This window comes from Pseudoalteromonas sp. Ld20, from assembly GCF_045064175.1.
Taxonomy (GTDB): Bacteria; Pseudomonadota; Gammaproteobacteria; order Enterobacterales; family Alteromonadaceae; genus Pseudoalteromonas; species Pseudoalteromonas neustonica.
This window is the reverse complement of sequence record NZ_JBISHB010000043.1, coordinates 1-115343: the sequence shown is the minus strand read 5'-3', so window position 1 is coordinate 115343 and position 115343 is coordinate 1. Positions and strand designations below refer to the sequence as shown.

The following is a 115343-nucleotide window of genomic DNA, read 5'->3' as shown; positions in this document are numbered from 1 at the left end:
AAGCTAAATGAAACACGCGAACTAAAAACCAATTATTTAGCTTTGCTGGTGGCATTAGCCTTCCCAGATCGCCTGGCTAAAAAGCGCGGCAATGGTTATTTACTTGCCAATGGTGCAGGTGCTGAGTTAAATACAGAGTACTGGCATAACGATGATTACCTTGCCATTGCTAATATGGGGGGCTATAAAGGCGGCCGCATTTTTTCCGGCATTGTGTTTACTCCCACAGAGATAGAGGATGATCTAGGGCACTTATTTAGTGAACAAACCCGCTGTGAATTTGATGAAAAAGCAGGACGTTTTATTCATCAAGATGAAGTGAAGCTAGGAGCAATAACTGTGTCGAGTCAGCCAAGTAAACACCGACTTGATAAAAGTGAGCGTGCAAAAGCGTGGTTAGCGTTATTTCACAAACAGGGTTTTGAATTATTTAATGAGCAAAATGACAGCGACCAGTTACTCACACGTATGTGTTTAGCCAGTCGTCTAATGCCTGAGCAGTTTCCTGAATTAACTAAGCAAGATCTAATCGATAACGCACAAGCATGGTTAAGTGTTTATCTTGAAGATATAAAAACGTTAGAGCAACTCAAAAAGTTTAATTACTTTAGCGCGTTGCAAAGTTGTTTTAATTGGCAGCAGCAAAGTGCATTAAATGATTTATTACCATTGAGAGTCACAGTGCCTAGTGGCTCAAATGTGCGGATTGAATATCAGCTTGATGGCCCCGCTAAACTCAGTGTACGTATGCAAGAGGTGTACGGTATGCTTAGCACACCGTTATTAGCACAAGGTAAGTTACCATTATTGATGGAGCTACTATCACCAGCAAGACGACCATTACAACTGACACAAAATCTCGCCAACTTTTGGCAAGGTAGCTATCGCGACGTGCAAAAAGAAATGAAAGGTCGTTATCCAAAGCATTTTTGGCCTGATGATCCAGCAACCAGTATTGCGACCAGTAAAGTAAAAAGTAAGATGTGAAGTCGTTGGTAGTTTACTTAAGATTAAACTAAATATTGGTCGAAAAGTCACCTTAGTTTAAGCTGAGGTGCTTTATCTCAGTGCTTGATAGCTAATCGCTATTTTTAACCTTCAAACAGCTGATTTATAATTAGCTCTCTAACTTTTGCTTTCTCTAGTGGTAGTGAAATAGAGGTAATTGAAAAGCCCTCAATAAAAGGGATAAGCAATGATACTAACTCTTTGCTTCTTTGCTCGTGAAAACCGAGAGAGATTAGAAGTGTAACGAGTTCATTACTGCATTGCTGATAGTAATTATCAAGACTAGCTTGTATTTTTTCTGAGCGACATGCAATAGCCCAAATTTCTCGAAACACTTCACACCAACCTTGAACATCGTCAAAAGAAAGCAAGTTAATCATATAGCTCTTTATAGCGTCAGGGTTATTTTCCACATTACTATCTTGGAGTGAGCTGCGAATATGGCTGAGGCAAATTTCGAGATATGAGTCAATAACACTACTAATTAAGCCGTCTCTATCACCAAAGTGGTACTGTACATTACTTAAAGTAACGCCACTTTGTTCAGCTACTTTCCTCAACGTTACACCGTGATTGCCACTTTGAGCGAGTATTTTTGTTGCGGTCTTTATAATTATTTCTTTATTTGATTTAATTTTCATCACTGCCCTTCTCTTAGTTGATTTCCATATCTTTTATTGTTTGCCCAGTTGCCATTCGACAAATCATAGCATAGCGCATCAAGTAGGTTTATCACCAAGCAATGTATTATTTAGATCGAGTAAGTAGAAAATCACCAGTGTTAAATTTTTGTTTGTTTATACCGTCGGATTGACAAGTTAGGTCGGTTGACCTAATGTGTTTACTGTTTGTTTCTCTATAAGGAAATTACAGTGGGAATTAAGTACGTTGTGATTATTGACGGTGGTAGTTCATGCACCGATTAGTATTGATTGCTGTATGCAGCGTAAGTAGCAGTAGCTACGCCAATTTGTATGTTCAACCTAATCTAACAAGTAGCTTTGGTTACAACATTGCAGAAAATTATGCTACAGAGCAAAGAATTGCGGTTGGGACAAAACTTGAATACAGCACTGAGCAGTTGAGTTTTACCTTTGATGGCAGGTTAGAGCATGACTTTGTCTACAGTGATAATGAGCGTTTTAGCATTGCAGCCGAAGATCAATATGGATCGCGAGCAATTATCGAAGAGGCGTATGTTTCAGGGGAATTAGGCCTGAGCTTTTGGTCATTTGGTTATCAAAAGGTAGTGTGGGGCGAAGCCGACGATTTACGTATTGTTGATGTTATTAATCCATTGGATTTTAAAAGCTTTATTTTGTTTGATATCGACGATTATCGCGTGGCTGTGCCAATGTTAAAAGTGGACTATGAGTACGATAACGGCGATACGTTAAACTTTATTACCACTATTGAACAACGTAGTAATGAATACCCAGCCTCGGGTGCAGAGTTTGGCAATAACTATTACCCAAATAGTGAAAGCAGTGAGTGGGGGAAGTACGAACTAGGTTTGCGTTATAACATGTTTGTTCATGACACAGATATCAGCTTGTACGCATTTCACGGTTACCAAGATGATCCCGTATTGAATGCAACGGCTAGTGAACGGCCTGACTATTCCTATGAAAAGTTTTCAATGCTAGGAACTAGTTTGAGCAAGCCAATAGATGCCTTCGTGCTTCGGACTGAGCTTGCCTACTTTGATAATTACACAGTTAATGATAGTGCGTTACAGCACAAAGACGTCAACAAGTTGGAAGCATTAGTGGGCTTGGATTATCGCTACAAAGATTGGACTACAACAGTTCAGTATACCAATCAATTGCTCAATGGTTGGCAACCCACGTATGTGATCCCAGAATCTGCACCAATTTACACAGCCTCAGCAGAGCGGGGTTTCTTTGCTAATCAAGTTTACTTACGCGCGGCATTAAGTTACGTCGATAACCAAGGTGGTGGGCTTTTATCCCAGCTAAAACTAACTTACAAGCCCAATCAATATTGGCTACTAAAGCTAAACCTCGATCTCATCGATGGTGAGCAAGCGAATTATTTAGGTGCACAGCAGCAGCGTGATCGCATTTGGCTTGCTGCAACATATTATTTTTAAGGAGAAAAAATGAAACTAACACATATTTTGGCCTCAGCTGGCATTTTGTTAAGTGTATTTGCAGATGCTTCGGTTAATGACGCAAATAACATTTTACAACAGGTGCGTGATCGCAATGACGGTAAAGATTACATGTCCACGGTGACTTTGAAAACGCTAAGCGATGATAGTCTGCTTAATCAGCGACAGTTTTATATGTTGCAAAAAGATATAGATCAAGACGAAGTAATGGTTTTGGCTATCAAAGCCCCCGCAGATGTGCGCGATATTAGTTTTTTGATGCGCAGCTTTGATGAAGGTACGGCGCAGGAAGACGAGCAGTGGATGTACCTTCCGGCATTTAGAAAAGTAAGACGTATTTCCGCGACGGATAAACGTGGCGCTTTTATGGGCAGCGAATATTCGTATTACGATTTAGATAAATTGCGCGTCACTGATTTTGACTCAAAAATTGTAAAAAGCGAAAGCGTAAATGACGTTGAGACACATGTCATTGAGCGTACTCCAAAATCACAAGATGTTATAAATAAGTCGGGATACTACAAGTTGGTAACTTGGGTTGATAAAGACAGAAAGTTAATTTTGAAACAGCAATACTTTGATGCAAAAGGTATTTTATTCAAACAACTGGACGTTGATAAAGTTGATAAAATTCAAGGGTTTTGGACGATTACGGCATCAACTATGACAAATTTTATTGAAAATAAAAAAAGCACTTTTTTGTTTCATGAGACGCTTTATAACCAAGGTATTGAAGATGCCATTTTCAGAAAGTCGAAACTTAAACGAGGCATAAAAGACAGCGATGTTGCAGAGTTAATTAAAATCTCTGAATTAGAATAAGGAATTGACATGTTAGAAAAATATCTAGATTTTGTGTTTAAGTACCCAAAATCAATATTAGCCTTGCTAGTACTTATTACAGCTTACTTTCTGGTTGCTTCTGCTAATTTGAGTGAAGATAACAACCCCTATTTTTTACCGCAGGATCACCCTGCTCGCAGTACAATTTTTGACTTAAGAGAGGAGTTTACGGGCACATACGACTCTGTAATGATCGCTCTGCACAATGATAATACAGTTTTCAATCAAGCTTCGATTAACGCTATTTTTGATCTATCACGCGCAGCTGAAAGAATGAACTACGTTGATCAAAGCGATGCGCAAATGCTTAAAGAGCTGCAATCTGCCTACCCAGAAAACCGTCAACTAATAACCAGTATTGATGTAATTTTGGCGGATGGCATGACCCCAAATGACGGTTTACTCGCGCGTGAACTTGTCAGTCAATCAGCTACTTGGCAATTGACAGACAAGCAGCAACGCAATTTACGAGTTTTTGCTGAACGCCTTGACCCCGTTAGAGAAATGGCGGGTTTGTCATCAACTGAAAATGTCTTTTTAGATGAACATGGTACTATGTTTGCGCAAGAAACAGTGAATCAGCGCAATCAAGATATCGAGTTTGTTAAAAATGCAGTCCAAGATAACGAGCTCATTGAGTATGGTCCAATTTCACCGGATGGAAAAGTTGCACTTATTGTTGTTGAGTTAAGTATTTTAGAAGATGATGCCATTGGCCAAGTGCGTGCATATGAGGCGTTTAAACAACTTATTAGTGATTACCAAGAGGCTCACCCTGAACTTAAAGATGATATTTATATCAGTGGAGTTCCGGTATTTTTTGCTGCACAAAAGCAAGTGATAGATCACGACTTTGCGACTCTACTGCCGATCGTTATTTTATTAATTACGGTAATTTTAGCGGTATTCTTTAAGACCATTTTAGGTGTTGTTATCCCCTTAATAAACGTTGTCATGTGTACAGTGTGGACAATGGGCATGATGGCCATTGTAAATGCGCCATTAGATGTGATCACTGCCATCCTGCCGGTATTTTTATTAACCATCTGCTTATCTGATGCGATACACGTTATGGCTGAGTATTACCATCAGAAGAAAATCAATAAATCTCGCTTAGTGGCTATTCGCAAAGCGATGATCTTAATGGTGTCCCCAGTTGTATTAACCACAATAACAACCTGCTTGACCTTTACAATGTCAACGTCATCCAGTATTGAAAGCTTGCGCAACTTTGGCTTGTTTATATCGTTTGGTATGTTTGTTGCGCTGATTATTTCTTTATTATTGATCCCAGCTTTACTCTCTCTTTTCCCGAACAAAGACATCATAGCGACACCACAAACAACACAAAGTAGTGATGATGTGAGTGAAAAATATTTTATTAGTCGCTTACTTGTGCGCACGTTAACACCTGTTATGGCTAATCGAAAAGTGTTCTCAGTGGTTTTTCTTGGGCTTTTTGCTGGCTCTTGCTTTTTGGCTTCGCAAGTGCGTGTTGATGATATGGGATCGGGTTACTTTCCAGAACAAAGTGATTTTAGGATCTCCGACGATTTTATAAATAATCACATTGCGGGTACCAGCCCTGGTTGGATCGAAGTGGATACAGGTATAAAAGGTGGTGCATTGACTCTTGAAGTTGCACATTTTATTGACCAATTAGAGCAACACATTCATCAGCACAGTACAGTGAATTACAGCTACTCTTTGGCGCGCTATGTAAGGCGTATTAATTACACATTGAATGACTTTGATCCTCAGTACAATCGTCTACCCAATGAAGTTGAGCGCTTTACTGAAATTGATGAAGATACAAAGCAAACTTATGAAGTTGAAATTGCCGGCAGTGATATCATCAGGCAGTCTATTTTAATGTTTGAAAATAGTGGCGGTTCTGATGTCACAAATGTACTAAACGAAGACTTTTCTAAAACCGTGTTGCTTTACACACTAGGAACAACGGTGGCAAATGACTATCAATCTTTCTTAGATCACACTTTACCATGGATTGAAAAAAACAAACCGGAAGGAGTGAAAATTACACACGCAGGTTCGCCAATCATATGGACTGCTGTGTTAGATGCGTTAGTGAAAAGTCAAACTGTGAGCGCTTCTATTGCATTAATAACAGTGTTGCTTGTCATGATCATATGGTTTAAATCGATTCGCTTAGGTTTAGCAGGCACTTTGCCTTTATTGTCTACAGTGATGATTTATTTTGCATTGATGGCGGTATTAAACATTGAGCTGAACATCGGGACGGCCATTATTTCATTTTTAGTACTTGGCATTGTTGATTACTCAGTGCATTACATCTTGAGGATCCAACATGAAATACAAAATGGTCACAGTATTAACCACGCCTTATTAAATGCAATGAGGGTAAGTGGTAGGGCGATTATTGCTAATGTCTTGGTGTTCAGTATTGGATTTATTGCTTTGTTGTTTTCTCAGCACAAAGCACTGATTGATCTTGGTACATTAGTGGGGTTATCACTGCTAATTAGCGGTATGGTTACGTTATTTGTCATTACTTTATTCGCACCTTGGTTTTTCAAGGGGGAGCTTAAAGCCAGTGAATCACAAAGCGCAGTCGGGATATTGACCCCTGAAAGTTAAAATATAAAGGACTATATGCTAGCCTAGATAAAATAATAAAGCCGTATCGGGTGATGCGGCTTTAGATTAAAGTGAGAAGAGGTAAAATACACTCTACTAAAGGTAAAATCCTGCATTTTGAGGTGGCTTAGGTATAACACCATCTCGTTTTCCTTATATACTCATACATTTTCTTTGATAGCTCTATAATAAAATTAACTATAATGCAGTACTTTATGATAAAAAAGATAAGTTAAATTAAATACTTATTTTTCATAAACAAGGAGTTATTTAATGCCACATTTTATTATCGATTGCTCGCAGAGTATCTTGGCCTATCATGATGAAGATACTATTAATGAGCAAATTTACCATACTGTAAACGCCTCGGGGTTGTTTGCTGAGCATGAAATTAAAGTCAGGGTAAACCCGTATAATCGTTATTTAGTGGGCAATAAACAGCACGAATTTATCCATGTTTTTGGCCATATAATGGAAGGTCGAACAACGGCTCAAAAAGCTGAATTATCAAAAGTGATAGTGACCAAACTTACTCAGATGTTCCCGCATATCGATAACATTGCGATGAATGTGAGTGACTTTGAAAAGGCCACTTATTGTAATAAAAATCAACTCGAAAGTAAGGGAGTATAATACGTGATCAAGCTCAGGTCATTTCAACCAAACGATGTCTTATTGCTTGTTAAGTATCTTAATAATTTACAAGTTACTCACTTTTTATCATCGAAAATACCTAGCCCATATACTGAAGAGGATGCGCGCTGGTGGATTGAAAAAGGCTGCATATTAAGTAACGCATGGGCGATTGAACTCGATGGGCAATGTGTTGGTTGCATAGGAGCAATGAAAGGAGAGTTTGAATATAGTAAATCAGCCGAAATAGGCTACTGGCTGGCTCAAGAATATTGGGGGCAAGGAGTTGTTACAACAGCTTTAGCGTTATTAATTGCACAACTACAAGCAACTGAGGTTGTGCGTTTGCATGCCGTTGTCTTTGAAAATAACTTACGTTCAGCAAAGGTGCTTGAAAAAAATGGTTTTTTGAAAGAGGGCTGCTTACATAAAGCTATATATAAAAATGATCGTTTTTATAATGCACTAATTTACGGCAAAGTTGTACAGTAATATATTTTAATTTAATGCGCTTATAATACATAATAAAAAGGAACTTTAAATGAGAAATCTCATCGCTATTTTATGTTTAATTACAGCTACGCTCTCTTGGGCGCAGGCACCTAAAGTTATCGATGTGTCAAAAGAAATTGAACCGACTACAAGCTGGTTAGAAGAGGTTGATAGTGGTAAGTATGCAGCTAGCTGGCAACAGGCGGGTGCGTTTTTTCAAGAAAATGTCCCCCAGACACTTTGGGTATCTAAGCTAGAGCAAGTTCGCAGGCCACTTGGCGCTGTTAAATCTCGTGAAGGCGTGAGCCGTCAAGTATTAACCTCCATACCACAATTACCAGATGGTGATTATGTGATTTTAGAGTTCCAAACTGATTTTGAAAATAAAGCACAATCCATTGAAACAGTGATGTTAAAAAAATCTGCGGAGCAATGGTCGGTAATTGGTTATTTTATTCAATAGAAAATACTTAATCTATTATTTAGATATTTATGATGGAAACAATCGCGAGCTGGGCTTAATTCTAGGGGAGGGGATAGAGTTAATCTACATACTAACAGCCTTACAAGCATATGCTTGTAAGGCCATAAATGCTTATTTTTTGCCGATTAACTCTTCGACAATTGCATTCATTTCAAGTGGCATTTGCGCCAAGATAGACTCATTGTCATTAGCTAGAACAAGATCTTTCTCGATATAAGAAACAACCTCTAGATCTTTAACGTTAATAATTCCTCCAAATGCAGTAACGCGTCTTACGCCAGGGACTGGAATACCACCGCTGCTATCTACGTGAAGAACAATTACATTTTCAAAAGAAAAGTTTTTATCATCAATAACACCAGAGCTCTTTAACGCTTTAGTTAGTTTATCCATTGAGTACTGTAAGTCGGTTGCGATTCTTTCACCATAGTAATTGATTTTGTAATCACCTTTATTTGCGCCTCTACGCATACTTTCGCCAAGTGTCCATGACAGATTGCCTACTACGCTATAAAGTTGCTGTGCAGAAATAACAGAAGCACCATACTTACCAGCTACACCAGCTGTAATAGCTAGACCAACCTCAGTATCATTTCCAGGTACGCCGTGTAGTGATACTGGGAAAATTAACGCTGGGTTATTGGTTGATATCGCGATAGGTAGTTCGTATTTATCATTTGTTTTTAGTTCAGTTGACATACAACCGGTTAAAACAAGAGTGGCAGAAAGAGTAACAGTAGTGAGTAGTTTTTTTAGATAAGCGGACATATTGGTTCCTTTAAATATTTATTTGCTTCCATGGGCGGCGATTATACAAATGAATTATTATTAGGCAATTATTAAGTTTTGAAAAAAGATTGCAAGGAATATATTATTCAGTAAATCACAATTAATTTTACCTGCGAGTGCTGCAAATTAGCCTGTTTAATTTATTTTATTGACTTAAAGGGGATAGGTTTTAAAGGTGAAAAAATTTCAAGTTAGTTGCTTTTGTGTTTGCTGTTATGTTATATTGTAACGTTTTGTTTGTAAGCTATTCTCAATATAAATGAAACTATTTTTAATTTTTAAATTTAATTATCAATTAGTTTAACGGAAACAGATTAGCAATAAGGGAAAAATACGACATATAGCTTTTACTAACTATTTATGTATTAACGTAGTAGAGCTTAAGTGAAGAAGTAAGGTGTTCCCCAAGTATGCGGTACTCGGTATTAGTCCTGAAACCAGAAGGTCTCAGGGCGGGAATCTGCGGTTTGCCGTAGGCTTCTCGGTACATGCCGAGCTTGCACAATAGCAGACGAACAGAAACCCTAACATAAAATTTATCGGCTCAGGGACTTAACTAAGTACCAACACCCTAGGGAACAAATTGAGTATATAAGACATAAGCCAATCCTTACACCCCAAATTCAAAATAATTGTACTGTTCGAAGGTTTTTTCAGCATTGGTAACTGACTATTTACTTTTCGGATTGCTTTTTGACCTCAATCATACAATTAATTGGAGTTGCTATTTATCGAGTGGTAGCATTAACTTAATTAGCCAAGTGAAGATGCCAGCATGAACGAATTACCAGATTACCAGCAAGCCCAATTACTATTGGAAAAAAACGAAATTTTTGTCACTCCTTCAGAAGCGCATGGCGTGATCAGTGGGTTATTAGCCTGTGGTTTGAGTATTGAAGCCAAAGAGTACCTAGGCTTATTAAGCGATGTGTTTAATGATGGTCAATCATTTAGCCATGATTTGAAAGAATTTTTTGCCGTTATTTATAAGCAAGTTGTAGAGAGCTTTAACGATGAAGAATTTCAATTTGATTTATTTTTACCAAGCGATGACGAAACTTTAGTCGATCAAGCCAATGGTCTAGTGTCTTGGGTTGCAGGATTTATGCTTGGTTTTGGCTTAAAGCAAAAAGACTATGGAAAATTATCAGCTGACGTAAAAGAAGTGATCAGTGATTTTAGCGAAATTACCCGCTTAGATACCATGTTTGACGAAACTGAAGAGGACAGCCAAGCATTGCACGAAGTGATTGAGTATGTGCGTGTATCTGCACTTTTATGCTTTGCAGAACTTGGCCAAGAGCCAGCGCCAAAAAGCACTAAAAAAACACTTCATTAAGTGACAATGTACCTTAACGTTAAGAAACACTAAAAGCAGGGTTTACAATGCCAACAGTTAGTATAGAAAAAGCAGAGTTTAAAGCACGCAGAGAGCGTTTACTGGCCATGATGGAGCCAAATAGCGTAGCAATTATTCCAGCGGCAAACGAAGTAACTCGAAGCAGAGATACTGAGTATGCGTTTCGCCAAGATAGTGACTTTTTCTATTTAACTGGTTTTAATGAACCCGATGCTGTGTTGGTACTGAGTCCAAGCAGTGAAACACCAAGTACGTTATTTTGTTTGAACAAAGATAAGTTGGCAGAAATTTGGCACGGCCGACGAATCGGTTTTGAAAAAGCCAAAAAAGATTATTTATTCGACCAAACATGTGCACTGAGTGAGCTAACTGAACAATTATTGAATTTGGTGAACGGCCAGCAGATTTTATTTTATGCACAAGGCACTTACCCGCAATTTGACGATAAAGTGTGGGAATTATTAAATACCCTACGTGGCGCACCTAAAAAAGGTTACAAAGCACCGCACACTATTAAAGATATTCGTGGTTTAGTGCACGAAATGCGATTATTTAAATCGCCAGCTGAAGTGCGCATTATGCGTGAGTCTTGTGAAATAAGTACACAAGGTCATATGCGTGCTATGCAATTTGCAAAGCCCGGTGCTACTGAGTATCAATTAGAAGCGGAGCTTCATCATCATTACGCAATGCATGGTGCACGCCATCCTGCGTACGGCACTATTGTAGGTGGTGGCGATAACGCTAACATATTGCATTACACCGCAAACAGCGATGTGCTAACCAATGGTGATCTAGTGCTGATTGATTCTGGTGCAGAACTACACGGTTACGCGGCGGATATTACTCGTACTTTCCCAATCAATGGCAAATTTAGTGAACCACAAGCCGCGCTTTATACTATTGTACTTGCTGCGCAAGAAGCGGCATTTACTGAAGTAAGACCCGGTGGTACGCTTTCAAAAGCAAATAAACTGGCTATGAAAGTACTTACGCAAGGTTTACTTGATTTAGGTATTCTGCAAGGCGATTTACAAGAGCTGTTAGACAATCAAGCATGCAAAGCATTTTATATGCATGGTCTAGGTCATTGGCTTGGTTTAGATGTACATGATGTAGGTGATTACAAAAAAGACGAAAAAGAACGCCCGTTTGAGCCTGGTATGGTATTGACTATAGAACCTGGGCTTTATATTAGTTTAGATGCTAAAGCACCTGAGCAATATAAAGGCATTGGCATTCGTATTGAAGATAATCTGTTAGTGACTGAGCAAGGTCATGAAAATCTGACAGCGAGTGCGCCCAAAAGTATCAGCGAAATTGAAGCCTTAATGAAAAAACAAGCAACTAATCGCTAGGAGCAGCGCGTGGCAGAGCAGTTTGATGTAGTTATTGTTGGTGGCGGTTTAGCGGGTGCCAGTTGTGCGTTAAGCTTGGCTAAACATGCGCCAAACCTCAGCATTGCCGTAGTTGAGGCTAATCAAATAAATGCTGACTATCACCCTAGTTTTGATGATCGTAGCATTGCGCTAGCCCAGCAATCTGTACAGTTTTTAAAGGGGTTGCAGGTGTTTGACCCCGATATTGGTTTTGCTACTGCGATTAAAAAAGTATCCGTATCGGATCGTGGGCATTTTGGAAAAACTCATATTAATTGTGATGAGTTTGCTCAACCTGCACTGGGTTATGTGGTTGAAGTTAATCCATTTGGCCGCTCACTTCATAATCAGCTCACCAATTCACACATTAAACTGTTTTGTCCTGACAGTATCGCGAGCTTAAACTACACAAGTGACAATGCACAGATCACCTTACAATCAGGCAATAGTTTAAATGCCAAGTTAGTGGTTGTTGCCGATGGAGCGCAGTCGCCAACGCGCGAATTAGCGAAGATAGACTTTGCAACCCAGCCATATTCGCAAGGGGCAATCATTGCCAATATCGAAGTGGCAGATGGCCACCATAATCATGCCTTTGAACGCTTTACTGAGCATGGGCCAATGGCATTATTACCCATGAGTAATAACCGTTATTCGCTAGTATGGTGTATGGATAAAACGGATATTGACGATCACCTAAAGCTAAGTGATGATGCTTTTATTAATGCTCTACAAAGTGCGTTTGGCTATCGTGGCGGGCTATTTAGTAAAGTGGGTATGCGTGCAAGTTACCCGTTAGTGTATGGCCGTGCAGAGTCTTTTAGTAGTCATCGAACAGTACTTATTGGCAATGCTGGGCATGCAATTCATCCTATTGCAGGACAAGGATTTAATTTAGGTTTGCGTGATGTACAGCTGTTATGTGAGCTAATAACAAGTGAATTAGTAAAAAGTGAATCAGCAATCGGCAGCTACGCATTTACACGTGAATATGCCAAGCAACGTAATCAAGATATTAATACCGTAATGACGCTAACGGATTCTTTAGTGCGGTTATTTTCAAACTCATCACGGGTACTGGCATTTGGCCGCAGCTGCGGTTTATTCTCCATGGATTTATGTTCCTCATTAAAAACCCCATTGGCAAAGCAATTAATGGGGCAAGTAAAACAAGGTAAACGACTATGAAGCAAGCACAAGTATGTGTTGTGGGCGGTGGCTGTGTAGGCTTAACGCTCGCATTAGGGTTAGCCAAAGCGAATATCAGCGTGGTCGTAATAGATGCTGCGTCAAAGCAGGTATTGCCTGGCGATGAATATGGTTTACGAGTAAGTGCATTAAGCCTTGCTAGCCAAGCGTTATTTGAATCCCTCAATGTATGGCCAGAAATTATAGCAAAGCGGGCGCGCGCTTATACCCATATGGATGTACGCGACCAAGACAGTTTTGGTAAAATTGCCTTTAACAGCGATGAGCTAGATTTACCTCATTTAGGCCATATAGTCGAAAACGATGTTATTCGTTATGCATTGATCAAAGAGCTAGAAAATCATAGCCAAGCAACTTTATTATTTGATACTCGTTACCAACAAATTCATCAAAGTGACAATGACGTATTTGTTACTTTAGATTCAGGGGAGCCGGTGATAGCCAAATTACTGGTGGCGGCTGATGGTGCAAATTCAGCAATTCGCAAACAGTTTAACTTGCCAATTACCTTTAAAGATTACGACCATAACGCTATTGTCGCGACGGTTAAAACCGCTGAGCCACATAACAATATGGCACGCCAAGTATTTTTACCAACAGGGCCATTAGCATTTTTACCATTGCCAGATGCCAACACTCATTCAATTGTATGGTCAACAAGTCCTGAGCACTGCCAAACGTTATTAGCAATGGATAACAACGATTTTAATAAAGCGATAATGGCCGCTTTAGATAGCCAATGTGGGTTATGTGAAGTGCAAAGTGAGCGTGCTGCGTTTCCATTAACAATGCGTTATGCGCAAACGTGGGTAGAAGGTAAAGTAGTGTTAATAGGCGATGCTGCCCACACCATTCACCCGTTAGCTGGGCTTGGTATGAATTTAGGCCTCAAAGATGCCGCTTACTTAATTGAGCTGCTAAGCCAACAACATAAAGAGTTTGCAAGTTCACGTACTCTGCGTGATTACGAACGTACCCGTAAACTCGACGCGCAAAAGCACATAGCCATGATGCAAGGCTTAAAAGAACTTTTTGAAGGCGCTAACCCGCTTAAAAAACTAGTGCGTGGAGTGGGTTTAAGCTTAGTTGATAACCTAGGCCCTATTAAGCACCTATTTGCAAAACAAGCGATAGGGAAGTAAGGGTAGTTTGCGAGAGTAAGGCTTTTGAGGGCAAGGTTAGTGGCTTTATACGAGTGACTTTTGCCTTAGGCGTTTTCTGTATTCACTCGGTGTTGCGCCTTTTAACATTAAAAAACGCCGATTAAAGTTTGAAATATTTTTAAATCCACATTGGTCGCTAATGGCGGTGATTGACCTGTTAGTGTTAATTAATTCTTTACACGCATGACCAATTCTCAATTGGTTAATAAACTCTGTTAATGTGCGTTCCATGCGTTTTTTAAAAAAACGATGAAAGTGGTTGGTGCTCATATGCGCCATAATAGCCAACTGCTCGGCGCACAATGTTTCAGTATAATGTCGGTAAATATAATCTATTACTTTATCAAATTTATCGTGCGCTTGATGGGTGTGCGTTGACACGCTAAAGGTTGAACTCGATAACATTCTTGCGCTGTGCTCTTTGCTCATTTCCCTTAATAATGCAAGCAACCCTAAATATTGTTCAAAAGGTTCGCTGGCTTCAATTTTTTCAAAGTATTGCTTAGCAATGACCGCTGTTCGCCTTGAAAATTTAAGCCCTCGTTGTGATGCAATCAATAGCGCTTCTAAAACAGCTAATTCAGGGTGGTTACTGACATGTTGGCTAAGCCATTTTTTTGGTATTTGTGCTACATGTACAATTTGCACACTGTTATCTGAGTTGGGGGATGATTGCCAAGTATGCGGTAAATCAGGGCCTAAAATGACTAAATCAAGATCATCATATGGTGCAATATAATCACCAATATGGCAAACGCCTTGGCTATTGAGCGTTAAACAGATCTCAAATTCAGGATGGTAGTGCCAGTTAAAAGGGATGTAATCTAAGCTGTACTTACAATATCGCCATGATGAGTTGTTGCTTGGGATGACCTTTTCACACATTGCCCGCATGACTTAATTCCTAGGGTTATTATTCTCGCTTCTATTTGAACAATTTATACTCTTAGGTGTGATACTTATCTATTCATAATTAGTATTAACCTATCGTTATGTTGTGTGATTTATGGTTTTTTAGCTCGATTTTTCAACATTCCTACAAATTATCCGATCGAAAAGTATCATAACTGGTGAGAATTGTACCTCTTAGTACGTGTTGTGCACGGTAGTCTAGTTTCGCTATCAAAAACAATAAATAGAGGGACTAGGAATGAAAAGCACAAACAACAAGGCACCATTAAAATTGTCAACATTGGCGATATGTATCTCAGCGTTATATATCACCCCGATGACATTTGCAGCAAATGAAACACAAGCAGAAAGTGACATTGAAACCATTGAAGTGCGTGGCATTCGCCGCTCACTTGAAGCATCAATGAACACTAAACGTTTTGCCGATGGTGTAGTTGATGCGATCACCGCAGAGGATATAGGTAAATTTCCGGATAAAAACATTGGTGATGCGCTGCAACGTATCTCGGGTGTCACGGTTGACCGCCAATACGGTGAAGTAAATGGTGTGACTATTCGAGGTACTGCACCAGAGCAATCAAGAGTACTGTTAAATGGGCAAACTGTTGCAAGTACCTCATGGTACGACTTAGGCCCAGCCACTCGTACTTTTAATATGGAGCTGTTATCAGCCGAGCAAGTATCGGGTGTTGCAGTGTATAAAACCCCTGAAGCAAACATCGAAGAAGGCGCTCTCGGTGGTACGGTTAATTTAACGACACGTAAGCCGCTTGATTTAGATTCTAATACGCTAATGGTATCAGCTGAGCTGGCACAAAGTTCATTGTATGATGAAACAGATCCTGGCGCATCAGTTCTGGCTAGCTGGAAAAATGATGACGAAAAATTTGGTATTTTAGCGGCGTATTCTTATGAGCAATTAACTTCTGGGCGTCATGTACTTGAGTCAATTGGTGGATATTACGAGTACTTTGCAGCAGATCAAGCAACAGGGCAAGATTCAACCGTTGGTGCATGGAGCTTAGGGTCGCAGGCATTTAAATCAGAGCGTGAACGTACCAGCGCACAATTAACAGCACAGTTTGCGCCAACTGATAACCTGGAGTTTGTACTTGATTATTTTCGCTTTGAATTTGATAACCCGCATGTAAACCATAATTTTTTAACAGTTGGCGCGCGTGGTGCGGGCTCTACCAACGTAACTAATAATGGATTAGGCGGTACTGAACGAGCAACTATTACACCTGCGTATGCCTCTATTATTTATAACCCAGTAGTACGCAATGCGGTTAATATGAAAGCGGATGTACTTAATTTATCAGGTAAGTATCAAGGTGACGGTTTTGAAGTAAGTGGTGTGATTGGTAAATCTACATCAGACGGCGGCACGCAATTTGGCGCATCATCTTGGTGGATCCCAGCTTCAGATGAAGGCGGTAAAATAGGCGATCCGGCATTTCCAAATGGCCAAAACAGCACAGATGGCGGTTTTACTTATGATGCTACTGGCCCATATCAAGTATGGTTAACATCCCTTGATGCTACAGATGCAAGCAAGTTTAAGCATGCACAAGAGGCTAATTTTGACACCACAGTACAAGAGCATAATGTAAGTTACGCACAGGCTGACCTTAAATTTGAACTCGATGGTGACACCTTTACCGCAATTAAAGCGGGTATCAAATTTAATAGCAGCGAATTTTCACGTGTAGCTTTTAATCGTAACCCAGATGAAGTGCTCGGTTTTGTTCCTGATGGTAATCTAGCAAATTGGAGTGATGGTGTATTATCTGGGCTACATTCTCAAAGTGCTGGACATACATTAAATGCGTATGCGTCACTTGATACAAATAAGTGGTGGGACTTTATTAGTGGTAAATACGCGGCAGGCGAGTTAACAGAAGTTGCCAACCTAGGGAATACGTTCTCGGTAGATGAAGACATTATCGCTATTTACGCTAAAGCCGATTTTAGCGGCGAAAACTATCGGGGTAATGTTGGCCTGCGTTATGTAGAAACAGAGCAAACCTCCAGAGGTTATGCAGGTGGTGCCGTTTATAACAAGACCGTTGATTATAGTAACCTGCTACCAAGTGTAAATTTTGCCTATGACTTATCGGATGAGATTATTTTACGTGCTGCTGCATCGCAAGTTATGTCGCGAGCAAACTACAGTGATTTAAAACCAGGCTTAGCAATTAACGCCAACTTTGGTAGTGCGACTGGCGGTAACCCAGATCTAAAACCATACGAAGCAAACCAAGCTGATATCGGGATTGAATATTACTTTACTGAAGCATCAATGGCCTCCGCTGGGTTTTTTACCAAACAAATTGACAACGTTGTCTTTTCAACTGAAGGCGTTGAGTTTGTTGATGGGTGTGGTGCAAGTGCGGATCTGTACGATAAATGCCGCGTTACTCGCCCACGTAGTAATGGCAAAGGCTCTGTAAATGGTCTTGAGTTACAACTACAGCATAGTTTTGATAATGGTTTTGGTGTAGTCACCAACTACACCTATGTAGACAGCGAAACAACTACACCAAGTGGCTCTAAAGAAATGGTGCCTGGGGTGTCTGAAAATAGCTTTAATGCATCACTTTTCTTTGAGAACGACATAATAAGTACCCGTTTAGCTTATAACTGGCGTAGTGAATGGATTGGTGTTGGTGCAGCGCAAGCGGTTAAGAATGATGATTATCAGCAACTTGATGCTTCTATTATTTGGCATGCGATGGAAAACTTAGATGTTAGTCTGGAAGGCGTAAACTTAACTAACGAAGTAGTGCAATCATACGATACTAACTTTGCTTTAACGCAAAATACCATCGAGTTTGGTTCACGTTATTACCTTGGCGTAAGTTATAAATTTTAATAAGGATAGGCCGCCGTTTGGCGGCCTTTAATATTTAACTTATGGCAATCATAAATAAATTAGTTATCTTAGGTGGTGGGAGCGCAGGATGGATGTGCGCTGCGTATTTATCTAAACAGCATCCAAAGCTGGATATTACGGTTGTTGAATCAAGTAAAATTGGCAGTATCGGTGTTGGTGAAGGTTCAACACCACACTTAAAAACGTTTATGGATACATTGGGGGTTAGTGAACAGCAATGGATGCCTCAGTGTGATGCAAGCTACAAAGCCGGAATTTATTTTAACAATTGGAATGGTGATGAACGCCGCTATTTTCACCCGTTTTATAGCCAAATGGATGAAAAAACGGCCGAGGTATATTGTGTAAATGCCAATGCCAGAAGGCGCGGCAATGGTGATTGGCAAGCACCTGATGATTACTTTTTAACAGGCCACATAGCAAAACACAATTTAAGCCCAAAAGTGCATACGCCAATGCTTAAAGAGCAAACCTATGGCTATCATTTTGATGCCACTAAACTTGCTGCTGTATTAAAAGCCTATGCGCAAGAAAAGGCTGTTAAACATATTGATGGTGAATTTAGCCAAGCGCAGTTAAGTGAGTGCGGCAATATTGTCGGTATTACGCTTATTGATGGTCGACAGGTTAACGGTGACTTTTTTATTGATGCTAGCGGCTTTAATGCATTATTAATTGAGCAAACCCTAAAAACCCCTTTTAACTCATTTGCGAATGAACTACTTAACGATAGCGCAGTCGCTGTAGCGACTCCTGTAACTACGGATGGCGTTATTTCATGTGCCACCCAATCAACAGCGTTAAGTGCTGGATGGTCTTGGCAAATTCCCCTCACCAGTCGCACTGGTAACGGCTATGTGTATAGCTCAAAACACATCACTGGCGAACAAGCCCAGTCTGAACTTGCAGATCAATTAAATATAGATGCACAAAATAGCGCTTTTCGGCATTTAAAAATGAAAGTGGGGTGTATGCAGTCAGCTTGGCAAAAAAATGTCATGGCGATTGGTTTGGCGCACAGTTTTATTGAGCCTATTGAAGCGACGTCTTTGATGGTGACTCAGCACAGTATTAAATTATTTAGCCAAGCATTAGTAAAGCTGCAAAACAACGAGCAACCATTAGCATTGACCGAGCACGTTAATCAGCAATTACATCAATTAGTGTACGGGATTAAAGATTATGTGGTGGCGCATTATGCAACCAGTCAGCGCACCAACAGCAGCTATTGGCTAGCTGCAACGCAATTAACGCATAGTTCCAACGCATTAAAATCATTATTAATCGCATGGCTTAATGGCGATGATTTTGACGTTTACTTATCAAAGCATGCTCAACAACAGGTTTATTTTAGGCCAAGTTGGTATTGCTTGCTCGGTGGTATGGATTTTAAAAGTGAGCGTTGTCAGCAGGTATTTGATCCCGCATCCACTGCAATAAATAATGCGGCAAAAGCATATTTAAATGAGTTGTGTGATCAGCACTGCGAACCACATGCAAAGCAACTGCATACGATGAAAAATCAATATAGCACATCGGCTAAAGTGGGTTGAAAAGTACCAATAAGCAGTAGAGCAGTGCCGCATGGTTTATTTTAAAGTGGCAGACTTAACCAATTAAGAGTGGTGATTAACTATTCCCTTGAATCATTTTGTTTGTATGCCCACGAACAGATTGTAATCACCACTCTTTTTATTTTATTTGTAGACTTTCAGGTAGCACAATTATGAAAAAAAATTATTTGATAGTATTAATGGTACTCAGTACTTTTTTTGTTATTTCATTTATAACGAACTTACTTGCGCCGATATTCCCGGCTTTGATCCAAAGTTACGATATTGGTTTAACCCTAGCTGGCTTTTTCTCGTTTGCATTTTTTATTGCCTATGGTGTGATGTCGATCCCAGCAGGTTTATTAGTGCAAAGCTTAGGTGAGAAAAAGGTGATGCTGATTGCATTCTCATTGGCACTATTTGGTAGTGTGCTATTTGTTAGCATGCCTGTTTTTGCAGTGGCAATGTTAGCGTTATTTTTAATTGGCACCGCCATGGCGCTGTTGCAGGTGGCCATTAACCCGCTACTAAGGGCAAGTGGTGGATCTAAACATTTCGCTGTGTTTTCGGTGGCGGCGCAGTTGATGTTTGGTGGCGCGGCAACGTTATCACCGCTGGTGTATAGCGCACTTGTTAAAGCTGATGTACACGCACAGGGTCAAAACTGGTTGTTGCAATTGGTGCCCGCAGATATGACGTGGCTAAGTATGTACGTATTATTTGCACTGTTATGCGTGGTGATGCTGGTGGTTATCAGTGTTGTTCCTATGAAAAAAAAGGCGCAAGCACAGAGTTCGCAACAAAACAGTATTAGACAAAGCCTGCAATTATTTAAAGATCCAACCGTAATTAAATTCTTCTTCGCTATTGTGGCTTATGTCGCACTTGAGCAAGGCGTGGCTAATTCAATTTCAGTATTTTTACAAACCTACCACCAACTTGATCCAAATACACAAGGAGCCCAAGTGGTGAGCCAATTTTGGTTATCACTGACATTAGGGTGTTTATTGGGAATTATATTGTTAAAACTCTTTGATGCTAAACATGTCCTACTGGCTTTTAGTGTTGGTGCAGTGATAAGTCTACTAACGGCATTATTTGCAGGGACTGCGTTGGTTTTATGGGCGTTTCCTGCGGTTGGATTTTTCTTATCAATTATGTGGTCAGTGATATTTTCGTTGGCATTAAACTCGGTTGCAAAAGGGCATGGCACGGTATCAGGAATTTTATGCACGGGGATTGTGGGTGGTGCGTTTGCATCGCCTATAGTCGGAGCGATGAGTGAGCTGACAGGTAGCTTGCAACTATCATTATTACTGTTACTTATACCACTTGGTTATATTTTAAGTGTGGGTATCTGGGCTAAGCCTCTTATTGCTAATCACACGTTTAAACGTAATTCACAAACAGCAACACTTGCTGAAAGTAACTAATTTAACTTGATGACAAAAGAGGCTGTAATGTCACAAACTTTATTATGTGTTGACCTAGGTGGCACGAAAGCACTAGTAGCAAAAGTAACCGCTAATGGTGTAATTGAAAAACGTTATTTTGACGTGGATGGCGCTGCAAGTAAGCAGCAAACAAACGATTTTTTATGCAGTATTATCAGTCAAGTTATTGATCAAACATGCATGGGTATAGTGATTGGCGTACCCAGTATGGTAGTGATGAAAACAGGCGAAGTAATTGAAACGGTTAATATCCCTAATTGGAAAAACGTACACCTAAAGCAATTGTTAAACACGCACTTTAAATTACCTGTGCTTGTTCATAACGATGCCAATTGTTTTGCTATGGGAGAATTTACCCAAGGTGACTTTAAATCAGATACGAATCTAATTGGAATTTGCTTAGGCACGGGCCTTGGCGCAGGGTTGGTGTTAAATGGTCAGCTATACACTGGCAAGCATTCCGCCGCTGGCGAGTTTGGTAGTTTTACTTATCAGCAAGGTATTATTGAGCACTTTACCTCAGGGCAGTTTTTTATTAATCAAGGTACAACGGGCAAACAAACTTACCAAGATGCCCTTGATGGTGATGCACATGCGCTGCAGTTATTCGATGAGTTTGGCATGCACTTAGCCAATGCAATAAGCCACGTAGTTCTGGCGTTTGACCCTGATGTTATTGTACTTGGTGGCTCAGTTGCTCAATCATCGGCTTTCTTTTTACCGAGTTTACATACCCAGCTAGCCAAGCTTGTTAATCCGGTTATTTTACAGTCGTTAGATATTCGTATCAGTGAACTGGGTGATGATGCGCCATTACTGGGCAGCCACGCTTTGTTCATGCACGAAATTACCAGCGTTCAGCCACTAGGAGCCAACTATGCGTAAATTTTTATTATTTATGGCTGGGGCATGCTCGGCCACAGTAATGGCTAAAGCACCAACACAAATTGAGCTAGATACGTTAGCGCAGCAGTTATCGGTAAGCTATGAACTACTATCGGCAAAGCCTGATGTGTGCCCAGCACCGCATCAATCGCAGTGTTACTTATCACGGTTAACATTGAGCGCTCCTTACGACGTAAAAAGTAATAGCTGGTCTGTTTATTTTAGTCAGTTAATGCCAATTTACAGCACTGACTCAGCGCAATTTAGCATTACTCATATTAATGGTGACTTACACCAAATAAAGCCCACAGCAGCGTTTACTGGCTTTAAAGCAAATACGCCAATCAGTATTGAGTTTTATACTCAAGAGTCGCAAATTACCCGCTCAGAGTTTATGCCTAACTACATGTTGGCAAGTAGTGGTTTAAAAAGTCGGGTTATTGATAGCACTAAGACCACCTTAGACCCTGATACAAAGCTTGAGTTGCAACCTTATTTAGCCCCATTTTTAACACTTGAACAATTACAAACGAGTAAAGATGATGCCACGGTGTGGATGGGGGCTGAGTATTTATATCAAAATGAAACAAAGCCTACATTAAGTAAAGCGCCGCTTAGTGTGATACCAAAACCGGCTGATTTAACTGTATTAACAGGGGACGTGGTCGATTTGAGTCAAGGTCTAAACTTACAATTAGATGATACCAATCAAGCGCAGTTAAGCGCGGCGCTCACGCGACTAACAAGCTTTGGTATCAAGCAACACAGCCAAGGTATAGCTACCACAATTAATTTTGATCTACCGGGTAATGTGCCCGAAGCCTATACCCTTAGTATGCAACATGATCAAATAGCGATCAGTGCAAGCAGCCTATCAGGCGTGTTTTATGCTCTACAGAGTATTGCTGGATTAGTGAGCCTTGAGAATTTAACCATACCCGCGCTCAAAATTACTGATGCACCACGCTACCCGTTTAGGGGCATGCATATTGATGTTGCACGTAATTTTCGCTCAAAAGCATTTATTTTAAACACCATAGAGCAAATGGCTGCTTATAAGCTAAATAAACTGCACTTACATTTAGCTGATGATGAAGGGTGGCGATTAGCGATTAAAGACTTGCCAGAGTTAACTGAAGTAGGCGCAACACGCTGTTTAGATTTAACCGAGCAAGCGTGTTTACTACCGCAACTAGGCGCGGGACTTAATAAGGGGGCTGCGGTGAATGGCTATTACAACCAAGCTGATTACATTGAAATATTAAAATATGCCCAAGCGCATTTTATTGAAGTGATCCCATCCCTTGATATGCCAGGGCATTCACGCGCTGCAATTATCGCGATGGAAGCGCGTTTTAATAGTTTAACAGCACAAGGAAAAAGCGCACAGGCACTCAAGTATCGTTTGGTGGAGCCTGCTGATAAAACTAACTACAACTCTATTCAGCACTATAACGATAACACGCTCAATGTGTGTTTAGACTCAACCTATCAATTTATAGATAAAGTACTTGATGAAGTAAACGCGCTGCATGTGCAAGCGGGGGTACCTTTTAAAACCTACCATATAGGTGCTGATGAAACCGCGGGTGCATGGGTTGATTCGCCAAGCTGCAAAGCACTTAAGCAACAACAACCAGAGTTACATTCATTTAATGGCTACTTTATTGAAAAAGTGAGTAGCCTAGTGGCTGGTAAAGGCTTAAAAGTAGCTGGTTGGAGTGACGGTATGAGTGATGTTGCACTTAAGAACATGCCCAAAACCGTGCAATCAAATGCATGGGCAACGCTCAGTGAAGAGGGTCATCAAGTTGCACACCGTCATGCTAACCAAGGTTGGGATGTGGTGCTATCAAGCCCAGACGTGACCTATTTTGATTTTCCTTACCAGTCACATCCGCAGGAGCCGGGCAATCACTGGGCAAGCCGCGCTATTGATAGCAAAAAAGTATTTGGGTTTATGCCTGATAATTTACCTGCACATGCTGAAATTTGGCAGTCAGTAAAATCACAGAACTACAGTGCTGATGACCGCCAGAGTATTCGCACTAAAGAATTTCATGGCCTACAAGGGCATTTGTGGTCAGAGTTATTGCGCAGTGACCGTCAGGCGGAATATATGCTTTATCCTCGACTGCTGGCGTTAGCTGAACGTGCTTGGCATAAAGCACCATGGGAACTTGAATATAAGACGCAGGGAGTTAAGTACGATCAAAATACAGGGCACTTTAAAACAGCATTAAAGCAGCAAAAAGAGGCTGATTGGCAACGTTTTGCAGCGTTAGTTGGCTTTAAAGAATTAGCTAAGTTGGAACAAGCAGGGCGCTTTTATCGTATTCCAAGTGTTGCTGCACGCGCCATTGATAATAACGTTGATGCATTTATTCCTTATCCAGGGCTTACAATTGAGTACCAAAACAGTGATGGGCAGTGGCTTAAGTATAAAGCCGATAGCAAGCCAGTATCAGCACAGCAGGTACGTGCAATATCAGTTAATGGTTTGCGTAAAGGACGAGCATTAGAGCTATAATTAACATGTTTGATGAGTGAATAAAAAGCCGTGCGAGTCTTAATCGTGCGGCTTTTTAGTTTTTTGGTTGGCCTAAAATGATAGCGCTGTCATTTTTGTTGGTGTATGATTAATTTTATGTAATAAAAATGGTTTTAGTATTGTATGCCTTGTTTTTTAAAGCTTTTACAGTGTAATACTAAAATAATTAATTAAAATAAACAGTTGAGATAAAATTATGGAAGCAACCGTCGAGTGTGACGCAAACACAAAACATAGTATTTGGCTGCCAATGACATTGGCCGGGTCAATGTTCTTTATTCTAGGGTGTATAACCTGGTTGAATGGCGCAATAACCCCGTTTTTACAACAAATGCTAGTGTTATCACCATTGCAAGCATCGTTTATTATTTCATCGTTTTATATTGCTGTAACAGTCGCAGGTATCCCATCTGCAATGCTTATAAAGCGTGTTGGCTATAAAAATGGTATGGCGATAGGGTGTGCGATAATGGCTGCTTCGGCGCTAATGTATATACCTGCCGCTAAAATGCAAATGATCGAAATATTCTTATTTGCACAGCTAATGATAGGTGTTGGCCAAACTATTTTACAAACCGCGATCAACCCGTATGTGGTTAAAATGGGCTCTGAGAAATCTGCTGCAGTACGTGTATGTATTATGGGCTTATTAAATAAGTTTGCTGGTGTAATTGTACCGGTACTTTTTGCAGCCGTAGTCGTAAGCGGCGTAGTTGCTGACGGTGAACAGTTATCACAAGCACAAAAAGATGCGATGGCGAATAGCTTGATCCTACCTTATATCGGTATTGCTGGTTTAATCTTTCTATTTGCATTATTTGCTAAGTTTGCACCATTACCAGATTTAGTATTCGAAGAATCTGAAGGTAACGGCAAAGGTGAAGTAAAAGAAGCGTTAAGCCACCCACACCTAGCGTTAGGCGTTATTGGTATTGCCTTATATGTAGCCGTTGAAGTTATCGCAGCAGATACTATTGGTTCATATGCACTACACTTAGGAATTGCTGATTACTCTGTTATGACTTCGTATACTATGGCGTGTATGTTAATTGGTTATGCTATTGGTATTGCACTTATTCCACGTTTTATGTCGCAGCAAAATGCACTTGTTATGTCAGGTATTGCCGGTATTGTGACTGTGCTTGCCGTAGTTATGGGCAGCAACGATTCGTTTATTATTGCTAACTTATTACTTGTACCATTTGGTGGCCCTGAGTTACCTGATCCATTGTTATGTATCGCATTACTAGGTTTTGCTAATGCAATGGTTTGGCCTGCAATTTGGCCGTTGGCACTTGCAGGGCTTGGCCGTTTAACGGGTACTGCGTCTGGTTTATTAATCATGGGTATTGCGGGTGGTGCATTAGGTCCATTACTTATAGGATTAGGTAACGTAGCCGGTCTTGGTTCTCAAGGTGCTTATATCGTGATGATCCCAAGCTATATCTTCATTTTATTTTATGCCCTAAAAGGCCATAAAATGAGAAGTTGGAAATAGTTAAGTTATCTAGCTGCAGGCTTGAATAAAGCTAGCGAGTTTGGTGATAAAGAGCGTGGTTTTATACCGCGCTTTTTTATGCCTTGAATTTGAGGTAGTGATCAAAATTGGCTAGATGCTTACGTGTAGTCTTGATGTAGGTTGGGCTTTAGCCTAAAAGGCGCTGAGGTTTGAAGTTACTAATAGGTTTAATCTACACGCTGTTTTTGCGATAAATCACGACCTACAAGTGGATCTGTGTTTAGTTGTTGGAGCGATGTAGGTTGGGCTTTAGCCCAAAATGCACTGAGGTTTGAAGTTACTAATAGGTTTAATCTACGCGCTGTTTTCGCGATAAATCAAGCCCTATAATTGGATCTGTGTTTAGTTGTTGGAGCGATGTAGGTTGGACTTTAGCCCAAAATGCACCGAGGTTTGAAGTTACTAATAGGTTTAATCTACGCGCTGTTTTCGCGATAAATCACGACCTACAAGTGGACCTGTGTTTAGTTGTTGGAGCGATGTAGGTTGGGCTTTAGCCCAAAATGCACCGAGGTTTGAAGTTACTAATAGGTTTAATCTACGCGCTGTTTTCGCGATAAATCACGACCTGCAAGTGGATCTGTGTTTAGTTGTTGGAGCGATGTAGGTTGGGCTTTAGCCCAAAATGCACTGAGGTTTGAAGTTACTAATAGGTTTAATCTACGCGCTGTTTTCGTGATAAATCATGACCTACAATTGGATCTGTGTTTAGTTGTTGGAGCGATGTAGGTTGGGCTTTAGCCCAAAATGCACTGAGGTTTGAAGTTACTAATAGGTTTAATCTACGCGCTGTTTTCGTGATAAATCACGACCTACAAGTGGATCTGTGTTTAGTTGTTGGAGCGATGTAGGTTGGGCTTTAGCCCAAAATGCACCGAGGTTTGAAGTTACTAATAGGTTTAATCTACGCGCTGTTTTCGCGATAAATCACGACCTACAAGTGGATCTGTGTTTAGTTGTTGGAGCGATGTAGGTTGGGCTTTAGCCCAAAATGCACTGAGGTTTGAAGTTACTAATAGGTTTAATCTACGCGCTGTTTTCGTGATAAATCACGACCTACAATTGGATCTGTGTTTAGTTGTTGGAGCGATGTAGGTTGGACTTTAGCCCAAAATGCACTGAGGTTTGAAGTTACTAATAGGCTTAATCTACGCGCTGTTTTCGCGATAAATCACGACCTACAAGTGGATCTGTGTTTAGTTGTTGGGGCTATGTAGGTTGGGCTTTAGCCCAAAGGCACTGAGGCTTGAGGTTACTAATAGGCTTAATCTACGCACCTTTTCATGTTCGTGATAAATTACGCCCTACGATTGGTTCGTCATTATCGTAATAAATAATAGTAACAAAAAAGCCGTGTTTGATTTATCAAACACGGCTTTTAATATTTTTAGCTGTTACGCTTAAAACGCGAAGCTATAACCCATTTGGATTGTACGTGGCTTACCAGGTTGGATGCCGCCGTTTGCGCGGTTAGAGATGTAAGTGTTATCAAACAAGTTATCAACCGTTAGGTATACTTTTTGATTGTCATCAATTAAGTATTTAGCGGCTAAATCCCACACTACACGGCTGTCGATTGCATTTAGGCCGTCAGCACTTAAATCAGCGTGCGCGTCAGATACATAACGTACTTGCGTATCAAATACGAAGCTTGAAAGCGCTGCGCCGAATGAAAGAGCAAGTTGATTTTCTGGAACGTAAGGCATTGCATCGCCTTTATTTACTTGACCCCAGATATCTGATGCAAAGTCATTTTTAAACTGTGAGTCAGTGTAAGTGTAAGTTAAACGTACTGGGAATGTTGCGCTGTCAGTTTCGAAAATACGACCTGCTGAGAACTCAAAACCAGATACTTCTACTTCACCGTAGTTATATTGGTCACCAATGTTCTCATCACTACAACCGATAGATGCAGTACAGTTACCGTGCATATTGCTGTAATCAGAGAAGAACGCAATGATTTCACCATCAAAACCAGCTACGTTATAACGGCCACCAAACTCGATGTTTAAGCTTTCTTCTTCTTCTTGGTCAGCATTACCAGGTGAAGCTGGTGCATAACCTTGCTGAATACCAGCAAGTAACGTTAGGCTATCGCTCACAGTATAAGTTGCACCAAGTGAAGGTACTAAGATCTGTGTATCGTTAGAGATATTTTTAGTTAAACCATTTTCACGTTTAGGGTCAGATTTAGACCACTCTTCACGAGTAATAGTGATGTCTTCATAACGAAGGCCTGCATTAATAACTAACGCATCGATTGTCCATTCATCTTGAATGAATAATGTCGTTGCTTCAGCGCTATCAAAGCGGTTGCTGTTTGAACCAGGCGCACCAGCACTTGTTAGTGTCATTGAAAGGTCTTGGTTAAGCGTGTATTTGTCTTCCCACTGGAAACGGTCCATTTCATCTTGATGATGACGTAAGCCTACAGTGATGTAGTGATCGCCTGCTGGAATGTGTAGTTCAGTTTGAATACCTTTTGCTTGGTAGTCACGGTTATTCGCTTTAACGCCAATACCTTCAATGCCTTCAGCTGTTGGTGCAGCTTCAAATTCACTGTACTGTGCTAAGTAGCTTTCGCTTACTTTGCTTGCTTTATACCAGTTACGATGAAAATCATTTAAGTAAGCTGTTGCTAAAAATTCATAGCCAGCACCAAAACGGTATGCATAGTTTAATTGGTATGCATTATGTTGCGTGTTCATTTGGTCTTTTTGCGACGCAGCATAACGACGATTTGGCGACGCTTGATAATCAGCCTCAGTTAAACCCATGTAAGTTTCGTCAGATTGCTCATCAGAGTACTTAATTTTCATTTCTAGGTTATGTGCGTCGTTTTCGCCAAATTTGTAACCAAATTTAAGTAATACGTCGTTCTTTTCAAAACCAGTGTTGTCGCTACCTACTGGTAATTCTTTAAAGCCATCAGCGCCATAGCTGAAAACTTCAATTAGGGCAGCGGCATTATTTTTTTCTTTACCGAAGTACGCATGGCCTTTATAAAAACCATCAGTACCAAGTTCTGCATTAACTAAACCAGTAGAACCTTCTGTTGGTAAGCTACGTGATACTAAGTTTAAAACACCGCCCGTAGTACGTGGGCCATATTTAACAGATGCTGCGCCTTTTAATACTTCAACTGATTGCATACGACCCATAGTAGGGAAATAGTAAGCTGATGGAGCAGAATAAGGAGCTGGAGCGGCTAGTACGCCATCTTCCATTACAGAAATTTTATCGTTACGGCCAGTACCTGTACCACGCATACCAATGTTAGGGCGCAGACCGTAGCCGTCTTCTTCTTGAACATATACACCAGGTACTGAGCTCAATACGCGTGAGATATCAGTGTACTCAAATTTTTGTAGCTCTTCATCACTGATAAAAGTAGCTGAACCTGGAATGTCGTTAATAGCTGCTTGTGAGCCAATTACGGTGATTTGTTCAAATGCTTGCTCTTTTTCAGTTACATCTTTAGCAATAGCACCTGCACTTAGTGATAAGGTAATTGCTGCAGCAAGAGTAGAAACAATAAACTGAGATTTCATTGAATATCCTGTATGTTTAATGGAAACAAAAATAATTTACTAATTTAAACACGGTAACAAATACGAATCAATGTCATTGCATATTATATTATGTCATTTTTTCGAATATAGGTGTTTAGTATTAATGTTTGAGGTCAATCAACACTTCAAAGTTGACACTAAAGTACCACTCGTGATTTTTCTTTGTTCAAACTACATGTTTAACGATTAAGTAGTTTTGTTTAAGTAAGCTTACTTAAGTAAAACAGTAAACCATCAGTTTTATATCACGCCTTTATCAATCAAATAACCTGCTAATAGATAAGATGAAAACTCTATTCAAAGGAGTTTATATGAAAATTATTTTAGCTATTTTTTTATGCCAGTTATGTAACATTACATATGCAAGTACCATTCAGTCGGGTTTAAAAGTACTGAGTATCAAATCAGCTCATTTATCTAAGCCAATCGAAGTTGAGATTTATATCCCCAATGGTTACGATGAAAAGAGAGTGACGCCTTATCCATTACTAGCAACTAGCGCTGGTGATAGCCGTATCGCTATGTTACAAAGCCAAATTGATTGGTTGAGCCATGTTGATTTTGGGCCTATGCCCAAGGTAATTATGGTGCGTATTCCTAATATTGAACGCTCAGATAAAGCGAATTACAGCGATGATGAGCTACTAGCGACAATTTTGCACACCGATGTTTACCCTTTATACCCAAACCACCTCAAGATGCGAGTTTCAGTTGGAATTAAAAGCGATTTAGGCAAGGCATTGATTGCAAGTAATAGTGGTTCTATTGTTAAAATCAATAACGCAGTATAAATCGCTTTTAAACCAACCCGTTGGGCTTTTCACAGCGACTTACTCTCATCGTTGTTCCTTCTTAAAAGGGGCGGCCATTCCTACAAAGTAACGCCTTGATATTAAGCCTCTGTGAAGCGCTGAATTCTGCATCTTGAGGTGGCTTGGGTATATACGCGTAAACTTTAATGTTGCATCTTTTACATTAATAGAAGGGTTTTCTACGGCTGCAAATAAGGCATTAGCATTATTTGCTAATTACCCGCAGCATTATCAAGGGGCGATAATCATAAGCCCCGCACTTGAGCTTGCTGATACAGCGTGGCACGACAAAATTAATCAATCCTTAAAGCAAAATTTAGCGAATAGGGCGTTGTATTTGTCATTGGGTAATTTTGCAGGCAATCGTCTTTATTTTACTGCTTTGCAAAAATATGTCAGTAGTGCAAGTAATCACAGTGTATTTGAAGATCTTAGTCAAAAAAATTATTTAAGCACCGCAGTACTTGGGTTTAACAATGCAGTAGAGCACTTATTTGCAGATTGTAAATTTTGAGTTGTTTGCACAATCAGACATTTAAGGTGTGCTAGGTTATCATGATGAGCTGCTTAGCGTTTATATTTATCATTTAAACAGTGTCTTATTATTTTTGTTGTTTAATCTGGAGTTTAGCTTAAGCGTAATGTTATAAACTCAGCGAGTTTGTCTACGGCGTGTTCAGGCTCATCGGCACATTTTATTAAGCTAATACCTATTTGGCCAAGTTCTGGCAGTTGCTTGGTTTGTAATTGATAACTTAGCTCATTCGGCACGGTACTTTTTGCCAGCACTGTGATCCCCAAACCTTCTTTTAATGCGGCGGTTAAGCCGGTTAAATCAGCGTTGCTGTAAATAATACGGTATTTAATACCCGCTAATTGTAAGGCTTCAATAGCGCGACGGCGATATATACAACCCTCCGGCGCAGTTACTAGCGTGACGACCTCATTTTGTGCAAGCGTTAAATCGCCAACCCACACCAGCTGATCTTGCATAAATACAGGGAATTTTTCAGAGTTTAAATTTTCATTAAGCGCAAGCACCAAATCAAACTGATCTTGGCGCGCAACGGAGAGTAAATGTTTACTTAATCGTGATTTAACCTCTAACGATACATCAGGGTAGAGCGCCACAAAATCGCCTATAATGGCAGGCAGTATACGGGCTGCAAATTCACTGGGAATACCCAAACGTATTTTTCCTGTCACATTTTCGTTAGTGAACAGCTGAAGAATTGCATCATTTTGCTGTAGCATCTGCTTGGCAAGTGGCAGTAGAAGCTCACCATACTGATTAAGTACTTGGCGCTGACCTTGTTTTTTGAACAATTTACGACCAAGCACATCTTCTAAGCGTTTAATTTGCAAGCTTACCGCAGGTTGCGATAAACCCAGTAATTCTCCTGCTTTGGCAAAGCCGCCCACTTCAATTACGGTTACTAAGGTACGTAGGCTGTCTGTTGAAATATTCTTCATATAAAAAAATTCAATTTATAGGGTTAAATACATAAGCATTATTTATCAATTGATAAATAATTACAATTTGTTGTTGCCAGCCACCCGCAATATACTTTTGAGACTAATGATTGATAGGTGTCGATAATGACTTTTACTCCAATAATGTTTGCTCGCCATAGCCAAGTTGACGTGCCAGATAGCAACCTGCTTGAGGCTAATACCAACAACATGGTGATAGATTTTAGCGGCACTGAAGCAATCCCATTTTTAACCACTATATTAGGGTTGGATATTAATAAGCTAACCGCTAGTGGGTTAGGTATTAAAGGTACGTTAGACGGTGACTTAAATAGCACGTATAGCTTTGCTTTATATTATTTTAGTGAAACTGCCTTTAGATTTGTGTTGCATAGCGACGGCGCAACACAATTACAAGCGCTGATCAGCGAGCAGCAGCTTCGCTACGATATTGAATTTGTAATACGCAAAGAATTAGCTACTTTATTATTATGCGGCGAACATGCTTTTGATACCTTAATCGAGGCGTTCAAGCTTACACCAGGCTTACGTTTATCAGATATTAATAGCTGCTATGGTGCGCAAAGTGGCGATGTATTTATTACCGCCATTGAAAAGCAATCACAGCAGTATTTTCAGCTGGTGGCAAAAGCGCCAGAGCTTGCTAAATGGCAAGCGCATTTACAGCAGCGCGGGTTTGATATGTCACTCCCTGAAGTTGCCTAAACATTAATTAATAAACTGGCTTGCGTATTATTCACTTGCCAGTTTTTTGTAGTTTATTTGAAAGAACAAATCGCAATTTGGGTGTCAGTGCAGTACAACTTATGTATAATCGCCGCCCATGTTATTCCCCCTCATTAAATTGAGGCCACGCCCAAAATTGGGTTTATTATAAAGTGAAGGAATATTATGACTTCTAAAACTGTTTTACATGCAAAGCACCTTGAATCAAACGCAAAAATGGTTGATTTTCACGGCTGGGAAATGCCTATCAACTATGGTTCACAAATCGAAGAGCACAACGCAGTGCGTACCGATGCAGGCATGTTTGACGTTTCACACATGACGATTGTTGATGTCAAAGGCGAACAAGCACAAGCATTTTTACGTAAACTAGTTGCCAACGATGTTGCTAAGTTAACAGTCCCAGGTAAGGCACTTTACACCGGTATGCTTAACGAGCAAGGTGGCGTAATTGACGATCTAATCATTTATTTCTTCTCAGACACAGATTACCGCCTAGTTGTTAACTCAGCGACTCGCGAAAAAGATTTAGCGCACATGGCTAAAGTTTCAGCAGATTTTGCCGTTGAAGTGACAGAGCGTCCAGAATTCGCAATGATTGCAGTACAAGGCCCAAATGCTAAAGCAAAAACAGCCACACTTTTAACCACGGAGCAACAAGCTGCCGTTGAAGGTATGAAGCCATTTTTTGGTGTGCAAGTAGGTGATTTATTTATTGCCACAACAGGCTATACTGGCGAAGACGGTTACGAAATTGTAGTACCGAACGAACAAGCGGCTGATCTATGGCAACAACTGCTAGATGCAGGTGTTAAACCGGCAGGTCTTGGCGCACGTGACACACTACGTTTAGAAGCCGGTATGAACCTTTACGGCCTAGATATGGACGAAAGCGTTTCGCCACTTGCGGCAAACATGGCGTGGACCATTGCGTGGGAACCTGAAGATCGTGATTTTATCGGTCGTGATGTACTCGTTCAGCAACGCGCAGACAAAAGCACTGACAAACTTGTTGGTTTAGTGTTTGAAGATAAAGGCGTATTGCGTAGCGGTTCTAAAGTAATTGTTGATGGTGGCGAAGGGGTTATTACCTCAGGTACTTTCTCACCAACACTTGGTTTTAGTGTTGCCCTTGCACGTGTTCCACGTTCAACTGGCGAGACAGCCCAAGTAGAAATGCGTAAAAAATTAGTTAACGTAAAAGTAGTAAAACCAAGCTTTGTACGTAACGGTAAGTCAGTACTTTAAGTATAAATTAAAATTTGGTGTTATCACCCAATAATACCAATCATGTTGAGTTATTAACCACTTATAGCGACAGATAAATAGAGTGATAACAAGGCATTAATTTTGATATGTAGTTGTTCTACCTGATAAATTAATAACGCAGTTAGCGCTTTATTTAGACAGCTAGAATGGTTAAATATTTAAGTTGATTGGTATCAAAACCAAAGGATGAATAAAATGAGCAATATCCCTAGCGAGTTAAAGTATGCCTCTTCACACGAGTGGGTTCGCAACGAAGGCGACGGTACTTTCACTGTAGGTATTTCTGAGCATGCACAAGAACTTCTTGGCGACATGGTATTTGTTGAACTACCAGAAGTGGGCGATGCAGTAGACGCTGGCGAAGATTGTGCAGTAGCAGAATCAGTAAAAGCAGCTTCAGACATCTATGCACCAATCAGTGGCGAAATCGTTGCAATCAACGAAGACCTAGAAGATGCACCTGAAACTGTAAACAGTGATGCTTACGGCGACGGTTGGTTATTCCGCATTAAAGCATCTGACGAGTCTGAGCTAGAAAACCTGCTTGACGCAGAAGGCTACGCACACTCGATCGACGAAGACTAATAATTAGTTTTATTCGATATTAAAAGCCCCGTTATACCAAATGCTAGCGGGGCTTTTATGATTTTACTGCTTACCTTCCATACATTGTAAGTTATTAAATCAAAAGCTTTTAAGTTATTACTGGTCACCCATTAGTAGTAACCATTTATTTTTTGGATCATAGGAATCTGGACAAATGTCAAACGCCACATCTCTTGAACAATTAGAGCAAACGCAAGATTTTATTCGCCGTCATATTGGGCCAAGCCCAGCACAAGTAAGCGATATGCTAAGTGCTCTTGGAGTATCGAGTGTTGAAGAGCTGATCGATCAAACTGTACCTGCAAGTATTCGTTTAGAGCAGGGCCTTACAGTGGGCGAAAGCCGCACTGAAGTTGAAACACTAAGCTACTTAAAGTCTGTAGCAAGCAAAAATAAAGTGTTCAAATCTTACATTGGTCAAGGTTACCACCCAACTCATGTACCACACGTAATTTTACGTAACGTACTTGAGAACCCAGGCTGGTACACAGCGTACACTCCATATCAACCAGAGATTGCTCAAGGGCGTTTAGAGTCATTATTAAACTTCCAAACTATGACCCTAGACCTAACGGGTCTTGATTTAGCAAGTGCATCGTTGCTTGATGAATCAACGGCAGCCGCAGAGGCCATGGGCCTTGCAAAGCGTGTTTCTAAAGCTAAAAAAGCAAACGCATTTTTCATCGCAGATGACGTACACACACAAACAATCGACGTTGTTACTACACGTGCAGAGCAGTTTGGTTTTGAGATCATCGTAGGTAAAGCAGCCGACGCTGTGAATCACGAGATTTTTGGCGCGTTATTCCAGTATCCGTCAACGTCAGGTGAAATTGTTGATATCACAGATTTAATCGCTGGCGTACAAAGCAAAAAAGCGATTGCCTGTGTTGCAGCCGACATAATGAGCTTATTACTACTAAAAGCACCGGGTAAACTGGGCGCAGACGTCGTACTTGGTTCAGCGCAGCGCTTTGGTGTACCAATGGGCTACGGCGGTCCTCACGCTGCATTTTTTGCAACGCGTGACGCGTACAAACGTTCATTACCAGGTCGTATTATTGGTGTATCAAAAGACCGTTTAGGTAACGATGCGCTACGTATGGCAATGCAAACGCGCGAGCAACACATTCGCCGCGATAAAGCCAACTCAAACATTTGTACAGCGCAAGTATTACTTGCCAACATGGCAGCGTTTTACGCGGTGTACCACGGCCCACAAGGCTTAAAAACTATCGCACAGCGTATTCATCGCTTTGCCGATATTTTAGCTGCAGGCCTACAAGCTAAAGGCGTAGCACTTAAGCACAGCACATGGTTTGATACCCTAACGGTTGTTAGTGATAACAAAGACGACGTAACAGCGCGCGCTGTAGCAAACGGCGTTAACTTTGCAACTAACCACGCTGGCGAGTACTCAATTGCAGTATCAGAAACCACAACCCGTGCAGATGTTGCTGAGCTTTTCGACATCATCCTAGGCGAAGGCCATGGTTTAAGTGTTGACGCAATTGCAGCCGACATCGAAGCGAATGGCAGCGAGTCAATCCCTGCAAGCTTAGTACGCGATGACGAAATTTTAACGCACCCTAACTTCAATTCGTACCACAGCGAAACTGAAATGATGCGTTATATTAAGCGTCTTGAAAGCAAAGATTTATCATTAAACCATTCAATGATCTCGTTAGGTTCATGCACCATGAAACTAAACGCGACTGCTGAGATGATCCCAGTTACATGGCCTGAGTTTGCTAACCTTCACCCATTCTGCCCGCTAGACCAAGCAGCAGGTTACCAAATCATGATCAACGAATTACATGATTGGTTGGTTAACATTACAGGTTACGATGCGGTATCACTGCAGCCAAACTCTGGTGCACAAGGTGAATACGCAGGTTTAATCGCGATTCGTAAATACCACGAGTCACGTGGCGACGCGCACCGTAATATTTGTTTGATCCCAAGTTCAGCGCACGGTACAAACCCAGCATCTGCACAAATGGCAAGCATGAAAATCGTGGTTGTTGATTGTGATAAAAACGGTAACGTTGATATGGCTGATCTTAAAGCGAAAGCTGAAGAAGTATCAGAAAACCTATCATGCATCATGATCACATACCCGTCTACGCACGGTGTATATGAAGAAACAATCCGTGAAATTTGCGACATCGTGCACGAGCACGGCGGCCAAGTTTACATGGATGGCGCAAACATGAACGCCCAAGTAGGTGTTACAAGCCCAGGCTTTATCGGCTCTGACGTATCGCACTTAAACCTACATAAAACGTTCTGTATTCCGCACGGCGGCGGCGGTCCAGGTGTTGGCCCAATTGGTGTTAAATCACACCTAGCTGAATTTATGCCTAACCACAGCGTAATTAACGTACCAGGTACTAAAATTGGTAACGGCGCGGTATCGGCAGCGCCATACGGCTCAGCGGCAATCTTACCTATTTCATGGGCTTATATCACCATGATGGGTAGCGAAGGCCTTAAACAAGCCACTGAAATGGCCATTGTGAATGCTAACTACTTAACGCACGAGTTAAGCGCGCACTTCCCAATTTTATACCGTGGTCGCAACAACCGTGTTGCTCACGAATGTATTGTTGACTTACGCCCACTTAAAGAGCTTTCAGGCATCACTGAAATGGACGTAGCTAAGCGCTTACAAGATTACGGTTTCCATTCACCAACTATGTCGTTCCCAGTAGCGGGCACATTGATGATTGAGCCAACTGAGTCTGAGTCTAAAGTTGAGATCGACCGTTTCATTGAAGCAATGGTATCAATCAAAGGCGAAATCGATAAAGTAATCTCTGGCGAATGGTCTATCGAAAACAACCCGCTTGTGTTCGCACCGCATACACAAGGCGATGTACTTGGAAATGAGTGGGACAGAGCATATGACCGCTTCTACGCCGCGTTCCCAGTACCAGCAGTGGCAAAAAACAAATTCTGGCCTACAGTAACGCGTATCGATGACGTATACGGCGACCGTAATCTAGTGTGTTCATGCCCAGCGGTAGAGACATACAGAGACTAAATTTTAAAAAATTCCCAATTAAAGCTTGGGAATTGATAAAATATTAAAAGCCGTTGCAGCAATGCAACGGCTTTTTTGTGCATGGTGATAAGTCATAAATTATATGAACGTAGGTTGGGTTGAGTGAAACGAAACCCAACGATTCTCCAATATCATTACCAGCCCCCAGGCACGTAAATATGCATTGTTTGTAGATCGTCCTTTAGGGCGAAAAAAGCGAGAAAAAGAATTTCACCACAGAGAGCTCAGAGGCGCTTCGCGCTGCACAGAGGTTAAATGTTGTTGTAGGAGTCGGCTTCAGCCACGTGTGATTTGTAGGTTGGGTAGAGTGCAACGAAACCCAACGATTTTCCAATATCATTACCATCTCCCAAGCACGTAAATATATATTGTTTGTAGGTCGCTCTTTAGGGCGAAAAAGTGAATTTCACCACCGAGATCACATAGGCGCTTCGCGCTGCAGAGGTTAAATGTTGTTGTAGGAGTCGGCTTCAGCCACGTGTGATTTGTAGGTTGGGTAGAGTGCAACGAAACCCAACGATTTTCCGATATCATTACCATCTCCCAAGCACGTAAATATGTATTGTTTGTAGGTCGCTCTTTAGGGCGAAAAAAGCGAGAAAATGAATTCACCACAGAGATCACAGAGGCGCTTCGCTGCACCGAGGCTTATATTTATTGTATGAGATGGCTTTAGCCACGAATGGTTTACACCAATGTTAGAGTTAACCAGCGTAGGTGCTAAGCTTGCTGGCGCGTGTGTAATCTTTGTTCATTGCGCTAGCTGAGGCTTTCTAATTTTCTAACTTTACATATATATTGTCGGGATAAATCCGCGACCTACATTAAAAATCTTATTCAAGGTTTTTTGCTAGATTGCTGGCGGGGTTCCAAGGGGCGGCTGCCGACCACCCCTTGGAACCCCGCGGCACCCCGATCATCACGCTTAATCCTTTAAACCACAATTGATGTGAACGTAAACACCATGAAAGCACATCCGTGTGCAAGCACGGCTTTCATTTCATCCATGAAATGAATTACTCATCAATTGCTTATTTTCAGGGCGTGATGACGGGGGAGGGTGTTAAACGTGAGATTGGTGTTTGACTTAGGAAGTGTGAATTCAAGCCCACGGATTGTGGTCTAAGGCAGCTATGCATTTCTTAATTTTAGTATTTTATTATTGTTTCGAATTAGGTACTATTAACGCAAAATAATTAAAACTTTAAAATATGATGAGATCTCTAAAAAGTACAATATTTGTTATTGCTACGCTTCTTTTATCAGCATGTTCTATGATTCAAGAAAAACATATAGATGGACAGAGTATAAGTAATTCTGAAGGAATAGTTGTTACAAACTTAATTTCAAATACAGATGAAGTTGGTAACATATTTGTTCCTCATTTAAAATATATAGCGGTTTACCAAGGGGAAAGTAATGATGCCGGTGTTTCAAAAAATGTAGAATTCACACCTGATAAAAATGGCGATCATAATATTTTCAAACTTCCAGTTGGTCATTATAAATGGTGGCAAATAGTATTTGGTAACCACTACTTCCTACTGGATAGAAATGAAGGTTTTGAAGTCAAAGAAAATACAGTTACTTACATTGGTGATTTAAAAACTATTATAGACTATGGGTTTATGAGTATCAGCGCTGAAAATAATGTTATTGATAACCAAGAAGAAATCACTAAGTTCTTGTTAAAGAACTACCCAAAACTAATGAATGAAAGAGTTTTCGAGAAAAAGTTAACTGTACTGGAATCTATTTAGGCGTAAAATTTTTTCTCGCATAATGTTTTTTTAGGTCAGGCTTTAGCCTTAAAGTATTTTATTTGAATGTGTCGGGATAAATCCGCGACCTACATTAGAAACCTTATTCAAGGTTTTGTCGCGCTGGCGACGGCAGCCAAAGAGGGATCGATTTTCAAATTGATTCTGCTGCAAGCAATTCATCCCTGAAGCTGGGTTACTGTCGGCATCCATGCCTCCACTTCCTCATACTGCGAAGCTGCGCTTCGGTTATTCGTCACCTCCCAGCGCCACCCGAGCATCACGCTAAATCCTTCAAAACACAATTGATGTGAACGTAAACGCCATGAAAGCACATCCATGTGCAAGCATGGCTTTCATTTCATCCATGAAATGAATTACTCATCAATTACTTATTTTCAGGGCGTGATGACGGGGGAGGGTGTTAAACGTGAGATTGGTGTTTGGTCTTGGCAAGATGCAAGACCTGATAATCATATAGAAAGCTCCTCGAGTTTTTCGATACAGTTGTGTTGACCAAAACATAAACAGTATCACGAGGAGCTTAGTATGAAACTATATGGTGGAATTGACTTGCATTCAAATAAAAGTTGAACCAGAGCCAGAAGCTGAACCAGAGCCAGAAGTTGAACCAGAGCCCGAAGTTGAATCAGAGCCTGAAGTTGAATCAGAGCCAGAAGTTGAATCAGAGCCCGAAGATGAACCAGAGCCTGAAGTTGAACCAGAGCCAGAAGTTGAACCAGAGCCTGAAGTTGAACCAGAGCCTGAAGTTGAACCAGAGCCTGAAGTTGAACCAGAGCTTGAAGTTGAACCAGAGCTTGAAGTTGAACCAGAGCTTGAAGTTGAACCAGAGCCTGAAGTTGAACCAGAGCTTGAAGTTGAACCAGAGCCCGAAGTTGAACCAGAGCCTGAAGTTGAACCAGAGCCAGAAGTTGAACCAGAGCCCGAAGTTGAACCAGAGCCAGAAGTTGAACCAGAGCCAGAAGTTGAACCAGAGCCCGAAGTTGAACCAGAGCCTGAAGTTGAACCAGAGCCAGAAGTTGAACCAGAGCCAGAAGTTGAACCAGAGCTTGAGGTTGAACCAGAACCAGAAGTTGAACCAGAGCCTGAAGCTGAACCAGAGCCTGAAGTTGAATCAGAGCCCGAAGAAGAATCTGAGCCTGAAGTTGAATCAGGGCCAGAAGTTGAACCAGAGCCAGAAGCTGAACCAGAGCCTGAAGTTGAATCAGAGCTTGAAGTTGAATCAGAGCTTGAAGTTGAACCAGAGCCTGAAGTTGAATCAGAGCTTGAAGAAGAATCAGAGCCTGAAGTTGAATCAGAGCTCGAAGAAGAATCAGAGCCTGAAGTTGAACCAGAGCCAGAAGTTGAACCAGAGCTTGAAGCTGAACCAGAGCTCGAAGAAGAATCAGAGCCTGAAGTTGAACCAGAGCCAGAAGTTGAACCAGAGCTTGAGGTTGAGCCAGAGATAGATCTTTTAGATGATAGCTTGCTGGATGAAGTAAGTGAGGATTCTGCAGATGACTTATTGGATGAAGACGATTTATTAGAAGAATATAACGATCCATCATTAAAAAGTGTTGATGAGCTCCTTAGTGAGTTGCAAGAGGAAGACGACTATGTGGAAACACCACAATGGTCTGACATTGATGAACTAGATGATGATATAGAAGAAGTTGAAATTGATTTAGGTGATGATCCACTTGCCGATGAAATTGATTTAGCTGTAGATGATGAAGATTTAAATAATGAGATAGTGACACCTAGCAAAGAGCTAAGTGAGTATCCGGATCTCGAGCTTGATGATGAAGATGATAGCTTAATTGAAGAGAATGACTCTTCTGATCTGCTGTTAAGTCAAGCAGAACAAGATCTTGCTAATGCTATGGCAGGTGGTGAAGATTTAAATAGCTTAGATCATGATTTTGATGATGAATTATTGATTGAAGATGAATTACTCAGTGGTGAGGTTCAAGAGCAAGAGACTGTAGCTGATACACAGGAAAAAGAATCTGTAAATAAGCCGGCAGATGAATCTATTGGCAGTGAATTAAGTGCTGATGATTTAAATAGCGATTTTGCAGCAGAGCTTGATAACACATTTGATCACTCTGACGACACTCAAATGAAGTCAGATCTTAGCTCTTTCTCAGATGAGGAGCTTGATGATGATTTCATGGCAGATCTCACCCAAACTGACTTTGATTCACTTTTAAGTGAATTAGGAGAACCTGAGGATTTAGAGATAGATGATAGCTCTGAATTTGATGTTGATTTTAATGCGTTATTAAGTGACGATTTAGACGCAATTGAAGAGCTATCCGAAATAGAAGAATCGCTTCCAGAAAAAAGCACAAATGTTGATGATGGTGCGTTAGATGAAGAGTTCGTTGATATTGATTCATTGATTGAGCAAAGTGATGATCTAAATAGTGATCATGAACCTTATAATGATGTGAATATAGATGTCGGTTTAAGTGAATTTGATGCTTTGCTTGCAGGCGATAACCCAACAGACGTAGATGCTGAAAGTGGTGGCTACTCTGCAAAGCTAGACTTAGCACGTGCTTATATTGAAATAGATGATATGGATGCAGCGCTTGAGGCGATCGATGATGTTATTGAAAATGGCCCTGAAGAAGTACAAGAAGAGGCGCAAAGTCTTAAAGCAAAATTAATATAAATATATACCCAAGCCACCTCGAGATGCGAGCGTCGTTGGAATTTAAAGCGGTTTAGAGAAGGCATTGATTGCAAGTAATAGTGGTTCTATTGTTAAAATCAATCCCTTATAAAAGTATCATAGTATAAATCGCTTTAAAAACAAACCGTTGGAGGGCGTTTCACAGGTACTTTCTCTCATCGTTGTTACTTCTTAAAATGGATTGCCATTGTTGCAAAGTAACGCCTTGATATTAAGCTCCTGTGAAACGCGAATTCTGCATCTTGAGGTGACTTGGGTATAGTATCCACATAACAAAATATCCACATAACAAAAAATGGAGGGCAAACTTAGTTTCCCCTCCATTTTTATTGCAATTGAAAACTCAGCATCTTACAGCCATAGGTTTATTTGCATTGAGTCGCTTTTATTGCAGCGTGAGATAGCATAAAATGCCCCGTTCATTAGCACAGTAGGTAAAGCAGTTATTATGCGAGTAGCACTTGGAGTTGAATACAATGGCGCCCGTTACAGTGGTTGGCAACGTCAATCTCATGTAAATAGTGTACAACAAGAAGTAGAAACTGCGTTATCGCGCATTTGTAATCATCCAGTTGAAATCATCTGCGCCGGACGCACTGATGCAGGGGTGCACGGGACAGGGCAAGTAATACATTTTAACACTGATGCAGATCGCGATATGGTTGCATTTACCCTAGGTATGAACACTTTACTGCCAAAAGACATCGCTATTCGTTTCGCAAAGCCTGTCAATGATGATTTTCATGCTCGTTTTAGTGCTACTGCACGTCGTTATCGCTATATTATTTATAATAATCCACTTCGTGGTGCGGTCCTTAATGAAGGTGTTACCCATTACCATCACGCACTTGATGAGACAAAAATGCAAGAGGCATGTCAGTACTTAATAGGTAAGCATGATTTCACTTCATTTCGCGCGATACATTGCCAAGCAAATACGGCTATTCGCACTATTCATCATTTATCTGTTGAGCGTCAAGGCAGTTATGTCATCATTGATATAAAAGCAAATGCATTCTTACATCACATGGTTCGTAATATTACGGGTTGTTTAACTGATATAGGTATTCACAAGCAAGAGCCGATATGGCTTAAAGAGCTTCTTGATTTAAAAGAACGCGCTAAAGCAAGTGCAACAGCAAAAGCTGCTGGTTTATATTTAGTCGATGTAGATTATCCAGTCGAGTTTGAAATACCGTCAACGCCGTTAGGCCCTTTATTTTTGCCTGAGACACACGGTTAGTTGTCGTTAATTTAAACGATTAATTGCAGGGGTTTCACTACTAAGACCAGTTTTTTATACCGCCTGTGTGGAATTCATGTTTTAATTGATAAAATTTGTCTGTCATCATAACTTGGCAGGAACGCAGCAAAGCACCGAATAGTATTAAGAGAGTTGCAAATGAGTTGGCTAGAAAAAATCTTACCTAAAACAACAAAATCTTCAGGTCGTAAAGAGATCCCTGAAGGTGTTTGGGCAAAATGTACAGACTGTGATTCAATTCTATATAAAGCTGAATTAGAGAAATCACTCCATGTATGTCCTAAGTGTGATCATCACATGCGTATTAGTGGCCGTAAACGTCTTGAACACTTTTTAGATGAAGGTGAACGTCAAGAATTAGGGACACAACACGAGCCAAAAGATATTTTAAAGTTTAAAGACTCAAAAAAATATTCTGATCGTATCACTGCAGCGCAAAAATCAAGCGGTGAGAAAGATGCGTTAGTCGCAATTAAAGGTCGTCTAAAAGGTATTCCAGTTGCAGCAGTTGCATTCGAATTCTCATTTATGGGCGGTTCAATGGCATCTGTAGTAGGGGCACGTTTTGTTGATGCTGTTGATCAATGTTTAGAGCATAACATGCCGCTTATTTGTTTTTCAGCGTCAGGTGGTGCACGTATGCAAGAAGCTCTTATGTCGCTTATGCAAATGGCAAAAACAAGTGCTGCACTTGCTAAAATGAGTGAAAAAGGCCTACCGTTTATTTCCGTAATGACCGACCCTACAATGGGTGGTGTATCAGCTTCATTAGCGATGCTAGGCGATATAAACGTTGCTGAGCCAAAAGCATTAATTGGTTTTGCGGGTCCGCGTGTTATAGAACAGACAGTGCGCGAAACTTTACCTGAAGGCTTCCAACGCAGTGAATTCTTACTAGAGCACGGTGCAATCGATATGATTGTTGACCGTCGTGAAATGCGTGACACACTTGCGCGCGTGTTAGCTAAATTTATGAACTTGCCTTCTACGGAACAAGAGCATAGAGTAGCGTAAATTTCAGCTTTACTGATCACGCTATGACAAAAAATATTCCTAGCCAATCATCAAGTCTTGATGATTGGCTTTGTTATTTAGAAAGTGTTCACCCTGCAAATATTGCAATGGGTTTAGAACGCGTTGCCCAAGTTGCCGACGATGTAGGTTTACTTGGTACTTCAAGTAAAATTATTCTTATTGCCGGCACTAATGGTAAAGGCACAACAGCCCGTTGTTTAGAATCACTTCTTTTGGCACAGGGCCATACTGTTGGTACCTATGCATCCCCTCACTTAATTCGTTATAACGAACGTGTGCGTATAAATGGCGCAGAGCTTGATGATCAATTTCATGTTGATGCTTTTGATTTGCTCGAAAAGGGCCGTAGCGATACACCACTGACTTATTTTGAATACGCGACTTTAGGGGCTTTAGCAATATTTAAACGCCATGCGGTTGATTACGTGCTGCTAGAGGTTGGTTTAGGTGGGCGCTTTGATGCCACCAATATTGTTACCCCGTTTGCTAGTGTTATCACCACGGTTGACTTAGATCATAAAGAATACCTTGGTGACACCCGAGAGTTAGTTGGGTATGACAAAGCGGGTATCTTCAGAACCAATACACCAGCGATAGTGGGTGATTTAGCAATACCTCACACAGTAACTGATTACGGGAAAAAAATTAATGCACAGATGCATTTATCAGGGCGTGACTTTAAGTTTGTTGAGCATGCAACTCGTTTTAGTTGGCAGTGTAAAGAGTTTAACTATGAGTTTGATAAGCCTGCAATACCATGTCAAAACGTCGCAACAGCTTTAACTACCTTAAAAGTCTTGGGTTTATTACCCAGTGAGGCTGTTATTCGTCGCTGTTTAAATGATTTAGTTGTAGAAGGGCGTTTTCAAAAGCTAAGTAAATCTCCACTGGTCTATACTGATGTGGCACATAACCCTGAGTCGGCACGTTACTTAGCGCGTAAGTTAGCCCAGTACAAAGATAAAGGCTTTAAAATTCATGCGTTAGCAGCTATGCTTGCGGATAAAGACAAAGTTGCTGTTTTAAAAGAAGTTAGCCCTTTAGTTGATGCTTGGTCATTAGCTGGACTTGATTGTTTTAGGGGTGATACAGTAGATAATATTGCAAAATCAATGGATGCTGTGAATACAAACGCACCTATTGAACGATTTGACAGTGTTGATATAGCACTTGATAGTGTCTTGCCTCGCTTAGATGGGCAAACTTTATTGATTGTTTTTGGTTCATTTATAACTGTTGCAGCAGCCATTAATTATTGGAAAAAATAGAGAGAAATCCGATGAACTCAGGTTTTATAAATCGTTTAGTCGGCACAAGCATTGTGGTGATTGCAGCAATCGTGTTTATTCCAAATATTCTCGATGGTGAAAAAGTACATTACAAAGAAGGCTTTAAAGCTATTCCTGAACGCCCTGAGTTCAAAACCATTGATCTACAAGATACTCTAGACCAACGTGTTGCAAGTGCTGAACAGCCTAAAGAACCACAAGTTGAAAACATTATCGCGGATGATGATACGAGTGCTGTCGAAACTGTCGAGCAAGAGAATATTGATAGTGGCAATGACAGGAAAATGGTCGAGGCAAGTACAGAGCAAACTACAATCAGTGAAATAAAACAGCAACCTCAAGTTGTCGTAAAACAACCTGAACCTAAACGTGCTGCAGATGAAAACCTTTCAAAAATGGCTTATGTTATCCAGCTGGGTAGTTTTTCTCATGCAGCTAATGTGAAATCACTACAAGCCAAACTTACTGCAAACGGATTTAAAACGTTTACCCGTCCAGTTAAAACCCCTAATGGTACTTTAACTAAAGTTTTTGTGGGCCCGTCGCTCGATAAAGCGCAGCTTGAGAGCAAATTACCACAATTGAAAGCGCTTACTAAACTAAACGGTAAAGTGACACAGTTTGAAGTAACAAAATGATCTGGCATTTAGGGCTAACCTCTTATAGAATGCGCCCCAAATTAACGACTAGTTGGTTCATATGATCTGGGTTGATTACGCCATTTTTGGCATTATTGCACTGTCTACTATTATCGGTTTGATTCGTGGCTTTATAAAAGAAGCAATGTCTTTAGCTGTATGGGCTGGTGCATTTATCATCTCAAGTTTATTTTACCAATATTTAGCATCCTTCCTAACCAGTATTTCTGAACCCCTTTTAAGAAATGCAGCGGCCATAGCCATATTATTCTTTGCGACGCTACTGTTAGGCGGACTGTTAAACTACCTGCTAGGTGAACTTGTACAACGTACAGGTCTGTCTGGTACAGACCGTGTCTTTGGCATTGTCTTTGGTGCACTTCGTGGCGTGTTGGTCGTGAGCGCGTTACTCTTCTTTCTTGATGCTTTTACTGGTGCACCTAATACGCACTGGTGGGGTAACTCTATTTTGATCCCAGAATTTGGCTTTGTTGTTGAGTGGTTTTTTTCATACCTCGAAAACAATTCAAGCTTTTTAAATTCGGTCAACCGTTAATCGGCGAGGAAAAATTTCATGTGTGGTATCGTTGGAATAGTCGGAACATCTCCTGTAAATCAGGCGATTTATGATGGCTTAACTGTTTTGCAACACCGTGGCCAAGATGCTGCGGGCATCATTACCATTGAAAACAACACCTTTAGTTTACGTAAAGCAAATGGCTTAGTGAAAGATGTATTTCACACCCGTCATATGAAGCGTTTACAAGGCACAATTGGTATCGGTCATGTGCGCTATCCTACAGCTGGCTCGTCTAGCTCATCTGAAGCACAGCCTTTTTATGTTAACTCACCGTTCGGTATTGCTTTAGCGCATAATGGTAACTTAACGAACGCTGAGCAGCTTAAAGAACAATTGTTCTCAGAGGCTCGTCGTCACGTAAATACCACATCGGATTCTGAAATTCTGCTTAATGTTATGGCACATGAATTCAGCAAACCAAATAAGCTAAAACTTGACCCAGAAGACATTTTTAATGGTGTCACTGAAGTTAATAATAAAGTTCAAGGTGGTTATGCAACCATCGCAATGGTTATTGGCCATGGTATTGTTGCATTTCGCGATCCAAATGGTATTCGTCCATTGGTATTTGGCAAGCGTGAAGCTGCAAATGGCACAGAGTATATGTTTGCTTCTGAAAGTGTTGCACTAAAAACAGATGGTTTTGAGTTTGTACGTGATGTAGCACCCGGTGAGGCTATTTATGTAACTGAAGCTGGCGAATTTTATTCGCAAGCATGTGCCGATAAAGCATCGTACTCACCGTGTATTTTTGAGTTTGTATATTTTGCTCGTCCAGATTCAAACATTGATAATATGTCTGTTTACGCAACGCGCGTTAATATGGGCACAAAATTGGGTGAGAAAATAGCACGAGAGTGGGCTGATAAAGACATTGATGTGGTTATCCCAATCCCAGAAACATCATGTGATGTGGCGTTAGAAATCGCCCGTGTACTTAATTTACCTTATCGTCAAGGCTTTGTTAAAAACCGCTATATTGGGCGTACATTTATTATGCCTGGTCAAGAAATGCGTAAAAAGTCAGTACGTCAAAAGCTTAATGCCATTGACCGTGAGTTTAAAGGTAAAAACGTATTGTTAGTTGATGACTCTATTGTACGTGGTACTACGTCAGCGCAAATCGTTGAAATGGCGCGTGAGTCTGGCGCTAAAAACGTGTATTTTGCCTCAGCCGCGCCGGAAATTCGTTTCCCTAATGTATATGGTATTGATATGCCATCAGCGGCAGAGCTTATTGCGCACGGCCGTGAAGTTGAAGATATCAATGCAAGTATTGGTTCAGATGGTTTGATTTTCCAATCGTTACCAGATTTGATTGCTGCAGTTGCACAAGAGAATCCAGAGATAACTAAATTTGAAACCTCGGTATTTGATGGTCAATATATTACCGGTGGTATAGATCAAGCGTATTTAGATCGTATTGAAAAACTGCGTAATGATTCAGCAAAAAATACGCGTGAAAGTGCGATGTCTTCAGGTTTAGAGTTACACAATCAAGAAGAAAATGGTTCAGATTAATTAACTCGTTAAATCTGCAAGCATAAAAAAAGGAGCTAAATTAGCTCCTTTTTTGCGAAGGAAAGGGAATTTAAATAATAAATCTACTACTTAGTATTACATCTGTTTTATGTAGATAACATGCTTTTTTACATCGCTTATTCTATGTAAACATAGGAGCAACAATGCCATTTGTCCATAATATTGCTGTCACGGCTAAAATAATTACCAGTAAAATCAAACCACACGTTACAACTGAGCTTGCGTAAATAAAGCCACGCTCTTGCGGTATATGCATTAAAATAGGTACGCCCGTATACAACAGGTAAACTGAATATGCTAATGCAATCATTCCTATACAAACAACAAACCACAGGACAGGCCAAAATGCGGCTAATGCAGACATGAATACGGGAGTTGATGTGTATGCTGCAAGCTCTAGCGTTTGGGTAAATGTTGGTTTTGACCCAAAAGTGACCGCCATCCAATGAGCTAAATAAGCAAGCGCAAACACACCAATGATTAATGCGATATACATAGCTCCTGCAATTAATATAGCACTATCATGCGTTAAAAATACCGGGTTACCCGCACCAATACTCCAACCTAAATAAACGGAAGAGTAATACCCCATAGCGGATGGAAATAGTGCAATTAGTAGTATATGCGATAAGCTATAAGTTAAGCTTTCATGGCGGTTATCAATAGTTTGCCACTCTTCGAGTGGGTGAGCATAAATGCCCCATAAATGGTTTAATATCATAATGTGTGCCCCATAAACTGAATTAGTTCACTGTTTTATTTTTATACAGCTTGTATTAAGTTATGGGTCAGTAACTGATACTTGTCAAGAAACGGTTAAATGGGTTTTAAGCAAAGTACGGTGTGGTACTCCTTATCAATAGGCATTAGCAAAGCGAGCCTCACGGTGATACATCTTTATATTTACGTTTCATCATAGGTTCTTCTAGCTGGCTTTTGCAGATATCTTTTAATGTTTCATTTTTAAACAGCAGCCCATTCGAACTTTTACCAAATAGCGCAAATGAAGAAACATCGAGCTTAGCGTCAATTTCATTTTCTTGTATTAATTCTGCTTTGTAGTAATTGTAAATCTGATAGTCGAGTTGGATAAAGTCAACACGCTTTTTAAAGAGCATTCTCACTTGATTATTTTGACGACTAGTTTCAAGGTATTTTGGGTTTGCTTTAGCCATTTTTTCATACTCACTACCCAGGCGATCAATTGCACCTTGCCATGACAGTAAAGAGTAGCGCTCTAAATCAGGGATGCTTTTTACCAAAAAATTGTTTTCAGAGAGGGCAAAAGCAAAGTTTTCATAGGCATATATGTTACCTGTAAAAAAACCATTTAATGATTCACTGGCAATAACAATCGAATTGATATCTATTACCGCATCAACTTCATTCATTTTATATGCAGTAAGGCGTCTGGCATAGGGGAAGGAAATAAACTCAAGTTTATAATTGGTTGGCTTCAAGCAGTCTTTCACCATATCAATTAAAATACCTGATTGCCCGTCGTTATGGATCCACGGTGCTAGATCATCACCAATGGCTATTTTAAGTTTTTTGGTTTGAGCACAAGCAGGAAAAGCCAGTATCCATGTAAAAAATAACAGTGATAACATATTTAAAGGAGGCGATTTTAGTGTGTTATTAGCGCTTAAGCTAGGTTTGTTATTTTGGTTAACACCATTTCTAATCAATTGAGATCCTATTAATAACGACGGCAACACTATTTTTAAGAATAACGTGTGATAGGAGGATTTCAAGGCAGGATCTGATTTTTGATAAGTTTATGTTGGTTTAAATTTATTGAACAGCTTTAGGGCCTGTTTATCTTTCGAGGTTGAATTTGCAGCAGTGTGTTTGGTTTTTAGGCAAGGCAGAGCCTATGATGTGTGGTTATTCTCCATAAATAGGCGATAACGAAGCATAAATGCCAAACATGCGCTGCCCGAAGGGGGTTCTGCCTAGGAGCGATTAACTCTTTGTTACTCGATTTTTACTTAGCCCACTCGATTACAAATCTCGCGCCGCGATTAAATGGCCCCTAAATTGAACGAATTTTAATCCACAAAGGTCAACAGGCCCTAATGATTTTAATATTAAAAAATAGGCTTTATCTTGATAAACTCAGATTTATTTCTATTTTTACTACCCGTATTTTATCGATACTATTGTTATGTGTATGGTATAATTTTGGCTCATTTAAAGTTTACGATAATGAATTTTTACCATGTCAAATCAAGAGTTGCTCGCCCCAATATTATCTTTTCTTCAATGTGAAACTCCGCAAGAGTGGATTATAGAAGCGACAAAAAAAGAAAATCTAACCGTTATTTTAATTGATCATTTAATTTGTGAATTAAAAGCCGCACAATCTGCAATGTTTTTAATTCGTAAATATGCAGTTGATAAAGAGGGCAGTGATGCGTTATTAGAATGGCTAAAACCATTTGAAACGCTTATTTATAAGCGCGAGGGTAACTGGCGCGATTTAGCTGTTAAAAATAAACTGACTAAATCAGTGATCCCCAAATCTGATTCACCTTACGGGCAAGATTTGATTGATAAAATGGTGATGTTGATTAAAGAAGAGTTGCACCACTTTTATCAAGTGTTAGAAATTATGGATGAGTACGGTATAGGATATCAAAGTATTACGCCATGTCGTTATGCAAAAGGCATGTTACGTCATGTTAAGACTTTTGAACCAGATGCTTTGGTGGATAAGCTAATAGTGGGTGCTTACATTGAAGCGCGATCATGTGAACGGTTTGCAAAGCTTGCTCCGCATGTTGATAAACGTTTAGGCGATTTTTATATCTCTTTATTACGCTCAGAAGCGCGTCATTACCAAGATTATTTAACGTTGGCGCAAGAAATTGCAGACTTTGATATTGCTGAGCGTGTAGCATTTTTTGGTGATAAAGAAGCTGAACTAATTGCCACGCCAGACATTGATTTTAAATTCCATAGCGGTGTGCCAACGCTAACTACACATTTATAAAGAGAGAATAATAGCCCTAACTAACTATTTAATTTTGTGCGAATGGCTCACTTTTCAACATTTGTTTTTTGGCTGTGACCACTAAATATGATCCTTGTGTGTACCAATCGCCTAACACTGTTCGTGTGAGAGTTTGATTATCCACTTTATAGTGGTGCACATTAGGACGATGAGTATGGCCGTGAATCATATGTTGTACTTGGTGTTTATCAAAAGTTTCTAGCACAGCTTTTTCAGTTACATCTAGAATTTCTAATGCTTTACCAGCTTGATTTTGTTTTGATTTTTCTCGAGCATTTTGTGCTACCTTTCGGCGGTACCACAGTGGCATAGCGAGCATTAAACGTGGCCACCACCAACCACGACCTTTCTTACGAAACTTTTGATATTCGATATCTTGTGTGCACATTTCATCGCCATGCAAAATGAGGGTGGGTGTACCATATAAATCAATAACAATTTGTTCAGGCAATAAAGTCATACCAGCTTGCTGGGCGTATTTTTCACGCATAATAAAATCACGGTTGCCATGTACAAAATACACGGGTGTCCCGTTGTCACTTACAACCTTTAAGCGTTTAGCCACTTCCGTAGAGAGCGCTGTAACGTAATCATCCCCAACCCATACTTCAAAAAAATCACCGAGGATATACAGAGCGTCAATGTCTTTATTAAGAATGTGAGAATCTAAAAATTGATAAAAAGCAGCGCTGATATCTGGGCGGTTTTCACTTAAATGAAGGTCGGCAATAAAATAAGTTTGGCGCATTGTGACTCGTAAACGTTAACGGAGAATAAAAAGCGGATGAAACATCCGCTTTAAATGAAAGGTAACTTAGCTAACAGTTACGCTTTTGATGATAACGTCATCAAGCGGAACATCTTGGTGGTGACCAGCACTTCCAGTCGCAACGTTTTTGATCTTTTCAACTATGTCCATGCCTTCAACAACTTCAGCAAACACACAGTAACCCCAGCCTTGTGATGTTTCACTGCTGAAATTTAAAAAATCGTTGTTATTGACGTTAATGAAAAACTGCGCAGTTGCTGAATGTGGATCAGGAGTACGTGCCATTGCAAGTGTACCAACCTTATTTGAAAGGCCGTTATTTGCTTCATTTTGAATCGGGTCATGCACTTCTTTTTGTGTCATGCCAGGCTCAAAGCCGCCGCCTTGTACCATAAAACCATCAATTACACGGTGAAAAATAGTACCGTCATAAAAACCAGCATTTGCATACTGTAAAAAATTTTTAACTGTGTTTGGCGCGTCATCTTTGTGCATGTTAATGGTGATATCACCAAAATTTGTGTGTAGAACAACCATGAGGTTTCCTATTAGCTGATTTATTTGGCACTATTTTATCTTAGTTAGCTAAGATAAACAAAGTGCTTATTCAATTGATAAAGCGCTAGAGCAGGGGCTTTTCAAGTGTTAACATAGTAATTCAAGTAAATAGTCAAGGACTCAAAATAAATGGTAAATATATACAACACACTGACACGTCAAAAAGAGCAATTTAAACCAATGGTCGACGGTAAAATCGACATGTATGTGTGTGGTATCACCATTTATGATTACTGCCATATTGGTCATGCACGTACATTCGTAAGTTTTGACGTGATCGTACGTTATCTTCGCCATATTGGTTATGATTTAAAGTATGTACGTAACATCACCGATGTTGATGATAAAATTATCAAGCGCGCCAATGAAAATGGCGAAGCGATTAATGATTTAACCGTACGTATGACTAAAGCAATGCATGAAGATTTTGATAGTTTAAACATGTTGCGCCCGGATGTTGAACCAACAGTAACAGGCCATATGGATGAAATCATCGAAATGGTTGAGCGCTTAGTACACAAAGGCCATGCTTATGTTGCAGCTGATGGCGATGTATTGTTTGATGTATCAACGTTTGAGCAGTACGGTGCATTGTCACAACAAGACCTAACAATGCTACAAGCGGGTTCACGTGTTGAAGTTGCGCAAGATAAAGACGATCCGCTTGACTTTGTATTATGGAAAAAAGCCAAAGCGGGTGAGCCATCATGGACATCACCTTGGGGTGAGGGTCGTCCTGGTTGGCATATTGAATGTTCTGCAATGAGTTCTAAGCATTTAGGTGAGCATTTTGATATTCATGGTGGTGGTTCTGATTTACAGTTTCCGCATCATGAAAATGAAATAGCACAATCATGCTGTGCAAATAACGGTAAATACGTAAATACCTGGATCCACACAGGGATGGTACAAGTTAATAAAGAGAAGATGTCAAAATCACTCGATAACTTTTTTACGGTACGTGAAGTATTAAAACAGTATGACCCTGAATCAGTGCGTTACTTTTTAATATCGGGTCACTACCGCAGCCAGTTAAACTACTCGCAAGAAAATTTAGATCAAGCGCGTTCCTCGCTAGAGCGCATTTATACAGCCTTACGTGGCGTTGAGCTTATCAATTGTGATTTAGCCGGAAATGAATACGTGGCTAAATTTAGAAAAGCAATGGATGATGACTTCAATACCCCAGAGGCATTGCCAGTATTGTTTGAGCTTGCTAAAGAGCTTAACCGCGTAAAAGATAGTGAGACTGCGCAAGCAGGGCAGTTAGCATTTGTGCTGCGCAGTTTAGGTGAGGTGTTGGGTGTTGCACAGCAGACACCAGAAGCATTTTTACAAGGGGCTCAAGCAGATGATGAAGTTGCACAAATTGAAGCGTTAATCGTCAAACGCAATGATGCACGTGCCAGTAAAGATTGGGCCGCAGCGGATGAAGCGCGTGATGCGTTGAATGCACTTGGTGTAATACTAGAAGATTCAGCGGGTAAAACGACGTGGCGTAAAGCGTAATAAGCAATTAACCGTATATACCCAGGTCACCTCAAGGTGCAGGATTCAGCGTTTCACAGGGGCTTAATATCAAGGCGTTACTTCGCAATAATGGCGGTCCCTTTTAGGAGTAACAACGCAGAGTAAGTGCCTGTGAAACGCCCAACGGGTTGGTTTAAAGCGATTTATACTGTGTTATAGATTTTGATAAGGGAATAACCATTACCTGCAATCAATGCCTTGCCTAAATCGCTTTTAATTCCAACTGAAACTCACATCTTGAGGTGACTTGGGTATATAAAAAGGGTTGCCAATTGGCAACCCTTTTTAATATGCGATAATTTTATTTGTAGTATTAACCGTGATATTTTTCGCACGCTTCCAATGTATTTTCAATTAAGCTTGCAACTGTCATCGGACCAACACCACCAGGGACTGGCGTGATGAAATGTGCTTTTTGCTCAGCGATATCATATTGAACGTCACCCACTAACTTACCAGTGTCTAAACGGTTGATACCTACATCGATTACGATAGCGCCTTCTTTAACCCAGTCTCCTGGAATAAACTCAGGTTTACCTACTGCGACAACCAACAAATCAGCGCGGCGTACATGAGTTTCTAAATCTTGCGTAAATTTATGACATACAGTAGTCGTACAACCCGCCAGCAATAACTCTAATGCCATAGGGCGACCAACAATATTCGAGGCACCTACAACAACTGCATGCATTCCTTTGTATTTTACGCCCGTTGAATCAAGCAGTGTAATAATCCCTTTTGGTGTACAAGGGCGAAGAGCTGGCATTCGTTGTGCTAAACGACCGATATTGTATGGATGAAAACCATCAACGTCTTTGAGCGGCGTAATATGCTCAAGAATTTTTTCAACATTAAGCCCTTCAGGTAAAGGTAGTTGGACTAAAATCCCATCGACTTGGGCATCGTTGTTAAGTTCATCGATTAAATCTAATAATGCTTGTTCATTTGTGTCTGCCGGTAAATCAAATGATTTTGATACAAAACCAACCTCTTCACAGGCTTTACGCTTTGAGCCTACGTAAACTTGGCTCGCTGGGTCTTGTCCTACAAGTACAACAGCAAGGCCTGGTGCGCGTAAACCATTTGCAACACGTTCACTTACTCGTTGTGCTACTGCACTTCGTACTTGTTTAGCTATTGCCTTACCATCGATGATGTTTGCCGTCATGGGTGACCTTTAATTGGGGTTAGTTAACTTGAAACTGATACTTAGCAAGACTATAAACGTTTTTAATGGGGTAAACGCAGTTGGTAATAACCAATCTCATTATAGTCTTGTCTTTATTCTAGAAGCTATTTTCGCAGAAAAGCATTAAAGCGCCAAGTTGCTTTTCTTATATTCACCTTCGAATTATATAAAAGTGCTGAAATTTTAGCTTAGTTTTACAATATTTAGCCATTATGAACTAAAAGTGAGCGATTGATTTATTTTCTTAAAAAAAGGTTTGACCTAACCCGGTCAAATCACTATTATGCACCCCGTTGTCAACGAGGTCACTCGCTAACAATAATAGGCATCGGCGATTAGCGCAGTTTGGTAGCGCACTTGGTTTGGGTCCAAGGGGTCGCAGGTTCAAATCCTGCATCGCCGACCACTTTTTTAAAGTTAGAGTGTAGCAAGATTGATTTGAGTATATTCATTTCAGTCGCAGATTAAAATTCTGTATCGCGACCACCTCTTAATTAAAGTAGCTTATTGGTTCGCTATGAAGTTTTCGATGCGCCCATAGCTCAGCTGGATAGAGCAACGCCCTTCTAAGGCGTCGGTCGAAGGTTCGAATCCTTCTGGGTGCACCATTTGAAAACAAGTAAATGCCGTGGTGATTGTAGCTCAGTTGGTAGAGCCCCGGATTGTGATTCCGGTTGTCGTGGGTTCGAGCCCCATCAGTCACCCCAATTTACACAAAGAATATCGGCGATTAGCGCAGTTTGGTAGCGCACTTGGTTTGGGTCCAAGGGGTCGCAGGTTCAAATCCTGCATCGCCGACCACTTTCTTTAGGAAATGGTCTTAAATTCTCAGTTTAAGTGTTCACAGAAAAATAGAAGTTAATTCTTCATATGTCGGCGATTAGCGCAGTTTGGTAGCGCACTTGGTTTGGGTCCAAGGGGTCGCAGGTTCAAATCCTGCATCGCCGACCACTTTCTTTACCTCTAAAGTTAAGTGATATTAAATTTATAATTTCTTCAAAACACAAACACGAACAATAAAAATTCTTCATAATATATTTTATAAAACCATTTCATCATTTTTATTCAAAAAAGCGAATGCTCTTAAAAATTGCTATCTAAAACGCCTGTTTTTTATCCTATCACCTTCTATAATGCGCTATCTAACCAAATAATTGCCCCCTAGACTCGACTATCATAAATATTAGGTTATAATGCCGCGTCTATTGTTTAACATAGTGCCCGAAGGGCAGAGCAGCATTGGTATCTTATAGTGGAGATGGGGTTGATAAGTCATTAAATGACTTTGAACGTGCCAAAACGCATAGTGATCACCGTGTTTGTAAGGAAGGCGAACAGTCGCCAAAATTGAAGATTGAGGTATATCATGCAAGTTTCTGTTGAGACGACTCAAGGCCTTGAGCGCCGTCTGACCATCACCGTTCCTGCAGAGAACGTTGAGACCGAAGTAAAAAAACGCTTACAACAACTGTCTAAAACCCAGCGTATTGATGGTTTCCGTCCTGGTAAAGTACCAACGTCTGTAATCAACAAACGTTACGGTGGCGCAGTTCGTCAAGAAGTAGCTGGCGAAGTAATGCAACGTAATTTTTATGAAGCTATTGTAGCTGAAAAAATTAACCCAGCTGGCGCACCAACATTTGCTCCTAAAGCACTTGAAGCGGGTAAAGATTTAGAGTTTTCAGCAACATTTGAAGTTTACCCTGAAGTAGAAGTTCAAGGTTTAGACAAAATTGCTGTTGAAAAACCTGCTGTAACGGTTACTGACGAAGATCTAGCTAACATGCTAGAAACTCTTCGTAAGCAACACGCAGCTTGGGCTGACGTAGATACAGCTGCTGGCGAGAACGATCGCGTAACAGTTGACTTCGTAGGTACTATCGACGGTGAAGTATTTGAAGGCGGAAAAGCTGAAGACTTCCCATTAGAACTTGGCCAAGGTCGTATGATCCCAGGTTTTGAAGATAATATCGTAGGTAAAAAAGCAGGCGAAGAAGTTGTTGCTGATGTAACATTCCCTGATGATTACCATGCTGAAAATCTTAAAGGCAAAGCAGCTCAATTCACTATCACAGTGAAGAAAGTTGAAGCGCAAGAGCTACCTGAATTAAGCGAAGAATTCGCAACTAAATTCGGTGTAACTGAAGGCGGCGTTGACGCACTTAAAGAAGAAGTGAAAAAGAACATGACACGTGAACTTGACCAAGCGGTTAAAGCTAACGTGAAAGACCAAGCAATCAAAGGTCTTTTAGCTAACAACGAAATCGATGTGCCTAAAGCGTTAGTAGATCAAGAAATTGATGCACTACGTCAACAAGCAGCACAACGTTTTGGTGGCGACGCTAAAAACATGCCTGAGCTTCCAGCTGAATTGTTCCACGAACAAGCTGTAACTCGCGTTAAAACTGGCCTATTATTAGGTGAAGTAATTAAAGCGAACGAGATCAAAGTTGATGATGCTAAAGTTGAAGCATTAATTGCAACAGTGGCTTCTGCATATGAAGATCCAACTGAAGTTGTAGAATATTACAAAGCAAATGATCAACTTATGCAGCAAATGCGTAATGTAGCAATGGAAGAGCAAGCTGTTGAAGCTATTTTAGCTAAAGCAAATGTAACTGACGTTGAAAAAGCATTTGATGACATCATGAATCCACAGCAAGGTGCATAATAAGTCATTGACTTAAGCCCTCGCTAACGATTAAATGGCTCGTGTTACACTGTATTATGCAGCGTGCCCGAGCCATTTTAGTTTGTGGCCTTCAATTTCGCCAAAAAATAACTATGCTTCCTTATAATAAGGATAAGTATAAGCGCATAAGGAATTAGATAAATATGAACACTGGTATTACAGATCCACTCAATGCATTAGTACCTATGGTTGTTGAACAAACAGCGAAAGGCGAGCGCTCGTATGATATTTATTCGAGACTATTAAAAGAGCGAATCATTTTTTTAACTGGCCCGGTTGAAGACAACATGGCTAACCTAATTTTAGCGCAAATGCTATTTTTAGAGTCAGAAAACCCAGAAAAAGATATCTTTTTATATATCAATTCACCAGGCGGTTCAGTCACTGCGGGCATGGCAATTTATGACACCATGAATTTTATTAAGCCAGATGTAAGTACAATTTGTGTTGGCCAAGCGGCTAGCATGGGTGCATTCTTATTAACAGCTGGTGCAAAAGGCAAACGCTATTGTTTACCTAATTCACGGGTAATGATCCACCAACCATTAGGCGGTTTCCAAGGTCAAGCATCAGACTTTGAAATACACGCCAAAGAAATCCTGTCTATTAAAGACAAATTAAACCGTTTAATGGCAGAGCATACTGGCCAACCATTAGATGTGATTTCAAAAGATACCGACCGTGATAACTTTATGAGTGCAGCCCAAGCTGTTGATTATGGTTTAGTTGACGCCGTATTTACTAATCGCGAGAGCAAGTAATTACACAAGCTAGTAGTTAATTGTTACTAGCTTTGTCCTTTACTATGTGAAAACCAATATAATTTGGTATAGTTGAGCGTATTGAAATAGCTGCTAAGTAGTTTGGCAGCCAACGTATAAGATGAGGTAGCTGAATGTCTGACACTCCTACAGACGGCGACAAAAGTAATAAATTGTTATACTGCTCTTTTTGTGGCAAAAGCCAACACGAAGTTCGTAAGCTAATTGCAGGTCCTTCAGTATACATTTGTGATGAATGTGTAGAGCTGTGTAACGATATCATCAGGGAAGAAATCAAAGACATTGCGCCTAAGCACAACACGTCTGATAAACTACCTGCACCAAAAGAAATTCGTAATCACTTAGATGATTATGTAATTGGTCAAGATCACGCTAAAAAAGTACTTTCTGTAGCGGTTTATAATCATTACAAACGCTTGCGTAATCAAAATGGTAAATCTGATATTGAGTTAGGCAAAAGTAATATTCTACTAATTGGCCCAACGGGTAGTGGTAAAACATTATTAGCCGAAACACTTGCACGCTTATTAGATGTGCCATTTACGATGGCAGATGCAACAACACTAACTGAAGCCGGTTATGTAGGTGAAGATGTTGAAAACATCATCCAAAAGCTATTACAAAAGTGCGATTACGATGTAGAAAAAGCCCAGCGCGGTATTGTTTACATTGATGAAATTGATAAGATTTCACGTAAATCGGATAATCCTTCGATTACACGCGATGTATCGGGTGAAGGCGTGCAACAAGCATTGCTTAAATTAATTGAAGGTACAGTTGCATCGGTTCCACCACAAGGCGGGCGCAAACACCCACAGCAAGAATTTTTACAGGTCGATACCTCTAAAATCTTATTTATCTGTGGTGGTGCATTCTCTGGCCTTGATAAAGTAATTGAGCAGCGAAGCCAGAAAAATACTGGTATCGGTTTTGGCGTACAAGTCAAAGAATCAGCGGCAAGTCGTTCTTTAAGTGAAACATTTAAAGATGTTGAACCTGAAGATTTAGTAAAGTATGGTTTAATTCCAGAGTTTATTGGCCGTTTACCAGTGGTTGCAACGTTAACTGAATTAGATGAGTCGGCTTTAGTACAAATTCTAAATGAGCCTAAAAACGCCTTAACTAAACAGTACGGCGCATTATTTGGTATGGAAGACGTTGAACTTGAGTTTCGTGATGATGCGCTTCGCGCTATTGCCCACAAAGCAATGGAGCGTAAAACGGGTGCACGTGGTCTTCGCTCAATTGTTGAGGCTGTATTACTTGATACCATGTACGAACTCCCATCAATGGAAGATGTTAGCAAAGTAGTGATTGATGAAACCGTTATTAAAGGTGAATCAGATCCTATTTTGATCTATCAAAGCGCGACTCAAGATAAAGTGGCCGCAGAGTAATATATACTCACTTTGATAAAAAAGGAGCCTTAGGCTCCTTTTTTTATAATTTATTTAATCCAATTACGTAAAATTGTTGAACTTTACTTAGGTTATCCCCATATACTTGAGTAATCTTTAAAATAAATGAAGAGCGAAGAGAAAAATAATGACGCTTGAGAGAACAGATCGAGTCGAAATCCCAGTGTTAGCACTGCGCGATGTCGTGGTATATCCGCACATGGTGATCCCGCTTTTTGTAGGCCGTGAAAAATCAATAAAATGCCTTGAAGCGGCAATGGATAAAGACAAACAAATTTTCCTTGTTGCGCAAAAAGACGCAACAGTCGATGAACCAGAACAAGATGATATTTATCGTGTTGGTACTATTGCCACCGTACTTCAATTACTAAAATTACCAGATGGTACAGTAAAGGTATTGGTAGAAGGTACGCAACGAGCAAAGCTTGAAAGCTTCATTGAAAATGAAGACTTCTTTGTTGCTAACGCGCAGTTTATTAGCTCTGAGGAAATCGATGAGCAAGAGCAAGATATTTTCATCAGCAGCGCAATAAGTCAGTTTGAAGGCTATGTAAAGCTCAATAAAAAAATCCCACCAGAGGTATTAACATCAGTCAGTGGGATTGATGAAGCGCCACGCCTTGCTGATACGATGGCAGCACACATGCCGCTTAAGGTGCCAGAAAAGCAAAAAGTACTTGAGATTGCCAGTGTAACGGAACGTCTTGAATATTTAATGGCGTTGATGGAAGGTGAAATCGATTTATTGCAAATTGAGAAGAAAATTCGTACCCGCGTTAAAAAGCAGATGGAAAAATCGCAGCGTGAGTACTACCTCAATGAGCAAATGAAAGCCATCCAAAAAGAATTGGGTGAACTTGATGATGTACCAGATGAATTCGAAGCGTTGAAAAAACGTATTGAAGAGTCGGGTATGAGCACTGATGCACAAGAAAAAGCAAATTCAGAGCTTGCCAAGCTAAAAATGATGTCACCAATGTCGGCAGAAGCGACAGTCGTGCGTTCATACATAGATACATTAATTAATGTACCGTGGAAAAAACGCTCAAAAGTGAAAAAAGATTTAGCTGGTGCGCAAAAAATCCTTGATAGCGATCACCACGGTCTTGATAAAGTAAAAGAGCGTATTATTGAATATCTTGCGGTTCAGCAACGTACTAATAAACTAAAAGGGCCAATTTTATGTTTAGTAGGGCCTCCAGGTGTTGGTAAAACGTCATTAGGCCAATCGATTGCACGCTCTACGGGTCGTAAGTACATACGTATGGCGCTGGGTGGCGTACGCGACGAAGCTGAAATTCGTGGTCATCGCCGTACTTATATTGGCTCAATGCCAGGTAAGCTAATCCAAAATATGAGTAAAGTGGGTGTTAAAAATCCATTATTCTTATTAGATGAAATTGACAAAATGTCTTCGGATATGCGTGGTGATCCAGCATCGGCTTTATTAGAAGTACTCGATCCTGAGCAAAATAGTCATTTTGCTGATCATTACTTAGAAGTTGATTACGATTTGTCGGATGTAATGTTTGTTGCAACATCTAACAGCTTTAACATTCCTGGCCCATTATTAGATCGGATGGAAGTTATTCGTTTGTCGGGTTACACCGAAGATGAAAAGCTAAATATTGCAAAAGAGCATTTAATTGTTAAGCAAGTTAAACGCAATGGCTTAAAAGACGACGAACTTGTTTTAGAAGACAGCGCTATAATTGGCATTATTCGCTATTATACCCGCGAAGCTGGCGTACGTAATTTAGAGCGCGAAATATCTAAGTTATGTCGCAAAGCCGTTAAGAATATCTTGCTTGAAAAAGGCACTAAAACCGTCACTATCAATGCACAGAACCTTGAAGATTTCTTAGGTGTACAACGCTTTGATTACGGTAAAGCAGAAGACGGCGATCGTATTGGTCAAGTAACAGGCCTTGCTTGGACTGAAGTAGGTGGTGATTTACTGACGATCGAATGTGCTGCGATGCCAGGTAAAGGGAAGCTAAGTTACACCGGTTCACTTGGCGATGTCATGCAAGAGTCGATTCAAGCTGCTATGACTGTTGTGCGTAATCGTGCAGATGAATTTCGAATTAACAGTGATTTTTATGAAAAACGTGACATTCATGTACATGTGCCTGAGGGAGCAACACCAAAAGATGGACCAAGTGCAGGTGCTGCAATGGTAACTGGTTTGGTTTCAAGTCTTACGGGTAATCCTGTTCGTGCTGATGTTGCAATGACGGGTGAAATTACGTTGCGTGGTGAAGTATTACCAATAGGTGGCTTAAAAGAGAAGTTACTAGCGGCCCACCGAGGTGGTATTAAAACCGTTATTATTCCAAAAATTAACGAACGTGACTTAAAAGAGATCCCTGACAACGTATTGGCAGGCCTTGATATTCACCCTGTTACTTGGATTGATGAGGTTTTAAAACTTGCTTTAGTACACCCAGTTGAGAGTTTTTCAGTCGAAACACCAAAAAACCAGTAAAAAAGCGAAAAAAAGTGCTTGAAAGGGCTTTTCAAATCTAGATGGTATGATAAGTTAAGCACTGGTTTTCAAGCCTAGGCCTTATGTGGCCTAGGCTGAAGAAAAAATACAATCGTATGAGCATGAAAAAGTTTGCTCTAAAATTTTCAAAATAGTGATGTTAGTTTAAAAAACAATCGCTCTTGATAATAACAATGAAAGAGGATGATATTGTGAATAAATCTCAATTAATCGATCAAATCGCAGCTGACGCTGACATTTCTAAAGCGGCTGCGGGTCGTGCACTAGATTCATTCATCGAGTCTGTTTCAGGCGCTCTTAAAGATGGCGATTCAGTTGCTCTAGTTGGTTTCGGTACTTTCTCAGTACGCGATCGTGCCGCTCGTTCAGGCCGCAACCCACAAACTGGCGAAACAATTCAAATCGCTGCAGCGACTATTCCAGCTTTCAAAGCTGGTAAAGCGCTAAAAGATGCATGTAATAGCTAATCACTGTTTTAGTAGGTTAGTTTTGGCAGTGTAAGAAGTTAGTCGCTTTTTAGCACAATTAACTATCTTTATCGCCAACTGCTTCAAGAAAAAAAGCGTATCTGGTAAGATACGCTTTTTTTACATGAGCAAGGCGATTTCTGCCTCGAATAGAATAGAGATAAATAAATGCTTGAGAAAATAAGAGAGGGTTCGCAAGGACCAGTAGCAAAAGTTATTTTAGGCGCGGTAATTTTATCTTTTGCCTTAGCAGGGATCGGTGGTTACCTAGGTCAAACCACAGAACAACCCGTTGCTGAAGTAAATGGAGTTAAAATCAGCCAAACCGAATTTAGCCGAGCACTACAAAATGAACGTTCACGCTTGGAACAACAATTTGGTGAATATTTCGCGCAAATTGCTGCAGATCCAAATTATATGGCGCAAATTCGCCAAGGTGTGGTTGATCGTTTAGTACAACAAGAATTACAAACGCAACTGGCTGCAGAGTTAGGCCTTCGTGTAAGTGATGATAGTGTTAAAAAATCAATTTTAGAACTGCCTTACTTTCAAATTGGTGGAAAATTTAATAACGATCGCTATTTACAAGTTATTCGTCAAATGAATTTTCAACCAGAAGCATTTCGTGAATACCTTCGTGAAGAAATGACTCGTAGCCAGCTTGTATCAGCTGTTGCAGGCAGCGATTTTGCTTTGAAAAATGAATTAACAAGCGCGATTGCACTACAACAACAAACTCGTAGCATTGATTACATTGTAGTTAGCAAAGAAAGCCTACAAGACAGTATCGTTGTTAATGAGCAAGAAATTGCAGATTACTACGATTTAAATACATCACAGTTTTTAGCTCCAGAACAGGTATCAGTAAGCTATATTGACTTAAATGCTGCGAACTTAAACCTTGAAACGAATGTGACTGAAGATGACGTTAAAGCGTATTATGAGCAAAGCAGTGCGCAATATATAGAACCGGAAAAACGCCGTGTATCACATATCTTAATTGATAGCAGTGAAAACGATGATGCAGCTAAAAGTAAAGCTGAAGATTTATTAGCACAATTACAACAAGGCGCTGAGTTTGCTAAATTAGCTGAATCATCATCTGATGATATTGTTAGTGCTGAAATGGGCGGTGATTTAGATTGGATCGAACGCGATATGATGGATCCTGCATTTGAAGACGCTGCGTTTGCACTTGCTGCAAAAGGTGACTTTTCAGAGGTTGTACAATCGGAGTTCGGTTACCATATAATTCAGTTAACAGATATCCAAAGCCAACAAGTAAAAGCGTATGATGCGGTTAAAGCTGATTTACGTGCAGAACTAGAGCGTACTGAAAAAGTAAATGCGTTTTATGAAAAGCAAACAGAAATGGCTGGAATTGCATTTGAGATTTCAGATACTTTAGTTGATGCAGCTGAAGTTGCCGGTGTTGAAGTACAAACAACGGCGCTAGTTGAACGCAACGCATTACCAGCACCACTTAACACACCCGCAGTGATGAGAGCATTATTCTCGCCAGACGTGCTTGAAGATAAAATGAATTCAGAAGTACTAGAAATCGGTGATGAGCACGTTATTGTGGTTCGAGTTAGCGAGTATGTGCCTGCAACGACAAAACCACTTGTAGATGTGTCTGAACAGATAAAAGCGCGTTTAGTGAGCCAAAAAGCATCAGAACTTGCTAAAGAGAAAGCAACTACCTTATACGCAGAAATTAAAGCAGGTAAGAGCTTAACAAACGTAGCAACTGAGCAAAGCTTAGAACTACGCCAAGAGGCTACACTGACACGTCAAGCATATACGGTTTCTCCAGCAATCGTTCAACACGCCTTTAAAATGGCTCATCCAAGTACTGCTCCAGTAGTTGAAAAGGTTGAGTTAAATAACGGCGATGCAGCAATTGTTGCTCTTAAAACAGTGACAGATGCAGCTATTGAAGGCGAAATCGAAGCGCAGCTTAAGCAAAATATTACAATGGCCCAAGTTAACAAAAACTACATGGTATTCATTGAAGCCTTAAAAGCAAACGCTGAGTTAAACTTGCCGGTAGCACCACAAGCCGCAGAATAAGTTTTATTCTAATAAATAAAAAGGCGCCAATGGCGCCTTTTTTGTTTTTCACTGACAGTATGCTAGGGCGTGTTGACCTTTCGTGATTGATTTTGCAGCAGTCTATTTGGTATTTAGGCAAGGCAGCGCCTATGGTGTGTGGTGTTCCCCATAAATAGGCGATAACGCAGTATAAATGCCAAACATGCGCTGCCAAAGGGTTCTTCCTAGGGGCGTGAGCAGGACGCGGAAGCTTTGCTCAATTTTTACTTAGCTCACTCGATTCCAAACCTCGCGCCGCGATTAAATCGCCCCTAGATTAAATAAATTTCAATCCATAAAGGTCAGCACGCCCTAGTTTCCAACCGAGTATTTGCTGCGACGTTACAGAGTGATTTTATTTGTTAAATTGTTCAAATACTTATGCAAATTGGTATCAACTACTTAAATTTAGCAAACTTGTTTAGGTTACTTTTTAATGTACTTTGGTATAAGCTCAGTGCTTAAACGCAAATTTTATCAAAGGATCGTTATGAAATTCGAGCAGCTATTAAATAATTTTGATATGGGTATCTGTGTTGAACAGTTACAAAAAGAATCACTGTTAGATCTTGCATTACTATTTGTCGCTGTTGATGGTTCGATTGCAGAGGAAGAGTTAACTGTTGTTGAAACATGGGCGCATAAGATTGAGTGGAATTCAGCGATTAACCTTGATAACTACATTATTGATATGACAAGTAAATGTGTTTTGGCTGTACAAAGTGATGACATTGAGTCATTTATTCAGCATCGAATGACGCATATTGTAGATCAATCAATGAGGGTGTTTGTATTAGAGTTACTTAAACAAGTTATTGAAGCTGACGGTATTACTGATGAAAATGAAATTAAAGCGTTAAAAATTGTTGAATCATTAATTCAACCTGCTTAATGGGTATATTTTTATGCGCGGGTCGCCTCGCGCATATATTGAGGGTCAGCAGTTAAATAATTTTTGTGTTACGCGCGACTTAGGTGCTTGGAAAACATCTTCCGTTCTTCCATATTCAACAATCTCACCATGCTCAAGTACGACTAATTGATCGCTAATGTGGCGCACTAGACTTAAATGATGTGTTATTAAAATATAGCTTAAGCCAGTTTCTTGTTGTAATTTAAGTAGTAAATTTACGGTTTGAGCTCGTACAGAAGGGTCTAAAGATGATAACGCTTCATCAAGCACCACAACCTTTGGATCAAGAATCAACGCCCTTGCTAATGCAACACGCTGTAATTGACCGCCACTGAACATATGAGGGTAATAATGTTGGTGATCGTTTAATAAGCCAACCTTAGCCAGAGTGACCTTAATTTTTTCAACCCGCGTCTCTTTATCTAATGATGTGTTGTATTGTAAGCAATCATCAAGCATGTCACCAATGGTTAAACCAGGATTAAGAGAAGCTTCTGAATCTTGAAATATCATACGAATATGGCGACATTGTGTATCTCTTACGCCATTGTCTTCGATAATATTACCGTCTAAATATATTTGCCCGCTATCGGCGGTGCCTGCGCCTGCTAAAAGTTTTGCTAAAGTACTTTTCCCAGAGCCTGTTTCGCCAATGATTGCCAGAGTTTCCCCCTTTTCTAAGCAAAACGAAATATTTTTTAGGACACTAAATTGTTTACGTGAAAATAAGCTTGCACGTAAATTAAAGCTTTTAGATAAGGCTTGCACCTTTAATAGTGGCTGCATTATTTCATAGCCTTAATTAATGGAAAATGACACGCATAGCTATGACCATGCTGCTTTGTTGATGGGGGAGTCACTACACAGGCTTTTTGTGCTTGTGGACAACGAGGACCAAGGCGGCAACCAATTGGTAAATGCTGCAAAGTAGGTATTGTGCCTTTGAGTGCGTAAAACGGTTCTTTATGAGCAAGGCCATGCTCATAATCAGGTAAGCTTTTTAACAATGCTTGTGTATAAGGGTGGCGAGGATGGGAGAATATACGTTGTGTAGGGCCAGCTTCAACCATCTGTCCACAATATAGAACGTGTATTCCGTGAGACCAGTCTACAATTTCCTCTAGCTCATGGGAAATCATTAAAATCGACATGTTCTTAAGTTGGTTTAAACTTTTTAATAATCGAAAAACCTGTGCCCGAGTTGTACTCTCAAGTGCCGTTGTTGGTTCATCCGCAATGAGTAATTTTGGCGTTCGTGCAATAGCCATCGCAATCATTACTTTTTGACAGACACCTTCAGAAAGTTCATGCGGGTAGCTGGTAAGTACTTTTTCATGATCTTTTATACCGACCTTATGGATTAATGCTTTGACTCTATCTTTACGTTCTCGATTTCGCTTTAAGAAAAAGCCTGAACTGTGCACTGCCGGTAAGGTTTCAGCTATTTGGTCAAATATTTTTGCCGTTGGATCAAGGCAACGACTTGGATCTTGGTAGATCATAGCAATGTCTTGGCCAACAATTTTTCTACGTTGTTGGCTTGATAAGCGCATTAAATCAACACCGCGCCAGTGCATTCGGTCAGCGGTGATATGCCAGCGTTCATTTAAAACTCCAACAATAGCTTTTGCTATTAAGCTTTTTCCGGATCCAGACTCACCAACTAATGCATGCACTTCACCTTCTTTGAGGCTCAGGCTCACTCTGTCGACGGCACGTATTACGGTATCAGATGTACGCAGCTCTATGGTTAGATTTCTAATGTCGAGTAATTGCATTTAGTCTGCCTTTCGTGCTTTTAGTACTTGTCGCAGCCCATCACCAACTAAGTTAGTAGATAGGACCGCTAAAAAGAGTAATACACCCGGTAAGCCCACAGTCCATGGCGCTAGGTAAATTAAACCTAAGTTTTCTGCTAAGATAGCGCCCCACTCAGTGGTGGGGGGTTGAGCACCTAGCTTTAAAAATCCTAATGCGGCAATATCTAAAATAGCGGTTGATAAAGCCATAGTAAAAATAACCACAATGTGTTCATAAATATTTGGAAAAATCCCACGCGAGAGAATATGCCAATTAGAGGCGCCATCAAGTTTAAATGCAGTGATGTAATCTTTATTTAGCTCAGTCACTATAAGATTGCGCACAGAATGAATAAACTGTGGTAGCAGCGCGAGAATAATCGCCCACACTGTGTTCATTAACCCAGGGCCTAAAATTGCGATAATGATAATAGCTAATAACAGAGATGGGATTGATAATGTAATATCAAGAAGGTGATTTAAAAAGCTAGAGCGAATGCCACGGCTTATCCCTGCAAACGTGCCAACTACCACACCAATGACCGTTGTTAGTAATGCTGCGACAATTGAGAGTCCAAATGTATAGGTTGCGCCATTCATTAACCTTGATAACACATCTCGGCCTAGGTCATCTGTACCAAGTATAAAACGCACATCGCCCATTTCATGCCATGAAGGAGGGATCAGCAGTGCTTCACTGTGCTGCTGATTCACGCCATAGGGGGCAATCAATGGAGCGGCAGCAGCGAGAACTGCAAAAGCACTAAAAAGCCATAGCCCAACAACTGCCGGGTGATTGGATTTGAATTTGCGCCAAAACCGCGCTAATGGCGACTTATTCGACTCTTCTGAAAATAAATTAAACTTTGCCATGCGCTTGGTTCCGTGACAGCGGGTCGAATAAGGTATAGGTGAGTTCGGCAACAATGGTTGCAAGGATCACAAACATTGATACGGCCAATAAGCCACCCTGTATAGCAGGGTAGTCTCGTTGGTAAATGCTATCTATTAGCCAGCGACCAACGCCTGGCCACGAGAATATAACTTCAGTGATCATCGCCAGGGTGATCAAGGTACTAAACTGTAAACCAATTTGTTTTATTACAGGCAGCAGTGCATTACGCAGTGCATGGTGCATTATGAGTTGGGCACGGTTTAGGCCTTTGGCTCGTGCGGTTTTAATATAACTCTGTTCGAGTACATTGAGCATTGAGTCTCGGGTGAAACGAACTAACACGGTAGTTGGGTACATGGCTAATACAATTGTGGGCAGTGTTAAATGATGCAATGCATCTAGCATAGCCATGCCTGAATATGGAAAGTCAGCCAGCGCTATATCAAGTAAAATAAAGCCGGTTTGCGAGGGGATTTCATAGAGCAGCCCCATTCTTCCAGACATCGGAAACCACCCTAGTTGCAGTGAGAACACCATAATAAGGAGTAAGGCTAGCCAAAAAACAGGCATTGAATAACCAATAAGAGTCGTTGAATTTATCAGTTTATCAGGCCAGCTTTTTTGGTATGCCGCAGCAATAATCCCTGCAGGTACGCCAAAGGTGACAGAAATAACTAAGGCGTAAATACTTAACTCTAATGTGGCTGGAAATAAATCGATAATATGACTAAAAACACTGTCTCCAGAGGCAAATGAAAGCCCCCAGTCACCTTGCAAAATACGTCCTAAAAAAGCAAAATATTGCATTAAATAATTGTCGTTAAATTGATACTTATCTTGTAGTTCGCTCGTTTGTGAAAAGCTTGTATTAGTAATGCCACTTAAATTACTTAAAGGGTCACCTGGAAATAAATAGCTCAAGGAGAAGGTAAACACACTGAGCGTTACCATCATAAAAAGTAATAAACCTAAGCGGCGCATTATATAATCAAGTATCATTATTTTTTCCTCGCATTTGCTAAGGAAATAGCCCCAAACGGACCAAGTTGAACCCCTTCAACGTCAGCACTGCGTGCTTGGAAGCGCATACCATGTGCCAGTGGGAGCAATGGTAACTCTTGGACAATCATAGTTTGAGCTTGTTGATAATATGTTTTGCGCATTGCCAAATCAGTTGTGTCGAGGGCTTGAGTGAGTAATAAGTCAAACTCAGGGTTGCACCAATTTGCTGGATTTTTACCACTAAAGGTTGCTGTGCAACTGAGCAATGGACTAAAAAAGTTATCGGGGTCTGGGGTGTCAGCTGCCCAACCAAGTAAGACGCTGTCGTGGCGGTGTTCACCAATACGTTGAATAAATGTGTTCCATTCGTACTCTATAATGCTCACGTTTATACCAATTTGTCGTAAATCACTCTGCATAAGCTCAGCCATTTTTCGTGCATTGGGATTATAAATACGGCTCACGGGCATTGCCCAAATAGTCATATCAAAGCCGTTGGGTAATCCTGCATCGGCCAATAGTTTTTTTGCCAAATCAGGGTCAAATCCCGGTAATTTAGTTTGTGCTTGAAATGCCCATGATGTTGGCGGCAGAATAGACTTTGCACGAATGCCATTACCGTAATACACAGCTTGCATAATTTTTTCAATATCAATGGCATGAGCAAGGGCTTTACGTACTCTTAAGTCATCAAATGGTGGACGCTGTGTATTAAACGCCCAGTACCCGATATTAAGGTTAGTCTCTTTTTGTACGACAATGTCATCACGTTGAGCAAGAATACTCAGTTGTGTACTGCTTGGGTGGGCGGTGATATCACATTCTTTAGTGAGCATTTTTGCAATACGGGTTGTGCCATTAGGTGTAATGTCATAAACCAATTGCTCTAGAACAACTTTGTGCTTCCAATAGTCAGGGTTACGATAGTAACGAACCAAATGATCACGTCTGTATTCTTTATAAATATAAGGGCCAGTGCCAACCGGATATTGATCAAATAAGTTGGTTTGCTCGCGTTCTTTTAACTGCAGGGCATATTCACGAGACAGCAAAACAGCAAAGTCTGTTGCCATATTGGCTAAAAAGCTACTCTCTGCATTAAATAATTCAAACCGGACTTGGTGATCAGATACACGGACAATTTGCCGAATTAGCTGATCTATCCCCACGCTTTGAAAATAAGGGTAATTGGCATCGCCAACAAAATGGTATGGATTATAGACATCAAATAAACGGCTAAAGGTGAATATCACATCGTCAGCGTTAAAATCTCTGCTGGGGGTAAAGTAAGACGTAGTATGAAATTTTACATCTTTACGCAAGGTAAAAGTGACCGACTTTCCATCTGGACTTATTTTCCAATCAGTTGCCAGCTCACTTTTAAACTCTGCCGTAATAGGGTCAATACTGATCAAACGGTCATATAACTGATTTGCAATGATATCAATGGTTGAGCCTGTGGTTGTAACCTGAGGATTAAACGATACGGGGTTTGCCTCAGCGCAATAGACTAAGCCTTGATTTTTTTCTTCGAGTGTTTTTTCTTTGGTATCTAGGCAGCCTGTAAGGCATAGCGTAATAATACCAAGTAACAATTTATACACTTGCTTAGCCCCTGACTATGACTGTTGATCTAGTAAGTTATATTTTTTTAAATAACCTCGTAATTGATGATACGTTAAACCGAGTATTTCTGCAGTTTTCTTTTGATTAAACTGGCTGTGCTCAAGCGCTTTATTGATCAAATCGATTTCGAATTCATTGGAAAGATCTTTTAAACTACACGGAAATTGAATGGGGGCAGCGCTATGTGTGATCACACTCTCATTTGGCGTAGTTAAAACAGGCGCGGCTTCGAGTGTTTTTACAGGTGCTTTAATACGATGTTTTGGTCTGAACTTGCTTTCAAAAGGGTCTAAAATAATCTGGTGAACGGGGATATGTTCATTGCCGTGGCGATACAGACTTCGCTCCACTACATTTTTAAGCTCACGAATATTACCGGGCCACTCATATGACTGTAAAATATCAACAGCACTACGAGTAAAACCACTGAATAATTGCCATTCAAGATCACGCGCCATGTTGATTGCAAACTGCTCAGCTAACAGCATAATATCTTCTTGGCGTTCTCGCAGCGGTGGCAGTGTAATAACATCAAATGCTAGGCGATCGAGTAAATCGCTTCTAAATTCGCCTTGTTCAGCTAGGTAAGGTAAATCTTCATTGGTAGCGCATACTAATCGGGTGTCGACTTTTATAGTTTGTTTACCACCGACTCGCTCAAACTCACCATATTCAATGACACGCAGCAGCTTTTCCTGAACCATCGCAGAAGTGTTTGCGAGTTCGTCTAAAAAAAGTGTACCGGCGTTTGCGCGTTCAAATCGTCCTTCATGGCGTTTGCTCGCCCCTGTAAATGCACCTGTTTCATGACCAAACAGCTCACTTTCAAGTAGGTTTTCGTTCAATGCAGCGCAGTTAAGTTTAATATAGCTTTGCTCCCAACGTTTTGACAAGAAGTGCAAGCGGGCTGCTATTAGTTCTTTACCTGTGCCTCGCTCACCAATAATAAGGACCGGCTTATCTAAACTTGCTAGCTGCGAAACCTGATCAAGCACAGCTAAAAAGCTGTCTGATTGGCCGAGTAAATTGTCTTGTTGGCGAAATTGGCTCATATTCCCTAACTCTTAGTCATTTTTACTAACTGTTAGTGTATTTCATAATTGCAGAGAACTAAAGGAATTTGTATTTTTAGTTTAACTTTTTGAAAGTATTAATGTATTTTATATTTTATAAAGTTGGCAAGCATATTGTAACAGTAACTGTAGACCAATTAAGTTAAACATCACAGAGGTAAATATTATGGGAATTTTTTCGCGTTTTGCAGATATCGTTAATTCTAATATCAATGCCATTTTAGATAAAGCAGAAGATCCTGAAAAAATGGTACGTCTTATCATTCAAGAAATGGAAGACACGTTAGTTGAAGTTCGTTCAACCTCAGCTAAAACGTTAGCAGAGAAAAAAGAATTAGTGCGTCGTGTAGATACATTAAAAGCGCAAGTAGCTCAGTGGCAAGATAAAGCTGAACTCGCATTGAGTAAAGATCGTGATGATTTAGCTCGTGCAGCATTACTTGAGAAGCAAAAATCTGCTGAAGCGGTAGCAGCCGTTGAAAGTGAATTAAGTCATGTCGAAACACACATTGACAAATTACAGCAAGAAGTGAGTACGTTACAAGATAAGCTTGCAGATGCAAAAGCGCGTCAAAAAGCGATTATCTTACGTCAACGCTCTGCAGAGTCACGCCTTGAAGTGAAAAAAGCATTGGATAGCTCTAAAGTTGAAGATGCCCTTAATCGCTTTGAACGTTACGAAACGAAGATTGATGGTCTAGAATCACAAGTAGAATCGTACGATTTAGGTAAAAAGTCATTGGCTGATGAGATTGCAGACTTGCAACAAAATGAGCAAATTGATGACGAGTTAGCAGCACTCAAAAAGAAGTTAGCTGATAAATAAAAATATATGGGGCCCGTGTGCCCCTGCTTAAACTATCAAATACGGATTGTCAGGAGAGGGTTATGTTTGATTCAGAGGTAATAATTGTACCATTTGTTATGTTTACGATTTTTGTCGCGCCACTGTGGTTGATTTTACATTATCGTAGTAAAAAACAAGTAAGCCAAGGCTTGAGCGAACACGAACATCGCCAGCTGCTGGAACTTGCACAAAAAGCTGAAAAAATGGCCGACAGAGTTGAAACATTAGAAGCATTGCTTGATCAAGAGGCACCACAGTGGAGGCGTAAAGTATGAGTACCAAACGCGAATTATTAAGAGACCCACAACGTGGAAAAATAGCGGGTGTATGTGCAGGGCTAAGTGATTACTTCAATATGGAGTTATGGTTAGTTCGCATTATATTTGTCAGTGCAGTCTTATTGACTGGCGGTCCATTATTTGTAGTGGCGTATATTGCAGCCTGGTTTATTTTAGACAAAAAAGACTCGTCGACACAGTTTAAAGATCAGTCAAGTAAGCATGACGATCCGTTAGAAGTAAAATTTAAAGTATGGCAAAAAGGTGAGCCGCCTCGTCGCGCTTTACAAGATTTGAAAGATCGTTTAAATCGTGTTGATATACGTTTACAAGATATGGAACGCTACGTTACTTCAACCGAGTTTACGGTTAGCCGTGAAATTAATAAGCTTTAAAGGATTCAATAGCACTTTAGCTGCCTAATACTTATGCCGCTGAGGTGCTCAATCATTATGATTAACACTTCATTTGCAAAAAGCACATTAAAAAAAATAAAGGGCGGAGCGCAAAAAGCCGTACATCGCAGTTTAGATCAGCATGTAAAATTAGCAGTTACAGGCTTAAGTGGCAGTGGTAAAACTGCGTTCATTACAGCTTTGGTGAAACATTTGACTAGCCAGGCGAATGAAAAAAACTTACCGTTTTTTGATGTTATGCAACAGCAGCGTCATATCGCTACAAGAATAGTTCCACAAGAAGCCCTGACAATTCCTACTTTTGATTATCCTAAAGCTTTGAGTGCATTACTGCCTACAGAAGGGCAACCAAGGTGGCCGTCATCTACTGAGCGTATTAATACCCTGCGCCTTGCAATCAAGTATCGTAGCGATAGCGGTTTACGAGGACACTTTTCACCGCAGTCAACTTTGTATCTAGATATCATTGATTACCCCGGTGAGTGGTTGCTGGATTTACCTATGCTACAGCAAAGTTATCGACAATGGAGTGAGCAACAATACACGTTATTACAACAGCCTCCACGAGTGGAAAAGTCACAGGCATTTTTAACTGCACTTGCAGCCCTTGATTTACATGCGCCAGTAGATGAGAGCGCGTTAAGTGGCATTGCCACACAATATCAAGCTTTGCTTGTTGGCCTTAAAAAAGACACTAAACTTGCCATGTTGCAACCTGGGCGGATGTTAATGCCTGGAGAACTTCAAGGCGCACCACTGTTACTGTTTTTTCCAGTTGCAGGCTATACAGAGGAAGCGATTGCGGGTTCTAATTTAGCGCATTTACAAAAACGTTTTGATGCGTATGTAAAAGAGGTGGTAAAGCCTTTTTATAGCCAACATTTTCGACATTTTGATAGGCAGATTGTATTAGTAGATGTGCTGAGCGCGCTGAATGAAGGACCTGAAACACTGCAAGAGCAGGGCGATGTAATAAAGCAATTACTCGCACATTTTAATTATGGTGAAACAGGCTTTTTAAAACGTTTATTTAAACCGAATATAGATAAGTTACTTTTTGCGGCCAATAAATCAGACCATATAAGTGGTGTTCATCATAAAGATTTGGCTCTACTGCTGGATTCATTAGTTCATGAGCAAAGTAACCACTTAAAGTTTGATGGTGTAAAAATTGAAACAATGGCAATGTCATCAATCACTGCCACCATGCCAAAACAAGTGACGGAACAAGGCAAAACACTTAATTGTATTTATGGCTTGCCGTTATTAGAGTCGCAATGGTTAACTTATTTACCGCCACAACCACCAATGCGAATGCTTAATAAAGATGAATGGCCAAGCCATGGTTTTGAGTTTTTATCATTCTCGCCGATGCCAAGCCCTGACAAGCAGCTAAAACATATACGTTTAGATCATGTCATGCAGTACCTTTTAGGAGATAAACTAACATGAGCGAGACAGCTTCACGTTTTCAAGCTGGCCGACGTATTGATACTGCGCCAGAGCCATTAGAAAAAGAGTCCGAATTAACCACTGCAAAAGTGATTGATCAAGGTGAGTATGAGCACAGTGTTGATGATCTACCTGAAGCTGATATTGATTTAACCCCAGTGTATAAAAAGTCAAAATGGCAAACCCTCAAAGGGGTATTTGCTGTGAGCTTTATTGGCTTGGTGCTCCTTGAGTTTATATTTTCAATGGTTATTACCTTCCAGCAATCAATCATCTTTGGTTGCGTATATTTAATAGCTGTGCTCAGCGGTGTATTGTTATTAGGGCGTTTACTGTGGCGTGAGTATAGAATGTTACGTAGCTTAAAACGCAATCAATTACATCGCCATGAAGCAGACCGTTTACTCAATAGTGAGCAAGTAGGCGGGGCATTGCCTTGGCTTGAAAAGCTTAATAAGCATCAGCAGTTAACAGGATTTGATGAATTTAAAGCAAGTATTGATAGTCATCATAGTGATAAAGAAATTATGACTTTGTACGCCGATAGTTTACTAGTGAAGCAAGATACGCAAGCTAAAAAGCTCATTAACCGCTTTGCTACTGAGTCGGGTTTGTTAGTGGCATTGAGCCCTCTGGCGTTGGTGGATATGATGGCAGTGTTGTGGCGTGGCACTAAATTGATTGAGCAAATAGGCAAAATCTACGGTATCGGTTTTGGTTACGCCAGTCGTATTAAACTTTATCGTATGTTGATCAAACAAGTGATGTTTGTTGGTAGTGCAGAGTTAGTATCTGATTTAGCTGCAACGGCGCTGAGTGCTGAGCTTTTAGGCAAATTATCAGGGCGTGCAGCACAGGGCTTAAGTGCTGGGATATTTACCGCACGGATCGGTTATAAAGCTATGGAGCTAAGTCGTCCGTTACCGCGACTTGAGCATAAGCGCAGTTTGCTTAAAGGAACAGCGCAATTAATTGCCAGTAAAATCATGGGCCGAAAGCCGTCAGTATCAAAAGAGGAGTAACAAAAAAGGGGGACTGACAACATATATGTACAGTCTCCCTAAGATCCTGTACATACTCTAGCCATCTGAGCATCCGGCATGCTTGTGCTTTAGAGCGCGATACGTTTAATTATGACCTATTGATAATAATTAAAATGAGCAATAACAATGAATACACTCCACATCGACAGCCAGTGCATCCATGGTCCTGAAAAAGCCAACGATCCTCATGGTGCACTCACATCACCTTTATATCAAACTTCAACGTTTCATTTTAGCAGCGCCGCACAAGGAGCTGCACGCTTTGCAGGTGAAGAGCCGGGGTATATTTATACTCGATTAGGCAACCCAACAACAACCGAACTGGAACAAAAAGTGGCGCAGTTAGAAAGCTGCGAAGCGGCAGCTGCAACAGCGACCGGTATGGGGGCTGTTTCGGCGTCGGTATTAAGCTTCTTATCGCAAGGTGATCATTTAGTGGCATCAAGTGCATTATATGGCTGTACGTTTGCCTTTTTTGCTCACATGTTGCCGCGCTGGGGAATTGACGTCACATTTGTAGATATGACTGATGAGCAGGCATTGCGTGATGCTATAAAACCTAATTCAAAAATGATTTTTGCTGAAACACCTGTAAACCCAACCATGGCAATAATTGATTTAGCGCTAATAGGGCAAGTTGCAAAACGACATAGTTTAATCAGTGTGATCGATAACACCTTTCTCACACCGTTACTGCAAAAGCCCATTGATTATGGCATAGATTTAATTGTTCACAGCGCGACTAAATACTTAAATGGTCATGGTGATGTTGTGGCAGGGCTTGTGTGTGGTAGTCAAGAGCACATTACATTAATTAAGATGACGGTGCTCAAAGATATTGGGGCGACCATCAGCCCCCATGACGCTTGGTTGATTAATCGTGGCTTAAAAACGTTGGCGATCAGAATACAGCGCCATTGTGAAAGTGCGCAAATAATTGCCGAGTTCTTAGAGCAACACCCACAAGTGAATACGGTTTATTACCCGGGTCTAGAGTCACACCCTGGGTTTAAGTTTATTGGTAATCAAATGAAGGCGGCTGGTGGTGTTATTGCATTTGAGCTTAAAGGCAGCCTTAAAGATGGCGAGCAGTTTATTAATAGCACTGAGCTTTGCACGCTAGCAGTAAGCTTAGGGGATGCGGAAACACTTATTCAACATCCTGCATCGATGACGCACTCACCTTATACTCCAGAAGAGCGTGCAGCGGCTGGTATTAGTGATGGATTAATTAGACTTTCAGTTGGCTTAGAGGATGTTAACGATATTATAAGTGATCTTAACCGCGCCTTTACTTGTATAACTTGATTTGTAATTAAATGTTTACGGTAATTATCGCTTTTAGCCTCTGTTCTACTTGGTGTGTAAACTTAACTGTTTTTTGGTGTATATAAAGGTATACAAAAGGCATGTTAATGGCCTGCGCAGATATTGGCTCTGCTATTAAACTTTGGCTTACATTTGCTTAGTATCACTGCAACAGGTTCGGTTTAACACCAAGAAGGTTATAATGGCTAAAGCAAGTAAATACACCTCCAGAACACCAGATGAAAATGGTGTGATACATTGGAGCGATGAAGAAAATAAAATATGGTCAGAACTGGTCGCGCGTCAGCTTAAATGCATTGAAGGCAAAGCCTGTAATGAATACATGGAAGGCCTAAAAAAAATAAACTTGCCCCATGATCGTATTCCACAATTAAGTGAACTCAACGAAGTGCTGCTAGCCACAACAGGTTGGCAAGTAGCGCCAGTACCTGCGTTAATTGACTTCGACGAGTTCTTTCGTTTATTAGCGAACAAGCAATTTCCAGTTGCGACATTTATCCGTAGTCGCGAAGAGTTTGATTATTTACAAGAACCTGATATTTTTCATGAAATATTTGGTCATTGCGCTATGCTGACAAACCCAGATTTTGCTGAATTTACGCATAAATATGGACAGCTAGGTTATGCAGCGCAAAAGAAAGACCGTGTTTATTTAGCACGTATGTACTGGTTTACCGTTGAGTTTGGACTTATGCAAACCGACGATGGACTGCGCATTTATGGCGGTGGTATTTTATCAAGCCCTGGCGAAACACAGTATGTGTATTCAGATACGCCTGAAATCAACGCAATGAATGTACTTGACGTATTACGTACGCCGTACCGAATTGATATTATGCAGCCTTTGTACTACACCATTAATTCTATCCATGATTTGTTTGATATTTCACAATTGGATATTATGGCATTAGTAGAGCAAGCAAAAGAATTAGGGTTACACGACCCAAAATTTCCTCCTAAAGAAAAATTAGCAAGTTAAGGATTTAAGATGTCATCATTAAGCGCACAAAAATGCGAAGCCTGTCACGTTGATGCTCCAAAAGTATCGGATGAAGAGCTCGCAGAGTTAATTAAAATGATCCCAGACTGGGTGCCTGAAGTACGTGATGGTATTATGCAATTAGAGCGACTTTATAAATTTAAAAACTTTAAACAAGCCATCGCATTTACAAACAAAGTAGGTGATATGGCAGAGATAGAAGGCCATCACCCTGGTTTATTAACTGAGTGGGGCAAAGTAACAGTTACATGGTGGAGCCACTCTATTAAAGGGCTACATAAGAATGATTTTATCTGTGCTGCAAAAACAGATGAAGTATTCGCTGCACTATAAGTCAATACACAGTTCTGCCCAAAGGACATAAAAGGCGCTTAATGCGCCTTTTTTCATGTCTTATACCTAATTTTATATATTTGTATTTTTTACTTTTAGTTTTTTATTAAAAAATCCTGTCACCAGCATTGTACCGCTGATCACAAAAAATGCACCGAGCAAGGTATTAGAACCAATGGTTTCATCAAGTATTAGGTGCCCCCAGAAAATACCAAATAAAGGAATTAAAAAAGTCACAGTAAGTGCTGATGTTGGGCCAATATCATCAATCAATTTAAAAAATAAGATATAGGCTAATGCAGTGCATACAACGCCAAGTGTAAGTACTCCTAGCATAACGCTGGTGGAGGGCACTTCGCGTATCGGCATAAATAAAATTAGTGGTAAAACCATAAAGCTTGCCGCCCACATTGAACCATGTGCATTATTAAATGGAGTTAATTTAGGTGCGTATTTTGTGTAGTGTGATGCAATGGCATAACTGAGTGACGCACACAGCGCCGCTATAATTGCGATTAATGAGTCTGAATGAATACTAAACTGATTTTGTCCGACTAACAGCACAACGCCTGTTAACCCTAAAATTAAACCTAGCAGTACACTTTTGGTTGGCTTTGTCTTGGCCCAAAACATTCCAACAACGGCACCCCATATAGGTGTTGTCGAATTTAAAATAGACAAGGTTGATGCATTGAGTGTTTGTGCGGCATAAGCGAACAGCAAAAAGGGAAAAGCAGAATTAAGTGCGCCAATAATAAAGAAATGTTTATGGTGAGTTTTAAAAGCAAGTTCTTTAAAAACTGACGCTCGTTTTAAATATAATGCGACTAAAAAAAGTGTTAGCGCAGCAAACCCCACTCTAAGCTCAATGAGTATGGCTGGTCCTAAACTGGCTGCTGCCATACGCATAAATAAAAAAGAGGCGCCCCAAATTGCGGCGAGAATAAATAAGTGTAATAAACTTCTTAACGGCATCATTATAACGTTTTGGGAATTTAGCTAATTAGCATATCACTGATGCAAAGTTGGGCAAGCTAGAATCGGCACTATCATTGATTTCAGCTCAAGCTGATTTGGGCATATATTATAAAATTTAATATTGCGGCAAAGTTAACCACAGCGGTGAAGTTTGCTATAATTGCGCGTCTTTAATTCAAATTTATAAGGTAGTCGGGGTGGTAAACCTAGGTCAATTATTTGGTGAACTCAAAACGTGCTTAAGAAAAGATCAATTCATCTTTAAAAAACGCCTTCATGGCATAAAAAAAATAACTGATGAAACAAAACAAATTGCAGTGCTTGAAAAGATCACCGCTGACATTGCGCGCAGTCAACAATTGCGTGAGGTGCGTTTAGCTCAATTGCCAAAAGTTACTTACCCAGAGCAGCTGCCTGTTAGTCAGAAAAAAGATGATATTAAACAGGCGATAGCGAATAACCAAGTGGTGATCATCGCAGGTGAAACCGGTTCAGGTAAAACCACACAGATACCTAAAATGTGTTTAGAGCTGGGTCGTGGTGTTGATGGTTACATCGGGCATACCCAGCCACGGCGTTTAGCCGCGCGAACAGTTGCGGATCGTATTGCCCATGAAATGCAATGTGAGCTTGGTCAGCAAGTAGGTTTTAAAATCCGTTTTAGTGATCAAGTGTCTAATAATAGTTATATAAAATTGATGACTGACGGTATTTTACTTGCCGAAATTCAGCAAGATCGATTTTTAAATCAATACGATACTATCATCATAGATGAAGCTCACGAACGCAGTTTAAATATCGATTTTATTTTAGGCTATTTAAAAAACTTATTACCAAAGCGCCCAGACTTAAAAGTTATTATTACATCTGCAACCATTGATCCACAGCGCTTTTCAAAACATTTTAATGATGCGCCAATTATTGAGGTTTCAGGGCGGACATTCCCAGTTGATGTACGTTATAGGCCATTGATTGAAATTGACAAAGAGAATATGGAAGCCGAAGGCGATCAGCTACAAGGTATTTTTGATGCCGTTGATGAGTTGTGCCAAGAAGGCCCTGGTGACATATTAATCTTTTTAAATGGTGAACGGGAGATTCGAGATACTGCTGATGCATTGAGTAAACGTAATTTAAAAGGGGCTGATGTGCTCCCACTTTATTCGCGATTATCAAATGCAGAGCAAAACAGAATTTTCGCTCCGCATAGCCGTCGTCATATAATTTTATCAACTAACGTGGCTGAAACATCATTAACTGTACCGGGTATTCGTTATGTAATTGACCCAGGCACGGCGCGTATTAGTCGTTACAGCTACCGCACTAAAGTGCAGCGTTTACCAATTGAGCCAATATCACAAGCCAGTGCAAACCAGCGTAAAGGGCGTTGCGGGCGTGTTGAAGCCGGTATTTGTATTCGCTTATACGCTGAAGATGACTTTAATTCGCGTCCAGAATTTACTGACCCAGAAATACTACGTACTAACTTGGCGTCTGTTATTTTAAAAATGTTGGGATTAGGCCTAGGTGACATGGCGCAATTTCCGTTTGTACAAGCGCCGGACAGCCGTAATATCAACGATGGCTTAACATTATTAGAAGAGCTCGAAGCCGTTAAACCGACCAAGAGTAATCGCGACACTCAGCTAACTAAGTCAGGCTTAGAATTGAGCCGTTTACCCGTTGATCCACGGTTGGCTAAAATGGTATTAACGGCGCATAAGTTAGGTGCATTACGTGAAGTGATTGTTATTGTTGCGGCGCTATCGATACAAGACCCACGAGAGCGGCCGCAAGAAAAACGTGCAGCGGCCAACGAAAAACATGGCCGATTTGACGACCCTGATTCAGATTTTATTGCCTTTTTAAATTTATGGAATTACCTAGAAGAGCAGCAAAGTGAACTAAGTAATAGCCAGTTTAGGAAGTTGTGTCAAAAAGATATGCTCGCGTATATGCGTATTCGCGAATGGCAAGACATTGTTTATCAGCTAAGTACGGTATGCAACGAAATGGGCATGAAAGCCACAACAAACGTGGCTGATGGCGATAAAGTGCATCAAGCATTACTCAGTGGAATGCTTAGTCACATTGGTTTTAAAGATGAAAAGCAACTGTATAAAGGCGCACGAAACAGTCAATTTCATATTTTCCCAGGTTCAGGATTGTTTAAAAAGAGCCCTAAGTGGTTAATGTCGGCTGAGCTTGTTGAAACCAGTAAATTATATGCGCGCGTCAATGCCAAAATAAATATTGATTGGGTTGAGCCGTTAGCACAACATTTAGTAAAACGCAGTTACAGTGAACCGCACTGGGAGAAAAAACCAGGCGCAGTCATCGCATTTGAACAGCAAGTATTATATGGGTTGATCATTGTTTCAAAGCGCCGCTGTGTGTACAGCAATATAGATCCTAAAGTGAGTCGCGAGTTATTTATTCGTAGCGCGCTTGTTGAACAGGACTTAGGCCAAAACGAAGGTTTTTTACAATTCAACCGCGAGTTGATTGAAGATATTCAAACACTTGAGAATAAAAGCCGACGCCGCGATATTTTAGTCGACGAACAAACTTTATATACGTTTTACGATAAAAAAATTCCGAGCGATATTAATAATCGAACGGCATTTAACAAATGGTATAAAACGCAAAAGCAGCAAAACAAACATTATTTACAAATGACCCGTGATGATTTGATGCAGCACGGTGCAGACAGCATTACTGAGTTTGATTATCCCGATGTATGGCAGCAAGGTAATTTAATGTTACCGCTGAATTACCACTTTGATCCAGGCCAAGCAGTTGATGGTGTAGCAGTGCAAATTCCTGTCGCACTATTAAACCAAGTGCAAGAAAGCGGTTTTGACTGGCATATACCTGCATTTCGTCATGAATTAATTTGTGGCTTAATTAAGTCACTTCCTAAATCGTTGCGTCGTAACTTTGTACCCGCACCCAACTATGCAGATGCGGTATTGGCTGCTATAGAGCCTATGCAGGGGAACTTACTGGAAGCGTTAAGCACACGATTGTTGCGTATGACCGGCGTTAAGGTCGAGCCTGATGCATGGGATTTAACAACCCTTGCCACTCATTTACGTTTGCAGTTTGAAGTACGCGATGAAAAAGGGGGGGTGTTAGCACATGGTATGGATTTAGCTAAATTAAAAGCACAGCTGCAAGGTAAAGTGACGCAAACCCTATCAAAAGTGGCTGACAAAGGCATTGAAAAGAGCGATTTACTGACATGGGATTTTGGTAAATTACCGCTCTCGTATGTGAAAAAACAAGGCCAGTATGAGATAAAAGCATACCCGGCACTGGTGGATAAAAAATCATCTGCAGCAGTTGAGTTGTTTGATAATGAGATCAAAGCACACGCTGCTCATCAGCAAGGTTTACGTCGATTAGTGTTACTTAATGTTCCTTCGCCGATAAAATATTTACAACAAAACTTACCCAACAAAGCTAAATTAGGTCTATATTTCAATCCATTTGGTAAAGTCGCTGATTTAATTGATGATTGTATTGCAGCAGGGGTAGATAGTTTGCTCGTAAAACTCGGTGATGTACGAACAGAGCATGCGTTTGAACAAGTAAAGGAACAGGTCCGTGGAGAGTTAGGCGATACTGTCGTTGCTATTGCAACGCAAGTGGAGCAAGTATTAAGTATTGCGCATGCGTTGCATAAAAAGATGAAAGGGCGTGTAGATTTAACCATGATCACGGCGCACGGCGATATTAAAAGCCAATTAGAATCTCTAGTGTTTAAGGGGTTTGTATCCAATCACGGGGCAGATAAATTAAGTGATTTAATCCGTTATTTAAAAGCAATAGAAAAGCGTTTAGAGAAACTACCTGTTGACCCAAACCGTGACAGATTATGCGTGCTTGAATTAGATAAAGTAGCGCAGGAGTATCAAAAGTACCTTAAAAAGATACCACAAGGGATGCCTATTCCAGAGTCGTTACAGACAATTTTTTGGATGCAGCAAGAACTGAGAGTATCCTTATTTGCACAAACGTTAGGGACACCTTACCCGATATCAGGAAAGAGGGTTCTGAATGCATTAAAAGAGCATGATTGATCAATATTTAAGCTTGCATTTTATTGCAAGCTGAGTACCTTAAAGGAAGGATTTATTTTTGAACATAATGAAGGAACAAATATTTACTATGCCCTCAGCAGATAAAAAAAATCTACGTTTGCTTGTTGTTGATGATGAGTACTTTAATTTTGAAATGCTTAAAGGCGCACTATCAGCAAGTTTTGAACTAAGTTATGCTGATTCTGGAACTCACTGTTTATCATCAGCGATAGCCAATCCACCAGATGTAATTTTGCTTGACGTGTGTATGCCGGGATTAGATGGTTATGATACATGTAGGATGTTGAAAAATACGCCAGAAACGCGTCATATACCTGTTGTTATGGTATCGGGATTAGAGTCAGAACAAGAGCAAAAAGCCGGCTTTGAAGCGGGTTGTGACGCTTATGTCGTAAAACCCTTTTCAGTGGGTGGATTATTAGAAAAAATAAACACGGTCGTTTAGGAGAACAGTATGCTTAATGAAGAACAACGTAATTTCAAACGTATGCAGATCAACGCACAAGCAAAATTAGTAACAATAGAGCCAATTTCAGATCAGCATTTTGATGCGGTGTGTGTGGATTTAAGTGCGACAGGATTGTCAGTACATTTAGATGAGTTACTTGAAGTGGGCACAATTGTAAGAGTGAATATTAATTCGACAAGCGCAAATATAGCGCCACTTGATGCGACCGCTAAAGTGATCCGCGCCAGCAAAGAAAACGATGGCACGGTCACAGCAGGACTTGAAATCATGCATTTTAACTAGCGATTAGTAAACTTTACAGATCAAGCCTTTTAAGTAAAAACCTTCAGGGTAGCTGCCAGCAATAGGGTGATCGGCTGCTTGGTTTAAACGTTCCATAATCAATAAGTCTTTACCAGCATCAAGAGCTGCATCAGCAACCACTTTTTGAAACAAGTTTTGTTCCATTAACCCCGAACATGAAAAAGTGAGCAATGTGCCGCCAGGTTTAAGTATTTGCATTGCAATCATGTTGATATCTTTATAACCACGACACGCACCAGTAAGCTGGGCTTTATTATCCGCAAATTTTGGTGGATCCATAACGACTGTATCAAATAGCACGCCGTCTTCACGGTATTGACGTAATAATTTAAATACGTCTTGCTTAACAAAGTCCACTTTACTGAGATCAAGATTATTATGCTCAATATTGCGTTTAGCAGTATCTAGGGCTGGTTGTGATACATCAACATTAGTAACATGCTCACAGCCACCACGTAATGCGTACAATGAAAATGTACCTGTGTAGCTAAAGCAGTTAAGTACTTTTTTATCTTTAGAAAAACGTTCAAGGGCTGCACGGCTGTCGCGTTGGTCAAGGTAAAAACCTGTTTTGTGACCTTCAAGAATATCAACTTCGATTTTAAAACCGTTTTCTTCTATTAATACAGGCTGCTCAGGTTTATTACCCCATAATACACCCATCGTAGGTTCTAAACCTTCTTTGGTGCGTACTTCAACATCTGAGCGCTCATACACATCACAACCAGGGAAAATACTGATTAATGCGCCTACAATTTCACCTTTATGACGCTCAGCGCCAGCACTTAATAACTGACAAACGAGTACATTATCAAATTTATCAATAGTAACGCCTGGCAGAAAATCAGACTCCGCAGCACATAAGCGAAACCCAGTTAAACCACCTTCAATGATTACTTGTTCGCGTGCGTCGAATGCACGACGTAAACGACGCTCAAAAAATGCCTGATCAATGATTTCTTTTTCGTCAAAGCTCCATACTCGGGCTCTAATTTGTGAGTGTGGGCTGTAGGCGGCAGTTGCTAAAAATTTACCATCGTTATCATGGATAGTTACCGTATCACCTAACCCAGGTTTACCTTTTATTTTTTTTATGGCTTTTGAAAACAACCATGGGTGTTTTCTTTTTAGTGATTTTTCACGACCAGCTTGTAGGTATACGGCAGATGACATTGGGCTTCTCATTACAGATAAATTAGCAGGCTATTTTAGTGAAGCAAGGGCGAACATACAATGAATGTTTTGCACAAGCCCCTATAAGCACGGTAAAGTAACTGCAATTGATTGTTTTAATTTGAAACGACGTTATTTATGAACCAAGAAATTCCATTACCGGTGTCATTACAACAACTCGAAATTGCTTGTAAAGGGTTTATTACTGAAGTTGTGTGTGCCGATGTTGCTCACGATATTACCCATATTGAAAGAGTCGTACGCGTAGCAAAGCAGCTTTGCATTGCAGAGCAAGCCAATATGGCAGTGGTACTTCCTGCTGCATGGCTACATGATTGTGTAGCCGTTGCGAAAAACCACCCTGATCGTGCGAAAGCGTCAACGATGGCAGCAGATAAAGCGATTTCTTTCTTAGCTTCAATAGGGTATGACCAGCAATTTTTTACTGCCATTCATCATGCGATTGTTGCCCACAGTTTTAGCGCTAATATACAAATACAATCGGTAGAAGCACAGATTGTGCAAGATGCTGACCGTATGGATGCATTAGGTGCAATAGGCGTTAGCCGTTGTATGAAGGTTGGTGGGTCAATCAGCCGACATTTATATCACCCGCAAGATCCATTTTGCCAACAGCGTAAAGCGGATGACACACTATATACACTCGATCATTTTTTTATTAAGTTACTTCACATCGCAAAAAGTATGAACACGCCTTCAGCGAAAACGGAAGCAAAGCGCCGCACTGATTATATGTTGGCGTTTATAGAGCAGTTAAAGTCAGAAGTGGGGAAAGAACTATGACGTGTCCATTGTTAGTTGGGGTCGATCATTGCCATTTAAATGTGGCAAACCTTGCCGAGTCGCTTATTTGGTACGAATCAGTGTTGGGTTTTACAGTGATCCCAGAGCTGGCTTTTTGGAATGAAGGCACAGGCCCATTAACGTTAGAGGATCGAGGGGCAACTGTCAGACTTGCTCTTTTTGAAGGTGAGGGCACAAGTAAAGGGATTGCTTTTGGTGCGACAGGAGAGCAGTTTTTGGCGTGGTTGAAACATCTGAAAGACTTAAATATAAAAACGGTGCTGGCTGATCATAAAGTAACTTTTTCGGTGTATTTTAAAGATAATAGCGGTAATAGCCATGAGATCACATCACATGACTATCAGTATATTGCAGGCCACCTCAACAATTAGTTTTGATAGGTTGAGTAAATATCCATAATCGCATCAATTTGCGCTGTAAATAAATGGACAAGCTCAGGGTCAAAATGAACGCCGGCTTGTTCTTGCAAAAATTTTAGTGCATCTTCAATAGGCCATGGCTCTTTATAGGGGCGTTTTGAGGTCAATGCATCAAATACATCGGCAATCGCAACAATACGGCCTTCAATTGATATGTTTTTGCCTTGCAAACCGTTAGGGTAACCTGAACCATCCCATTTCTCATGATGTTCTATCGCAAGTAAGTGCGCCAATTGAAGCAAAGGTGACGAAGAGTTTTCAAGAATTTGCGCACCTATTTGAGCGTGCTCTTTCATATAATCAAACTCGCTTGCCGTTAGTTTTCCTGGCTTGAGCAATATCGCATCAGGGATCCCGATTTTCCCAATGTCATGCATTGGTGCCGCTTGCTTTAACAGCTCAGCATGCTCTTCATGCATGCCATAGGCAAGTGCAAGAATTTTACTGTATTTACTCATCCGAACAATGTGCTCACCTGTATCGGTGTCTTTATATTCTGCGGCTCGCCCTAAACGGTGAACTAAATCTACATGGGCTAATTTTAATTGCTCAGCCTGAATGAGTGATAAGTGTGTTTTTACTCTTGCACGAACGATTGCAGGGCTGATTGGCTTGGTTATGTAATCAACCGCGCCTAATTCAAAGCCTTTAAACTCATCGCTTTCATCACTCAATGCAGTAACAAAAATAATCGGGATATGTGTAGTTGTAGGGTTGCTCTTAAGGCGTTGACATACTTCAAAGCCATTCATATCAGGCATCATGATATCAAGTAGTATAAGCTTAGGTGGTTCTTTTTCAACTAATGCGAGTGCGGCATCTCCCGATTTAGCAAACGATAGACGATAATGTTTGCTTAAGACTTCACGCATTACTTTTAAGTTGGCGGGTTCATCGTCAACAATAAGAATTCTTGGGCGCTCAGTTATTAAGTCCATCATTGTGTTTCCATATTATCAGTCTGATTAAGTCGTTCAATTAATAATTTAAGGTTACTTTGGGCATTATCAAAATCAAATAGGTCAAAAGATTCTACTAAGGCAGTAACTTCACTTTGATAAATCTGTGGTGCACCAGCGGCTATTTTTGCTAAGAACTCATCGTTAAGCTCGGCGTTTTCAGCGTCTTTGAAAAGTAGTTCACACATTGATTTAAGTTCACTGAGTGATAACTCGCGTGTGTTTTTTTCAGGTTCATGGTGTGGCATGCAAGATGATGTCTTCTCGATTAAAAGCTGACTCACCGTATTTAACTCTGTTTGTAATTGTCTAATGAGTTGAGTTTGTTGCTGTAATGTTTGGCTTTTTTCTATTTCGGAGAAAAGCTTCATCATGGTTGGTAAACCTAAATTACCCGATAAGCCTTTAAGGGTGTGTAGTGTGCTATTAGCATTTTTTAATGCAGCTAAGCCATTTTTAAACATAGTGTCGTAAAGTGGGTGTTGTTCTTTTAAAAAACGCTGAATTTGTGTCAACTGCTTACATTTACTGCCCCAAAGCAGCTGCCCTTTTTTGAAATCTATGTGCAGCGCTGTTGGATCTGTGTGGGCAATCAAGGTTTCTTTTTTCAGTCCAAAACCCAAAACTTGCGAAATTTCTTGGTTTAGTTGGTTTATATCAACCGGTTTATTCGCAAATCCGTTCATTCCCGCTTTTTTCGCTGTTAGCTTATCTTGCTGTAAAACACTGGCTGTTAGCGCAATAATAGGCACGTTTTTTAACTGTCGTTGCTGCTCTATTTTACGTATTTTTTGCGTTGCTGTGATGCCATCACATTCAGGCATATGAATATCCATCAAAATAACATCAAAGTCTTGTTGCTCAAAAATGGCCAGCGCCTCTAAACCATTACACGCGGTGCTGACGGTATGCTTATCTCGAGAAAGTAATAAACGCAGTAGCTCAACATTTTGCTCAATATCGTCAACCACTAAAATACGCAAAGGAGGTAATTGTGTATGTAGGCCATCAAAGTAGTTAATTAAACTTTCATCTCCTTCACCAAGTGGGAGTGAAAAGAAAAAACAGCTGCCTTTATGTTCTTCGCTGACTAGATTAATAGAACCGCCCATTAATTCGACGAGTTGTTTGCTAATAGTCGTGCCAAGGCCTGTTCCACCAAAGCGACGGGTCGTGGTGCCATCAGCCTGTTCAAATGGCTGGAATACAGCTTTAAGGCGATCTTTGGCAATACCAATACCAGTATCTTGCACTTCAAAAAATAAATAATTGTTTTGAGTCGTACTCACGGTTACATCCACAGTCCCTTTTTCTGTAAATTTAATTGCGTTGCCAATTAAGTTTGTGAGTACTTGCCTGATTCTATCGGGATCGCCATAGTAGGCAGTATGCACTGACTCTTTGATGGTAAGGTTTAACGCTAGATCTTTCTTTTTGGCTTCTAACCAGAACGTTGAGATAATGCTGTCGAGCATAGGTTGGAGGTTAAAATGCACAGGCTCAATAGTCAGTTTCCCTTTTTCAAGTTTTGCAGAATCGAGGATCTCGTTAAGTAAGCGCAGTAGTGAGCGTGCTGCATTATTTACGGTGATCAAATGTTTTTGCTGCTCCTGATCAAGCGGAGTGTCCATCAATAAGTCACTAAAGCCAATGATTGAATTCATTGGTGTGCGAATTTCATGGCTCATATTTGCCATAAAGGACTGCTTAGCTTGCGCTGCATCTTCTGCGGCTATTTTGGCGAGCTTAAGCTTATCTTCGTATTTTCGTCGCTCGCTTATATCAACAAGCACACCGTCAATCCAAATAGCTACGCCATGCTCATTAAATTCAAAACTACCTTTCTCAAGTACCCAAATTAGATTTCCGTTACGGTGGCGTACTCGATATTCAATTGAATATTGCGATTTATCTGTAATCGCCTGATCAATTGCTTCGTTAATATGTGGAATATCATCTTTATAAAGTAAATTACCAAACTCGATATTTTTATTAATAAACTCAGAGGGTATGTAACCAGTTAGTTCATGAATACTAGGGCTGATAAAAATCATGCTCCATTGTTCATTTATATGGCAGCGAAAAACAACACCAGGCATATTATCCATTAAAGAGCGATATTGTTGCTCTTTTTTGACTAGGTTTTGTTGTAGGGTGCGCTGTTCGCTTAAGTCTGTGATAAAGCCAACGAACAAGGAATTATGACCAGGTTGGTTGACTTCGCCTATGCCAAGTCGGATAGGGAATAAGTGACCATTTTTATGTTTTGCGAACACATCACGATTAATGCCAATAACTTTCCCTAAATCAATATGGTCTGCTTTAGAAAGATAATCATCATGATGATTAGCAATGTCATCAGCCATCAGCATTTTAACATTTTTTCCTCGAACTTCGGCTTCACTCCATCCAAAAATACCTACTGCAGCATTATTAAAGCTTAGAATATGGCCAAGGTGATCAATTGTAACTATGCCATCAATCGCAGTGGATAAAATGGCTTCTAAGCGTGATTCGTTACCTGTTTTTTCTTCTAACAACATCCGGTAGCGAACCATGCCGTTTATAATAGCTACAATTGCCGTTAAAAGCATGGTAGAAAAAACGACACTGATGGCCACAAAGGTAAGTTGTGAATCTTTGCTACTGTCATTTAATAATGGGGATGTTGCAACAAATCGTGTGGCGGCCATTCCCATATAGTGCATGCCCGCAACGGCAAACCCGAGAATAATCGCACTGATCAGCCTTGCTTGAATAACTGTAAATTTAGGGAAATGCTGGCTGATATTAAAACGTGTGTACAAGGATATAAACGCAAGTACGACAGCCACAATAATTGATAAACCAAACATGAGTGGGTCATACCGAAGTAGCGGGCTCAACTCCATTGCTGCCATCCCACTATAATGCATGGTCCCGATACCTGCGCCTAACAAAACGGATGGTACGAGTAAATCTATGAATTTTTTATTACTTTTAACTAATAAAGAAATAGCCGTTAAACAAGCCAAAAAAGCAGGAATAAAAGAGAGGAAAGTGATTGCAGGGTCGTAGCTAATATTAGTACACAAAGAAAAAGCTAACATACCAATAAAGTGCATACTCCAAATACCACCAGAGAGCACGAGCGCAGCGGTTGAATTTGCGAGCCTTTGATAGCTCTTAAAGCGTGTTTCTTTTGCCAGATCAATTAAATATGCAGAGAAATAGGCCGCAAAAATGGCCGTTAAAATTGATAGCGTCACCAAAAAAGGGTTAAAAACACCATTTATAATTAAACTAGGGTCTTGATTCGTAATAAAAAACGTTGCAAGCATAATGGCTCAAAATATGGCTTATCCAATAAGTTCACTCATGGAATGCGACAGAAATTAACAAAAGCAAAGCACTTAAAATCAGTGCACTACATTATATAGGTTATAACTTTAGCATTATTAACAGTTGTTTTTATAGCGAGTTTTGCCCAAACCTGTAATTTATTATTCTTTCAACTTGAAAGAAGCCTAGCGAGTCATACGTTTTACAAAGACAACTACGAATAAAGCTAATGAGAAACTACCGCAAAATGCTTCTACAGCGGCGATAAAACGAGAAAATCCGGTTGGCGTAATATCGCCGTAGCCTAACGTCGTAAATGTAACAACACTAAAATAAAAACTATTGAGTAATGCTGATAAGTTATCATTGAAAGAAGCGGATAAATTTAGTTGGAGCGTTTCTCCGGCATATACAACGCCAAAGATAAAGTAGCAAAATGCACAAAAAATGATTAAGCCTAAGCTAAACCTAATGACGTTTTCAGGTTTTTCGCCATATCCACACAATAAGTTGATAGCACTGGATGCTAATTGTTTTTTAGAGCCTTTGGGGTATTGCGCATGGCGCATTCTTAATTCTTTATAGGTAAAGTTACCAGCGAGCTCGAAAAGACCTTGTTGTTCCGATGCTTTACGTAGGTTTCTAAATATTTCTTCAGATTGCTCAAATAGGTCTAGCGCAGTGTTGCGATCTGATTGTTTAAGGGCTGTTTTAGCTTGGCTCTCTTGTAATAATTCAACACCTAAATCAATTTTATCAATGCGCGTGTTGTCCAGCTTAATTCCTAATAAATTAGTATGTTGCAAGTTACAGTAGTGCAGGTTAGCCTCACGTAAATTTGCTTTCATTAATGAGCTGTGTGCGATTGTATTATTAAATAGGTGAGCACCACTTAAATTTGCTCGATAAAAATTACTGTAAGATAAATCAAATCCTTCTTCATCATCATGCTTTATTAGGCTTAAGCCTGTTAAGTTTGCACGCTGTAACTGAAGACCTTGCAATAAACCTCCTTTTTTAGCATAACGTTCTAATTTGTGACTCAGCTCAAGGCCCGATTTATCAAACTTATTATCATGCCAAAAACAAAAACCTGAGCCCATATCTATTTCCTGGCATTGATGCCCATCGGGGGAGGTATACTTACAACAAGGCTTATCAGGCATAATCGGATGCTGCTTTTTAAATTATTCTTAATTATAGGTTAGCAGTTTTTTTGCAAGGTAATATAATAACTCGAAAATTATTCCATATTGCTCACCGTAGCACTAAGAGTTAAATTTGTTTGAATACACATTAAAGCGCAGTCGCCGTCGTAAAACCGTGGCAATTAAAGTTCATCAGCAGGCTGTGACAGTTTATGCACCTATAGGTGTTGCTAAAAAAGAGCTTGAGAGTTGGTTGTTGAGTAAAACAGATTGGATCAATGTGCAAATTACCAAGCAAAGCCAGCAATTAGACACAAGGCAATACCCATTAAAAAATAATCGGGTGGTTGTTTTTGATGATGTTGTACAATTAACTTTTGCTGTAAGTAATCGTAGCCATTGGTTGTTAGTGAAAAATCAGCCTGTGACCACTTTGCAACTCAGTATTTCTGGTCGAGTTAAGCATCAACAATTAATGTATCAAACATTATTAGAAACCTTTTTACACGAACAGTTAGAAAGTTACATTGAAATGCGGGTTAATGATTACTGTTTGAAAATGGCAGAAGCGCTGCCTAGCAGCATTCGGATCCAAACTTATAAACGACGTTGGGGTAGTTGTAATCGACGCAGGGAACTTACCTTTAATTTATTGTTAGTCAGTGCACCACAGTACATTATTGATTATGTAATTGTGCATGAGCTTGCACACTTGAAGTACTTAAATCACAGTGCGCCATTTTGGCTACGCGTTAGTGAATTTTACCCGAACTATAAGCAAGCAACAAAGTGGTTAAAACAACACGGTGCAAGTTTACAATGGGTATTTGATTAATAAAGAATAAAATTATAAAAATTAAGTCTAGAACTAGCAAGGCTAGAAAGAAAAGTGGTGGAGGGAGCTGGATTCGAACCAGCGAAGGCTGAGCCGTCAGATTTACAGTCTGATCCCTTTGGCCGCTCGGGAACCCCTCCACACTAATTTTGTCGCATTTGGCCCCACTTAACTTAGCGGTAAGAAAAGTGGTGGAGGGAGCTGGATTCGAACCAGCGAAGGCTGAGCCGTCAGATTTACAGTCTGATCCCTTTGGCCGCTCGGGAACCCCTCCAATGCAACGGCGCTGATAATAGCAAAATCAGCATTTAAGTAAAGAAAAAAGCTAAAGAAAAATGAAATAAAGCCGATAAATATCTATTACCTACTTTAATCGGCTAAAGTCTATGCAAATCGATGATTTGTTAATCACAGAGAGTCAACTTAACAATCGTCTTGCCATAAGTGTGAGTGAATCACGTCGTGGCGAGTTTGCTTTGTTATTGGCAATGCTTTCTCATGATGCGTTAGATTTTAGTCAGTTTCATCTTCCTAAAACGCCCATAGATGCGAATGTTGTTGTTGAAGATGAAGATCAATTGCGTAAAAAATTAGGAGCAGGGCCAAAACAAGTACTTGCACCAACAGAGTTTGATATGTTGATTGGCCAACATAATGCGCAACGCCTTAATGATGGTGGGATGAGTGACCTTCGATTACGTGCATGTCTAGCGCCAGAACCGTTAGCTATTCGTGATGATAAAATTCATATCCCACTAAATATTATTGATAACTGTGAATTAGTCACCCGTAAACGCCACCAACATAAAGAAACTCAGCTCGATAACCCACAAATGGATGCGGCAGCTTTTTACGACAGCCTTAATAATGAAGCACTTCATCAGCCGTTGCACTTATCTCAAGCTTGACATTAATGTGTCATATTTTGACACTAGACTAATTAATTTACTTTAGTGTAAAAAAAGCATCCAAAAATTAAATGCAATTGCTATAATGACCTCAAATGGTGTTTCATAAATACCATTATCATTTAATAAAGGTAATTAGGAACGTAATGAAGAAAACATTCACGCTGAATCACGAGAAAATCAAATATCCACGTATGGTTGATGCTGCAAAGCATGAAGTAAAAAAATATTTGAAAAGAGAGCGTAACAAAACCTTACCATTTGATGCTGACTACTGGGCATTTGATTGTAAGTTTGGTAATACAGCAGACGATGCACAAGTAGTGCATGTTGCTGAGATAAATAATTCTATCAGTGAAATTGAAAAGCAAGGCTTAACGTCCTTCTACGTTGAAATCATCGCACGCGCTGCACAGCGTCAAGAGCCTGTTGATGAGGAAGAAGAAGACGAATCTGAAGCATAATTGCATCTTTTCGCTAAAAGAATGGGCTTAACTGCCCATTTTTTGTGCCTTTAATTAATCCAGCTTTAAGGTATACTCAAAAAAACTCTTAATAAGGATTTTGCGTGTTTAACCGATCACTACGTATTTTATTTTTTAGCTTATTACCATTTTCTGTTCATGCAACAAACACATGCTTGCAAGATGAAACTAGCTTAACGAAAAACACTTTAACTGAGCAAGACTGGCGTTACGCCACCGATCTGCATGGAAGTAAAGCACTAACAAAAGCGAGTTTGCTGTCAGAGGGGGCAATTTGGGTTAATTTCTCGCGAGTGCCTCGCGTGGATGCCAAAAATAACTCGTGGGTGGAGCTGATTTATGATCTACCAAAAGGTGACTTAAAGGGCGCTGAGACAATACAGCTTACCTATCAAAGCAGTCGTGATTTAGTAGTAAAATTATCTCAAAAAGAATACGGTGGGAAGGGCGATAAAAGTTATGCGCACTATCAACATATTTTGCCTAAAGCCAAAAAGTGGGTAAGCGCATGTATTAATGTTGCTGATTTTAATCGACCTAGCTGGACGCCAACGAATTCAAAGGATTTAGGTATTATTAAAGCGCATGTAAGTGCGGTTTATTTAGTGCCTGATTTAAAAGATGATGAAGGTGGTAACGCGGTCATTCAAGTAAAGTCTATTACGTTATTACCATTAAAATAATGGCATACCAATTAAATAAAACACTGTATTTTAGCAAGCTAAACTCCCGTACATTATAAAGCTGGTATGTCACTTTACGCGTTATACCAATCTGGATAGATATGGAGTCTATTTAATGACAAAAAATTGCGCTATAACTAGGGCGTGTTGACCTTTGTGGATTGAAATTTGTTCAATCTAGGGGCGATTTAATCGCGGCGCGAGGTTTGTAACCTAGCGGGCTCGATAACTGCTCCTGCGTTATTCTACTGGCTCACATCCATGTGAGAATAAGTAAAAACCGAGCAAAGCTTCCGCGTCCTGCTCACGCCCCTTACCTACATCCGTGTAGGTAACAAAGAGTCAATCGCCCCTAGGAAGAACCCTTTGGGCAGCGCATGTTTGGCATTTATACTGCGTTATCGCCTATTTATGGGGAGCAACCACACGACATAGGCTCTGCCTTGCCTAAATACCAAACATACTGCTGCAAAATCAATCACGAAAGGTCAACACGCCCTAGGCAAAAATTTTTATATCTAGTTGTTCTAAATAAAAAATTTTAACGACGCTATAGCGTGATTTAATTCGTTAAATTGTTCAAATATTTATGCAGATTGGTATTAAGCGTCAGCTTTTTTTACTCGGATTTTACTTTTATCTACAGTGCTTTGATTTAATGCTTTAATTGCTACAGAAGCTTCAGCATCATTAGGCATTTCAACAAAGGCAAAGCCTTTTGATTGGCCTGTTTCTTTATCAAGTACTAAATTACAATCGGCTACTTTACCGTGCTCAGTAAAAAGAGTGCGAATTTCATGCTCAGTAATAGTGCGAGATAAGTTTCTAACTAATAGTTTCATTATATGAACCATGGTTTAAAAATAACTAACGTGATTGTCTCAAGGAAAAGCAGTTTGACCTAATGATTAATTACAAACAGCAAAAATAGTTTTAAGCTGATAGCCAAAGAAAAAAGAACAATTGAGAGTGGCGAAATGAAAGCAGTGACGAATAGCGTAATTAAAACAGCAATAATTGTTTTAGGTGGGCCAAATAATAATGACGGCAGTTTATCATTGATAGCAAAAAGCCGTTGTGAGCAGGCTTATCAAACTTATCTAAAAATGCCCGCTAAGATTTTGTGTACAGGTGGATTTGGAGCGCATTTTAATACCACTAACCATGCTCATGGTGAATATACTAAACGTTATTTAATTGAACTAGGTATACCTGAATCTGCTTTTTTACCGGTGGCGCTAAGCCGCTTTACCTTTGAGGATGCATTACTCACTAAGCCACTACTCGCAGCGGAAAATATAACTGCGGCCACTTTGGTCAGCTCAGAGTTCCATATTGCACGAGTTCACTATGTATTTAGTCATGTGCAACCTAATCTAGAGCTAACTTTAGTCAGTGCTAAAACGCCATTATCAGAGATTAAATTAGCGCAATTACATGCCCACGAGCGTGCAGTCATGCCTAGAGAAGTAAAAAATGTGCAGCAGTTTATTGCATTACAGTCACAAAAAAGCCGTTAGTTGCTTAACTCATTACTAACGGCTTTTTCAATTGTGTAGAAATGATTATTTCACTTCTTTACCTGCAGCTTGCTGATCAGCGTGATAACTTGAACGAACAAATGGGCCAGAGGCTGCATGAGTAAAACCAATTTCATCGGCGTACACTTTAAGTGCATCAAACTCTGCTGGTGGTACGTAACGTTTTACTGGTAAATGGTGCTTTGAAGGCTGTAAATATTGGCCGACAGTTAGCATATCTACGTTGTGAGCACGTAAATCGCGAAGCACTTCCTCGATTTCGCTAATTTCTTCGCCAAGACCTACCATTAAACCAGATTTAGTTTTAACTTCTGGGTGTGCTTCTTTAAAACGACGCAATAATTCTAATGACCATTTGTAATCAGCACCAGGGCGCGCAAGTTTATACAAACGCGGCGCAGTTTCTAAGTTGTGGTTAAACACATCTGGTGGTGTTTCGATTAGAATTTCAAGCGCGCGGTCCATACGACCACGAAAATCAGGCACTAAAATTTCGATAGTGATAGTCGGGTTGTATTTACGAATTTCACGAATACAATCAGCAAAATGTTGCGCGCCACCATCACGTAAGTCATCACGGTCAACTGAGGTGATCACCACATAGCTTAGCTTCATGTCTCTGATTGTCAGCGCTAATTTTTCAGGTTCTGCGGCGTCTGGTGTTAATGGACGGCCGTGTGCAACGTCACAAAATGGGCAACGACGTGTACAGATAGCACCTAAGATCATAAAGGTTGCTGTACCGTGGTTAAAGCACTCTGATAAGTTTGGGCATGATGCTTCTTCACAGACTGAGTGAAGACCGTGTTTGCGCATTGCCTGTTTAATGCCATCGATCCGTTCAGTTGATTTAGGCAAACGAATTTTTAGCCACTCGGGCTTACGTAGCATTTCATTTTTTTCAGTCGGTAATACTTTTACTGGGATCAACGCCATTTTTTCAGCGTCGCGCAGTTTTACCCCTGGTTCCATCTTGACTGGCTTATTCATTCGTTTTCAAACCCTTCAGTAAACTTAACTTCAGTTGCATTAAGCTTTTTTATCATGTGTTTAACGAGTCCATTACCTGCTTGTTCAAGGTCTTGTGGGCCGTTTAAATCGGTTGTTTGCACCATATTCATACCCGCATAACCACAAGGGTTTATACGTAAAAATGGGCTCATGTCCATACTTACGTTTAGTGCAAGGCCATGAAAAGAGCAACCGCGACGAACGCGAAGCCCTAGTGAAGCAATTTTACTATCGTTTACATACACACCTGGCGCATCAGCTTTAGCATAAGCACTAATGCCGTAGTCATTGAGTGTATCTATAATACACTCTTCAAGCCATGTCACCAGTTCACGCACGCCTATTTTTAAGCGGCGTAAGTTAAATAGTACATACATCATTTGTTGACCCGGTCCGTGGTAAGTCACTTGACCACCACGATCAACTTTGATCACTTCAATGTCGCCAGGGGCAAGTACATGCTCGTCTTTACCTGCTTGGCCTTGCGTGAATACGGGATCATGTTCAACAAGCCAAATTTCATCAGCTACTGCATCATCACGCGTATCGGTAAACGCTTGCATTTTCTGCCATATCGGCATGTAGCGAGCTCGACCAAGTTGGCGTACTATTAACGTGTTTTCGTTCACAATAAATCTCTATTATGGCTTAAAGCATATGACGCACGTCATCAATATTACTGATCACGTTATAGATTTCTTCAATATGAGCGCCACTGGTAACCGTTACTACTAAGCTAACTGACTCGTAATTACCTTTACTGCTCGGTTTTACTTTTGGCGCGTAATCGCCAGGTGCAATTGGTTGTAACTTAGTTAGAATTTGATCAGTTAAGTTTACGTTCGCTAAACCCATTACTCTAAACGTAAATGGGCAAGGGTACTCTAAATATTCATCAAATTTAGTATCTTTTACAGGTGTAGCCACGACGTTGACTCCTCATACTTAATGTGTGTTTAGTACTTTAAATAACTAAACAATAATCAGATTAGATAACCTATTATCGACCTTATAATAATTGTATTAAGACATTACTGATCCGAAGTAGCAAAAAATCATGTATTACACAATAATTTTAATTATAACAAAGCTATCATTAAAAAATTTTGGTGTGAAAAATTATTTTTTGACGCCATCAATGGCTATTTACGCAATACAATTTACTTACAGGTTACTTGCGGGTTAGATATGGGGCGCATTCTACCATTTTTAAAGTAAAAAAAAACGCCTTGCAGTGCAAGGCGCTTATATTCTTTCGTTACGTTTTACATGATTTGTAAACGTAAGTAATCATAGATTTTGCTAAAGAAGCTACCTTCTTCAACTTCTTCAAGTGTTACAAGAGGATACTGTGCAATTTCTTCGCCTTCAAGCTTTAAAGATAAAGTGCCGACTGTAGACCCTTTAGCCAGTGGTGCTTCTAGAACTTTATCAAGTTTAAAGTCTGCTTTTAAATTTTTACGTTGGCCACGTGGAATTGTGATCGGTGTATCAACTAAAATACCCAGCGATACATTTTCTTTATTACCCATCCAAATGCGTTGTTCAGCAAAACTATCGCCGGCTTTATATGGTGTGATTGTTTCAAAAAATCGAAATCCGTAGTTAAGTAATTTTTTACTTTCTACTTTGCGAGCACGTTCACTTGAAGTACCCATAACAACAGCAATTAAGCGCATTTCATCTTTAGTCGCTGAGGTTACTAAGCTATAACCTGCTTCTGATGTATGCCCCGTTTTAATGCCGTCTACATCTAAACTTTCGTCCCATAACAGTGAGTTACGGTTATATTGCTTTATACCATTAAAGGTAAATGATTTTTCAGCATAAAAAGCATATTCATCTGGTACATCACGAATAAGTGCAGCACCTAGTGTGGCCATATCGCGTGGTGTTGTAAAATGCTCGTTGGTGTCTAAACCATGGCTATTGATAAAATGCGTGTTGCTCATACCTAATTTTTCAGAATGCGCATTCATTAGATCAGCAAAGGCACTTTCGCTGCCAGCAATGTGTTCAGCCATTGCAACACAGGCATCGTTACCCGATTGAATAATAATGCCACGGTTTAAATCTTCAACGCTGATTTGTTTACCGACTTCTATAAACATTTTTGATGATTCAGGGAAGTTTTTAGCCCATGCTTTTTCACTAACAGTCACCATGTCCGTTGGGGCGATGTTACCGGCTTTAATTTCAGTGCCGATCACATAACTGGTCATCATTTTTGTTAAGCTAGCAGGCGCAAGACGTGTATCAGGTTCGCCCTCAGCGATTACTTTACCGGTAGTAAAATCAACAAGGAAATAACCTTTTGCATTAATTTGAGGAGGTGCAGGCATGACCTGAGCGGTCGCTGAGAAAATGGCAGCTGAGCAAACTAAGCCACACATTCCGCTTATAATTTTGTATTTAATAGATTTCATCATACTCATTAATGGTTAAAGTTAAAGATTCGCGTTTCTCATTCTAAAGGTCTTATTGACTGTAAAGCAAGAACGCGTTTTGAAATTGATTCTGTTTTAATTTATCAAGTACTTGCTGAGCTTGCTCTGCATCCTTAATTGGACCTAAGCGAAGTCGATAAATATTATCTTTTTCTACAATACTCGTTGGTAAAGCGTATTGCTGGCGCAGCGTATATGCTAACGCTTCAATATTTTTTAATGTACTTCCTGCAGCCACTTGAATATAACTTAAGCGAAGAGTCGAATCCGCCATAGTAATCGCTTCAATCTTAACCCTCGCTGTACCCTGACGATAATACCCTAATTTATAGGCGGCTGAATAAGATAAATCAATTAGGCGGTCATCATGAAAAGGGCCACGATCGTTTACACGAACAATAACCGACTTACCATTGCTGGTATTGGTGACTTTGACAAAGCTTGGTAAGGGTAATGTTTTGTGCGCAGCTGTCATAGCAAACATATCATAGACTTCGCCGTTTGAGGTATGGTAGCCGTGAAATTTACGGCCATACCATGACGCGATGCCTTCTTCGCTGTAACCTGTTTCATCAAGCATCGGCGTATAACCTTTCCCACGAACAGTGTATGGCCGTCCTGCACTGGCACTTTTAGTCACAGCTGTGACGACTGCATTTTGCATTTCAAGTTGTGTAGGCGGGCGCAAAGGTGCTGAGTCATGACGCATACTATAACGGCTGCTGTGGTCCGTTTTACTGCCTGAACTACTACAAGCCGTTAAGGTTATAATGATAAGCGATATGCTAAAGGATTTAATCGTCGTAAGCATTATTTTAATAGCATCCTTTTATCCGTGGCGATTGACATAATAATACCAAATCCAGCCATGAGTGTGACCATGGATGTTCCGCCATAACTTATTAATGGCAGAGGTACGCCAACAACAGGTAATAAGCCCGAGACCATACCAATGTTAACAAATATATAAACAAAGAATGTTAATGTTAGTGCACCGGCTAATAGCTTGCCAAAAGCATCTTGCGCATTAACGGCAATGTATAAGCCTCGACCAATTATAAATAGGTACATACATAACAGCAAGCACACGCCAAATAAACCAAACTCCTCACTGAGTACTGAAAAAATAAAGTCAGTGTGGCGCTCTGGTAAAAATTCTAATTGTGATTGAGTTCCTTGCAACCAGCCTTTGCCTTCAATGCCGCCTGAACCAATGGCTATTTTTGATTGAATAATATGATAACCAGAACCAAGCGGATCGCTCTCAGGATTAAACAGCGTTAACACGCGTTGCTTTTGATAAGCGTGCATGCCGTAATGCCAAAATGGCCATGCCGCAAGTGCGACTAAAGCGGTTAAAAAACCGATAAGCCGCCAACTTAATCCAGATAAAAATAACACAAACACACCAGAGCTGGCGATTAATATAGAGGTACCTAAATCCGGTTGCTCTTTAATAAGTAATGTTGGAAGCATCACGATGGTAAAGCCGACAACTAAATGCAATGCTCTCGGTGGTAAGTGATTTCGACCTATGTACCACGCAACCATCATAGGCACTGCTATTTTCATTAGTTCAGATGGTTGGAAGCGCGTAATGCCTAAATCAAGCCAGCGCTGTGCGCCTTTTGAACTGACGCCAAAAAGTAGTACACCTACAAGCATCAATAGACCTAAACAATATAAGGGGATGACGAGGCGTTTAAGTGTAGCGGGGGAGAATTGGGCTAAAATAAACATGCCAATAATAGCGCCCGCCATACGTGTAGCATGGCGAACCATCATTGCCATGTCTTGACCGCTGGCGCTGTAAACAATTGTTAAACTGGCGACCATCATAGCTATTAAGGCAAGCAGTAACGGCAAGTCTAAATGCAATTTGTCCCAAATAGAGCGCTTGTCATTTAATTTCATTGCTGGCCTGTATTGCTAAGGAGGTTAACGGGGTTAGCTGAAAAATAGTAATCCATTAATTGTCGAGCGATCGGTGCGCCAACGCTACTGCCACCGCCGGTGTTTTCAACCACAATGGATACGACAATTTGTGGATCATTATACGGGGCAAAGCCGATATAAATAGCGTTGTCGCGGTGGCGTTCTTTTATCGCGTCAGCATCGTAACGCTCACCTTGAGCAATGCTCACTAATTGCGCGGTGCCTGTTTTACCAGCAGGATCGTAATTTACACCTTTGAATGCTTTATGAGCTGTGCCTGTCGTTTTATGAACCGTGTTATGCATTGCATCTAATGCTATTTGCCAATGCTTTGCATCCTTGAGGATAACAGGTGGTTTTTCTTCATTTATAATCGGTGTTACTTGGTCTTCTTGTTTTGCCACTTGTACCAAGTGAGGTGGGCGATGTTCGCCTTTATTAACAAGTATATTTGTTGCGTTAGCAATTTGAATGGGGGTTGCTGTCCAATAGCCCTGACCAATACCAACAGAAATTGTATCACCACGCCACCATGACTCTTTAAAACGGCCTTCTTTCCACTCTTTAGATGGTAAAATAGCGGTGGTTTCTTCATGGATATCTATGCCCGTTAAATCACCAAAACCAAACTGCGCCATAAAATCACTAATTTTTGTGATCCCTAAACGATAGGCAGCATCATAAAAATAAGTATCGCATGATTCTTCAATGGCTTTATAGACATCAACATGGCCATGACCCCAGCGCTTCCAATCTCGCCATTTGTGCTCAACATTAGGTATTTGGAAAAAACCAGGGTCCCACATTTTGGTGTGCTCAGTGACTAAGCCTTCCTCTAAGGCTAAAATTGCCATATGAGGTTTGACAGTTGAAGCTGGGGCGTAACGTCCTTGAGTCGTGCGGTTTATTAAAGGGCGATCAGGGTTTAATAGTGCTTTATAATTTTTACTACTGATACCATGTACAAATAAATTAGGGTCATAGCTAGGATTTGAATACAGTGCGAGTATCCCACCATCTTTTGCATCCATAACAACAACAGCGCCACGCATATCTTTTAAAGTATGTTGAGCTATTTGTTGTAAACCTATATCAAGCGTTAGTACAAGATCGTGGCCCGGTTCAGGTGCAGTCATACTTAATGTGCGAATAATACGACCACGGTTATTAACTTCAACGCGCTGTGAACCTACTTGGCCGTGTAATAAACGCTCATAATATTTTTCAATGCCAAGCTTGCCAATATCGTGAGTTGCGCGATAGTTAGTGCCTTGATCTTCAGATATAAGTTTAGAAAGTTCTTTTTTATTAAGCTTTGCAACATAACCGAGTGCATGCGTAAGAGTATCGCCAAAGGGGTAGTAACGCGCTAAGCGAGCTTCGATACTAAAACCGGGGTATTTGTGTTGATTAACTGAAAACTTAGCGACTTCCTCTTCATTTAAACGCGCCTTGAGTACTTGGCTTTTAAAGCGACGATTATTTTTTATATCATCGAGAAAATCATTTTTTTGTTGCTCTGAAATATCTATAAATTGTGTTAAAGCTGCCAGTGACGCATCAAGGTCATCAACGTTTTCAGGTATGACCTCTAAATTATAGACCGGTTTATTTTCTGCGAGTAATACACCGTTACGGTCATAAATTAAGCCACGATTTGGGGCGATAGGGATAACTTTAATACGGTTATCGTTTGAACGCGTTTGATAATCTTGATGATCATCAACTTGAATAGTGTATAAATTAGAAAGTAAAACCGCGACCAGTAGAGTTACAAAAACAAAACCCACAAATGCGCGACGAGCAAACAGATTAGCTTCTGCTGAGTGGTCTCGGATCGTGGGCCTTTTTTTGAGCATGAGTAAATGTTACTCGCGGTGATATGGGTGGTTATTGTTTAAGCTCCAGCCTCTATATAAGCTTTCTGCAACAATAATTCTTACCAGCGGATGCGGTAGGGTCAAATTTGATAGTGACCATTTTTGCTCTGAGGCTGCGATACATTCTGGCGCCAAACCTTCAGGGCCGCCAATTAGCAAACTCACATCGCGGCCATCCAGTTGCCACTTTTCCATGCTTTTTGCTAATTGGTGAGTATCAAGTGCTTTACCTGTTACTTCAAGGGTGACAATACGATTGCCTTTGGGAATAGCAGCTAAGGTTTTTTCACCTTCAATATGCAAGATACGCTTGATATCGGCATTTTTGCCACGTTTTCCAGCTGGGATCTCAATAAGTTCTAAGGCCATATCTTTAGGAAAACGACGTTGGTATTGTGCAAAGCCAGTTTCTACCCATGCTGGCATTTTAGTGCCAACTGCAATCATTTGTATTTTCACGTGTTACATCCAAGCTCAGTTAAAATTAAGTGGCACTTAGCCCCATAGTTTTTCGAGGTCGTAATAGCTACGTGCTTGATCTTGCATAACGTGTACGATTACATCGCCTAAATCAATCAGAGCCCATTCACCATCGCTTTGGCCTTCATAACCTAAAGGCTCTTGACCTGCGTGACGAGCTTCTTTTGCTAAATGATCAGCAATTGACAATACATGGCGCTTAGAAGTACCAGAGCACACAACCATGTAGTCTGTGATATCTGATTTTTCGCTTACATCAATATTAACTATGTCACGTGCTTTCATATCGTCAATTTTATCTATTGCAAAGGCGAGTAGTTGTTTCGTATCCAAGGTGTTATCTCATTTAAAAGTGAATAGCTGTTATTTTATCACGCAACTGGTATTTATTCATCACTTAGATAAAGCTGATGTGATTGAATATACTGACACACGCTATGGGGAAGAAGTTCATTGAAATGTTTATTATTTTTAATGGCGCTGCGAATGTCACTTGATGAAATTGCATGCTCCTCACCGGGTAAAAAGTATAATTTTCCGCCAAGCTGTGTTGTAAGCTCTTTAATATCGGTGCAAAGTGCTGATTTTTTGTAAGCCAATAGCGCGTCGCTTGCGCTACACGTAAGATCTGGACGTTGGAACACCACAATGTGGCAAAGTGTGGTAATGGTTTGCCATTCAAACCATTTATCTAAGCTATTAAATGAATCCATACCAATTAAAAATAGCAATGGTTTATTTGGGTATTCTGCGCGTAATTCTTGCAGACTTAATAAAGTGTAAGAAGGCCCAGTGCGATTTAACTCGCGTAAATCAAGTTCAAAAAAAGGGTAGGGCGCAATAGCCGCATTTAGCATTGCAATACGATGCTCAGTGCTGATACCTGGTGCGGCTTTATGAGCAGGCAGTGCGCATGGCATAAAATACAAAGTATCTAAATTAAATTCTTCAATACAGTGTTTTGCCATATTAATATGGCCTAAATGAATAGGGTCAAAAGTACCGCCAAACAGCGCAATCATCTTTATATCCTAATGATTAATTGAGTGGATGTGCTGGCAGAGGCATTGCCAATGGTTGGCAAAATACCAAACAAATATGAGCAAGTGCTTGATAAGGCCTTACTAAGTGACCTTGTTTATAACTGGCATCAAATTGCGCAAGTAACAAAATAATATGCTCAAGCGTTTGAATTGATAAGCGATTAAGTGCTTGTTGAACCGGAACTTGTTGATTTTTCCAAATAGCTTTTTGTTTAAATAAGGCTGCCAGTTGTTCACCCTGTTGTAAGCCTAATTGCAAGCTGAGTAAAGTATTCGCTTCTTTGTTCACAGTCCATAAAATGCTCACAGCTTCAGTATTATCGCTTGCGAGTTTGTTGAGTACTTTAATTGCTTGCTGAGCATTACCTTGTAAGAGTGCATCACTTAAATCAAAAATATCAAATTTGGCTTGATTAAGTAGCCCTTGTAATACCTGTTGTTGGCTTATTGGCTCACTTGAATATAGTAACGACAGCTTTTCGAGCTCTTGAAAACAGGCTAATAAATTACCTTCAGTGGCATCAAGTAGTGTTTTTTTTGCATCGGCCTGCATATTTACTTTTAAGCGATAGCATTGGTCATCAAGCCAGCGCGATAAGTGGTTTCCCGTAAGCGGGTAACAGGGTACAAATGCGCCTTGTTTATCTAATGCTTTAAACCACGCACTGCGTTGAATATCTTGGCTGGCTTTAGCGCCAGTCACTATTAATACCGTATCGGGGTTACTCAATTCAACCAAACGTTTAAATGTTTGGCTGCCAACAATACCAGGCTTTTGAAAATTAAGATCAAGTTCAATTAACGTGCGGGCACTAAATAACGACATACTTTGGTATTGAGCTACTAATTCTTGCCAATCAAAGCCCTGCATTAAGGTGAGTTTAATTACTTCATCAAAACCTTGCTGTTTTGCAGCAGTACGAATTTGTTGCGCACATTGTGCAACTTGAAATGGCTCTTCACCAAACACCAAATAAAATGGGTGTAGGTTTTTGTTTAATTGGCCAGAGAGTTGATTAGCGTAAAGTCGCATTACAGTTGAGCAAGCTCTCTGACAATTCTACGGCTCGCTTGTTTGCGAATTTCGTTGAGCAGCAAATCGAATTCTTTTGCTTTAGCTAACGCGTTATCAGGGTCGTCCTGATAATTACGATAAAGTTCAAAGCTTTTTTCAATTGCTTGCTGACCTGGACGTTTAACTAAATAACGTACACTGTAAGCTAATTCATACTCAGCTACTTGACCATTTTTAAATAGCGATAACGTTTGACGCGATAAGCTATCTTTAAATAAATACAGCTGAGCAACATTTTTTTTAGGGGCAGACAGTAACTCAACTTTACTTAGGGTGAGTTCTTTATCAAGCATGGCAAATAACGCAGATCTTTCGTCATCACCGCTTAATGTTAAGGTGGTTAGGTCATCAGGTAAACTAGATGCTTTTTTTAAGTGGAAACCACAGCCTGATAACAAAAAACAGACTAGCGCTAAGGCTAGTCCGTTTTTAATGGCATTAAATGCTGCCATAATTAGTTAGCAACCACGTTAAGTAGTTTACCTGGTACATAAATAACCTTGCGGATAGTTACGCCATCAGTAAACTTAGTCACGTTTGATTCGGCAAAAGCAAGTGCTTCTACTTGTTCTTTAGTTGCATCTGCTGGGACGGTTAATTTAGCGCGTAGTTTGCCGTTTACTTGTACGATGATTAATTTTTCATCTTCAACAAGTGCTAACTCATCCACAACAGGCCAAGATGCATCTAAAATATCGCCTTCTTTACCAAGCTCTTGCCATAATTGATGTGACAAATGCGGAGTGATTGGCGCAAGCATAATTAGCAATGCTTCAAGTGCTTCATTAGCAATCGCAACATCTTGGGTGTCAGTTAATGGCGCTTTTAACAATTTGTTGGAAATTTCCATGATTGCAGCAATGGCCGTATTGAAAGTTTGACGACGTGAAACATCATCAGTCACTTTTGCAATGGCTTTATGTAGTTCACGACGTAGCACTTTTTGCTCGTTGTTTAAGGCTGCTTTATCGAGTGCTTGGAAACCTACCGTGTTTACATCAACCGCGTATTTCCACACACGTTTAATAAAACGATGTGCGCCCTCAACACCCGTATCAGACCATTCAAGTGTTTGCTCAGGTGGTGCGGTAAACATCATAAACAAACGTACCGTATCTGCGCCGTATTGAGCAATAACTTGCTGTGGGTCAATACCGTTGTTTTTTGACTTAGACATTTTGCTCATGCCTGATGAGAATACTGGCTCGCCGTCTTCTTTATGCCATGCTTTAGTAACGCGGCCTTTTTCATCGGTTTCAGTATTTACATCACTTGGAGATATCCAAATGTCGCCGCCTTTTTCATCCTTACGATAGAAAGTTTCAGCAAGCACCATGCCTTGACATAGTAAGCGATCAAATGGCTCATCTGAGTTTACCAAGCCAAAGTCACGTAATAATTTGTGGAAAAAGCGCGAATACAATAAGTGCAAAATTGCGTGCTCAATACCACCAATATATTGGTTTACTGGTAACCAGTAGTTTGCAGCCGCGGGATCAAGCATGCCTTCGTCGTGGCGTGGGCTACAGTAACGAGCGTAGTACCATGATGATTCCATAAAGGTGTCAAAGGTATCTGTTTCATGAAATGCAGGTTTACCATTAACGGTGGTTTTTGCCCAGTTAGGATCAGCTTTGATTGGTGATGTAACACCATTCATTACTACGTCCTCTGGTAAGCGTACCGGTAGCATCTCTTCAGTTGCAGCTAATTCGTTACCTTCTTCGTCGCTTAGCATAGGGATTGGAGAGCCCCAATAACGTTGGCGGCTAACGCCCCAATCACGCAGACGGAAGTTTACTTTACGCTCACCCACACCCAGTGCTTCAAGTTTATCGGCAACAGCGTTAAATGCGCCTTCAAAATCAAGGCCGTCAAATTCACCAGAGTTAACAAGTACGCCTTTTTCAGTGAAAGCGGCTTCTTTTAAATTAACGTCAAGATCTGACCCTGTAGCAGGTGCGATAACTTGCTTGATATCTAAGCCATAAGCAGTCGCAAATTCAAAGTCACGTTGGTCGTGCGCCGGTACTGCCATTACTGCGCCTGAGCCGTAATGCATTAATACAAAGTTAGCAACCCAAATAGGCACTTGTTCGCCTGTTAATGGATGAGTGGCAAAAAAGCCTGTTGCGATGCCTTTTTTCTCCATTGTTGCCATATCTGCTTCAGCAACTTTGGTGTTTTTACATTCATCAACAAACATAGCGATAGCATCGCTGTTTTTAGCCGCTTCTTGTGCAATTGGGTGTGCGCCTGCAACTGCAAGGTAAGTTACACCCATAAATGTATCTGGACGCGTCGTATAAACGCTGAATTTTTCGTTGTTATCCGTGCGTGTAAACTCGATGTCTAGCCCTTCAGAGCGGCCAATCCAGTTACGTTGCATCGTTTTAACTTGCTCAGGCCAGTCTTCTAGCTTATCTAAATCGTCAAGTAATTCTTGTGCGTAGTCAGTGATTTTAATAAACCACTGTGGAATTTCCTTTTGCTCAACAACTGCACCAGAGCGCCAACCGCGACCATCAATAACCTGCTCGTTAGCAAGTACTGTTTGATCTACTGGATCCCAGTTAACCGTTGACATTTTTTTATATACTAAGCCTTTTTCGTATAGCTTAGTGAAAAACCATTGTTCCCACTTGTAATAATCTGGGTGACAAGTTGCAATTTCGCGATCCCAGTCATAACCAAAACCCAATTGCTTAAGTTGAGTACGCATGTAATCAATGTTTTCGTAAGTCCATTTTGCAGGGGCTGTTTTATTTTTAATTGCCGCATTTTCTGCAGGAAGACCAAACGCATCCCAACCCATAGGTTGCATTACGTTTTTGCCTTGTAAGCGTTGGAAGCGAGAAACAACATCACCAATGGTGTAGTTACGCACATGACCCATGTGGAGTCGGCCGCTTGGGTATGGGAACATAGAAAGGCAGTAATACTTTTCTTTGCTCTCGTCTTCAGTGGCTTTAAATACTTGGTTTTCTTCCCAGTAGGCTTGGACTTTTGACTCTATATCTTGCGGGTTATATTGCTCTTGCATCTACGATTCCAGACTTCTTGCAAACTAATAAAAAATTGTCGTTAGGATACCCCAAAAAAAACACTAATTACAGCGTCAAATCGGCGGATTTTATAAAATCATCACTAAATTAGTTTTCAGGGCAGGTTAACCTATACTCGTATAGGGTATAGGCTCGCTAAACACAATTTTGCAGGAGTAAATTATGGCTGATTATAAAGCATGGTTAACTGATTTAAGTGCCTGGTTAAAAGACGTCAATGAGCATGAAGTTAAAGCCGCAATTAACCGCTTTGTAGAATCCGAACAAGCGCTTAAGCAATTAGGTCAAGAAAAACTCATTTTGTATCGTGAATACCTAAAGCGCGATATTGATCACATTCAACAGCACGAAAAACACTACGACTCTCTCGCATGGCAAGAGCTTAAAGAGTCTTTTTGGTATGAACTTTCACATATTGAAGATAAAACTCAGCTTGAATGGCAAGCATTAAATCAAGATTTTAAGCACAATGGGGTGTATCACCAAGGTGAATGGATAGCAATGGGCACATTAGTATGTAAGAATTGTAACCATAGTTATGATATTTACCATGCAACGCAAATTAGCGCGTGTACAAAGTGTGATGGTATCTACTTTAGCCGTAAGGCACTACAGCCCTAAATACATTTATATAGGGTGAATGTTGGCCCTGTGTAGAACCTAAAAATCAGCGAATATGTTGGTATAAAAAGAAGTTAGAATGACGAAGAAACTGTTGCCATTACCTGTGTCTGCCCTTGCGCCGACCATTTCACTTAATCATGTACAAACGTGCATGAGCAATCCATATCCCGAAACGTTGACTTTTATAGGTCAGCAACGTGCTCAAAGTGCGTTGGATTTTTCATTAGGAATGGAGCTTCCCGGCTATAACGTATATGTAATGGGGGAGGCCGCTCATGGGCGTTTCACGCTTGTAAAAGATAAGCTTCAAGCGCACAGTAAAGGTCGTCCGACTCCAAATGAATGGTTATATGTTAATAATTACGATGATCACCGTGAACCCATTGCTATGTTTTTACAAGCTGGGCAAAGCAAGCAGTTAGCTGACGACATTGACTCATTTATCGACGAAGTACTTGATACCTTTCCGGCTGCATTTGATAATCCTGCGTATCAACGTAAGAAGAAGAAAATCGATCGTGAATTTAACGATGCATACGATGCCGCCATTACCGAAGTGGAAGTCGCTGCGCTTGAGCAAAGTGTTGCCTTAATTGAAGAAAAAAGTGTTGTTGGTTTTGCACCACTTGTAGATGGAAAACAGCTCAGTGACGCTGAATTTGCCGCGCTGGATGACGAACTACGAGAACAGTTTTACGAAAAAATTGAAAAACTTGAAGATGCTTTAATAGAAGCGCTTATAGAGTTGCCACGTTGGAAGCGTGAGTCGTCTGAAAAACTACGTAACTTGAAAAAGTCTACGGCAGAGCTTGCCACAAAACCATTATTAAAAGATCTTGAACATAAATACGCAGCTCACATAGGTGTACTGCGTTATTTAAAAGATATTCGCGTAGAAATTATCGACGCGGTGCTTGAGTGGCTCGATGATGAAGACGAAAGCGACGAAAACAAAGAAGATTTTGACCGTAAAGGCATGCTTACTGACTTTTTTGCACCCAATATTTTAGTCGAGTTTAAAGAAGGGGATGCTGCACCAGTGGTGTACGAACCCAACCCAACCTTTGGCAACATTTTTGGCAAAATAGAATATGCAGCGTCGCAAGGTTCACTTATAACCAGTTACCGTTCAATTCAGCCTGGGGCATTGCATCGCGCTAATGGCGGCTATTTAATTATGGACGCTGAAAAAGTGATGGCAAATCCATTGGTGTGGGATGGCTTAAAGCTATCACTTAAAACCCACCAAATTAAAAATGATTTACCATACCAAGATAACGCTGTAGGCAGTAGTTTTACACTGCGCCCGCAGCTTATTCCGCTTGATGTAAAAATTATTCTGTTAGGCTCACGTGATTTGTATTACACCATAGGTGAATACGATGAAGAATTTGCTGAGTTATTTAGGGTGCTTGCAGACTTTGATTATTACTTGCCAAGCAGTGATAAGTTGCAATACCAATTTATTACCAAGGTGATTGAATATTGCCAAGGTACGTTAAAATGCACATTAACAGATGAGGCAATGGCACGATTACTTAAATTTAGTTATCGCCAAGCAGAGCATCATAATAAACTATCTGCGCGTTTTGCTGATGTACTGGAGCTGGTGGCTGAAGCAAGCTTTTATACCAAACAAGATAATTTAACCTTAATTGACGCGCACCACATTGATGAAGCTATCGAAGGCAAGCAATACCGCACCGGGCAGATCAGTGAAAATATGCTCAGCGATATTAAAGAAGGCCACACATTAATTGCAACCGACGGCCAAGCCGTGGGTAAAGTAAATGGTTTAACGGTATTACATATTGGCGATACTTCATTTGGTACACCAGCACGTATTACGGCAACGGTTTACGCCGGTGCCGATGGTGTAATTGACGTAGAACGCGAAGCTGAACTGGGCAAAGCTATTCACTCTAAAGGTGTAATGCTTTTAACCGGTTACTTAGGTAATAAATACGCGCAACAATTTAGCCTAACGCTCAGTGCAAATATCGCTATTGAGCAAAGCTACGGCTACATTGACGGCGACAGCGCATCGTTAGCTGAGCTATGCGCACTTATATCGGCTATTACTAGTTTGCCTCTTAGTCAATCAATTGCGCTTACTGGCTCAATAAACCAACATGGTGATGTGCAAGCCATTGGTGGTGTGAACGAAAAAATCGAAGGCTTTTTTAAGCTATGCAAAATGCGTGGTTTAACATCTGGACAGGGCGTTATTATTCCAAAATCAAACCAAGTTAACTTGGTGTTAGATGATGAAATATTGGCTGCTGTTGAGTTGGGTAAGTTTCATATTTATGCTGTAGAGACCGTTGATCAAGCGCTTAATGTATTAATGAATATGGAAGCGGGTGACCTACGAGATGGTCAATACCCTGAAAACTCAGTTAACGGCATTGCTTTAGCACGTTTAAATGATATTGCTGATATTGTTAATGGCGACAGTGACGAAAAAGAAGACGAGAAAGAAGAATCATGATCAACATTATATTGGCGATGATGATCGTCACACTCTGCTTTTTTATTTTTAGAAACAGTAAAAAAACTAAGCAACAAGCAATCGTTAATGCGCAAATTGAAGCGGATTTCTTAGTTGCTAACAGCAAAGTGGAAGGGGTGCAACAAACGGCCTCTGGCTTGCAATATAAAGTAATTCATAGCAGTGGTAGCGAAACAAAACCAAGCCCAACTAGTATGGTAAATGTGCATTATCACGGCACTTTAATTGATGGCAGTGTTTTTGATAGCTCGGTTGATCGCAATAGCCCAATTAGTTTTGGTTTACACCAAGTTATTAAAGGCTGGACAGAAGGCCTGCAGCTGATGGGTGAGGGGGATAAATACACCTTTTTTATTCCACACCAATTAGCGTATGGCGAAAAGCGAGTTGGCAGCATTGCACCCGCTTCGTTACTAATATTTGAAGTAGAGTTACTGAAAATAGAATCTTAGAATAATTATCCCTTTATATAAAATACGCCCTAGGCTTGGTGACATTACCAAGCCGGACTCTTTTTCCTCAAGTTTTTTTATTTTATGTCGATATAGAACCAACTAACACTTTGGTTATTTTAAGGATGAAATAATGAAAATATTACCCGTAATCACCCCCCCTGAAGCGCAAGGTTACAAAAGCCGCTACGAAATGCACCTCGAAAAGAAAGAACAGCAAGACGAAGAAGAGCCAGCGTATATTTTATCTGAGTTTTTAGATGATAAAGCGCAAGAGTATAGCGATGACGATGTTAGCTTTGGTGAGCAATATAAAAATCTCGAAAAAATCTATGAAAATTTCGCCCAAAAAATTACTGTGCTCCAAGAACAAATTAATAAATTAAACCAAAACCCCATTCAGCGCCACTTACAACTTAAAAGCTCACAAGCCCAATTTACAGACGTACAGGTAAGCTCATTAGAGCAAAGCCTTACTGTTGAAGTAGAGCACATTGGCGCTAAAAAATATAAAAATAGCCAACAGCAAGCGCAAATAGACTTATTGGTAAAGCAGTTGGGCGAAATGCAAACTGAGCAAGCGGCTATAAAGCGACAAATGATAGAAATGATCGTCACTGAAATGAAAAAACGAGACAATGACTAGGGCGTAATTAGTATATGTCCACTATTGCAATGTCTATAAACCAAACGCGTATGATGGGTATGTGGAGATCCTATTAACCAGATTATTTTTCGAGGTCATGAATTAACAGGGCGTTGTATACGAGAAGGCAAGCGCGGGTATATTGAAAGTACACATTTACCTTTACTAGAAAGAGTCAATATTTCACCAGAAAACTGAGCACGGAATTTACTCGCGTATTTCATGGCGCAGTGGGTAGGACGACCTCATAAAAGAGTTACTGTGAACACTTGAACAGAAAACGGCGTAGCAACGTCAGCAACAGCGAAAAGCTGCTGGCATAAAGTTAAAAGTCCCCAGTAAAAAAGTTAGAACTGCAATTATGCGGTTATTTTTATGCGCGTAATTTAGGTTTAACAGTGATAGGCGCTCGCTTAATGAACGATGTGCGGGTTATGATATAAAAAGAGATAAGTTTTTAGCCCAAAATAGTAAACTTAGTAGCGCAGTTTTATTTGCTCAATTAAAGTGGCTGTCTAGTTTATTTATCCAATTTTAGCATAGCGCTTTAAATACATTTGTTCCGAAATCATAGTTAAAAAAGGTGACTTCATAGGGGGAATCTCCAAAAATAAATGACTGTATATATAGGGCTATGTTGTAGTTGAGTGTGGGTATTAAAAATTCATATCATAATGCCTCTTTTATCCATGTTTGATCTGAATACTCAGTGTTATCTTCCATAAACCTAAACCAGCTTAAATAATTCTCAA

97 protein-coding genes, 7 tRNA genes, 1 other RNA gene and 1 pseudogene (1 of these 106 running past the window's edge) are annotated in these 115343 nt (G+C 40.4%); 68 read left to right on the top strand and 38 right to left on the bottom strand.

Annotated elements, in window-relative coordinates; genetic code table 11:
• Window positions 1-987, top strand: partial view of an ATP-dependent helicase HrpB gene (gene hrpB, locus ACJJVX_RS17640; protein ID WP_405632694.1) — the final stretch only. Its footprint begins 1437 nt before the window's first position; only the last 987 of its 2424 coding nucleotides appear in the window; its start codon lies beyond the left edge, outside the window; the stop codon is at window positions 985-987.
• Between the two features lie 104 nt (window positions 988-1091).
• On the opposite strand, the gene ACJJVX_RS17635 is transcribed toward hrpB, so the two are convergent.
• Window positions 1092-1649: a TetR/AcrR family transcriptional regulator gene (locus ACJJVX_RS17635; protein WP_405632691.1), complete on the bottom strand. Its 558-nt coding sequence runs from the start codon at window positions 1647-1649 to the stop codon at window positions 1092-1094.
• A 272-nt stretch (window positions 1650-1921) separates the two neighbouring features.
• On the opposite strand from ACJJVX_RS17635, the gene ACJJVX_RS17630 reads away from it, so the two are divergent.
• The 6 genes from ACJJVX_RS17630 (at window position 1922) to ACJJVX_RS17605 (ending at window position 8192) form a co-directional block, all read left to right on the top strand.
• Complete coding sequence (locus tag ACJJVX_RS17630; RefSeq protein ID WP_405632688.1) at window positions 1922-3121, top strand: hypothetical protein; 1200 nt, start codon at window positions 1922-1924, stop codon at window positions 3119-3121.
• 9 nt (window positions 3122-3130) lie between these two features.
• Window positions 3131-3964 (top strand): outer membrane lipoprotein-sorting protein, encoded by an 834-nt coding sequence (locus ACJJVX_RS17625; RefSeq protein WP_405632685.1) that lies wholly within the window; start codon window positions 3131-3133, stop codon window positions 3962-3964.
• A gap of 9 nt (window positions 3965-3973) precedes the next feature.
• Entirely contained in the window at window positions 3974-6604 is a 2631-nt protein-coding gene (locus tag ACJJVX_RS17620; protein ID WP_405632682.1) for an RND family transporter, read from the top strand.
• A 273-nt stretch (window positions 6605-6877) separates the two neighbouring features.
• A complete protein-coding gene (locus ACJJVX_RS17615; protein WP_169326449.1) occupies window positions 6878-7237 on the top strand; it encodes a 5-carboxymethyl-2-hydroxymuconate Delta-isomerase in 360 nt (119 codons plus the stop codon).
• Between the two features lie 3 nt (window positions 7238-7240).
• Window positions 7241-7729 (top strand): GNAT family N-acetyltransferase, encoded by a 489-nt coding sequence (locus ACJJVX_RS17610; RefSeq protein ID WP_054205581.1) that lies wholly within the window; start codon window positions 7241-7243, stop codon window positions 7727-7729.
• A gap of 49 nt (window positions 7730-7778) precedes the next feature.
• Entirely contained in the window at window positions 7779-8192 is a 414-nt protein-coding gene (locus tag ACJJVX_RS17605) for a DUF4019 domain-containing protein (protein ID WP_054205582.1), read from the top strand.
• Between the two features lie 132 nt (window positions 8193-8324).
• Here the strand turns inward: ACJJVX_RS17605 and ACJJVX_RS17600 are convergent, their stop codons facing one another.
• Window positions 8325-8981: a hypothetical protein gene (locus ACJJVX_RS17600; RefSeq protein ID WP_054205583.1), complete on the bottom strand. Its 657-nt coding sequence runs from the start codon at window positions 8979-8981 to the stop codon at window positions 8325-8327.
• A 418-nt stretch (window positions 8982-9399) separates the two neighbouring features.
• Window positions 9400-9583: non-coding RNA, 6S RNA (gene ssrS, locus ACJJVX_RS17595), on the bottom strand.
• A gap of 194 nt (window positions 9584-9777) precedes the next feature.
• Between ssrS and ACJJVX_RS17590 the strand changes: the two genes are divergently transcribed.
• Genes ACJJVX_RS17590 through ACJJVX_RS17575 form a run of 4 tightly spaced genes read left to right on the top strand, consistent with a single transcriptional unit; the run spans window position 9778 to window position 14092 of the window.
• Window positions 9778-10341, top strand: coding sequence for a UPF0149 family protein (locus tag ACJJVX_RS17590; RefSeq protein ID WP_054205584.1), 564 nt, complete (start codon window positions 9778-9780; stop codon window positions 10339-10341).
• Window positions 10342-10388: 47 nt separating this feature from the next.
• Window positions 10389-11720, top strand: a complete 1332-nt coding sequence (pepP, locus tag ACJJVX_RS17585) for a Xaa-Pro aminopeptidase (RefSeq protein WP_054205585.1) — start codon at window positions 10389-10391, stop codon at window positions 11718-11720.
• 9 nt (window positions 11721-11729) lie between these two features.
• The gene (gene ubiH / locus ACJJVX_RS17580) at window positions 11730-12929 is read left to right on the top strand and encodes a 2-octaprenyl-6-methoxyphenyl hydroxylase (RefSeq protein WP_405632677.1); all 1200 of its coding nucleotides are present in this window, start codon (window positions 11730-11732) and stop codon (window positions 12927-12929) included.
• Window positions 12926-14092: an FAD-dependent monooxygenase gene (locus ACJJVX_RS17575; RefSeq protein WP_054453709.1), complete on the top strand. Its 1167-nt coding sequence runs from the start codon at window positions 12926-12928 to the stop codon at window positions 14090-14092. The genes ubiH and ACJJVX_RS17575 overlap by 4 nt, the downstream gene beginning before the upstream one ends.
• A 45-nt stretch (window positions 14093-14137) precedes the next feature.
• On the opposite strand, the gene ACJJVX_RS17570 is transcribed toward ACJJVX_RS17575, so the two are convergent.
• Window positions 14138-15007 (bottom strand): helix-turn-helix domain-containing protein, encoded by an 870-nt coding sequence (locus ACJJVX_RS17570; RefSeq protein ID WP_405632674.1) that lies wholly within the window; start codon window positions 15005-15007, stop codon window positions 14138-14140.
• A 256-nt stretch (window positions 15008-15263) separates the two neighbouring features.
• On the opposite strand from ACJJVX_RS17570, the gene ACJJVX_RS17565 reads away from it, so the two are divergent.
• The 6 genes from ACJJVX_RS17565 to nagP all read left to right on the top strand — a co-directional run bounded on the left by ACJJVX_RS17565 (window position 15264) and on the right by nagP (window position 25862).
• Window positions 15264-17900, top strand: coding sequence for a TonB-dependent receptor (locus tag ACJJVX_RS17565; protein ID WP_405632671.1), 2637 nt, complete (start codon window positions 15264-15266; stop codon window positions 17898-17900).
• Window positions 17901-17941: 41 nt separating this feature from the next.
• Window positions 17942-19474 carry a tryptophan halogenase family protein gene (locus ACJJVX_RS17560; protein ID WP_054453711.1) on the top strand — a complete coding sequence of 511 codons (1533 nt, stop codon included), beginning with the start codon at window positions 17942-17944 and terminating at the stop codon, window positions 19472-19474.
• A 173-nt stretch (window positions 19475-19647) separates the two neighbouring features.
• On the top strand, window positions 19648-20907 hold the full coding sequence (locus ACJJVX_RS17555; RefSeq protein ID WP_405632669.1) for an MFS transporter: 1260 nt from the start codon (window positions 19648-19650) through the stop codon (window positions 20905-20907).
• Between the two features lie 27 nt (window positions 20908-20934).
• Window positions 20935-21813: an ROK family protein gene (locus tag ACJJVX_RS17550; protein WP_405632666.1), complete on the top strand. Its 879-nt coding sequence runs from the start codon at window positions 20935-20937 to the stop codon at window positions 21811-21813.
• A complete protein-coding gene (locus ACJJVX_RS17545; protein WP_405632664.1) occupies window positions 21806-24343 on the top strand; it encodes a family 20 glycosylhydrolase in 2538 nt (845 codons plus the stop codon). Before ACJJVX_RS17550 ends, ACJJVX_RS17545 begins: the two co-directional genes overlap by 8 nt.
• A gap of 217 nt (window positions 24344-24560) precedes the next feature.
• Entirely contained in the window at window positions 24561-25862 is a 1302-nt protein-coding gene (gene nagP / locus ACJJVX_RS17540; protein ID WP_054205594.1) for an N-acetylglucosamine MFS transporter NagP, read from the top strand.
• Window positions 25863-27283: 1421 nt separating this feature from the next.
• Here the strand turns inward: nagP and ACJJVX_RS17535 are convergent.
• Window positions 27284-29434: a TonB-dependent receptor family protein gene (locus ACJJVX_RS17535; protein WP_405632661.1), complete on the bottom strand. Its 2151-nt coding sequence runs from the start codon at window positions 29432-29434 to the stop codon at window positions 27284-27286.
• 332 nt (window positions 29435-29766) lie between these two features.
• On the opposite strand from ACJJVX_RS17535, the gene ACJJVX_RS17530 reads away from it, so the two are divergent.
• Together ACJJVX_RS17530 and ACJJVX_RS17525 are read left to right on the top strand one after the other, a co-directional pair.
• Entirely contained in the window at window positions 29767-30246 is a 480-nt protein-coding gene (locus ACJJVX_RS17530; RefSeq protein ID WP_054453717.1) for a hypothetical protein, read from the top strand.
• A 133-nt stretch (window positions 30247-30379) separates the two neighbouring features.
• The gene (locus tag ACJJVX_RS17525; protein ID WP_405632658.1) at window positions 30380-30781 is read left to right on the top strand and encodes an alpha/beta hydrolase-fold protein; all 402 of its coding nucleotides are present in this window, start codon (window positions 30380-30382) and stop codon (window positions 30779-30781) included.
• A 113-nt stretch (window positions 30782-30894) separates the two neighbouring features.
• Here ACJJVX_RS17525 and ACJJVX_RS17520 read toward each other — a convergent pair whose 3' ends face one another.
• Window positions 30895-31740: a LysR family transcriptional regulator gene (locus ACJJVX_RS17520; RefSeq protein WP_405632655.1), complete on the bottom strand. Its 846-nt coding sequence runs from the start codon at window positions 31738-31740 to the stop codon at window positions 30895-30897.
• Window positions 31741-31866: 126 nt separating this feature from the next.
• Between ACJJVX_RS17520 and ACJJVX_RS17515 the strand changes: the two genes are divergently transcribed.
• The 12 genes from ACJJVX_RS17515 (at window position 31867) to purF (ending at window position 48217) form a co-directional block, all read left to right on the top strand.
• Entirely contained in the window at window positions 31867-32466 is a 600-nt protein-coding gene (locus tag ACJJVX_RS17515) for a hypothetical protein (protein WP_054453724.1), read from the top strand.
• Between the two features lie 186 nt (window positions 32467-32652).
• The gene (gcvT, locus tag ACJJVX_RS17510) at window positions 32653-33735 is read left to right on the top strand and encodes a glycine cleavage system aminomethyltransferase GcvT (RefSeq protein ID WP_054453725.1); all 1083 of its coding nucleotides are present in this window, start codon (window positions 32653-32655) and stop codon (window positions 33733-33735) included.
• A 216-nt stretch (window positions 33736-33951) separates the two neighbouring features.
• Window positions 33952-34341: a glycine cleavage system protein GcvH gene (gene gcvH, locus ACJJVX_RS17505; protein ID WP_054205601.1), complete on the top strand. Its 390-nt coding sequence runs from the start codon at window positions 33952-33954 to the stop codon at window positions 34339-34341.
• A gap of 175 nt (window positions 34342-34516) precedes the next feature.
• Window positions 34517-37408: an aminomethyl-transferring glycine dehydrogenase gene (gene gcvP / locus ACJJVX_RS17500; protein WP_405632650.1), complete on the top strand. Its 2892-nt coding sequence runs from the start codon at window positions 34517-34519 to the stop codon at window positions 37406-37408.
• Window positions 37409-38703: 1295 nt separating this feature from the next.
• On the top strand, window positions 38704-39189 hold the full coding sequence (locus ACJJVX_RS17495) for a hypothetical protein (protein ID WP_152960594.1): 486 nt from the start codon (window positions 38704-38706) through the stop codon (window positions 39187-39189).
• A 559-nt stretch (window positions 39190-39748) separates the two neighbouring features.
• Window positions 39749-41869 (top strand): FimV/HubP family polar landmark protein, encoded by a 2121-nt coding sequence (locus ACJJVX_RS17490; RefSeq protein ID WP_405632647.1) that lies wholly within the window; start codon window positions 39749-39751, stop codon window positions 41867-41869.
• Window positions 41870-42338: 469 nt separating this feature from the next.
• Entirely contained in the window at window positions 42339-43133 is a 795-nt protein-coding gene (gene truA, locus ACJJVX_RS17485) for a tRNA pseudouridine(38-40) synthase TruA (protein ID WP_405632644.1), read from the top strand.
• A gap of 159 nt (window positions 43134-43292) precedes the next feature.
• Entirely contained in the window at window positions 43293-44168 is an 876-nt protein-coding gene (gene accD, locus ACJJVX_RS17480) for an acetyl-CoA carboxylase, carboxyltransferase subunit beta (protein ID WP_054206289.1), read from the top strand.
• A 23-nt stretch (window positions 44169-44191) separates the two neighbouring features.
• The gene (gene folC / locus ACJJVX_RS17475) at window positions 44192-45457 is read left to right on the top strand and encodes a bifunctional tetrahydrofolate synthase/dihydrofolate synthase (protein ID WP_405632641.1); all 1266 of its coding nucleotides are present in this window, start codon (window positions 44192-44194) and stop codon (window positions 45455-45457) included.
• 11 nt (window positions 45458-45468) lie between these two features.
• The gene (locus ACJJVX_RS17470) at window positions 45469-46116 is read left to right on the top strand and encodes an SPOR domain-containing protein (RefSeq protein ID WP_405632638.1); all 648 of its coding nucleotides are present in this window, start codon (window positions 45469-45471) and stop codon (window positions 46114-46116) included.
• Between the two features lie 61 nt (window positions 46117-46177).
• Window positions 46178-46672 (top strand): CvpA family protein, encoded by a 495-nt coding sequence (locus ACJJVX_RS17465; protein ID WP_054206292.1) that lies wholly within the window; start codon window positions 46178-46180, stop codon window positions 46670-46672.
• 18 nt (window positions 46673-46690) lie between these two features.
• On the top strand, window positions 46691-48217 hold the full coding sequence (purF, locus tag ACJJVX_RS17460; protein ID WP_054206293.1) for an amidophosphoribosyltransferase: 1527 nt from the start codon (window positions 46691-46693) through the stop codon (window positions 48215-48217).
• A 142-nt stretch (window positions 48218-48359) separates the two neighbouring features.
• Here the strand turns inward: purF and ACJJVX_RS17455 are convergent, their stop codons facing one another.
• Window positions 48360-48959, bottom strand: a complete 600-nt coding sequence (locus tag ACJJVX_RS17455) for a Yip1 family protein (protein ID WP_054206294.1) — start codon at window positions 48957-48959, stop codon at window positions 48360-48362.
• A gap of 160 nt (window positions 48960-49119) precedes the next feature.
• A complete protein-coding gene (locus ACJJVX_RS17450; protein WP_342884684.1) occupies window positions 49120-49926 on the bottom strand; it encodes a transporter substrate-binding domain-containing protein in 807 nt (268 codons plus the stop codon).
• Between the two features lie 533 nt (window positions 49927-50459).
• On the opposite strand from ACJJVX_RS17450, the gene miaE reads away from it, so the two are divergent.
• Entirely contained in the window at window positions 50460-51233 is a 774-nt protein-coding gene (gene miaE, locus ACJJVX_RS17445; protein ID WP_405632634.1) for a tRNA isopentenyl-2-thiomethyl-A-37 hydroxylase MiaE, read from the top strand.
• Between the two features lie 28 nt (window positions 51234-51261).
• On the opposite strand, the gene ACJJVX_RS17440 is transcribed toward miaE, so the two are convergent.
• Window positions 51262-52002, bottom strand: a complete 741-nt coding sequence (locus tag ACJJVX_RS17440) for a UDP-2,3-diacylglucosamine diphosphatase (RefSeq protein WP_405632631.1) — start codon at window positions 52000-52002, stop codon at window positions 51262-51264.
• A gap of 66 nt (window positions 52003-52068) precedes the next feature.
• Window positions 52069-52560 (bottom strand): peptidylprolyl isomerase, encoded by a 492-nt coding sequence (locus tag ACJJVX_RS17435; RefSeq protein ID WP_054206298.1) that lies wholly within the window; start codon window positions 52558-52560, stop codon window positions 52069-52071.
• A 150-nt stretch (window positions 52561-52710) separates the two neighbouring features.
• Here ACJJVX_RS17435 and cysS point away from each other — a divergent pair, with 150 nt between their 5' ends.
• A complete protein-coding gene (gene cysS, locus ACJJVX_RS17430) occupies window positions 52711-54090 on the top strand; it encodes a cysteine--tRNA ligase (RefSeq protein ID WP_405632628.1) in 1380 nt (459 codons plus the stop codon).
• 334 nt (window positions 54091-54424) lie between these two features.
• Here cysS and folD read toward each other — a convergent pair whose 3' ends face one another.
• Window positions 54425-55279, bottom strand: coding sequence for a bifunctional methylenetetrahydrofolate dehydrogenase/methenyltetrahydrofolate cyclohydrolase FolD (gene folD / locus ACJJVX_RS17425; RefSeq protein ID WP_054206300.1), 855 nt, complete (start codon window positions 55277-55279; stop codon window positions 54425-54427).
• 350 nt (window positions 55280-55629) lie between these two features.
• Here folD and ACJJVX_RS17420 point away from each other — a divergent pair.
• From ACJJVX_RS17420 to ACJJVX_RS17365, 12 genes are all read left to right on the top strand, one after another.
• Window positions 55630-55706 (top strand) — tRNA-Pro (locus tag ACJJVX_RS17420).
• Window positions 55707-55831: 125 nt separating this feature from the next.
• Window positions 55832-55908: transfer RNA gene (locus ACJJVX_RS17415), tRNA-Arg, on the top strand.
• A gap of 23 nt (window positions 55909-55931) precedes the next feature.
• Window positions 55932-56007 (top strand) — tRNA-His (locus tag ACJJVX_RS17410).
• Window positions 56008-56024: 17 nt separating this feature from the next.
• Window positions 56025-56101: transfer RNA gene (locus ACJJVX_RS17405), tRNA-Pro, on the top strand.
• Window positions 56102-56174: 73 nt separating this feature from the next.
• Window positions 56175-56251, top strand: a tRNA-Pro gene (locus ACJJVX_RS17400).
• Between the two features lie 415 nt (window positions 56252-56666).
• Window positions 56667-57971, top strand: a complete 1305-nt coding sequence (gene tig / locus ACJJVX_RS17395) for a trigger factor (RefSeq protein WP_405632625.1) — start codon at window positions 56667-56669, stop codon at window positions 57969-57971.
• A gap of 164 nt (window positions 57972-58135) precedes the next feature.
• Complete coding sequence (gene clpP, locus ACJJVX_RS17390; protein WP_054206302.1) at window positions 58136-58753, top strand: ATP-dependent Clp endopeptidase proteolytic subunit ClpP; 618 nt, start codon at window positions 58136-58138, stop codon at window positions 58751-58753.
• Between the two features lie 134 nt (window positions 58754-58887).
• On the top strand, window positions 58888-60171 hold the full coding sequence (gene clpX, locus ACJJVX_RS17385) for an ATP-dependent protease ATP-binding subunit ClpX (protein WP_054206303.1): 1284 nt from the start codon (window positions 58888-58890) through the stop codon (window positions 60169-60171).
• A gap of 148 nt (window positions 60172-60319) precedes the next feature.
• Window positions 60320-62680: an endopeptidase La gene (gene lon, locus ACJJVX_RS17380; RefSeq protein ID WP_054206304.1), complete on the top strand. Its 2361-nt coding sequence runs from the start codon at window positions 60320-60322 to the stop codon at window positions 62678-62680.
• Window positions 62681-62865: 185 nt separating this feature from the next.
• Window positions 62866-63168: an HU family DNA-binding protein gene (locus ACJJVX_RS17375; RefSeq protein WP_305777735.1), complete on the top strand. Its 303-nt coding sequence runs from the start codon at window positions 62866-62868 to the stop codon at window positions 63166-63168.
• A 168-nt stretch (window positions 63169-63336) separates the two neighbouring features.
• Window positions 63337-65241, top strand: coding sequence for a SurA N-terminal domain-containing protein (locus ACJJVX_RS17370; protein WP_170173194.1), 1905 nt, complete (start codon window positions 63337-63339; stop codon window positions 65239-65241).
• A 511-nt stretch (window positions 65242-65752) separates the two neighbouring features.
• Window positions 65753-66154 (top strand): hypothetical protein, encoded by a 402-nt coding sequence (locus tag ACJJVX_RS17365; protein ID WP_054206351.1) that lies wholly within the window; start codon window positions 65753-65755, stop codon window positions 66152-66154.
• A gap of 45 nt (window positions 66155-66199) precedes the next feature.
• Here the strand turns inward: ACJJVX_RS17365 and ACJJVX_RS17360 are convergent, their stop codons facing one another.
• Genes ACJJVX_RS17360 through pspF form a run of 6 tightly spaced genes read right to left on the bottom strand, consistent with a single transcriptional unit; the run spans window position 66200 to window position 72549 of the window.
• A complete protein-coding gene (locus ACJJVX_RS17360; RefSeq protein WP_054206306.1) occupies window positions 66200-66961 on the bottom strand; it encodes an ATP-binding cassette domain-containing protein in 762 nt (253 codons plus the stop codon).
• A complete protein-coding gene (locus ACJJVX_RS17355) occupies window positions 66961-67953 on the bottom strand; it encodes an oligopeptide/dipeptide ABC transporter ATP-binding protein (RefSeq protein ID WP_054206307.1) in 993 nt (330 codons plus the stop codon). Before ACJJVX_RS17355 ends, ACJJVX_RS17360 begins: the two co-directional genes overlap by 1 nt.
• On the bottom strand, window positions 67954-68847 hold the full coding sequence (locus ACJJVX_RS17350) for an ABC transporter permease subunit (RefSeq protein ID WP_054206308.1): 894 nt from the start codon (window positions 68845-68847) through the stop codon (window positions 67954-67956). It abuts the gene before it with no gap.
• Window positions 68834-69868, bottom strand: a complete 1035-nt coding sequence (locus ACJJVX_RS17345) for an ABC transporter permease subunit (RefSeq protein WP_054206309.1) — start codon at window positions 69866-69868, stop codon at window positions 68834-68836. The genes ACJJVX_RS17350 and ACJJVX_RS17345 overlap by 14 nt, the downstream gene beginning before the upstream one ends.
• Complete coding sequence (locus ACJJVX_RS17340) at window positions 69868-71475, bottom strand: ABC transporter substrate-binding protein (protein ID WP_054206310.1); 1608 nt, start codon at window positions 71473-71475, stop codon at window positions 69868-69870. Before ACJJVX_RS17340 ends, ACJJVX_RS17345 begins: the two co-directional genes overlap by 1 nt.
• A 15-nt stretch (window positions 71476-71490) precedes the next feature.
• Window positions 71491-72549 carry a phage shock protein operon transcriptional activator gene (pspF, locus tag ACJJVX_RS17335; protein ID WP_054454955.1) on the bottom strand — a complete coding sequence of 353 codons (1059 nt, stop codon included), beginning with the start codon at window positions 72547-72549 and terminating at the stop codon, window positions 71491-71493.
• A 187-nt stretch (window positions 72550-72736) separates the two neighbouring features.
• On the opposite strand from pspF, the gene pspA reads away from it, so the two are divergent.
• From pspA to ACJJVX_RS17295, 8 genes are all read left to right on the top strand, one after another.
• The gene (gene pspA / locus ACJJVX_RS17330; protein WP_054206312.1) at window positions 72737-73396 is read left to right on the top strand and encodes a phage shock protein PspA; all 660 of its coding nucleotides are present in this window, start codon (window positions 72737-72739) and stop codon (window positions 73394-73396) included.
• A 62-nt stretch (window positions 73397-73458) separates the two neighbouring features.
• Complete coding sequence (pspB, locus tag ACJJVX_RS17325; protein WP_054206313.1) at window positions 73459-73692, top strand: envelope stress response membrane protein PspB; 234 nt, start codon at window positions 73459-73461, stop codon at window positions 73690-73692.
• Window positions 73689-74090 carry an envelope stress response membrane protein PspC gene (gene pspC / locus ACJJVX_RS17320; protein ID WP_054206314.1) on the top strand — a complete coding sequence of 134 codons (402 nt, stop codon included), beginning with the start codon at window positions 73689-73691 and terminating at the stop codon, window positions 74088-74090. The genes pspB and pspC overlap by 4 nt, the downstream gene beginning before the upstream one ends.
• Window positions 74091-74147: 57 nt before the next feature.
• A complete protein-coding gene (locus tag ACJJVX_RS17315; protein WP_200909650.1) occupies window positions 74148-75563 on the top strand; it encodes a YcjX family protein in 1416 nt (471 codons plus the stop codon).
• The gene (locus tag ACJJVX_RS17310; RefSeq protein ID WP_054454953.1) at window positions 75560-76585 is read left to right on the top strand and encodes a TIGR01620 family protein; all 1026 of its coding nucleotides are present in this window, start codon (window positions 75560-75562) and stop codon (window positions 76583-76585) included. The genes ACJJVX_RS17315 and ACJJVX_RS17310 overlap by 4 nt, the downstream gene beginning before the upstream one ends.
• Window positions 76586-76732: 147 nt before the next feature.
• Window positions 76733-77914: a methionine gamma-lyase gene (gene megL / locus ACJJVX_RS17305; RefSeq protein ID WP_054206316.1), complete on the top strand. Its 1182-nt coding sequence runs from the start codon at window positions 76733-76735 to the stop codon at window positions 77912-77914.
• Window positions 77915-78116: 202 nt separating this feature from the next.
• A complete protein-coding gene (gene phhA, locus ACJJVX_RS17300; protein ID WP_054206317.1) occupies window positions 78117-78914 on the top strand; it encodes a phenylalanine 4-monooxygenase in 798 nt (265 codons plus the stop codon).
• A gap of 9 nt (window positions 78915-78923) precedes the next feature.
• Window positions 78924-79268, top strand: a complete 345-nt coding sequence (locus tag ACJJVX_RS17295; RefSeq protein ID WP_054206318.1) for a 4a-hydroxytetrahydrobiopterin dehydratase — start codon at window positions 78924-78926, stop codon at window positions 79266-79268.
• 72 nt (window positions 79269-79340) lie between these two features.
• Here the strand turns inward: ACJJVX_RS17295 and ACJJVX_RS17290 are convergent, their stop codons facing one another.
• Window positions 79341-80243, bottom strand: coding sequence for a DMT family transporter (locus ACJJVX_RS17290; RefSeq protein WP_054454951.1), 903 nt, complete (start codon window positions 80241-80243; stop codon window positions 79341-79343).
• A 200-nt stretch (window positions 80244-80443) separates the two neighbouring features.
• Between ACJJVX_RS17290 and hrpA the strand changes: the two genes are divergently transcribed.
• The 3 genes from hrpA to ACJJVX_RS17275 all read left to right on the top strand — a co-directional run bounded on the left by hrpA (window position 80444) and on the right by ACJJVX_RS17275 (window position 85103).
• On the top strand, window positions 80444-84331 hold the full coding sequence (gene hrpA / locus ACJJVX_RS17285) for an ATP-dependent RNA helicase HrpA (RefSeq protein ID WP_054454950.1): 3888 nt from the start codon (window positions 80444-80446) through the stop codon (window positions 84329-84331).
• Between the two features lie 67 nt (window positions 84332-84398).
• Window positions 84399-84797, top strand: coding sequence for a PleD family two-component system response regulator (locus ACJJVX_RS17280; protein ID WP_235575787.1), 399 nt, complete (start codon window positions 84399-84401; stop codon window positions 84795-84797).
• A gap of 9 nt (window positions 84798-84806) precedes the next feature.
• Entirely contained in the window at window positions 84807-85103 is a 297-nt protein-coding gene (locus ACJJVX_RS17275) for a PilZ domain-containing protein (protein WP_054206321.1), read from the top strand.
• A 3-nt stretch (window positions 85104-85106) separates the two neighbouring features.
• On the opposite strand, the gene ACJJVX_RS17270 is transcribed toward ACJJVX_RS17275, so the two are convergent.
• Window positions 85107-86297: a class I SAM-dependent methyltransferase gene (locus tag ACJJVX_RS17270; RefSeq protein ID WP_054206322.1), complete on the bottom strand. Its 1191-nt coding sequence runs from the start codon at window positions 86295-86297 to the stop codon at window positions 85107-85109.
• A 138-nt stretch (window positions 86298-86435) separates the two neighbouring features.
• On the opposite strand from ACJJVX_RS17270, the gene ACJJVX_RS17265 reads away from it, so the two are divergent.
• Entirely contained in the window at window positions 86436-87101 is a 666-nt protein-coding gene (locus ACJJVX_RS17265) for an HD domain-containing protein (protein WP_054206323.1), read from the top strand.
• Entirely contained in the window at window positions 87098-87493 is a 396-nt protein-coding gene (locus tag ACJJVX_RS17260; RefSeq protein WP_170173199.1) for a VOC family protein, read from the top strand. The genes ACJJVX_RS17265 and ACJJVX_RS17260 overlap by 4 nt, the downstream gene beginning before the upstream one ends.
• On the opposite strand, the gene ACJJVX_RS17255 is transcribed toward ACJJVX_RS17260, so the two are convergent.
• The 3 genes from ACJJVX_RS17255 to ACJJVX_RS17245 all read right to left on the bottom strand — a co-directional run bounded on the left by ACJJVX_RS17255 (window position 87490) and on the right by ACJJVX_RS17245 (window position 92987).
• Window positions 87490-88479: a two-component system response regulator gene (locus tag ACJJVX_RS17255; protein WP_054206325.1), complete on the bottom strand. Its 990-nt coding sequence runs from the start codon at window positions 88477-88479 to the stop codon at window positions 87490-87492. The genes ACJJVX_RS17260 and ACJJVX_RS17255 overlap by 4 nt on opposite strands.
• Window positions 88479-91820 (bottom strand): MHYT domain-containing protein, encoded by a 3342-nt coding sequence (locus ACJJVX_RS17250; protein ID WP_054206326.1) that lies wholly within the window; start codon window positions 91818-91820, stop codon window positions 88479-88481. Before ACJJVX_RS17250 ends, ACJJVX_RS17255 begins: the two co-directional genes overlap by 1 nt.
• 186 nt (window positions 91821-92006) lie before the next feature.
• Window positions 92007-92987 (bottom strand): ion channel, encoded by a 981-nt coding sequence (locus ACJJVX_RS17245; protein ID WP_054454944.1) that lies wholly within the window; start codon window positions 92985-92987, stop codon window positions 92007-92009.
• A 115-nt stretch (window positions 92988-93102) separates the two neighbouring features.
• Here ACJJVX_RS17245 and ACJJVX_RS17240 point away from each other — a divergent pair, with 115 nt between their 5' ends.
• Window positions 93103-93804, top strand: coding sequence for a M48 family metallopeptidase (locus tag ACJJVX_RS17240; protein ID WP_054206328.1), 702 nt, complete (start codon window positions 93103-93105; stop codon window positions 93802-93804).
• A 55-nt stretch (window positions 93805-93859) separates the two neighbouring features.
• Here the strand turns inward: ACJJVX_RS17240 and ACJJVX_RS17235 are convergent.
• Both ACJJVX_RS17235 and ACJJVX_RS17230 read right to left on the bottom strand, forming a co-directional pair.
• A tRNA-Tyr gene (locus ACJJVX_RS17235) sits at window positions 93860-93944 on the bottom strand.
• A 49-nt stretch (window positions 93945-93993) separates the two neighbouring features.
• Window positions 93994-94078 (bottom strand) — tRNA-Tyr (locus ACJJVX_RS17230).
• 112 nt (window positions 94079-94190) lie between these two features.
• Here ACJJVX_RS17230 and ACJJVX_RS17225 point away from each other — a divergent pair.
• The 3 genes from ACJJVX_RS17225 to ACJJVX_RS17215 all read left to right on the top strand — a co-directional run bounded on the left by ACJJVX_RS17225 (window position 94191) and on the right by ACJJVX_RS17215 (window position 95880).
• On the top strand, window positions 94191-94712 hold the full coding sequence (locus ACJJVX_RS17225; RefSeq protein ID WP_054206329.1) for a VC2046/SO_2500 family protein: 522 nt from the start codon (window positions 94191-94193) through the stop codon (window positions 94710-94712).
• A gap of 146 nt (window positions 94713-94858) precedes the next feature.
• Window positions 94859-95176 carry a DUF6172 family protein gene (locus ACJJVX_RS17220; RefSeq protein ID WP_054206330.1) on the top strand — a complete coding sequence of 106 codons (318 nt, stop codon included), beginning with the start codon at window positions 94859-94861 and terminating at the stop codon, window positions 95174-95176.
• Between the two features lie 104 nt (window positions 95177-95280).
• Window positions 95281-95880, top strand: a complete 600-nt coding sequence (locus tag ACJJVX_RS17215) for a hypothetical protein (RefSeq protein ID WP_405632608.1) — start codon at window positions 95281-95283, stop codon at window positions 95878-95880.
• A 602-nt stretch (window positions 95881-96482) separates the two neighbouring features.
• On the opposite strand, the gene ACJJVX_RS17210 is transcribed toward ACJJVX_RS17215, so the two are convergent.
• A complete protein-coding gene (locus ACJJVX_RS17210) occupies window positions 96483-96722 on the bottom strand; it encodes an RNA recognition motif containing protein (RefSeq protein ID WP_054206331.1) in 240 nt (79 codons plus the stop codon).
• A 135-nt stretch (window positions 96723-96857) separates the two neighbouring features.
• Between ACJJVX_RS17210 and ACJJVX_RS17205 the strand changes: the two genes are divergently transcribed.
• Complete coding sequence (locus tag ACJJVX_RS17205) at window positions 96858-97400, top strand: YdcF family protein (protein ID WP_231659090.1); 543 nt, start codon at window positions 96858-96860, stop codon at window positions 97398-97400.
• Window positions 97401-97445: 45 nt separating this feature from the next.
• On the opposite strand, the gene lipA is transcribed toward ACJJVX_RS17205, so the two are convergent.
• The 13 genes from lipA to leuS form a co-directional block, all read right to left on the bottom strand.
• Complete coding sequence (gene lipA, locus ACJJVX_RS17200; protein WP_054206332.1) at window positions 97446-98411, bottom strand: lipoyl synthase; 966 nt, start codon at window positions 98409-98411, stop codon at window positions 97446-97448.
• Complete coding sequence (gene lipB, locus ACJJVX_RS17195) at window positions 98408-99061, bottom strand: lipoyl(octanoyl) transferase LipB (RefSeq protein ID WP_082355694.1); 654 nt, start codon at window positions 99059-99061, stop codon at window positions 98408-98410. The genes lipA and lipB overlap by 4 nt, the downstream gene beginning before the upstream one ends.
• Window positions 99062-99080: 19 nt before the next feature.
• Window positions 99081-99359: a DUF493 family protein YbeD gene (ybeD, locus tag ACJJVX_RS17190; protein ID WP_054206333.1), complete on the bottom strand. Its 279-nt coding sequence runs from the start codon at window positions 99357-99359 to the stop codon at window positions 99081-99083.
• 338 nt (window positions 99360-99697) lie between these two features.
• The gene (locus ACJJVX_RS17185) at window positions 99698-100858 is read right to left on the bottom strand and encodes a serine hydrolase (RefSeq protein ID WP_054206334.1); all 1161 of its coding nucleotides are present in this window, start codon (window positions 100856-100858) and stop codon (window positions 99698-99700) included.
• Window positions 100859-100910: 52 nt separating this feature from the next.
• Complete coding sequence (locus tag ACJJVX_RS17180) at window positions 100911-101690, bottom strand: septal ring lytic transglycosylase RlpA family protein (protein ID WP_405632603.1); 780 nt, start codon at window positions 101688-101690, stop codon at window positions 100911-100913.
• A complete protein-coding gene (gene rodA, locus ACJJVX_RS17175; protein ID WP_054206336.1) occupies window positions 101690-102793 on the bottom strand; it encodes a rod shape-determining protein RodA in 1104 nt (367 codons plus the stop codon). Before rodA ends, ACJJVX_RS17180 begins: the two co-directional genes overlap by 1 nt.
• Complete coding sequence (gene mrdA, locus ACJJVX_RS17170; RefSeq protein WP_405632600.1) at window positions 102790-104673, bottom strand: penicillin-binding protein 2; 1884 nt, start codon at window positions 104671-104673, stop codon at window positions 102790-102792. Before mrdA ends, rodA begins: the two co-directional genes overlap by 4 nt.
• A gap of 9 nt (window positions 104674-104682) precedes the next feature.
• The gene (gene rlmH / locus ACJJVX_RS17165; RefSeq protein WP_054206338.1) at window positions 104683-105153 is read right to left on the bottom strand and encodes a 23S rRNA (pseudouridine(1915)-N(3))-methyltransferase RlmH; all 471 of its coding nucleotides are present in this window, start codon (window positions 105151-105153) and stop codon (window positions 104683-104685) included.
• A 36-nt stretch (window positions 105154-105189) separates the two neighbouring features.
• Window positions 105190-105507, bottom strand: a complete 318-nt coding sequence (rsfS, locus tag ACJJVX_RS17160) for a ribosome silencing factor (RefSeq protein ID WP_054206339.1) — start codon at window positions 105505-105507, stop codon at window positions 105190-105192.
• A gap of 53 nt (window positions 105508-105560) precedes the next feature.
• Entirely contained in the window at window positions 105561-106196 is a 636-nt protein-coding gene (nadD, locus tag ACJJVX_RS17155; protein ID WP_054206340.1) for a nicotinate-nucleotide adenylyltransferase, read from the bottom strand.
• Window positions 106197-106212: 16 nt separating this feature from the next.
• Window positions 106213-107250, bottom strand: a complete 1038-nt coding sequence (gene holA, locus ACJJVX_RS17150; RefSeq protein ID WP_054206341.1) for a DNA polymerase III subunit delta — start codon at window positions 107248-107250, stop codon at window positions 106213-106215.
• On the bottom strand, window positions 107250-107744 hold the full coding sequence (lptE, locus tag ACJJVX_RS17145) for an LPS assembly lipoprotein LptE (protein WP_054206342.1): 495 nt from the start codon (window positions 107742-107744) through the stop codon (window positions 107250-107252). The genes holA and lptE overlap by 1 nt, the downstream gene beginning before the upstream one ends.
• A gap of 2 nt (window positions 107745-107746) precedes the next feature.
• On the bottom strand, window positions 107747-110335 hold the full coding sequence (gene leuS, locus ACJJVX_RS17140; protein ID WP_054206343.1) for a leucine--tRNA ligase: 2589 nt from the start codon (window positions 110333-110335) through the stop codon (window positions 107747-107749).
• A gap of 184 nt (window positions 110336-110519) precedes the next feature.
• Between leuS and ACJJVX_RS17135 the strand changes: the two genes are divergently transcribed.
• The 5 genes and pseudogenes from ACJJVX_RS17135 to ACJJVX_RS17115 all read left to right on the top strand — a co-directional run.
• Window positions 110520-110978: a hypothetical protein gene (locus tag ACJJVX_RS17135; protein ID WP_054206344.1), complete on the top strand. Its 459-nt coding sequence runs from the start codon at window positions 110520-110522 to the stop codon at window positions 110976-110978.
• A gap of 79 nt (window positions 110979-111057) precedes the next feature.
• Window positions 111058-113472, top strand: coding sequence for a Lon protease family protein (locus ACJJVX_RS17130; protein ID WP_054206345.1), 2415 nt, complete (start codon window positions 111058-111060; stop codon window positions 113470-113472).
• Window positions 113469-113945 (top strand): FKBP-type peptidyl-prolyl cis-trans isomerase, encoded by a 477-nt coding sequence (locus ACJJVX_RS17125; protein WP_054206346.1) that lies wholly within the window; start codon window positions 113469-113471, stop codon window positions 113943-113945. Before ACJJVX_RS17130 ends, ACJJVX_RS17125 begins: the two co-directional genes overlap by 4 nt.
• Before the next feature lie 133 nt (window positions 113946-114078).
• Complete coding sequence (locus ACJJVX_RS17120) at window positions 114079-114591, top strand: hypothetical protein (RefSeq protein WP_405632593.1); 513 nt, start codon at window positions 114079-114081, stop codon at window positions 114589-114591.
• 99 nt (window positions 114592-114690) lie between these two features.
• Window positions 114691-114914 (top strand): annotated as a pseudogene (locus ACJJVX_RS17115) (hypothetical protein); the annotation flags it as partial.
• Window positions 114915-115343: the final 429 nt, after the last annotated feature.

What these genes read in the sequence shown, in the direction of transcription:
- pepP (WP_054205585.1), top strand. Translation starts at nt 10,389, where the DNA reads ATGCCAACAGTTAGTATAGAAAAAGCAGAGTTTAAAGCACGCAGAGAG.
- ACJJVX_RS17270 (WP_054206322.1), bottom strand. Translation starts at nt 86,297, where the DNA reads ATGTCATCTGCCGTATACCTACAAGCTGGTCGTGAAAAATCACTAAAA.
- ACJJVX_RS17130 (WP_054206345.1), top strand. Translation starts at nt 111,058, where the DNA reads ATGACGAAGAAACTGTTGCCATTACCTGTGTCTGCCCTTGCGCCGACC.
- ACJJVX_RS17220 (WP_054206330.1), top strand. Translation starts at nt 94,859, where the DNA reads ATGAAGAAAACATTCACGCTGAATCACGAGAAAATCAAATATCCACGT.
- ACJJVX_RS17560 (WP_054453711.1), top strand. Translation starts at nt 17,942, where the DNA reads ATGGCAATCATAAATAAATTAGTTATCTTAGGTGGTGGGAGCGCAGGA.
- gcvP (WP_405632650.1), top strand. Translation starts at nt 34,517, where the DNA reads ATGTCAAACGCCACATCTCTTGAACAATTAGAGCAAACGCAAGATTTT.
- ACJJVX_RS17470 (WP_405632638.1), top strand. Translation starts at nt 45,469, where the DNA reads ATGAACTCAGGTTTTATAAATCGTTTAGTCGGCACAAGCATTGTGGTG.
- gcvT (WP_054453725.1), top strand. Translation starts at nt 32,653, where the DNA reads ATGACTTCTAAAACTGTTTTACATGCAAAGCACCTTGAATCAAACGCA.
- clpP (WP_054206302.1), top strand. Translation starts at nt 58,136, where the DNA reads ATGAACACTGGTATTACAGATCCACTCAATGCATTAGTACCTATGGTT.
- holA (WP_054206341.1), bottom strand. Translation starts at nt 107,250, where the DNA reads ATGCGACTTTACGCTAATCAACTCTCTGGCCAATTAAACAAAAACCTA.
- ACJJVX_RS17630 (WP_405632688.1), top strand. Translation starts at nt 1,922, where the DNA reads ATGCACCGATTAGTATTGATTGCTGTATGCAGCGTAAGTAGCAGTAGC.
- pspA (WP_054206312.1), top strand. Translation starts at nt 72,737, where the DNA reads ATGGGAATTTTTTCGCGTTTTGCAGATATCGTTAATTCTAATATCAAT.
- leuS (WP_054206343.1), bottom strand. Translation starts at nt 110,335, where the DNA reads ATGCAAGAGCAATATAACCCGCAAGATATAGAGTCAAAAGTCCAAGCC.
- ACJJVX_RS17555 (WP_405632669.1), top strand. Translation starts at nt 19,648, where the DNA reads ATGAAAAAAAATTATTTGATAGTATTAATGGTACTCAGTACTTTTTTT.
- folD (WP_054206300.1), bottom strand. Translation starts at nt 55,279, where the DNA reads ATGACGGCAAACATCATCGATGGTAAGGCAATAGCTAAACAAGTACGA.
- ACJJVX_RS17255 (WP_054206325.1), bottom strand. Translation starts at nt 88,479, where the DNA reads ATGGACTTAATAACTGAGCGCCCAAGAATTCTTATTGTTGACGATGAA.
- ACJJVX_RS17360 (WP_054206306.1), bottom strand. Translation starts at nt 66,961, where the DNA reads ATGCAGCCACTATTAAAGGTGCAAGCCTTATCTAAAAGCTTTAATTTA.
- ACJJVX_RS17295 (WP_054206318.1), top strand. Translation starts at nt 78,924, where the DNA reads ATGTCATCATTAAGCGCACAAAAATGCGAAGCCTGTCACGTTGATGCT.
- ACJJVX_RS17615 (WP_169326449.1), top strand. Translation starts at nt 6,878, where the DNA reads ATGCCACATTTTATTATCGATTGCTCGCAGAGTATCTTGGCCTATCAT.
- ACJJVX_RS17185 (WP_054206334.1), bottom strand. Translation starts at nt 100,858, where the DNA reads ATGAAATCTATTAAATACAAAATTATAAGCGGAATGTGTGGCTTAGTT.
- tig (WP_405632625.1), top strand. Translation starts at nt 56,667, where the DNA reads ATGCAAGTTTCTGTTGAGACGACTCAAGGCCTTGAGCGCCGTCTGACC.
- lipA (WP_054206332.1), bottom strand. Translation starts at nt 98,411, where the DNA reads ATGAATAAGCCAGTCAAGATGGAACCAGGGGTAAAACTGCGCGACGCT.
- pspC (WP_054206314.1), top strand. Translation starts at nt 73,689, where the DNA reads ATGAGTACCAAACGCGAATTATTAAGAGACCCACAACGTGGAAAAATA.
- ACJJVX_RS17205 (WP_231659090.1), top strand. Translation starts at nt 96,858, where the DNA reads ATGAAAGCAGTGACGAATAGCGTAATTAAAACAGCAATAATTGTTTTA.
- megL (WP_054206316.1), top strand. Translation starts at nt 76,733, where the DNA reads ATGAATACACTCCACATCGACAGCCAGTGCATCCATGGTCCTGAAAAA.
- truA (WP_405632644.1), top strand. Translation starts at nt 42,339, where the DNA reads ATGCGAGTAGCACTTGGAGTTGAATACAATGGCGCCCGTTACAGTGGT.
- ACJJVX_RS17370 (WP_170173194.1), top strand. Translation starts at nt 63,337, where the DNA reads ATGCTTGAGAAAATAAGAGAGGGTTCGCAAGGACCAGTAGCAAAAGTT.
- phhA (WP_054206317.1), top strand. Translation starts at nt 78,117, where the DNA reads ATGGCTAAAGCAAGTAAATACACCTCCAGAACACCAGATGAAAATGGT.
- ACJJVX_RS17605 (WP_054205582.1), top strand. Translation starts at nt 7,779, where the DNA reads ATGAGAAATCTCATCGCTATTTTATGTTTAATTACAGCTACGCTCTCT.
- ACJJVX_RS17590 (WP_054205584.1), top strand. Translation starts at nt 9,778, where the DNA reads ATGAACGAATTACCAGATTACCAGCAAGCCCAATTACTATTGGAAAAA.
- ACJJVX_RS17495 (WP_152960594.1), top strand. Translation starts at nt 38,704, where the DNA reads ATGATTCAAGAAAAACATATAGATGGACAGAGTATAAGTAATTCTGAA.
- lon (WP_054206304.1), top strand. Translation starts at nt 60,320, where the DNA reads ATGACGCTTGAGAGAACAGATCGAGTCGAAATCCCAGTGTTAGCACTG.
- ACJJVX_RS17515 (WP_054453724.1), top strand. Translation starts at nt 31,867, where the DNA reads ATGACTTTTACTCCAATAATGTTTGCTCGCCATAGCCAAGTTGACGTG.
- ACJJVX_RS17490 (WP_405632647.1), top strand. Translation starts at nt 39,749, where the DNA reads ATGGTGGAATTGACTTGCATTCAAATAAAAGTTGAACCAGAGCCAGAA.
- nadD (WP_054206340.1), bottom strand. Translation starts at nt 106,196, where the DNA reads ATGATTGCGCTGTTTGGCGGTACTTTTGACCCTATTCATTTAGGCCAT.
- ACJJVX_RS17120 (WP_405632593.1), top strand. Translation starts at nt 114,079, where the DNA reads ATGAAAATATTACCCGTAATCACCCCCCCTGAAGCGCAAGGTTACAAA.
- accD (WP_054206289.1), top strand. Translation starts at nt 43,293, where the DNA reads ATGAGTTGGCTAGAAAAAATCTTACCTAAAACAACAAAATCTTCAGGT.
- ACJJVX_RS17440 (WP_405632631.1), bottom strand. Translation starts at nt 52,002, where the DNA reads ATGCGCCAAACTTATTTTATTGCCGACCTTCATTTAAGTGAAAACCGC.
- ACJJVX_RS17550 (WP_405632666.1), top strand. Translation starts at nt 20,935, where the DNA reads ATGTCACAAACTTTATTATGTGTTGACCTAGGTGGCACGAAAGCACTA.
- nagP (WP_054205594.1), top strand. Translation starts at nt 24,561, where the DNA reads ATGGAAGCAACCGTCGAGTGTGACGCAAACACAAAACATAGTATTTGG.
- ACJJVX_RS17315 (WP_200909650.1), top strand. Translation starts at nt 74,148, where the DNA reads ATGATTAACACTTCATTTGCAAAAAGCACATTAAAAAAAATAAAGGGC.
- ACJJVX_RS17135 (WP_054206344.1), top strand. Translation starts at nt 110,520, where the DNA reads ATGGCTGATTATAAAGCATGGTTAACTGATTTAAGTGCCTGGTTAAAA.
- ACJJVX_RS17350 (WP_054206308.1), bottom strand. Translation starts at nt 68,847, where the DNA reads ATGGCAAAGTTTAATTTATTTTCAGAAGAGTCGAATAAGTCGCCATTA.
- ACJJVX_RS17455 (WP_054206294.1), bottom strand. Translation starts at nt 48,959, where the DNA reads ATGATATTAAACCATTTATGGGGCATTTATGCTCACCCACTCGAAGAG.
- ACJJVX_RS17245 (WP_054454944.1), bottom strand. Translation starts at nt 92,987, where the DNA reads ATGCCTGATAAGCCTTGTTGTAAGTATACCTCCCCCGATGGGCATCAA.
- ACJJVX_RS17310 (WP_054454953.1), top strand. Translation starts at nt 75,560, where the DNA reads ATGAGCGAGACAGCTTCACGTTTTCAAGCTGGCCGACGTATTGATACT.
- ACJJVX_RS17275 (WP_054206321.1), top strand. Translation starts at nt 84,807, where the DNA reads ATGCTTAATGAAGAACAACGTAATTTCAAACGTATGCAGATCAACGCA.
- ACJJVX_RS17265 (WP_054206323.1), top strand. Translation starts at nt 86,436, where the DNA reads ATGAACCAAGAAATTCCATTACCGGTGTCATTACAACAACTCGAAATT.
- ACJJVX_RS17435 (WP_054206298.1), bottom strand. Translation starts at nt 52,560, where the DNA reads ATGGTTGTTCTACACACAAATTTTGGTGATATCACCATTAACATGCAC.
- ACJJVX_RS17365 (WP_054206351.1), top strand. Translation starts at nt 65,753, where the DNA reads ATGAAATTCGAGCAGCTATTAAATAATTTTGATATGGGTATCTGTGTT.
- ACJJVX_RS17570 (WP_405632674.1), bottom strand. Translation starts at nt 15,007, where the DNA reads ATGCGGGCAATGTGTGAAAAGGTCATCCCAAGCAACAACTCATCATGG.
- ACJJVX_RS17125 (WP_054206346.1), top strand. Translation starts at nt 113,469, where the DNA reads ATGATCAACATTATATTGGCGATGATGATCGTCACACTCTGCTTTTTT.
- ACJJVX_RS17545 (WP_405632664.1), top strand. Translation starts at nt 21,806, where the DNA reads ATGCGTAAATTTTTATTATTTATGGCTGGGGCATGCTCGGCCACAGTA.
- ACJJVX_RS17535 (WP_405632661.1), bottom strand. Translation starts at nt 29,434, where the DNA reads ATGAAATCTCAGTTTATTGTTTCTACTCTTGCTGCAGCAATTACCTTA.
- ACJJVX_RS17225 (WP_054206329.1), top strand. Translation starts at nt 94,191, where the DNA reads ATGCAAATCGATGATTTGTTAATCACAGAGAGTCAACTTAACAATCGT.
- ACJJVX_RS17345 (WP_054206309.1), bottom strand. Translation starts at nt 69,868, where the DNA reads ATGATACTTGATTATATAATGCGCCGCTTAGGTTTATTACTTTTTATG.
- ACJJVX_RS17520 (WP_405632655.1), bottom strand. Translation starts at nt 31,740, where the DNA reads ATGAAGAATATTTCAACAGACAGCCTACGTACCTTAGTAACCGTAATT.
- rodA (WP_054206336.1), bottom strand. Translation starts at nt 102,793, where the DNA reads ATGAAATTAAATGACAAGCGCTCTATTTGGGACAAATTGCATTTAGAC.
- ACJJVX_RS17620 (WP_405632682.1), top strand. Translation starts at nt 3,974, where the DNA reads ATGTTAGAAAAATATCTAGATTTTGTGTTTAAGTACCCAAAATCAATA.
- ACJJVX_RS17625 (WP_405632685.1), top strand. Translation starts at nt 3,131, where the DNA reads ATGAAACTAACACATATTTTGGCCTCAGCTGGCATTTTGTTAAGTGTA.
- ACJJVX_RS17465 (WP_054206292.1), top strand. Translation starts at nt 46,178, where the DNA reads ATGATCTGGGTTGATTACGCCATTTTTGGCATTATTGCACTGTCTACT.
- lptE (WP_054206342.1), bottom strand. Translation starts at nt 107,744, where the DNA reads ATGGCAGCATTTAATGCCATTAAAAACGGACTAGCCTTAGCGCTAGTC.
- miaE (WP_405632634.1), top strand. Translation starts at nt 50,460, where the DNA reads ATGTCAAATCAAGAGTTGCTCGCCCCAATATTATCTTTTCTTCAATGT.
- ACJJVX_RS17290 (WP_054454951.1), bottom strand. Translation starts at nt 80,243, where the DNA reads ATGCCGTTAAGAAGTTTATTACACTTATTTATTCTCGCCGCAATTTGG.
- ACJJVX_RS17260 (WP_170173199.1), top strand. Translation starts at nt 87,098, where the DNA reads ATGACGTGTCCATTGTTAGTTGGGGTCGATCATTGCCATTTAAATGTG.
- ACJJVX_RS17530 (WP_054453717.1), top strand. Translation starts at nt 29,767, where the DNA reads ATGAAAATTATTTTAGCTATTTTTTTATGCCAGTTATGTAACATTACA.
- gcvH (WP_054205601.1), top strand. Translation starts at nt 33,952, where the DNA reads ATGAGCAATATCCCTAGCGAGTTAAAGTATGCCTCTTCACACGAGTGG.
- ACJJVX_RS17600 (WP_054205583.1), bottom strand. Translation starts at nt 8,981, where the DNA reads ATGTCCGCTTATCTAAAAAAACTACTCACTACTGTTACTCTTTCTGCC.
- pspB (WP_054206313.1), top strand. Translation starts at nt 73,459, where the DNA reads ATGTTTGATTCAGAGGTAATAATTGTACCATTTGTTATGTTTACGATT.
- ACJJVX_RS17575 (WP_054453709.1), top strand. Translation starts at nt 12,926, where the DNA reads ATGAAGCAAGCACAAGTATGTGTTGTGGGCGGTGGCTGTGTAGGCTTA.
- ACJJVX_RS17280 (WP_235575787.1), top strand. Translation starts at nt 84,399, where the DNA reads ATGAAGGAACAAATATTTACTATGCCCTCAGCAGATAAAAAAAATCTA.
- ACJJVX_RS17635 (WP_405632691.1), bottom strand. Translation starts at nt 1,649, where the DNA reads ATGAAAATTAAATCAAATAAAGAAATAATTATAAAGACCGCAACAAAA.
- cysS (WP_405632628.1), top strand. Translation starts at nt 52,711, where the DNA reads ATGGTAAATATATACAACACACTGACACGTCAAAAAGAGCAATTTAAA.
- mrdA (WP_405632600.1), bottom strand. Translation starts at nt 104,673, where the DNA reads ATGCTCAAAAAAAGGCCCACGATCCGAGACCACTCAGCAGAAGCTAAT.
- clpX (WP_054206303.1), top strand. Translation starts at nt 58,888, where the DNA reads ATGTCTGACACTCCTACAGACGGCGACAAAAGTAATAAATTGTTATAC.
- pspF (WP_054454955.1), bottom strand. Translation starts at nt 72,549, where the DNA reads ATGAGCCAATTTCGCCAACAAGACAATTTACTCGGCCAATCAGACAGC.
- ACJJVX_RS17210 (WP_054206331.1), bottom strand. Translation starts at nt 96,722, where the DNA reads ATGAAACTATTAGTTAGAAACTTATCTCGCACTATTACTGAGCATGAA.
- purF (WP_054206293.1), top strand. Translation starts at nt 46,691, where the DNA reads ATGTGTGGTATCGTTGGAATAGTCGGAACATCTCCTGTAAATCAGGCG.
- ACJJVX_RS17355 (WP_054206307.1), bottom strand. Translation starts at nt 67,953, where the DNA reads ATGCAATTACTCGACATTAGAAATCTAACCATAGAGCTGCGTACATCT.
- folC (WP_405632641.1), top strand. Translation starts at nt 44,192, where the DNA reads ATGACAAAAAATATTCCTAGCCAATCATCAAGTCTTGATGATTGGCTT.
- ACJJVX_RS17565 (WP_405632671.1), top strand. Translation starts at nt 15,264, where the DNA reads ATGAAAAGCACAAACAACAAGGCACCATTAAAATTGTCAACATTGGCG.
- ACJJVX_RS17250 (WP_054206326.1), bottom strand. Translation starts at nt 91,820, where the DNA reads ATGCTTGCAACGTTTTTTATTACGAATCAAGACCCTAGTTTAATTATA.
- ACJJVX_RS17180 (WP_405632603.1), bottom strand. Translation starts at nt 101,690, where the DNA reads ATGCTTACGACGATTAAATCCTTTAGCATATCGCTTATCATTATAACC.